Source organism: Desulfatibacillum aliphaticivorans DSM 15576 (assembly GCF_000429905.1).
In the GTDB taxonomy this organism is placed as follows: Bacteria; Desulfobacterota; Desulfobacteria; order Desulfobacterales; family Desulfatibacillaceae; genus Desulfatibacillum; species Desulfatibacillum aliphaticivorans.
Map to the genome: position 1 here is coordinate 113,881 of NZ_AUCT01000012.1, position 89,820 is coordinate 203,700.

An 89,820-nucleotide genomic window follows, 5' to 3' on the forward strand; every position below is an offset into this window, starting at 1 on the left:
AAGATACTCCACCACGGCGGCCTTAAAATCCCCCTCCTGATCGGAAAAATCACAAACAAAAAATGAAAAACTAAATGACATAAGGATTTAGGATAAATGAAATTTTCCTGATCGGCATGCAAGACCCGGGGCAACGAGTGTCTTCCTGGACCTGGCAGGCCAGTTCTTTCCTGCCCGGACGACAGGGTTGCTGTTTGATGGGAATTGAAGATGGCGCCTCCGGAACCCTATATATAACCAATTGTAATCATTCATTAAATTAGTATTTTGTTGACAAGCACAGTATTACCCTATATAGACAGTTAAAAAATCGGTATTTGAGAAATCAAACCTGATATAATTAGTGGGTTGCTATATGTAAAACAGCCTTCTTTGGCTTTTTGCCAGGCCATCATGTATTTAGCCTATACACAGCCCCCGTACTGTTCTCAGGAGAATTCCTATGTCGCGTCGCTCTTTGGCTGTGAATCCAATCGGTTTGCTGCTTCTTCTGTTGGCTCAACTTTTCCTGTCCGCCCCCGCGTCCGCCCAGGTAACGGTGCTCTTCTCGGATGGCCGCACAACAGATTTCAAGCTTTCTTATGAGCCTTGGGGCTCGGAGAAAATGGCTGAATTGAGGCGCGATGACGACGACGCCGTCATCGCGAGCTGGAGCAATATCCCCCCAAATAATGACGAGGAAAACACCAAATATGTCAGTGATTTCTATGTTGCGCCCGCGGGCGTCGACTCGGTGAGCTACCGGATGTATCACTATGAATGGGATGCCGCCGAGAACGACTGGTCTTTGCCGGCTATCGGAGAAGCCATTGAAGTGCCGACCGGAAAGATCAAAGGCGTGCTCCATAACAATGCCGAATGGCAGTCTCTTCTCAACCGGACGGCCATCAGCTGGAGCGGCGTCGTCCACGGCGAAGTCGAAGACCTGACTGTGGAAGACGGCGACCTGATTGTGGAAAGCGGCAGCCTGATCACCATGAACGGCCTCCTGCGCATCAAGTCCCCGGCTGTAATGTACACCGCCGAAGAAGATTCCAGCCTGGATCATCAGGCGATGTTCGAGGGGGACGGCACGATCATCTTCGAGGGGTATAACGACCCCTTTCGCCCCTTACTCCGTTACTATTATCTGGCCGACGAGGTCAGGGTGGACGTGCTGGACTGCGTCAAAGTCGCCCTTGTTTTCAACCAATTGGGACCGGACGACGCCAACGACATCATTTACAACCAGATCAATGTTTATGGCGATTCGTCGGAAGTCTACCTGGCCGGAAACCGGGGAGGCCGGATCTCCGTGAACGCCGATGCAAGCACAATCCTGGAAAATAACGTGGCAGTGCTCAGGGCCTACGGAGACGGCAACACCATTGAGGGTAATCACGCCGCGGCCATGGAGTTTTCAGGCAAGGATAATACGATCAAAAACAACCACATCACCATGCAGCCGGTCATGCAGGCCGGCTCGTCCTACAACGCCGGACGGGGAATTTTTCTCTACGGCGATTCGCAAAGCACCGGCAACCTCATTACCAACAACACCATCCTCTGTAAGTATACGGTGCGGCACAACCAGGAGGCCATATATATTGACGCCAACCAAAATGATATCGTCAAGAACGTGATCGGAGAAGCCGACAACACCGACTATTATGGCGGCGGCCTTTTCATCTCCGGGTACGGCAACAATGTCGTAGGGAACATACGATGCGGATATGAACGTGATCGCCGATAACTCGATTGTCGACAGCTCGACAGGAATACTGATTATCGAGGGTCACGAAAATCACATCTACGGGAACAGAATCTTCGCCAATGCAACAGCCGGCATCAGCATGGAACTCGAAAACTACGAATACTCCAATGGCATTCATGACAATTTAATTTACAAAAATCATATTTCGGGCAGCGTGGACGGAATTCGAATGCTGTATGAAGGAATAGAGCAAAATCAGATTAGCGGGAATATTATTACGGAGAACTCCGGGTACGGCATCGAGATTCCGTGGGGGAATTTCGAAAACACCATCTACGGCAACCACTTTAGCTTCAACACCCTTGGAAACGCGATCGACAACGGCAACGACAACCACTGGTTCACTCAAGACAAGGGCGGCAACTACTGGGATGATTACACCGGCTCCGATCTCAACCAGGACGGATTCGGAGATACGCCGCACCCCGTGCCAGGGACCGCCAACGCGTCCGATGACAAACCTCTCATGGGCGATCAGGGTGATATCTCCGTGTCTCCCATGTCCGTCGCCTTCGAGACTCATGTCATCTCAAAATTGACGCCCCGGCCCCCGGCCGAAAAAACGGTCACCATCACAAATCAAGGCAACGTGGATCTTGCCGTTTTAGGGATCCTACTCGAAGGACCGGATTCCGTGCATTTCGCACTCAATAACAACCCCTGCGAGGGAACGGATATCGCCCCCGGCGGCTCTTGCGTAACGACCGTCGCCTACAATCCCTTTTCCCCCGGGAGTCACGCGGCTGAGCTTGTCATCATCTCCAGCGATGAGAACCAGGACGTGGTTCGGGTGACCATAAACGGCGAGGGGGTTCCGCCTCTATCGGGAGATGTGAACGGCAACGGCATATACGACCTCGCCGATGCGCTGACTATCCTGCAGGTACTCGTCGGCATGGCCCCCGACATCGTCCAGTTCGGGGAAACCGGCGATGGATCCAGCCTGGCGCTTTCGGACGTCCTCTATATCTTAAGACAGATATCAGCCAAGTAATCATGCGCCCAAGGGAAGAGCCAAGGAGCTCTTTGCTCCTGAACAAAACTGCCAATATATGCCCCATACCAAAACGCTGGCGGCAGTAATTGCCCTTTCACCAGGCCGCATGAACAGAATTATCCATTTTTCACCCTCTCTAAAAGGTCGGCGCGCATACTATCGTTTCATATTATTCCCTAATCGGAACAATTTCCACCCGGCGGTTTTGGATGCGGTGGGCGCGGGAATTGTTGTCCTTGACGGGCTGGTTGGCGCCGTAGCCGGTCACGGACATGCGGGCGCCGTCCACGCCTCTGGAAATCAGGTAGTCCTTCACGGCCTGGGCGCGTTGGAGAGACAGGTAGTTGTTATAAGCCGCGTTGTCGCCGGCGGAGCAGGCGTGGCCCTCTATGGAGAGCTTCACGGCCTTGTTGACGTGCAGCACGGACGAAACCGCGTCCAGGGCTGACCTGGCTGCGGGATTGAGTTCCATGGAGTTCAAGTCGAACTGAATGACCGGGATGCTCCAACAGCCGTTTTCATCCACGGGAGCGCCTTTGGGGGTTCCGGGGCATTTGTCGGCCTTGCCCGTCACGCCGTCGTGATCCAGGTCTTTATCCACCCTGACAAGCGTGGCGTGAGCGCTTTTGGCCACGACCTTGCCTTCATACTCGTCAATAATTTCGCCGATGCCGTTTTGGTCTTGGGATTTTTCCGCAGTTACGGCCGGAGGCGGAGCAACGTGCGTTTTGGCCTGTTGGTCCTTGTTGGATGCGCACGCAGGCAGGAGAAGAACGCCAAGGATCAGGGCCAGGATGATGAATCGACTGTTTTTCATGGTTTGTCCTCCTGTATGGATGCCGCTTCGCGGCGCTATTCGTCGGGTTTCGCGGGGCTCTACCCGACCTACGATACTATCAATACCATTCCAGCAAAACCATCCAACCTCGGCCTTGATTAAAATTTTCCTCCAGCCGAAATCGATTGATTGTTATTATCGTTTCCGGTCGCGCCTTCTGTTCTATCGAACCCAGGCAAAAAAACCTTGCCTGGGCCACCCTCGTAAAAACACTGCCGCTTTCGCGAAGCGCCATTTTAAAAGTTTTGATCAAACTTTTTGCCGCTTTGCGGCGTATAGATAAGAAGTTTGCCGCCGGAGGCAAATATCTTTTAGTTTTTCAAGCTGTTATCTTTTCAGTCCATGGCCTTTTGCACGATGCGCAGGCTATGGACGGCCATGACCGGCTTGTATTCCGGGTTTTGATCCAGCATTTCATAATAGAACTTCGATACTTCCGGCCAGGTGTCCACGTCGTGAAAGGCTACGTACCCGCCGGGGATGATAAAAGACGACCAGGCTTCCCAGTCGGCCTTGACGGACTCGTATTCATGGCCTCCGTCCAGGAAAAGCAGGCGGATGGGCTTGTCCCAGGTTTTGGCCGCTTCGGTGGAGGACGCTCTGATGGGGTTGACGTAATCGTCCACGTCCACGGATTTTAAATTCTCCTGAAACTGGTTGAACGTGGTGCCTTGCTTGACCAGGACCTTGCATTCGGCCTTGGCGCCTTTTTGATGTTCGGCCGATCCCTGAAAGTGGTCCACGGCGGTGATTTTTTCCCGTCCGGCGGCTTTGGCCCCCAGGGCCAGCCAGCATGTGGACAATCCCAGGAAGCTGCCCACTTCCACGATCTCCCCGCTCCCCCGCCCCGCCTTGGCCAAAAGGTGCAGCACGTAGCCGTCGGTCATATTCAGCCAGCCCTCAATGTGCTTGAGCTTTTCGAACAATTGCACGAACTCGTAGGCCGTGGACATTTTATGAAAGATGTCCTTGGACTCGGGCAAGACCTGGATGGGCGGCGGCTCCGGGGTTTGAAATTCCGGGTCGAAATCCGGGTCGTTATAATAGTCGCTGGTTTCGTTGATCTTGTGGACCAGAATGACGGCGTGATGCTTCACTTTGTAATGCTTGGAAATCCGCAGCCAATAATCCCAATCCTCGGGACCTACGTAAGGAACGCCCTCATGAGGAACCCGGGTCTTGATAGGCGCAAAAAACCCGACCTTCTCCCCGGCTTCTTTGGTGTGAAGCACGGTGGGGGTGCGGATGATGTTCCGGATGGTCATGATTTTGGGGCCGAACTCAATGGACAGGTTGCAGTTGGACAATTCGCCTTTGCCGTCCAGGTTGCGGTGCCAGTAGGCGTCGCAATAGGCCAGGCCCAGGTCCGGGTTTTGATCCATGAACTTGACCATTTCCTCCATAAAATTCACCCGGTACATGTCGTCGCTGTCCAGATAGCCTATATACCGGCCCCTGGCGCGGCGCAGGCCTACGTTGCGGGGATTGTCGCCCATGCCGGTTTCTTTGTGGACCTGCAGATGGTTTTCCTCCAGCCTGATATAAACGATCCGGTCGTCCTCAAAGCTCCTGACCACCTCTTCGGTGTTGTCGGTGGAGGCGTCGTCAATAATGATCAGCTCAAAATCGGGCATGGTCTGGCGCAGAACGCTTTTGATGGAGCGCCCGATGAGATCCGCCCGGTTGTATGTGGGCATGATAACGGAAACCGCAATATTATTGTCTGTCATGGTTCTCTCTTAAAAAACGGGATCAAAGTCCGTTTCTGGGTCGTAAATGGCCTGGATGGGGATGTTAAATTGGTCCAGGCTTTGTTCCTTCCTGGCAATGCAAGCCAGCATGGGATAATATTTTTTCCGGGCTGCCGGCTTCATCCTGCCGACTTCGAATTCCATTTTTTCATAATAGAAATTCGGGTCTTTCCACCATCTTTCCGGGGATTCGGCCATAAAAAAAGTCACGGGCGAAAATCCATTTTTCCGGTACACGTCATAATACAAAGTCGGCGAAAAATTATAAAATCCGTGATTCACCAGATCAAGAGGGGCCAAATGAAAAACCGTCCCGCCCACCTTAAGCATTCTGACGATGTTGGCGAAGGCGGTTTTGATGTCGAAAATATGCTCCAGGGTGCCGTGCTCGAAAACCAGGTCGTAGGAGTCGGCCATATGATCCGGGACGGGCGTGTTCATGTCGTGGACCATTGTGCAGGATTCGCTTTCCGTAAAATCCACATCATCGTAGTGGTCAAATCCCAAGGCCTGAAAAATTTCCAGGGAAGTGATCCTGTCCTTGCCATCCAAGGGCTTGGATGAAAATCCTTGGGATTCCAGCAACACAGCCATGTCCTTGACCGGACTGGTCGCCTTTTGCCGGGAAAGGGACATGACCCGGCCCTTGTTGTTGACCCGGGGTAAAAGCTCCCGGATTAAAAATTCAACCACGCCTTGTTGCAGAGCCAAAATTCGGCCTCCTTGCCATTAATCAGGGCCGTTATGCAGGTCCTAAAAACAAATCGGTTCAATGCTTGCCTTTCCTCGCCCATTGGACTATTAGAAAAGCTCAAAACTTCCATGAAGCCCAAGGCTTAGCACAGCAGGAAACATTTGTCATGCTTCCCGTCAAGGGAGCGATCTTTCGGAAAATAACATGAGTTTATACAAAAACCTGAAGCCCGCGCATTTAACCGTCCTGGATAAGAAGGAAATCATAGATTATGCTTTGGGCAGGCTGTCCCCCTCCCCGTGCTCCTTTGCAGACCTTGGCGGCATTTGGGACGTGGACGGAGAATATACTTTTCACGCATTTGAAAACCATGACGTGGAAAAAGCCTTTCTCGTGGATACGGACTTTACAGACAAGGCCCTGGCCAAAGCCGAAAAGCGCCCCGCCCTGCAAATCATCCAGGACAACTTCGGCAGACCGGAGGTCGTGGAAAAAATCGGCCCGGTGGACGCCGTCTTCATGTTTGACGTGCTCTTGCACCAGGTCAGCCCGGATTGGGACCGGATCTTGGAAATGTACTCCCGGATCTGCTCCTGTTTCGTCATATTCAATCAGCAATGGACCAGGGGGGATCATACGGTCCGTTTGCTGGACCTTGGCGAGAAAGAATATTTCGCCAACGTTCCCCACGACCCGGAGCATCCTAATTATAAAGGCCTGTTTGACAGGCTGGACGACATGCATCCCCAGCACCGGAGGAAAATCCGGGACATTCACAATATCTGGCAATGGGGAATTTCGGACAAGGACCTGATTGCAAAAATGGAAGCCATGGGTTTCGGCCTCCAGTATTATAAAAACTGCGGACAGTTTCAAAAACTGGAACATTTTTACAATCATGCGTTTGTCTTCAGCAAGCGACCCGCCGTCTGATGAATCTATTCCTGAATAAGCCCCCCGCCGGCCGCAGCCTGCACCAAAGAATATGCGGGCGTTTGGCCCGGGAGTTATCGGCATTTAAAAGAAGCCTGCATGAAGCTATGAACAAGGACCTCGGCGAACAGAGAAAACTGCTTGAAAAGGTGAAAAAACTCAGGTTTCAGGGACGGGCGCCCCAAGCCATGCAAATCCTGGAAGAGGAGCCATGCAGCGAAGCCCTCAAGCCCCACGTCCTGGCCTGTCTCGCGGAGTTGCATTTCTATTTTGGAAACCCGCAAAAAGCTCTGGAATGCGCCGTCCAGGCCTTGGAGCTCGGATATGACTATTGCTCCATGGCCTTTGTGCAGGCATTGTCCCTGCGCGTTTTGGGGGAATCGGACAAAGCAGCGGCCTTGCTGCACAGCATCTTGGAAAAAGCCCCGGAGCACAAAGGCGCCAAGGACGTTCTGCTGCTTATGGAAGGGAAAAGCGTCCGCCCTGAGACCGAAGAAAAACTCCTTAGACTCCGAAAAATGGACCGGCCCCTGGTTATCTCCGTCCGGTCTCCTTCGGACAAGGAAAACGACCCGGAAATGCTGCCTTTATGGGGCGACTATTGGGTGAAGGTGAAACTGGAGCAGGAATTCACGCAAATGGGGCTGGTTGTCTCGCAGGAAAACCCGGACATCATCCTCCATTTCTTGGGCCTGCCGCCTAAATCCATGCCCGAACATACCTACAATATTGTATGGAATTACAGCCATCCGGATATAATCGACCCCGAAATCCTCAGGCGGTTTGACAAAATAACCTGCGCTGCTGTAGATTTTATACCCAAGCTGGAGGCATACGGATACTTAAAGCCGGAACTCCTGCCCGCCTGCACTTCAAAAACGCCGTACAAAACAGAGCCCGTCTACGACATAGTGTTTTTGGGCAACGCCCGGTTAAGCAGGCCGGACGGCAGGGGCGTGGTGGCGGACATGCTGGCCGCGGGCCTGGATTTTAAAGTTTGGGGATACTATTGGGACCGGCTTTTGCCAGAAAAGTACTACGGCGGCAAGTACTGGGAGTACGACCGGCTGGAAGAACTATACGCCGGAACGCGCATCACCCTGAACGACCATCACCCTGACATGGCCCGGGAAGGTTACGTGTCCAACAAAGTTTTCGACATCCTGGCCAGTGGAGGGTTTGTCATTTCACAATCAAATGCGGGGCTGAAGCCCCTGTTCGGCGATTCCGTCCCCGAATATGAAACGCCGGAGCAACTTAAAAAATTGGCCGGGCATTACCTGGATAATCCGGAAGAGCGCGAAGCGCTCAGGCTAAAAGGGCGGCAGGCCGCCTTAAGGCACACCTACCGGAAATGCGCAGAACGCCTATTGAGCGACCTGCTTCCATAGGCCGGCCGGTTCGAGTCAGATCCACATATACTCTCAACAGGGAGAATTAACATATCATGGCGGAAAACAAAAAGCCCATCATCCAACGCTCTATTTACTCCTGGATTCTGCCCGGCAACGTCAAGTGGCACCTGCTGACCGTTTTGTGCATTTCGATCACGGTAGCCGCCAGGGTGGTTCCCCTGGAGATGCAAAAACGGATCATCAACGACGCCATCGCGCTAAAAAAGATGGACATGCTCTACATATACTGCGGCATATACCTGGCTGCGGTGCTTTTGGCTACGGGCATGAAGTTCGCCATCAACATGCTCCAAACCTATATCGGTCAGCGCGCTTTGGAAGGCATGCGAAAAGGGCTATACCACCATATCCTGACCCTGCCCATGAGCTTTTTCCGCAAAACCCCGCCGGGCATGGTGGTCACATCCCTGGTTACCGAACTGGTCTCCTCCGGGGATTTCGTCGGCACGTCCATAGCCATTCCCGTGACCAACATTCTTACTCTTGCGGCTTTCGCAGTGTACCTCTTCATCCTCAACCCGTGGCTGGCCATTATTTCTCTCAGCATCTATCCGGTTGTGCTGTTTCTGGTGCCTTTGCTGCAAAAAAAGGTAAACCACGCCAATAGACAACGGGTTGACGCCACGCGGGATCTTTCCAGCAAGATCACGGAGACCATTACCGGAATCCACGAAATCCACGGAAACGGCTCCTATGATATTGAAAACAAGCGCTACGATTCCATCATAGACAAATTGTTCAAAATTCGCATTGTGTGGACCCTGTACAAACAGGCCGTCAACATTGTGAACAACTTTTTCACCAACATGAGCCCCTTTCTGATCTTCCTTCTGGGCGGCTACCTTGCCATGTCCGGAAGGCTGGAACTGGGCGCCCTGGTGGCCTTTTTATCCGCCCAGGAAAAACTCTACGACCCCTGGAAGGAGTTGATCGCCTTCTATCAGGTGTATCAGGACGCCATCGTCCGCTATCAAAAGACCATGAGCTATTTTGACCTCATGCCCGAACATGAGATCGTGCCGGAAGACGGCAGAAAGCCTTACACCCTGAAAGGAAGCATCAAGGCTGAACGCCTGTCCTTTGTCACTGAAGAAGGTATACGCCTGATTGACAACATCAATCTGGATCTCAAACACGGAGAACACTTGGCCCTTGTCGGGTTTTCGGGGTCGGGGAAAAGCACCCTGGCCATGTGCCTGGCCCAGTTGTACAAGTTCACCGGCGGCAAGGCGACGCTTGACGGCAAGGATATAGAAAAGCTGACCAAATCCGACATGGTCAACAATGTGGGGCTAGTCTCACAATCGCCGTTCATTTTCGACGGCACTATCCGCGAGAACGTGATTTACTCGTGCGAAGCCGCCGCCAATATCGGGGGCAATATGGAAGATATGCCCAACCTGGACCAGATCATCAACGTGCTCCAACAGACGGGCGTTTTCGTAGATGTGCTCCGGTTCGGCCTCAACACCATGGTCGCCCCGAACCAATATCCGGACCTGGTTTCCAAACTGGTTGACGTACGAAAGAAGTTCAAGGAAAACTTTGGGGATATTTTGGATGAATATGTGGAGTTTTTCCATCCGGATCGATACCTGTACCACTCCAGCATCCTGGACAACCTGATTTTCGGCGCGCCGAACAAGGAATCCCTGACCGAAGACGGGCTTGAGGAGAACGAGTACTTCCACCAGTTCCTCCAGGAAGCGGATATTTTCCGGCCCCTGGCGAGCCTGGGAGAGCAACTGGCCAACCAGACGGTGGATATTTTGGGAAATATGCCGGCCGATAAAGTGTTTTTCGAATTAAGCCCCTTATCCCCCTTGGAATTAACGGAATACAAAGAGTTATTGGAGCGCACCAAAAAGCAGCGGCTTCACGAAATGGACGCCAAAGACAAGTGGATGTTCCTCAAACTTGGCTTGCGCTACATCCCGGGGAAGCACAAAATGGTCTCATTGCCGGGCATGCTGGAAAATCTCATCCTGGAAGGCCGGGCCATGTTCAAAGACACAATCATGGAAGACGATCCCCAAGCCGTCTCCTTTTTCCAGGAAGACGAGTACATATACTCCCAGACCATTTTGAACAACATCCTGTTCGGGAAGACCACCACCTCACGGCCTGAAGTCCAGGATAAGATCAACCAGAGCATCATTCGATTCCTTGTGGAAGAGGACTTGCTGGAAACCGTGGTGGAAATCGGCATGGAATTCCGGGTAGGCACCCGGGGCGAAAACATGTCCGGCGGCCAGCGTCAAAAAATCGCCATCGCAAGGACGTTTCTCAAAGCGCCGCCCGTGCTTATCATGGACGAAGCGACCTCGGCCCTTGACAACAAATCCCAGACACGCATACAAAATCAAATAGACCGGCGCTGGAAGGGCAAGAGCACGCTGATCGCAGTTGTTCACCGGTTGGACATAACGGTAAATTATGATAAAATAGCCGTGATGAAGGCCGGAAACATCGTTGAAATGGGAACTTATCAGGAACTCATGGACAAGAAAGGAATGCTGTATGAGCTCGCACATGGTAGACAAGACTCCTGATCAAAAGTGCCAGGACTCATCAGGCTTGACTTGTGAGTTCTCCCAAAACCTGGATATCCTTCGCCAGATTGACTTGTTTTCGGCTTTGCCCATAGAAAGCCTGAAAGTCTTTGCGCTCATGAGCTCCAGGGAAAAATACAAGGCCGGCGACGTCTTGTTCCAGCAGGGCGAGGACGACGGCCAGGCTTTTTATATTTTTTCAGGCGCGGGAGAGCTTGTGTATAAAGGCGACGGACCGGAGGAAGTGATCCGCACCGTGGGGGCGGGACAAATGATCGGGGCCACGGCCATTCTGGGCGAAGTGCCCAGGCTGTTCTCCTTCCGGGCTGTAACCGAGTTGGAATGCTTTTTAATGGAGCGGGAGAAGTTCCGTACCACGTTGGAGCAGTTTCCCGCTATATTGCCCAAAATCATTAAAACGCTGGTCCAAAAAATCCATGCCAGGGAAAAGGTGTTTCTCACATCCAGGAATCCGGACTGTGAAGCGTGCAAAAAAAACCTGGGCGTCATCTTTGACTGAACCCTTTATCGCGAACAAAGGTCCAGCTAATGACAGTCGGCGAAATCAAGGTCTCATTAAAAAATAAACTGGCCGAACTCGAAAAACTGCACGAAAAGATCGAGGAGTTTCTCGCATCCAAGGGGGGCTCCCGAAAGGCTCTTTTTCAACTTAAGCTGGCTTTGGAAGAGGTCTTTGTGAACATCGTCCACTACGGGTTTGAAGATGACAAGGAGCATGACATCAACATGACCCTTTCCTTTACGCCTCCTTACATCACCATTCAGGTGGAGGACGACGGAAGGGCCTTTGACCCCATCAATGCGGAAGAACCGGACTTGTCAAAGCCCCTGTCCTGCCGGGCTCCCGGAGGCTTGGGCGTTTTTCTGACCAAATGGTGCTGCGACCTGAATTATCGCCGTGAAAACGGCAAGAACATCCTGACTATCAAAAAGACTCTTGTAGATAACGACAAGGAATCCAATACGGGTGCAAACACCGCGTAAGAAAAGAGGATAACATGGATATCATTGAAGAAAAAAGCAACGACATAGCTGTTTTCAAACTCAATGGCAGCCTGGACTCCAACACATCCCCCGCTTTTGAAGAAAAGGTGGTGGCGATCATTGAAGGCGGAACCAGCAAGATCATTGTGGATTTTTCGGGCCTGGATTATATTTCCAGCGCCGGCCTGCGGGTGCTGAACCTGGCGTCTGTCAAGCTCAAACCGTCCAATGGGAACCTGGTCCTTTGCTGCCTCCAGGATTATGTTCGGGAAGTTTTTGAGATTGCCGGATTTGACCAGTTTTTGCCCATTGTCGCCACCATGGAAGACGCAACGGCGAAATTCAACTAAGGCCTATGAGGCCCCGCTTGCCCAACTCCCGGATGAACTGGGTTACGGAGGTTTCAGCCTCTTTGGGATGAAGACGGTATTGCCCGGCAAAGGCCTTAATCAGGCGGCCGACGCTTTTTTCGCCGTCGATCATGTCCCAGGTCGCCGTGCCCAGGGCGTCCAGTTGAATCCTCTTTATTTGGACCGGCGGGGCTTTGCGCCCTATTCTTTTCATGATTCCGGCGATAAACGGCCTGACAGTAACCGGATACTCCAAAACCACATCCCCCGACTCCAAACGCGTTTCCACCACGTCGCGATTTTTCATGGGAACAACCGCCAAGGCCTCTTCCCTTGAAATGAGAGCGGTTTCCTGTTTTTTGTCCGAGGCGCCGGCCCGGCCTTTTTTCCTATGTGATTTCATAATGTGCGCAGATCTGGTCAAATAAATCCGGTTCCGCTTTCCGCCCTTCCATAACCACCGCCAGGATGCGGTTTTCCTTTTCCAAATGCCATAGCCTGTACCGGGCCCAGGCGCCCCTTATCTTCAGCTTGTCCAACACGCCTTTCAAACCCTTTCCCGGGAGCTTTTCAAACTCCACCGCTTCCCATCCCATATGTTTGCTGAAGGCAGGCTCTCCCGGCAGGTCGGAAAAAACGGACCTGGCAAACCCTTCCAGGCCGCCATTGGCCAGCAGAACGGAAGCCGGGCTGTACCGGTATAAATGCAGTTTTGCGGAATCCGACGAAAATGACAGGCTGAACTTGCCTGGCAGGAAGGAATGGGAAGTCAATTGGAATTGATCGGGCGTCTCCGCGTAAATGTCAAACAGGGACCATGCGCCGAATCCGCTTTCCGAATGATCCCTGAAGCTCTCCAAAACCCGGGATGGAGCGGCCCCTTCCTTGAAAAACTGCAGGATGGAGGCGTTGCGGCAATCCGGACAATAAAGAAGCAGGCCCTTGGCGCCTGCGTCGTCCCCGTGCCAGGAAAAAGCGCTGGCGTCGAACCCCTTCACGCTTTTGGCCCATTTGGGCGGAAGCTCGCAGGGCTCCAGGGTTTTGGCAAGTTTTCTCTGATGTATGGAAGCCAGTTTTTTCAACTGGGTCTTGTGGGAAAACCGCCCTTTGACAGGCCCCCATTTCACCTCCATGACAGGACCGTCCTTATCCTCCAACACCAAATACCTTTGCCCCACTTCCAGAGGCTGCCAGGACTGGGGGCAAATAAAACTCACGTGGTTCCAGGAGATCCGGGACCAGTTTTTCGGAACGTCCTCCACGGCCGTCAACGGGGCAGCAGCGTGGACCAGTCAGGGACTTCCGTTGCAGAACCCGGCCCCTTGGACTCGGGCTTATATTTCTTGCGCCAACAAGCCCTTTCCTCATCCACCAGATTGGTCATGGTCATCTTGATGACGTTTCCGATCCTCTGTTCTTCGTCCCTGGTGTTATGCTGAATTTTCAACGTAATGCGATTGTTGTTTTCGTCAAAAAAGATCCACTTCCAGGCTATGAAAACCTGAAAGGAATCCCCTTTGTATTCATTGGGAGCGCCGAATTTCTTCTTGCAGTTGTTCAGCAAGGAGTCGAAAAATTTCTTGGAGTCGTCCGCATATTTGAATTCTATGCGCACAATGCGGCCGTGGTCGGCGCACATGCCGTATTGCACGTTGCCGCTTTTGAATCCCTTAGGCGGAACAATTTGAACCTCTTCACAAAGCCCTTTTTCATACACCGCCATAGCCGTCCCAGGGATTACCAGCTCCTGGCGGCTGGATATATTCTCCCCCAAAACCAAACCGCCCAATTCGTGGGGGGCTTTGGCATGGCTTACAGGAGCCAACAAGAAAAACAAGCTGATCAAAACCAACAAAGGATATTTTTTCATGATTTTCCGTCCTGACTCACTTACTGGTTGAAGGTTGCTTAATGATATATCAAACATACAGCCGCCAATCAAGATTTCCTGAAGCAAAACCTGTTCCAATTCATTTACGAACGGCTTTTGAGGCATGAGCGCCTCGGCGCCTCCTGCTCACTCTCCTTCCATAGCGCTGTAATTTCAATGATCTGTCGCCATTGGCATGAACGGACTTTTACAAATCCTGGGCGCCCGACAAATACGGCGAAAGGCTGGAATACAGCGACGCCTAAGCAGAATAAAGGCGGGCCTCTCCCATGGCGATTCATTCCGCGTCGCCGCGGGCTGGATCTGCTTTCACGCCATGACTTCTTCATGGATCAAAGGGATGATAAACCGGGATTGCACCTTGCATGCGGAATCCGGCTGCCGCTCGACCGCCAAGGCCGCCACGTGATGCTCTGTGGGAGTGAGCAGCCGGAAGGCCCAGGCTTGGGGATCGTCCTCCAGGAGAGGATCCAGGACGATGCGGGGGTGGCCGCTTTCGGCGGCTTCAAAGGAAAAAAGGTCCAGGCCCATGGACAAGCCCACGCCCCGGGCTTTGATGTAAGACTCTTTTAATGTCCAGATATTGAAAAAAAGGCGGCGTTTGGCGTATTCCGGGACTTCTTTCAGCAGGTTTGCTTCATACGGAGAAAAATAACGGGCGGCAAAGCGGTCAAAATCCCGCTGCCTGTCCCATCGTTCCACATCCACGCCCACGGACCCGTTTAGGGTTACAGCGCAGGCAGCCATGCCGTGAGTATGGGCCAGGTTGAACTGTAAAGGAAGAAGCAGGCATTCCTCCGCCAACCTCGGTTTGCCGTGGTTGTTTTTGTCAAACCGCCACTCATGGGGTTTCACGGCGGCGTAGCGGGAAAGCACGCAACGGACCAAGGCTCTGGACACCAGGCTGGTATGCCTGTGCCAGGGCATGATATAGCGGGCCTGCTTTTCTTTCTCCTCTTCCGTAAGGAGAGAATGATATGAAGCCAGGAGATCCGGATCCTGTATGTCTTCGGGACAGGTAAACCATACATGGACCTGCCCGGGCTCCAAATTTAATTGGGGCAGGTTTTCCACAAAACTTTTCTCCTCCTACAAACGAAACGTCAATCAGGCTTGTATGCGGCTAATTGGGGAGAAATAAGCACTCCCTGCAGCTTAAGCTGATCAACCCGGTGCAGATAAGCAGCGCCGTTCATTAGATGCCGGGCGACATGCGCCGCCTGACGGTTCTCCGGAGCTTCCATGCCGGTCCCTTTCACCCAGGCGTTAAATGCTCCGATGCACGAACCGCACCATATCTGGTAGTCCATCTCCCGTCCAGGTTCCCCCTTATTGGCCCAACGGGATGACAAGCCCAGATACCAGCGAAATATCAGCGCCATCTTCTTTTTGGGATCCGCCTCGGCCTTGGCGACCAAACCGGGATCCCTCTGGGAAAAAAAGTCTATGGTATCAGCCCATATTTCGTCCAGATTTTTTTTAAAAATCTGATTTTCCAGCTTTTCCCGCTCGTCAGGCGGAATGCTTTCTATGGATTCGCACCTGCTGTAAATGTCGTGCAGTTTCGCAGCCCTCACTGCAAAAAGGGAACCGCGTTTTAACACCTGCACCTTAACTCCTAACTCAAACATATCAGCCGAAGGCGCCATCACAGTATCCGCCATATCAGCCTTGGCCAAAAGTCCCTTTACATGGTCCGAGGCCCCGGATTCCACACAGGCCTGATTCACGGAGCCGGTCACTATATATTCCGCTCCCATGACAAAAGCCGCTAAAACCGCCTGGGGCGATCCCATCCCCCCCCCGGCGCCCACGCGCACGGCAACCGGATAATTGCGTTTGGCCTGGATTTCGTCCCGCAGGCTTAAAATGGACGGCAGGATGGTCACCAGAGCCCGATTGTCCGTATGCCCGCCGGAGTCCGCCTCCACGGTGATGTCGTCAGCCATGGGAACCTGACGGGCCATGTCAGCCTGATCCTCGGTAATCACTCCTCCGGAAATCAGCTTTTTCAAAACCCTTTCCGGCGCAGGCTCCATAAAACGGCTGGCGACTTCCTTGCGGGAAACCTTGGCGATAATCCGGTTTCCGATGACAATATTGCCTTGGGCGTCCCGGCTTAAGCCCGCGATCCGGTATTGTACAATGCTGGGAGTCAGGGCCATGAACGCCGCCGCTTCCACGGCTTTCACGCCGTATTTGATGTAAAGCTCGGCCACGGCCTGCTCCACGGCCGGTTCGTGGGGGCTATGGATAAAATTGAAAAGATAAGGGCCGTTGGGAAGATTTTTCTGGATGGCCAGGATGGCCTCCTCCACCGCCGAAGGAATCAGACCGCCCGCGCCGAAAGAGCCCAAAAAGCCCGCCTTGCCCAAGGCCGTCACCATTTCCACAGAAGCGATTCCATTGGCCATGGCGCCTGCATAATACGGATAGTCCGTGCCGTAGGTCTTGCCGAATTCGGGATTGCCCAGGCTTTGGACGGGCAGCGCCGGCGTCATGGCAATGACTTTGGGGCCCGCGCCGGGCTGGCGGATGGGCTCCGCAGAGGTCAGGCCTATGCGGCCGTTATTGTCCACCACCAGCAGGTTTTGCGACAAATCCTCAAGCAGCGCTTTAACTCCCGCCTCGTCGTATACAACCTGTTCCTCGGGTGCGCTCCAGCCAAAATCAAAAACCCGCCCCTTGGGCGAAAATCCTACGGCGTCCTGGTTCATAAAAAATCTCTCCAATTATTTTTTTATCCTGCATCCCGAATGCAAAAACCCGCGTCCGAGACTTCGTAAATCCGAATATTATCCTTCCACAAATTGCCGTCCGCCTTGATCACAATAGCGCCGGGCCCTTGCTCCACGCTCTTCACGTGCAGTTCCAGGGTCATGCGCTCATTGGACGGGATGATCTGGCCGCGATACTTCCAGACGATGGAGTCCGTCATCTGGGTGAAATACGGACTGGCGAATTCCCAGCCCAGGCCTTGCTGAACGGCGAAAACCTGCAAAGCCTGCAGCATGGCTTCCACGCCTAACGATCCGGGCATAACCGGATCGTTATGAAAGTGGCAAGGGTAAAACCAGTCCGCGGGGTTCACCTTTTTGTCCGCATAGATATAGCCCTTGCCGAATCGGCCAGAGTTCTCCACCATAAGGACTCTGTCCAAAAACTGCAATTGTTTTCCCGACAACCCATAGTGCGGCTTGGATGGGGAAACGGCGAACTCGGCCGGAACTCCGTTTTGTAAATCAACCTTGATGGTTGGGGCGTCGTCCTTCAGCCATTCCCGGGCGTGCAGAGGATGGTTGTTCGCGCCGCCGTCCAGGCCGATCTGATCGGCCAGGGCTTCTTTGGTGAAATAGCCGAACGCCGCAGTTCCCTGGTAAAACGCCTCCCCTTCCGCCAAAAGATTAAACTCGAACTTCTGAATGATGGAGCCGCCCGCCTTGGCCGTGGTTGTCAATCGGGATCGATTCGTTATGGTGCGGCCCCGAAGATCGGGCAGGCTGGTCAGCGTTCCTTCCCCGTCCAGGTTGCGAAAAAAAAGATCCTTCTCCGGGATGAGCAGCGTCGTCTGCATGTAGGTGGAAATAAATCCGCAAGGCTGCAGGGCGATCTCCATAAACATGGAATACGGCATGATTGCGGGCCAGTTGTTCTGCGCGCAAAACCAGGCGTCCTTGGGAACGTCATACTCGGAAACCACGCTGGCCGAATTGCGAAAGTCCCCCGGCGTTCCTTCCACCTCCAGAACCCGGGAAATCAACTGCAAATCGCCGTTGGGGGTTCGCGGCGGCTGGCGATCCTTATAAATATCAAAGGCCGGGCCAAAGCATTTTGCAATGTCGCCGACGGCGAATTCCTGCAAGTCGCTGTTGTCAAACAAAGGTTTTGGCGCCGGGGTTTCCTGCTCTACTTCAATCACAGCCGAGGGGTCTTTTTCGGACAGGCGGACGCCCAGATCCTTAAAATCCACCACCACCTTGTCGCCCAAAAGAATGTCCACGTCGGCCACGGCGTAAGGCTCGGGCGCCAGGCCGATCTCCTTCACCTCCATGCGGTAGGTTAAAAGGGAGTCTTCGGGCGTCACCTGGCCCCGGCATCGCACCTTTTGAGGCAGGCCGATGATGGGCTGGAACCGGGCGTCCCGGGTTTTTGTCTGCAAGCCCAAAAACAGGGTGAAAAACTGCAGCAACTGCACGCATCCCTCGGCCATGAGGGACCCGGCCATGACCTCGTCGTCCTTGAAATGGCACGGAAAGTACCAATGGTCCGGACGTAGATCCTTGTGGGCGATAACCTTGCCCAGGCCCCAGGGGCCGCATTGCGGATCCACGGATTCCACCCGATCCACCATGAGCATTTGCTGGGCGGCGAATTTCAGGGAGGGATTGGCGCCCTGCTGGTCGTAATCCGGGCCAAAGCACGCGGCCGGGCGGCCTTCGATGATATGCAGCAAGTCCTCCTTGGAAAAGGAGCGGCGATCGCAATCAAGAAAAGGCGCAAACTTGGTCGGAATAATCTTATTCCTCTCTTCCTGCTCGGCTTGGGTGCGGATGATGCCCTTGCCTGCGGCCAGTTCCTCGTCGGAGAAAAATCCCGCGCACCCGCCGTCCATGGTCAGGACCAGTCGGTCGTCCACAAAGCATTCGTAGCTGAAAAAGAAAAGCAGGTTGCCGCCGTTCCGGGCGAAGGAATTGATGGATATGTCGTACCGGAGGGTTTCCCCTTCTTTGGCCAGATCCTCCATGAATGTGAGGGTGCAATCCAAAAGGCGGTACACCCGCTCGCCTTTACATTCAAAGTCAATCCCCAGGTAGCTGATAAGCAAAAGATCGCACTGACCGGACTCCACGGAAACCGCCCAGGGAATCTGGCCGTCGATCAAGAACCAGGCGTCCTTTTCAATGTCAAACTCCGTGGTCATGGCGCTTGGCTTGAACTCGCCCCGCTCTCCTTGTAGCTTGGTGACGCGGGAGACCAGCAAATACGGGTCCATGGGCAGCCGCACCCGGCGTTTGTAGGAGTCGATAATACCGTATTCCGGCCCGAAAACTTGGGCGATATCCCCTTTAGCAAAGGTTTCCAGGTCTTGCCGATCCCATATGGCCGATTTGGCCGCGGACTTTGGGACAACCGAAGCGGGAGCAGTTGGGATATCGATTGGGGGGACTGGAGAGAATTCAGGCAATGGCCCCGCCAACGGCTCCGGGTTCACTTCCTTTTCCATGAGTCCGGCCTGCATGGCGATAAGCTGCTCCATCTGCCTTAACGCCCTGGCCCTGTTGCGCAAAAAGGATTTGTGCCCTTCCGTGACAAGCGTCTGATTTTCCCTATACGCCTGCATCATCAAGGGATGGGAGGGCGCGGCGGCTGTCTGGGCCGCCAGAGGTTCCGGCGCGGGTTCGGCGTACGGAATTTTTTCCACAACGGGAGTAACCGGCTTTTCAGGCTTAACCTCGGGTGTTTCTTCTTTTACCTGGCTGAACAATTTTCTGGCTTCGGGAATGATGGCCTCTTCTATGCTCTCCCCGCCCAAAGTCACGGTCTTGATCAACTGCGGGCCGTCTGGCGATTTTTCCGGTCTGGGAATGACGCACTCCAGGTCCATGGGAATCTGGTGGGAGAACAAACGCGCAAGAGCCCGAAGCATGGAGGTGCGGCATCCGGCGCCTTTACGGTCCGTTGCCACGGCCAGGTGTTCGCGTTCGCCCAAGGTTTCGGCAATGTATTGAGTGCAGTTTTCCCGCGGCCCCAATTCTATGAACACCCGCGCGCCCAGGTCGTAGGCTTTGTTGACCAGGGAGGCGAAGTCCACTTGGGAGCAATACATTTCGGCAATATTGCGGGCGATGGCGTCCTGATCCAACTCAAGAGGGCTGCACCCCACGGTGGTCAGGAATTCCACGTCCCGGACAGGGGCGGTCTCCAGGCTGTGCAGGGAGACCATCTCGTTATAGTCCGCACGCACGATATCGCAATGGATGGCGTCGCCCATGGGGACTTCAAAGTATTCGCAGCCTGCGTTTTGGATGACCCGCATGCAGGCCGCTTCCTCACCGGCGATCACGACCTCGCCCGGGGTGTTGGTAAAGGTGTGGAAAACCCGCTGCTTGCGGCCGCCGGTTTTTTCCGAGGCCATGACCTCGCGCAGGGATTTAGGGTCGGTTTTCAAAGCAAAGCAATGCCAGATTTTCTCCCTATCCTCCTCTTGCGGGGGCATGCCCCAGGCCTTGCGGACCGTGTCCATGGGGCCGGCCAGGCGCGTTTGGAAAACAGCCGACTTCCGTAACTGACGGCTCATGGCGTCGGTTCTTCCCCATACGCCCAAGCTGTACAGCATGGAAATCTCGCCCATACTGTACCCGAAAGCCATGTGCGGCGTAATCCCAAGGCATTTACGCACGGCGTCGGTGCGGGCGATGGCAAAAAGAATTCCACTTTCAAACATGGCGATGGCGCTTTTTTCCAAGGCCCAAACCTGCTTGCCCGGCGGGGTGAAAGTCATGCCCCGGGGATACAAAAGCCCGTCCCGCCAGAGGTCGCCCAGGTCGTTTCCGGGCGCCATGCAGGTTTTGGCGCATGCCGGGAAGAGCTGAAAAAAATCCCGGCCCATTTGGGGGTAGGAGCTGAATCCGCCGGGATACACAAAGGCGACCTTGCCTTTGTCGCCCATGGGATTGGGGGAGAATGCGCTGCCCCGGACGGAAAACCAGTCCCGGCCGGTTTGAAAGGCCTTGGCCATGCCTTGGCGTGCGGCGTCAATTTCGTTTTGCAATTCCCTGAGGTCCGCGCCGATCAAAGCCAGGGAGTATTTGCCGGGCTTCAGCCTGTAAAAAAATTTGCGGGAGCATTCAGCCGGACTTTTTCCAGCCTCCAAATCCTGCATTAACTCGTCCAGCCGGCTTTCCAAAGCGCGCCGGTCGTCCCCGGCCAGGGGAATGATGAAAGGCCCGCCAAAGTTCCAGAGAGCGGAGGACTCCTTTTGCCCCTCTCCGGCCAGAATCATGTGTCCGGCGCAGCCGTCCAAGCCAAGGCCGCTGACAGCCGCGATCCGCTCCTGCTTTTCCTGCTGAGCGAACCAGGGCTGGGATCTTTCCGGGACAAAAAAACGGCAATTCTCCCAGGATTCTGAATTTTTCGGCGCGGACCAGCCCGGAGTCCGGGGTAAAAATCCGTGCTCCGCACACAGGGCGGCCCGGATGATAGACGCCATTTGTGAAGCGGCAAAGGAATGGCCGAACAAGGCCTTGGCGGAGCCCAAAGCGCAGGAAGGCGCTTCTCCGCCGCCGTAAGCCGCGAGCAGACCCGTTTTTTCCGCTTCGTCATATTCCGGCATGCCGCTGGCGCAGGCTTCCAAACAGCCTATGTCTGCAAAGGATACTCCAGCTTCCCGGACCGCTCTTTTGGCGGCGGCCTCCACAGCCAGGGCGTCCGCCCCCTGCTCCAAAGCCAGGGAGCGGATCACGCAATGGATAGGGTCGAAATTTTTCCGAGCGTCGTTCGCTTTTTTTAGAACAATGGCGCCCGCGCCCTCCCCTATCAGCCAGCCGGTGTTTCCTTTGTCGAATGAAAGAGTCGCCCGGCCTTTTTGAGTTGGATGCTTCAAATTTCTCCACAACACATTTTCCGGGCTGCCGGAAAGATCCACGGCGCCCACAACCACGGCATCCACCTCGCCTTTTTCCAGAAGCATGGCCGCAATTTCAACGGCCTTGAACACGGAATTCTCCTCGCTGGAAATCGTAAAGGCCGGGCCGTTAAAATCCCACAACGAGGCGATGCGGGCGGCCATGATATTACCGATGAAGCTGGTGTACTGGTTGACCTTGGCGGCGTTGCAGACCGCGTTCTTGCAAAGACTTGTCAACTTGCCAACCTCGGGCGCGGCTTCTTTACCCAGGGCCTGGGGCAGCCGCGTGTCCTGGTTTACCCGTCCCCGGTAGCGATGCAGTTCCGGCTCAGCCCCCATGGCTACCAGGACGGCCGTGTTTTGCCCCTGTTTAAGCCCGGCCCGTTGAATGGCTTTGTCCGCAACCTTCATGGCCAGCATTTGCTGAGGGATTAACTGGTCGTCCGGGTTGGGCGGAATTTTAAATCGTAAAAAGTCCAGGTCAAAGTCCCGGATGTAGGCCCCTTTAGGCGCTTTGCCGTCCTCAAAGCCGTATTGCTTCAAAAGGGCGGGATTTTTTTCCAGGCCTTTCCAGCGCTTTGGAGGCAAGGGGATGAACTGCTGCTCGCCCTCGTAATTGGCCCGCAGGAACTCGTCCAGGCTGGAGCAAGAGCCGAAATGGGCGTCCATGCCGATGACCGCCAGTTCCGGAAAAGGGGATTCCGTTGCGGAATCGTCTTCCGCCGGACCTCCTTTTTCCGGCGCAGGCTCGAAAATCATGTGGGCGTTGGCGCCGCCGAATCCAAAAGCGCTCACGGCGCCCAATTTCTGTTTTTCCTGCTCAGGCCATAGGATGGAGGCGGCGGGAATTTTGCCCGAAAAATACTTGTTCTTGGAATCCGCAGGGGCTTCCAGGCCAACGGTTCCGGGGATGGCGCCGTTTTGCAGCGATAAAATAACCTTGATCATCCCTGCCATGCCCGCTGCAGTGAGCAAATGCCCCAAGCCCGCCTTGACCGATCCAATGTAGGGTTTGGCTTTGTGCTGGCTGAAAAAGGCCTCCATGGAGTCCAGCTCGATGCCGTCGCCCAGAGGCGTGCCCGTGGCGTGGCATTCCACAAATCCCACCTGGGAGGGACTGACTCCGGCGTCCTCATAAGCCCGTTCAAAGGCCATGGCCTGGCCTTTAGGGTTGGGGCTTAAGACTGAGGCGCCCCTGCCGTCATTGGATAGCCCTGCGCCGCAAATCACGCCGTGGATGCGGTCGCCGTCCCGAAGTGCGTCGTCCAGGCGTTTGAGCACGAACATCCCGGAGCCCTCGCCGGCAACCAGGCCGCCGGATTTTCTGTCCAGAGGCAGGCTTTCCTTGTTATGGGGGTACGCCTGAAAAATGGAAAAGCCCATGTTCACGAAAAAGGGGTCCGCCGCGCTGACTGCGCCGGCCAGCATCATGTCCGCCCGGCCGGAGTTCAGATAGTCGCAGGCCAGCCTTACGCTGTACAGGGAGGACGAGCATGCGGCGTCCAAAGCCAAGCGGGGGCCGTTCAGGTTGAACGCCGTAGCGGTCAAATAGGCGGGCCAGCCGGATATTGCTCCGTTTTCCCAGGCCGGATCTTTTTTTCCCGGCCATGGGGGAAAAGAAACACTGTCGCCTGCGCCCGCCTTTTTCAGGGCGAATTCCACGGCCTGCTCCATCATGGGGATGAACAAGGCGTTGGAGGCCTGGGTGGGAAAGGACAGGTTGCCCAAAATCAAGCCGGTCCGGCCGGGAATGCCGTCAGGAAAGCAGCCGGCGTCCTTCAGGGCTTCCATGGCGACGTACAAGGACCACTGGTGCAGAGGGTCCAGGGTTTTCAGGTCGACGCCCGGAATATCAAGCGCATGCAAGTCGGGCGAAAAATCCGTTATGTATCCGCCCCTGGCGCAATAAAAGCGATCTGCCGCCCCTTTTTCCGGGGAAAAATAGTCCATGGGATCCACGCCCATGCGTTCTTCCATTGCAAGGGTGCGGCAGTCCTTTAAGGCGATGAGGTTGTCCCAATACTCCCCGGGGGTCGAAGCCCCGGGAAACAGGCATGACATGCCTACAATGGCGATTTTTTTCATGGATTTTTCCATTAGACGGCCAGGGCGAATAATTTGGTCAGGCCTTTGCTGACCGTAACCTCGGCGCCAAAAACCCGGGAGTAGACGGTCCCGTGGTCGTCATGGGCGCAGATATCCGCTTTCATGGAAGTATCGGAGCTTTCCAGCACGTCCAGGGTGACGAAAAACTCTTGCCCGTGGGCGATGGGCCTGTACTGCTCCACCGTATTGGCCCTGGCGGGCAGGCTGCCGGCTTCGCAGTGCTTGCGCACCCAAATCAACTGGCTTTGAAAGTGCACGTCCGCCGTAAAGGGGTCCATGGCGCCGACGGGGAACTGCCCCTGGCTTTCCGGCGGAATAATAGGCACGCAGGCCTTTAAGGTGAGTTTTTCTTTTGTGCAGTTCAGGACCTTTTGGATCATCCGAAAATTGGGGCCGTGGAACAGGGTTCCGTCCTTATAAAAAACGGCGCCGTCTTCAGGCATTTTTTCGTTCAGATCCAAATTGTCATAAACCGGCGCGTCGGGCGCCTGGGCCAAAAGCCTGACCATGGCTTTGTAATGGGGAATCCGCTTGCCTTCCTTGACGCTGTATATCCGAACGTCCAGTTCAACCTTCTCGGCATCCCTGACAACCTCTTCGGCGTCCAGGATGTATTCTCCGGCCAGGGTTTTGTCAAAAACAATGCCCTTGAACAGCTTGTAATCCCGGCAGCGGAAAAACCGGTATCCGGGGGCAAACTGCTCGCAGGCGTCCGCCATCCACGACATGACGCAAACCGTGGGAAGCACGGCCCAATCGCCGATCACGTGATCCGGCAAAAAGGGATTGCATTCCAGGGACATCTTCCGCGAGACCCTATGGTTGACAAGCGGCGCGTCCGTCATTTCAGGAGGCGTTTGCATGGAACTGCCCACAAGCAATTGAACGGTTTTTCCGCCAAGCAGGGAGGCGGTAAAAATGCCGGCGCCCTCGTCCAGGGGGATGACCGCCACCTTTTTCTGCTGGAACATCCTTTTCAGTTCCGGGGAAACCATGCCTCCGTCCCAGGGGCCCCAATTGATCGTAACCACTTTGCAAGAGGGATGAATGGATGCAAAGGCGTAGGCGAACTTGTTCAACACCTCGTTGGCGGCTGCATAATCCGCCTGGCCGGGGTTGCCGTAAAACCCCGCGGCGGAAGAGAACAAAGCCAAATATTTGAGATCCGAAGGATTCATGCAGGCCAGCATGGCCAACAGGCCGTCCACCTTGGTGGAGAACACAGCGTTGAAATCCTCGGGCGTTTTGTCCTCGATAAATTTGTCCTTAAGCACGCCCGCCCCGTGGATGATTCCCGTAAACGGACCTGTCTCCTTGACGACCGGCGCCAGTTTTTCTTTCAGGTCCGAGGCCTGGGTAACGTCCGCGCTCACATACCGGGCTCTGCTTCCGGCGTCGCGAATGGTTTGGAGGGTCTGGCGAATCTCCCGGGAAGACGCAATCTCCCGCGCCATGGCCTCCACCTTCTTGGGCGTGGGTTTTTCGCCCAGGGCGGTTAAATGCTCCATGGCCTTGGCTTTGAGCTGCATAAGGTCCTGGCAGCCGTCGGCCCAATCCGGATCTTTTTCCATCATGGCCGACCTGCCGGTGAGCACGAACACGGCGGGAAGCTCCTTGGCCAGGTTCATGACGCACTCGGCAGTTACACCCCGGCCGCCTCCGCTAACCAGGAAGACCTGATTTTTCTCCCTGAGGATGGATTCCAAAGCCGGCAAGGCTTCCGAAATAGGGTCCGGGACCAAAGTCATGCGGCCTTCCGCGGTATAGCCGGCTTCCTTGATGCGGACGTCCGGGTCGAAAATTTCCGACATGATGCGTTTGGCCGCCCTTTCCGGCGCCAGGGCGGGGTCGAGGTCCACGCCCCGGCAAAATACTCTGGGCCATTCCAGGTCCAAAGTCTTGACCAGCCCGAACAGGCCGCCATGGATGGGGGAGTAGTCGTCTCCGGCCATGCCCAGGGATCCATCCATTCTGGCGACGGCCAGGAAGAACCGCCGGAAATCCCCTTGTTTCTCGGCTGTCAGGGAGCCTTTGACATGCCTCGCACAGGAAAAGGCCAGTTCCAGGCCTTCCCGGGCCAGGTCCTCGGCTTCCGGCGACAAATGGAGGAATCCGCCGATGGGGCCGTGATCATTGGCCGCCCTTTCCAGGGCGTAGCGGACGGATTCGTCCCGGGTGTCCTGAAGCAGGATGCTTGCAGCCTCGCCCAGACCAGATTTTGAAGCCCAGGGCGGAAGTATCACCACCGCCGGCATATCTTCATACTTCAGGCGTTTCAGCAACTCCGCGGTCAGCCCGGTTCCTTCGCTGATGACCACGCATACATGATCCTGGGGAAAATCAAAATGCAACCGGTCCGCCGGCGGCAGGGGTTTGATCTTTACGCTGCTGCGCTGCACCGGAGTATTTTCCGCTTCAGGTTGAATGGTGGGCTTTGGCGTTTCGGCTTCCACGGGCACGGATGCGCCGCCGGTTCCGAATTCCAGTTGCGCCTGAACCGGTTTGGCTTTCGCAGGCTTCATGGCCGCGCCCAGCCGGTCCACCACCTGCTGCAAAGTGCGGAGTTCGGCCAATTCGTCCGGGTTGATCTCCGGCAAATTGGGATAGGCGTCCATCATGGCGCCCAGAATCTCCACTCGTTTGATGGAGTCGATGCCAAGGTCCGCCTCCATGTCCATGGACAGCTCCAGCATGGACGCGGGATAGCCCGTCTTTTCGCTTACGGTTTGCAGCATGAATTCCGCCAATTCCTCCAAACCGGGCAGACCGGAGGGTGACGCAGGCTTTGCCTCGGGGGCGTGAGAAACCGGAGTCGGCGCTGCCGGCGGTGCTGGCGCTGCCTGACTGGACGCGCTTTTTTCAAGCCGATCCGCCACCTGCTGCAGGGTGCGAAGATCGGCCAATTCGTCCGGGTTGATTTCGGGCAAATTGGGATAGGCGTCCATCATGGCGCCAAGGATCTCCACCCGTTTGATGGAGTCAATGCCGAGGTCCGCCTCCATGTCCATGGATAGTTCCAGCATGGACGCGGGATAGCCGGTTTTTTCACTCACGACCGACAGCATGAACGTGGCAAGCTGCTCGATGTCCGGCAGATCGGAAGCGGCTTGTCGCGGCGCCGCAGGCGCGGCCGGAGAGGGTTGGGCGGTGGGCGCCGGCGCCTGGCCCACGCTTTGTTCCAGGCGATCCACCACCTGCTGCAGGGTGCGGAGGTCGGCCAGTTCGTCCGGGTTGATCTCCGGCAAGTTGGGGTAGGCGTCCATCATGGCGCCAAGGATCTCCACCCGCTTGATGGAGTCGATGCCAAGATCCGCCTCCATGTCCATGGATAGCTCCAGCATGGATGCGGGGTAACCCGTTTTTTCGCTCACGATGGACAGCATGAACGTGGCAAGCTGCTCGACGTCCGGGCCGTTGGCGGCGGTCGTCTGGGGAGCGGGCGCTTCCCGTCTGGGCGGAGTTACCGGCTCAGGCTTTGAGGCTTGATAATCTTCGATGGGCTCCGCCTTTTTGATTTGCCTGGGAGGCGGAGTCTCCGCTATGACCGGCGCAGCAGGCTTGGGCGCCGTAGGGATCGGAGAGGGCGCCGGAATTTCCGGTTGGACGGGAAGATTCGGGGCGCTCATAGCGCTATCCCCGCTCAAACGTCCGTTAAGCAGGCCCAGGGCCTGTTCCGTTTCTTTTGTCTGGGCGTCCAGGTATTTCTGATGCATGCGCAAAGTATCGCCATGGAGAGAATGGAAGTACTCCATGTTGCGCTGCATGTTTTCGGGCATATCCTGCATGCCCTGGCTGGACATCAGGCCCGCCTGGCTTTCCATGAGCCGGGCGAAGGCCTGGGTGTATCCTGCGTGATTTTCCAGGCAGCGTTCGTGAGCGGAAAGGGTTTGCCCTTGAAGGTCGAAAAGCCTTTGTATGACCTGATCCATGCCGTTGGCCGAAGCCGGATTCGCCGCAGGCGCGGGGGAAGCCGCCTTGGGCGCGAAAGCCGCCTCCGGCGCTTTGGGAGCGGGGGCTGGCGCCGGTGCGGAAGACTGACTGGGTTGTTCGTTTTTCATGACAGTTCTTTCAATGGCAAAGCCGTCCGACAGGGAATCCTGGTAGGCTTTTCTGGTTTTTTCGCTCACGTAGTTGCTTCCATTGAGTTTGATGTTCAGGGGGCTTTGCTTTTTCGCTCTTTTAGGCATGGGGCGCTGGAACGGATCGATGTCCCGGGCTAGCACGCCCGCCACGCGAAGCTGGGCCGCGGCCTTGGCCAAGTCCCCGCCTCCCTGGGGGTCGCCCTTGTCCAGGGCAATCGCCATATGAGGCTTGTCCTTGAGGATGACGCCCACCAGGCTGGTGAGCACGTTTTTCGGCCCAAATTCCACAAAGACCCTGGCGCCTGCGGCGTACATGTTTTCTATTTGCCTGGAAAAGCGCACGGGGTTGAGGATGTGCTCGCCCATCATGCGGGCGATGGCTTGGGAATCCTGGGGAAAAGGCTCGGCCGTTGTGTTGGAGTACACAGGGATGTTTGGAGTTTGCACCTTAACCGAAGCTATGGCCTTGGCGAAAGGCTCAGCGGCGTGCCCGACCAGGGGCGTGTGAAAAGCCGCAGAGACTTTTAACGGTACGGTGCGGAATCCGGCTTTTTTCAGGGATTGGGCGGCGTCCTTGATCGCCGGGGTCGAGCCGGCGCAGACAACCTGTTTGGGGGAGTTGAAATTGGCGATCTGCACTCCGTCCAAAGCGTCCACATGCTCCTTGATCTTTTCCACATTCCCCATGACGGCCAGCATGGCGCCGGGGTCGAAGCCCTCCGCGTCCGGCTTGGCCATGGCCTTGCCCCGGGCGTGGGCCAGGGTGTAGAAAGCCTGATCGTCCAAAACGCCCGATGCCCAGAGGGCCGTAATTTCGCCAAAACTGTGTCCGGCGCAAAAATCCGGCTGAAGCCCGGCGCGTTTCAGAATATTGAACAAACCGGCGGAGTAAGCGCCAATGGCGGGTTGGGCGAACCGGGTATTGTTTAAGACCTCTTTCTTCTTTTTATCCTCTTTTGGGTCAAAGCACGGTTTGGGGAAAACAGCCTGGGTCAAGGGGGCTTCGCCTGCTGCATGAAAAACCCTGTCCACGCCTTCAAAGGCGGCCAGCGCCTGGGGATATCCCAAAGACGCCTCCCGGCCCATGTTCACGTATTGGGAGCCCTGGCCGGAAAACAAGGCGGCGACCTTGGCGTCGGGAGACAAAGCCCTGGGGCCGAAAAACACTCCATGGGGCAAGGTCCAGGCCTTGGCCGCTCCATTTTCCTCCAAAGCGGATAGAGCTTGCTTTAAAAGCTCCTGAGCCTCTTCCACGGTGCGGGCGGCGAAGCCCACCCGGGGATGGCTGGACGGAATCTCCCCGGCCCAGGCCGCAGCCAGGGCGTCGAAATCCTCCTGGGCTTCCAGGTTTGCCAATGCGTTTTTGCAAGCGGCCTGCAACTCTTCTCCGGTGGAAGCATGCAGGACGATCGTACGGGGCATGCGGTGAATGCGGTATTCCTTTTCCTCCGCCTTGGGAGCTTCCTCCAGAATAAAATGAAAGTTGGAGCCTCCGAACCCGAAGGCGCTCACCGAGGCCCGCCGGGGCATTCCGTTGGACAAGGCCCAGGGCCGCGCCGTCGTGTTGATGTAAAAGGGAGAGTCCTCCATGCCCAGCTTGGGATTGGGCTTTGTGACGTTGATGGTCGGGGGCAGAATTTTGTGATGCAGGGCCAGAGCCGCCTTGATGAAGCCGGCGGTTCCGGCGGCGGTCTTGGTATGCCCGATCTGGGACTTAACGCTGCCGATGGCGATGACGCCTTTTTCCTGGGTTTCCTCACCAAACACGCTTTTCAGGGCGGTGAACTCGGCCATGTCGCCAGCCACCGTGCCTGTGGCGTGCGCTTCCACCAATCCAATGGCGGCGGGGGAGAATCCGGCGTCCCGATAGGCGCGTTTGAGGGCCCTGGCCTGGCCTTCGGGCCTGGGGGCGTAGATGCTTTTAAAGCGTCCGTCGCTGGAGGCGCCCACGCCTTTGATCACCGCGTAGATGCGGTCGTTGTCCCGCTGGGCGTCCTCCAGGCGTTTTAACAAAACCATGCCCACGCCCTCGCCTATAAGGATGCCGTCGGAATTTTCGTCAAATGGCGAGCAGTATTCCTTTTTGCTCAGGGCCGGCGTCTTGGCGAAGCATAAATACATGAAAGGCGAGTTGTCCGTGTCCACCCCGCCGGTGATCATCATGTCGCTTCGGCCTTCCGCAAGATCGCTTACGGCCATTTTCATGGCGGCCAAAGACCCGCCGCAGGCGGCGTCCAGCACACAGTTCATCCCGCCCAAATCCAGACGATTGGCCACCCGGCCGGCGATGACGTTGCCCAGCATGCCGGGGAAGGAATTCTCCTCCCAGGGAATATAAGCCTTTTTGATTTTATCCACGATGGCGTTTGCTTCGTCTTCGGAAAGCCCGCTTTTGGTCAGAACCTCTTTCCAGACCGGATACTGGAGCCTGCTGGTGAGAGGCAGGTAAAGTTTTTGTCCTCCGCCCACGCCCAGGGTGACTCCCACCCGGGACCGGTCCTGGCCCTTGTTGTACCCGGCGTCCTCCATGACCTCCCGGGCCACGATCAACGCCAGCAACTGGGATACGTCCGTCACCTCCAATATATTGGGCGGCAGTCCGAACTCCATGGGGTCGAAATCGATTTCAGGAAGAAAGCCCCCTACCCGGCTGTAGGTCTTGTCCGGAGCTGCGGGGTCGGGATCGTAATAATCCGAAATCTTCCAGCGGTCTTCCGGAACCGGGGTGATGGAGTCGATTTCGTGGAGTATATTCTCCCAATACTGGAACAGATTGGAGGCTCCGGGAAAAATGGAAGCCATTCCAATGACCGCAATGGGATTTTTCCGGAGAAGGGACTGAAGCTCTCTTGTTTCGGGGTTTTCCCCTGGCATAATATCGACCTCGTTGCCGGGCTAAACGTCAAATTACTAGTTACATCGTGTTTTTGTTTAAAACCGATTACGGCCGCGTAAAAATTTGATTATTTTCGCACGGCCTTGAGTACGATTTTAATCACATCCGCCGCCACTCCCCCCTCCAGACTCTGCCCTACCAAATTAAACAGGGATCCGTCCAGCTTTTGAAACAAGCCGGCAAACTCCTGGCTTTCCGTCCAGGCGGCTTCTACATTTTTGTGGATTGAAAGGGAGCACATGATCATGAGATAGAGGACAATTCCATCCACTCGTTCAAAAAATCCCATCCTTTCCCCTTCATTAAGAATTGCGACTAGTAATCCGTAAATCTGGACCAAATCGCTCACCACCGTTTCAGGCAATCCCTGCCCGTTTGCAGACACGGCCGACATCATGACGGCGGGCAGGGGAGGATGCTTCTCCACGGTTTCCGCAATGCCCAGAATGTAGGATTTCAGCTTTTCTTCAGGGCTTTGGTCCGGCTGGAGCCGTTCGTTAATCCGGGACAGCGCGTCCTGGATGACTTCGTGCAGCACCAGCCCGTACAGGGACTCCTTGTCCCCCACGTGGTAGTAAATGCTTGCTTTGTTTACGCCTGCGGTTTTGGCGATTTCGTCCACGCTGGCGCCGGCGAATCCCCCTTGGGCGAACGCCTGGGTGGCGCCTTCAATTATTCGTCGGACCGTTTCGCTCTGTCCTTTAGAGGTGTTTCCTCGCATATAAAGGCTCCTATGTAAAAAAAACGTAAAACTGAAATGCAGGGTGAAAACGGCGTTAAATTATATCGAAAAAGGATTTGCAAAGGCCGGAGGGCCGTTTTGAAGCGGATTAGGTTGCAACGGCGATTTTTAACTAACCGTTTGGTTAAACTAAATGGTTAGTATAATGAACGCGCCTTGGAAGTCAATCTTTTTTTTCCGGCGCTTTGCTGCACCGGAATTCGATCTTCTACGTCTGTTTAAAATAAACCGTAATTTTTAGGATATTTTTATGCTAAGAAGAGCGATTTTTTTCCTTGACGCCGGGGAATAGAAAATTTAATACTTCCTTAAAATACTATAAAAATATCATTTTCATTCCCCCCACAGACGCATCAGATCCTTCCATCCCTGGCATGGGTGAAAAGATAACCGCCGACTTATAAACGCCGGATTAAAACCAGAGTTGTGTAAACAGGAGCCAATCCCATGATCAAGCCATTCATGAAGGTTTCGCTGTTCGGAAGCGTTATTTCGGTGCTTGCAATAGGTCTTTTGCTGGCCGCCCCTGTCCATGCCCGTTTGGAGAGCGTTGATGACAAAACCCTTGCCGAGATTCGGGCGCAGGCGCTCATGAGTTTTGCCATAGAGTCTCGCAGCGTCCACACTTCAGACGCCGCATGGTTTTGGCAGGACGACGGGTATGTGGATTATGACGTATTCGTGGTCAAGCTGGATGAAGAGGTCGCCATTTCAAACTTGAGTATGAGTCGGCTCAGCGCCGGGTACTATCATGACGGGGACGGCTACGGGTGGGATATAGACATGAGCGGGGACGACGGCGTGGTCCTTGGCGCTGACGGTTATCCCCTTACTTTCAACGGGCTTCGCATTGAAGTGGCCGTAGATGACGCCGACTCGGCCAATCCCAATATTTTGTTCATTCGATTCGGCACGGACGATATTTCGGGAAGGCTGAGGGCTGCGGACTCCGGGCTGCTCACATTCGGGGGCTCCATCCAGACCTTGAGCGTGGACGGGCATATCGAAAGCATCCTGGCCGCCACTGCGGACCCCAACGGCCATCGTATAGAAACGGCATGGGCGTACATAGGAGGACTTCTCCCCATATTGTTAAACTTGAACAACGTGGAATACATTGATTTTGGAAATACGGGGGATGGGATCGGGGCGTCTGATTTTTACCTCTCCTTTGCCAATTTGATCACGGATTCCAGGGGCGAGACGAACGCCAATTCGGCTTTTAACGCCAATGAAAGCGGGGCGACCCACATTCCCGGCCAGGGCGTTTGGCTGCATTTTCAACAAACGTTCGTCCAGGCCCTGTTAAACGTCAAAAAATAGGGCAAGCCGGCGGGCGCTTGAAGAAGCGGGGCGCCCACGCCCTCCCCCAAAAAGCCCAAGGTACGGAACCTCTGAAGGAGATCGACATGAAATGGAGAATCCTGGTTTTTTCTGCATTATTAACATTCCTGGCAGCCTTGCCCTTCTCCGAAGCCCGCATGACCGCCGCTTCCGATCCGGAGCTTGATTCCGTCTACGGCCAAACCGGCCTTACTATTGTTTTGCCTTTGAATGTTACGGCTGATTACGTCACCTACACAAATACGGATGACGGATCCTCCCTTGAGTGCCAAAACGCAGCCTGGGACGACGGGTCAGGGGGCGTGATAAACATTCCCGGGGGCATGGCGCTGGACATTTGTACGGACGGCGATCGCAGCTTTTTGAAATACACTTTGTCCGAAACGCTGACGCAAGGAGACGGCAGATACCTGACCACAACGTCCATGGAGCTAAACGGAACCTACGCCGGAAGCCTGGCCTTGGAAAATCTCAGAAACTCGGAGTCCTATCTCATGATCGGAAGCCATACGGACGGCTCCACGGGCGTGGATATGAGGTTGGAGGCGGGCCTGTCCCTGGGAAGCCTGGCCTACGAAATCGCCGGAAACGAACTCGCCTTTGAGGGAATGTTTTTAAGCCTGTACCCTGGAGGCACGGCCCAAAATCCATCCATGGGCGCCGGCCGGGCCGTTATCGGAGCAACCTCCTCCTGGGCGCAATTGGATATAGGCTCGAATTCCAGCGACTCGTGCCTGTTAATGACTATCCCTGTTGAGGGAACCCTCAGGGTGAACACAATAAACTTTTGCGGACAGGATTGGGGAGCGGCCGCTTTGGACGACATGAACGGAACCATCCAGGTTCGGGCGCCGGCTGGCGCAACGTGGCAATATTGATCCGAAAGACATGAGAGCCCTCTTTGCCCCCCGGCTCTCTTTATACAAACGGTGGAATGGAACATGATACTCAACCTAAAATGGGTTAGACAATTCTTAAAACCCAAAATACTTGTTAAATACGCCGCGGCCATCGCCGTGATCGTTTTCTGCGCCTTGTGTCTCAGCGGAGGAGGCGCAGGCGCAGACCTGGAAAGGCTGGATACAAAAGCCAGCCGCGCCTTTCATGCCGGGGATTTTGATGCGGCAAGGAGCCTTTGCGTTCAGTTTCTGCAAAAAACCGAACAAAACTACGGGGCCTTTCATCCAAACACAGTGGCGGCTCTGAATAACCTGGCGCTCGTAATGCATGCCCAGGGAAAATTTTCCCAGGCAATTGCATTGTTGGAACAAGCGCTGCGGGTGAATAAAACCATCCTTGACAATGAAGATCCAAGGTTGGCGGTTTCCTACGCCAATCTGGCCTTTGCCAATGAAAAAAACGGAAACGCGGCAAAAGCCGCCCTGCTGTATAAACACGCTTTGGCCATCGCCGAAATTTCCATGCCTCCGGATCACCCTTATCAACAATTCATAAAAGAGAGATTGGTTCGCCTGGCGTCCGCCCCCTCGTCTGCCCATGACGAAACGGATTATAAGGTGAAGGATGTATAACTCTTTAGACGAAAGGGCCGGCGGGTGCGCGGGGGATTTGTCCCGGCTTGGCAGGATTGCCTCTTTATCTTGACCTTGCCCGCGCCATGAACCTTTCCGTCAAAAACAACCGTTGCAGCCTGGAAAACCCGTCCATTCAAATTCAGGAGGATTGACAAATATCGTCCATGGCGCTAAAAAGTTATAAAAAATAACTGCGGATAAAAATTTCCATCACAATTCATTTAACGCTACGCCAATTACGCTTGATTTTATGGGGGGGGACCATGAAATTTTTCAGGTTAATGCTTGTCTTGCCTTTGTTGTTCTCCATGTATGGATGCTCGTTTAAATACAATCCTGTGGATTACAACACTTCAATAATACAAAATGAAATTGAAACCGCCGGGATAGGCAAATCCAGCTTTATTGAAATCGATAATTTAAACATGCATTTCATTGAATCAGGAGAGGGAGATCCGATTATCCTGATACACGGATGGCTGTGCTGGGGCGCCTTCTGGAAAAAAATCACTCCCTCCCTGTCAGAAAACTTTCATGTCTATGCCTTGGACCTGATAGGGCATGGACTGTCCGACAAGCCCGTGGGTGACAACTTCAGCTACTCCACCGAGGCCCAGGCAAGACGGGTGGTTGAATTCATGAAGAAAAAGTCCATCACCAATGCGGTGATAGTGGGGCACTCCATGGGAGGAGAAATTGCTGCAAAGACAGCCATCATGGCCCCGGACAGAGTCAGTGCGGCGGTGCTTATCTGTGCAGCCGGAATGCAGGACAACCCCCAAAGCCTTCCTTCACACATCCGTATAGCCCGGGCCATGCATCTGGAACCTATTATAGCGCTATTTTTTTCGGAACCTGCCATCAGACAATTCACCAAGGATCTGATGTTCTATAGCGAAAACCCCATGCCCGAAGAATTTGTCAAGGACGTCGTATTGGCCAACCTGACGGGAAAAAACGCCAAGAAAGCCGTGTATAAAGTCACCGTAGAAGGCCTCTTCAAGGATTTCCTGAATGAACGATGCGCTGAAATGAAAACAAAAACTCTGGTTATTTCCGCAACCGATGATCTCATCGTTCCCCCGGCCATGGGAAGGGAGTACAACAGCCTCCTTCCTGATTCAACCTATTTGGAATTTGACAAGGCCGGCCACATGCTTCCCTGGGAAAAGCCTGAGGACGTCTCAAGGGCGATCCTCGCTTTTTGCGGGCGCGTTGATCAGGCAGATTCCGGAGCCTCCGGCAAACGGAGCGAGTGAAATCGAAAGCGCCAGCCACGCCTCCCTTAAATCAGAAAGGCCTGGAAACAGGAGGTTTTCCCGAATCCAGGCCTTTTTTTAGCCGTTGTATAGATGCTTAATTCAACTTTCAGGAATGGAAGTAGTGCTTTGAAATCAGTCATTTATGTATGCGGCTCAGATCTATTTATATACCAGAGCCCCAGAGTCATGGTCCCTTCCCCCCTGGCGGGGGAAGGACAGGATGGGGGGGAAATTATCCGACCGGAGGGTTTCAGTTGCATAATGAGAATGAAATGGATGCTGCTCCCCGCAGGAACTATGCCGCTCTTGCTTCTATTGGTTTCTTGATATTTTGCTACTTTCTTTTTTGGATTGCCGACTTGGCAAGCCTCCAAGGGATGACGGATAAGGATATCGAACCGATTCCATTAATTGTTCTGCCCATAACAGCGGTAATCTATAGCACCATCGATTTTATTATTTTTATTTTTTTACCGGCTGTTTTGATCCGTCGAATCGCTGCAGCCGTAAGCCTTTCAAACACATGGGTATGGTTGTTGACTATTTGCGTCAGCGCCTTTTGTGGGGCCGTTTTTGGAGCCGTTTGTGGAATCGGCAACTATAGCGGCATGCTTCTTTATTGCATCTACATGGCAGGAGGGGCTGCTGTCTACTCAACTCTTTGTCAAAAGAAAAGGCCGCCCTCCAACGCAGATACTGAAAAAATGAATAATCCGAAATGACGACAGTTCCTTTTAAATGCCAAATCTGCGGGCGGGAAGGCAGTTACGATTCCTTCGCCATTTGTCCTTTATGCAACCAATTGATAGGCAGGGAATGCTGGAAGCCGGGATGGCCGGAACATAAGCGGAGATGATTCCAAGGAATGCAGGCATCGTTTAGCGCCGTCTAAACCGGATGGACTATCAATCAGAGACAACAGATTAAATTTGTCTATTTTACGCTTGGCCAAAAAATTAGCATCAAGATCTTCTGCATACACATATCAACTACAACATCTTGATTTAATTAATATATTTCGATTTTTTACATAAACATTCCCTTCAGGCGGGTCAGCACGAGCACCGCCGCCCCTGAAGCCATAAAAAACTTATTCGATTTTAAATAATTGTTCGTGTTTGCATTCACTACAAACGTAAATCTCATATTTGGTAGTTTTAACAGGGTTAAGGCACTCGGGAGGTAAAGTGGTAGAAGCTGCAACATTTCTTGTTCCAGTTATTGTGGTGAAAGGCTGGAAACAATCATTCGACATAGTGCTGTCATCTGAAATGAAATCTCTTCCGCTCTGCCTTTCAACACATTTCTTCACCATAGAACCTGAACAGCGTTCACATTTTTTATCATTCATGCTATCGATCCTCTCTTGGTTTTCTATACTCTATTTCAATTTTTGGGTTCTTCCAATCATCCTTATCAAGATCAACTTTAAGTGCAAAATGCAAAGAGTTAGCATTCTCGGAATTCATAACAAATACAATCTTAAATATTCCATCATGTTTGTACATTGGTGGTATCCCTCTAATAAAAGGATTATCTACCCAAACATTCCAATATACAATTGAAGTAACTGTTCCAATATGGTCAATATTATCTACAATTGTATTTATGAAACCTATAGGCAATACTTTGCCATAAAAATTAGCATTACAATCTATTATATCTTTTCGATTATTACTGATAATTTTAAATGCATCTAAAAAAAAATGTGAACCTTGAACAATATCAACAGAATTCCATCCAAGTTCGCCAGACCACTTAACCTGCGTTGGATGATAATATATTCTCTTCTCCTCCTTGCCTACAACATCATAAAGAATGATTTGCTCCAATCTGACTATCACATTTTTTGCTGTCGAACGTCCTCTATTTTCAATCATAATGCGAAAATTTTTTACTGGGCTATATATTTTGTATTGTTGCCCACCAAAATCCGCATTATTTAAAATCGGTTCTGAGGCAATTTCAGTGCCATATGGAGCTACTAATAGGTCGGTTTCATTTATCGCAAGAACCGGTTTCCGCCACCACTTTTTAAAACTCTGTAGTGCTATCATTAAAAAAGGAATTATTAAAGCTACTATGGCGCTTGCTTTTCCACCGTCAATTTCTTTAAAAAAACTTAGAATTGAAAAGTTCTGATGATTAGCCAATGGAGTTGTCTTTTGGGCAGTGCTTTCCTTTGCAGATTGGATTTTTGATGCTTCTTTTGAATGGGCGCCATGGTTCAAAGAATCCGATTGGGCATTAATTGTGACCACACAGAAAAAAAATACAACCATAACCCCTATCGCAATATGTATATAGTGTCTCATGTGAATACCATATATTCCTTTTATAAAAATATATTTCAAAAATTATACCATGTTAAAAAGCTATTAAACAAGTTTTTTATGAATTTTTTTACAAAATATGTTTCATATGCGATAATTTGTCGGTTGGTTTACAGATCCCGGCTTCGAACTAGTCCATTCAGACGATGAACCTACACGATTTCGACAATCCCTCGGACCGCATCTTTTGTTGCTGCGCAACCCAGGCATCAAACTACGATGCCTGGGCCACCCGAAACAAAAAGGCCCGGAGACGGGATAATCTCCCGAATCCAGGCCTTTTTTTAGCCGTTGTATAGTTGCTTAAGTAATCAGATCCTGAATGCGGACCATGAAGTCGCCGATGTTTCCGCCGTATTCGGGGGATCCTTCAATGGTCAGGAATCCCTTTTTGACCGCGTCCACCATGCCGATGTCGTTCATGACAATGGGAAAAGCCCCGTCCACGCCGTTGAACTTCATGTGCACGAAGGGACGGCGGCGTTTGTAGACTCCCCTGCCCGCCTTGGATTTTCCGGCCTTGACGCGCAGATACGCGGCTATGTCGTCATCCACGGTAATCTGGTAAATTCGCTCGGGCTGCATCTTGGTCCACTTGACCATTTCGGGATCTCCGCCCTTGTTATACTGGCTGAGGGCCGTGGTGATCATGTAGAAAGTCAGCTTGACCTTAAGGCGTTTTTTCTCGGGATCGGTCGGCCGGGCGTCGGGCATGAGGATCTTCAAGGACATAAGCAAAGACAACACCTTGATCAACAGCCCGATCTTCCAGAATCCCTTGATCATGGGAATGGCCGGCTTGCCGGACAGCATGGCCAACATGCGCTCCACGGTGCGAAACGAAAAAGTGATGTCCGGGCTGGAGTCCACGCCCTGCTCCACCTTGAACTCGCCTTTGTCAAAGCACAGGCAGGCGCCTACGTCTCCGGCCGGATCCTTGGCGACGAACTGGACCTTTGCCGTGACGTTGGCGAACTTCTTTTTCAAGGCCGGGTCTTCGTTTAGGACGACCTTCATGACGGGGAGCACGGCTCTCAAATATATTCTTGCTGCAAGCAATTCTCTATCCGTAGCCATATTACACCTCGTCTTCCCAGTCGTCGTCCTCTTCAAAGTCCATCTGCATAACCTGACGAACCGTCTCGATAACGCCGTCTGCGTCCAGTTTGTAATGGGTGTACAGGTCCTCGGGGTATCCCACCTCGCAGTAGCAGTCCGGGATGCCAACCTTGGTGAACGCGCACCCCTTGCCGCTGGCGGCGATAACGTCGGCCACGGCGGAGCCCAGGCCGCCCATGACATTGTGCTCTTCGAACACGGCCAGGCGGCGGGTGTCCATAACCGCCTTGATGATGGCTTCCTCGTCTATGGGCTTGATGGTGTGGATGTTCAAAACTCGTACGCTAAGGCCGTCGTTTTCCTTCAAAAACTTGGCGGCTTCCATGGCCTGAAGCACAGTCACGCCGCAGCAGATGAGGGTGATATCCGTGCCTTCCATCAAGGTTACCGCCTTGCCGATTTGAAAGCCGTATTCTTCGTCGTCATAAAACTTGGGCTCGAACCCGCGGCCGATGCGGATGTACACGGGGCCGGGCCAGTCGATGCATGCCTTGACCGCGTTGGCGCATTCGATGCCGTCGGCGGGCACGATCACGGTCATGTTGGCGAAAGACCGCATGATGGCGATATCCTCGGTGCAGTGGTGGGTGGAGCCAGCCTGCCCAAAGGAGGCGCCGCCGTGGGTGGCGATAATCTTGCAATCCAGGTTCTGGTAGCAGATGTCCGTGCGCACCTGCTCGCAAGCCCGCATGGACACAAAGGTCGCCATGGTGGACACAAAGGGCGTGAGCCCCGACTTGGCCATCCCTGCGGCCACGCCGAAGAGGTTTTGCTCGGCGATGCCTACGTTAAAGAATCTTTCCGGGAACTTCTTGCCGAACTTGCCGATCTTGGTGGAGTTGGCAAGGTCCGCCGAAAGCCCTACGATTTCCGGATGCTGATCGCCCAGGTCGCACAGCACTTGGCCGTAAATCTCGGCCTGGGTCATGGAATCCGCGTCATATACCGTCCAGGTTAAACCTTCACTCATGGTCCTCTCCTGTATTCCTTATTATTTAGGGTCCGGGACTGATTCGCCCGGATTGGATGAATGCTTGTGAATCAGGCCTTGCCGTACATTTTGTCCACGGACGCCTTGGCCTGGGCCCGAAGGTCCGTATCCAAACCGCCGTAATGCCACTTGACCTCGTTTTCCATGAAGTCCACGCCCTTGCCCTTGGCGGTGTTGGCGATGATGACCACCGGCCCGGATTTTTCCGCCTTGGCAAAGTCAATGGCTTCAGCCAACTGGTTGAAGTCGTGTCCGTCCACTTCCTTGACGATGAAGCCGAAGGCCTTCCATTTATCGGCGAAGGGCTCCAGGCCCATGACGTCCTCGGTCTTCCCGTCGATCATCAGCCTGTTGCGGTCCACAAAGGTGACGAGGTTGTTCAGCTTGAAGTGACTGGCGGACATGGCGGCTTCCCAGACCGAGCCTTCGTTGCATTCTCCGTCCCCCAGGACGCAGTAGGTGTACCAGTCCTTTTTCTGCAGGCGGGCTCCCAGGGCCAGGCCCACGGCGATGGACAGACCGTGGCCCAAAGAGCCGGTGGACACGTCCACGCCCTTGACCTTGAGGCAGTCCAGGTGCATGCCGAAAGGAGACTTGAACTTGTTGAAAGTCTGCAAATCGTCGAAATTAAAATAGCCTTTGCGGGCCAGCACCGGGGCGTAAGCCACGCCAGCATGGCCCTTGCTCATGATGAAGCGGTCCCGGTCTTCCCATTGGGGATTTTTCGGGTCCACATTGAGGTATTTGAAATACATGATCACCAGGATGTCCGTGACGGACAGGCCGCCGCCGATGTGCGCCCCTCCCGACCATCCCGTGATGTCGATGATGTCCTGGCGAGCCTGCCAGGCATGCTGCTCCAGATCTTTGATCTCATTGGTAGAAAGCGCCACGCGAATTCCCTCCCCTATTCCTTGTTTTTCTTGATGGCCTCAAAGGCGTCGTCAGCTATTTCCAGGGTCCTTTCCAGGTCCTCCTGAGTATGCGCAGTGGATATAAACCAGTTATGATGGGACGAAAAAAACGCTCCGCGCTTGGTGCATTCCGCGCACCAATCCTGATGCAGCATGAGCGTGGGATCGTCCGTGATTCTCAAATACGGCATGGCGGGATGGCCGGTGACTTTCAGGTCGTAGCCGTGGTTGGCGGCAACCTCTATCAGGCCGGTTTTCAGGCTCTCGCCGAAATCGGTCATCATCTTGACCGCGTCCATGGCCTCCATTTCGTTGATGGTTTTCAGCGCCGCGGCCATGGGGGCGGCGGAAAACCAGTAGCTGCCCGTATAAAACACCTTGGCGGCATCGTTTTTCAGGGCTTCGGTCCCCACCAGGGCGGATATGGGATACCCGTTGCCGATGGCCTTGCAAAAGCAGACCAGATCGGGCTTGAACCCGAAATACTCGTGGGAGCCCCGGATGTCCAACCGGAACCCGCACCGGATGTCGTCCACGATCAACACGATGCCCTTGGCGTTGCACAGGGCCTGGACCTTGTCCCAGTATCCCGGCAGGGGCATTTCGTTATCCACAAAGGTGGGGTGGTGGTAAGGGGTGGCCATGAAGCCGGCAACGTCGCCGGGATTTTCGTCCACCACCTTTTTGAAGGCTTCAAAATCGTTCCAGGGTATGCGGATGGTGTGCTGGCCGTCCTCCTCCATAATGCCGTGATGGCCGAAGGTCTGGGTCCAGGGCGCCACGCCGTGGTATCCGCCTTTGATCAGCACCATTTTCTTGCGGCCCGTGGCTTTTCGGGCGATCATGGTTGCATAGGTGGTGACGTCGTTGCCGTTTTTGGCGAAAAACGCCCAATCGGCCATGGAAACCACGTCCGTCAATTTTTCGGCCAGTTCCACCATGACAGGCCCGGGCGAAGTGACGCAGTTGGCTTCGGCGTACTGTTTGGCCGCCGCATCGTCCACGGGCTTGAAGTTGTATCCCAAAACCATGGGGCCGTAGGCGCACATGTAGTCGATGAATTCGTTGCCGTCCACATCCCAGAACTTGGAGCCCTCGGCCCTGGACGCATAAAAAGGATAGGCGTCCGCCGGGATGAGCGGGGCGGGGCTTAAATGGCCGTAAATGCCGCAAGGGATAACCTTGGCGGCCCGCTGAAAAAGTTCCTGGCTTTTCGGATAAGTGTAAGTTTTCATTCCCCCTGCCTCCTTGTATTCAACGGGCTTGTAAACCCGTCCGGATTTTTTGATTGCCTGAGCATGCTCAAAGCCGGATTCCGCAACGCCTTAAATGCGCTTAGGCGTCCAGATAATGCGGAATGCGGTCCAAAATCAGGTCCATGGAGTCCATCATGGGCGTCTGGCCCTTGATGGCGACGTCCCCGCCGGCTATGGCGCTGAAGGCGTCCAGCTTTTGATTAAGCAGCTTGTTGGCCGTATCCATGTCTTTCAAGAGCATGCAGGCCATGGGAGAGGCGGTCTCCCCCTTTTGAAAGCCGGCCTTGCCGTTCTTGAAGTTCAGGGTGATGGCCGGCCCGTCTGGCAGCACCTTCATGAGCAGGGAGCCGTCCATCATCCCCTTGGACACATGGCTGGCCACCGGATCGTTGACGGCCAGTTCCACCACCGCCCTTCCGGCGGTGTGCATGGTCATGAGGGTGTTCAAGGAGACGAAATCCGGGTTGGAAAGGGATTCTTCCGAAGGTTTGAGGTAATACTCCATCCGGTCCGTGAGTTTGGAAAACTCTTTGGACAAAAAGCCCAGCTTGGTGAAGCCCTTTAAGGGAATGGGCTGGGCTTTTCCGTCGAACATTTTGTTCAAATGTCCGGGAGTCGCGAAAAAGAGTTTGACCGTGGGGCTGGAGTGCTTGCCCCGCCCCACGGTGCATTCTCCGTTTTTAAACTCCACAAAAGCGGCCGGGCCTCCCAGCGCGCTGAATTGAATGCAAATGTCCCAGTCTTTGGTCAACAAGGCCATTTCCTGATCATGCCGCACCAACTCCTCCAAATTGGGAAGCACGGCGTACAGGTTCAAATTGGCCAGAACAAGGTTGCGGCTCATGATTAATCCCCCCTCTGTTGCAATTTTGTCAGTTGTCTTGAAATAACTCGCTCACGGGCGTGTACTCCATGTCAAAGGCTTCGGCCACGCCCTTGTAGGTAATCTTTCCGCTGACGACGTTGGCGCCCAAGCGAATTTCCGGATTTTCGCGCACGGCGGCCTCCCAACCCATGGAAGCGATTTCCAGGGCGTAAGGCAGGGTGGCGTTGGTCAGGGCCAGGGTGGACGTCTTGGCGACCCCGCCCGGCATATTAGCCACGCAGTAATGAACAACGCCTTCTTCGATGTATGTGGGATCGCCGTGGGTGGTCGGCCTGGAGGTCTCAAAGCACCCCCCCTGGTCAATAGCCACGTCCACCATAACCGCGCCGGGCTTCATGGTGGCAAGCATGTCCCGGGTCACCAGACTGGGCGCCTTGGCGCCGGGAATAAGCACAGCGCCCACAACAACGTCGGCGGCCTGAATCCGCTCCCGGATCGTGGCGGGACTGGACATGAGCAAGAAGCAATTTTTAGGCATGACGTCGCTCAAATAGCGCAGACGGTCCAGGCTGGTGTCCAGCAAAACCACCCGGGCGCCCAGGCTGCAAGCCATCTTGGCGGCGTTGGTTCCCACCACCCCGCCTCCTAAAATCAGAACATTCCCGGGATCGACGCCCGGCACGCCGCCCAAAAGGATGCCTTGCCCGCCCTTGGACATTTCCAAAAACTTGGCGCCCTGCTGGATGGCCATGCGTCCGGCCACCTCGCTCATGGGCGTGAGCAAAGGCAGGGAGCCGTCGGCTTTCTGGATGGTCTCGTAAGCAATGCACACGGAGCCCGATTTGATCATGGCCTCGGTGAGAACCTGGTCCGCGGCCAGATGCAAATACGTGAACATAATCTGTCCGGGACGCATGAGGCCGAATTCCGACTTTTGCGGCTCCTTAACATGCATGACCATCTCGGACTTGCTGAAAATCTCCTGGGGCGTATCCACGATTTCCGCGCCGGCTTCCAAGTACATCTCGTCCGTAAAGCCAGAGGCGGCGCCTGCGGATTTTTCCACCAGAATCGTATGACCGTGCTGAGTCATGACCTCCGCGCCTGCCGGAGTCATGGAAACACGGTTTTCCTCTACCTTGATTTCCTTTAAAATACCGACGATCATATCGCCCTCCGCAATCCTTCCCGGCCCTGGCCGAGTAAAAAGGTTTTGACTATTCGTTTGGCAAGCAAAAGGGACCTTTCCAGAGATACGTCTTCAGGAGACATGTGCCACTGAAGCTCTATGCCTTCGTGCACTGCAATAATAAGGGTGGCTATGTCCTGGGTCTCCTGAGGGGACAGTCCGCCTTGGATCGCCAGGTCAGAAAAATATTCAAGAATGGTCTTCCGGAAGCGCCGGAACAGCTTGGCCAGGCTATGGCGCACCCGGGGGTTGTTCTTGGCTTCCGCACAGCAATCGTAAAAGAAGCTCGTGGCCTCTTCGTTGATCATGGATGGGGAAAAGAGAAATTCAGCGGCCTTGTCCAACCGTTCCTGGACGTCATCATACCGGGCCATCTCTTCCAAAAAGCCTTGAAAAAAGCGGTCGGTGTAAAAATCCACCATTTCTTCAATCATTTCGTCGCGATCTTTGAAGTAATGATGGAGGGCGCTGGGCTGGACCCCGGCTTCCTTGGCGATGGCGCGCATGGAGGTTTTGGCAAGGCCCTGGGAAGCCACGCAGCGATAAAAGGCCTGAATAATCTGACTTCGTCTTGTTTGCGCCAGGCTGATTCTTCCCATTGGGTCGCCTCCGTAAAATAGATCGGACGTCTGACCAATCTATATGCGGCCAGGCCCCGTCCTGTCAAGAAAATTCCCCCGCAAAAGACGCAGATTTATTTTTTTTTGCCAAAAAAGCCTTGGTGCGGTATGCTTGAATATAGTTTAACTATCCGTTTTCAGTATGTTCATTTGTCTGTTAGAACCCTTTTCCGCAGGCAAAGGGCATCCGACCAGGCTTTAACAGTGTTTGAGAAGATGGCGTTTTCCCGCGCCCCAAAGGGCCGGCAGGCCTATCATAAAGATTGCGTTTAACATGAATACCCCTCGAACGATCAAGCTGCCTACATTACTGACGCTTTATCTGGGGCTCTCTATGGGCTTGTTGAGTGTGGGCCTGTTAGTCTGGAGTTATCACACGTCCCACATGGCCCTGGAACAGCAGATGCTTTCCACGTTCAAGCAACGGCATGTCATAGTCCGGGACGGACTGCATGCCTGCATGCGGGAGGTGACGCTTCACCTGGATGAAATAGGCAGGGACCGGACCTTTCAGCAAGCGCTCCAGGAACGGGACGAAAACACTTTGCTGGCCCTTATCGAAGCCTTTCCTCACAAGAACGCGGAAAGCGCATTGGATCTGCTGTTCGTATTGAAGGAGGACGGCGCCATTTTTCTGAACGCCACATCGCCCCTGTTTGGCCTGGAAGACCTCCCCGGCGGGCTGAAGGACCTTTCGACGCCGGCGCAAAATGCGAGCGTTTTGGAAGCGTTCCATGTTCAGGGAAAAACCCTATTGGCGTGCGTGGGGTCGGTTAAAATAAAAGATAAAAAAACCGGAAGGGTTCTGGGCGCCCTCGTCGGCGGCCCTGTCCTTAATAGCAATTTCGGATTCGTGGAGATGATACGCGACAAAGCCCAGGTGATGGACGTGGTTTTGCTTCACGGCGGCGAGATGGTCGCCTTTTCCAGCACGGTGGACTCCGGCGTAACCCGGACCTTATCCAATATGGGAACAACTTCCGCCCCGTTGGAGTTGCACGTGGCCGACGGCATTGTGGCTTCTTACCAGGAGCTTAAAGTAAAGGATTCCGATCTCCCTCTGAAGGTCTGCCTTTCGGATGATGGGATCATCTGGGACCGCCTGGCCCAGGCGTTTTTGGGAAAGCTGGCGGTCATGATCATTGCCTGCACGTTGGTAATTCTGCTGAATATTTTTATTTTCCGGCGGATCATCTTCAAACCCGTCAACGCTATGATGGAGTATTTTCAATCCATCTCTTCCGGCCGGGAGGATCCTGATTTTCGTGAGGGTGGAATTGAAGAGTTTAATATTATAGGCCGGGCCGCCGGCGACATGGTGAGGAGCTTGCGCATCGCGGACAAAAACCTTGTGGCGTCTGAACGCAAATTCCATGCACTGTTCGACAACTCTTTTCAATTCATGGGCCTTCTGGACCGGGAAGGCCGGCTATTGGAAAGCAACCAGGCCTCTCTGGATGCGGTGGGATGCAGGTTGGAGGACGTCCAGGGGAAATTTTTTTGGGAGACGCCCTGGTGGCGGCATGACTCTTACCAGGCGCAACTGGCTAGGGAGTGCGTTATAAAGGCGGGCGAGGGAAAATTTACAAGAATGGACGCAACTATCTTGAACTCACAAGACCAAGTGCGTTACATTGATTTTTCCATCAAACCGATCTTTACAAAAGATGGTCAGGTGTCCGTGCTCATCCCTGAAGGAAGGGATATTACGGAAATACGCGACGCCCAGCAGGCCATGAGGAACCTGCGGCTCCTGTTGCAGAATATTCTGGACTCCATGCCTTCCATCGTCGTCGGTTTGGATGCGCATAAAAACATTACGCACTGGAATCGTCAGGCGGAATACCATTCGGGGATAAGCGCGGAAAAAGTCAAAGGAAGAAGCCTTGGCGAAACGCTGCCTGAATTCCCCCTGCTCTCCGACAGCGTGAACAACGCCTTGGAGACGGGAATAATCGTGAAAAACGAGCGGGTTGTCGTGCTGACGGAAAGCAAGGCCCGGTATTTTGATTGCACGGTTTTTCCGTTGACGGCCAGTGAAATATACGGCGCAGTAGTGAGGCTTGACGAAGTTACGGACCGGGTGAATCTGGAGCAATCCATAGTCAACACCGAAAAAATGGCTTCCCTGGGAGGGCTGGCCGCCGGCATGGCTCACGAAATAAACAACCCGCTGGCGGGCATGATTCAGAACGCCCAGGTCATATCCAACAGGCTCTCGACCAAGCTGCCGCAAAATCACGCCGCGGCCGAAGCGTGCGGGACGAGCATGGAAGCCATTCAGCAGTATATGGATAAACGGGGCGTGTTGCGGATGTTCGCCTCCCTGATGAAGTCGGGAGGCCAGGCCGCGCGCATTATAGACAATATTTTAATGTTCGCGCGGGACAAAGCCTCCATTTATAAGCCCCACGACCTGAGCGATCTAATGGACAGGTCCATAAAACTCGCCGCCGCTGATTTTAGGGTGAAAACGCATATTGATTTGAAAAAAGTCAAGATTTTCCGGGATTTCGCGGAAGGCTGCACACCGGTTCCATGCGATCCGGGGGGGATGCAGCTTGTTTTCTTGAATTTGATAAAAAATGCGGCCCAGGCCATAGCCGACAGTCCAACCGCGCGCACGAGCGGAGTCATCCGCTTAAAACTGGCCAAAGAAACGGATATGGTGCGCATTGAAATTGAGGACAATGGGATTGGGATGACCGAAGAGTTGCAAAAAAGGGTTTTTGAGCCTTTTTTTACAACCAGGCCGACAGGAAGGGGAACGGGGCTCGGGTTGTCGGTTTCATTTTTTGTGGTAACGGAAGACCATGGCGGAGACCTGACCCTGGCGTCCCAGCCAGGCAAAGGAACCGTCATTACCATGCGTTTGCCTCTTGCCGGCAAAGCGGCCTTACCCATTGTAGACGCAGGGGGGTGATGAATGGCATTGGAATGGACTGTTATAATCGTGGATGACGAAGGCCCAATAAGATCCAGTCTGGCGGATTTTTTAGAGGACGACGGGTTTATAACCATCCAGGCGGACAGCGCCGAAGAAGGTTTGAGCGTCGTAAAAAACAACCCGGAAATAAACGCCGCCGTGGTGGACATCAGACTGCCCGGGGAAGACGGCAACGCGTTTATCCTGCAGGCTCACGCCATTCGGCCTGACATGAAGTTTATTATCTACACCGGATCAACGGATTACAGCCTGCCCGCATCAGTCAGGAAAGCAGGGGTGGACCCCGCGCAAGTGCTACACAAGCCTTTGCAGGACATCGCCACGCTGACCGCGGCTATACGCCGGGCATTGGGGGAAACAGATTGAATACAATAATCTCTGACGAGCCAATAACAATCTTAACCATAGATGATGAAGAAGCTATACGCCAGAGTTTTGCAGCCTTCCTTGAGGACTTTGGGTATGAGGTTTTAAGTGCGCCCAACGGAAAGGTCGGACTGGAAATCTTCAAGGAAAAAAAGCCGCATCTTATTCTTGTTGACTTAAGGATGCCCGAGGTGGACGGCCTCGAGGTTCTGTCCTCCGTGACCCAGGCGTCCCCGGAAACTCCCATTATTGTGGTTTCCGGCACCGGCGTCATTGCCGACGCCGTGGAGGCTCTGCACCTTGGCGCATGGGACTATATTTTAAAGCCCATTAAAAATCTCAGCATCCTGCTCCACTCCATAGAAAAAGCCCTGGAGCGGAGGCGGCTGATTAAGGAAAACCGGGAATACCAGGAGCACCTGGAATTTCTGGTGGACAGCCGCTCAAAGAAAATCCTGGAATACAGCAATCGCCTTAAACACATTGCTGACAAAACCCGCCAGTTCACCATCAAGCAAAGCATCGAAGACCTGGCACCCACGATCTTAAAAACCCTGTCGGAAAACATTGGAGTTGCGGGAGGCTCCTTGTTTTTGCGCAACGGACAAGGGCTCGAGTTGATCTACGCCCTGGACCCCGGGCACCAAAAACGGGTCATCCCCCTGCCTCCTCCGCCCCGCTCCGTCACCGCCCATTTGTTTGAACAAAAGAAAGCGTTCATCGTTCCGGACATCCATACGGACGAACGCTTCGCCTCTTCCGGGTGGAGCGGATACAGGAACGGATCCTTGATGGCCCTGCCTCTCCGGGACTCGGAGGGAGAAATCCAGGGCGTGGTCACCCTGCACAACAAGCTCAAACCTCCTTTTACGGAACAGGACTTGGAATTGGCGGATATCATCGCCTCCCATAGCATGGAAGCCATCCGGAACATCAATTCCAACATGGCGCTTCGGGAAAGCGAACAGCGATTCCGGGAAGTTGTGGAGCTTTCCCCCTACCCCATAGCCATTGTGGGGCCGGATAGAAAGCACACGCTGCTTAACGACAAGTTTACGGAGCTTTTCGGGTATACCATGGAGGACGTTCCCACCATGGATGCCTGGTGGGAGAAGGCCTATCCGGACCCGGAATTCCGGGCGGCGGTGAAGAAGCATTGGCAAATGACTATGAACGGAGTGGCTATTCCTGAAGACGATCCCATCCTACAGGATCGCAAAGTGATCTGCAAGGACGGAAGCGCCAGAACAGTGGAAAGCAAAATCATCCCGATCGGTGAAAGCAACCTGATCGTGATGAACGACATCACGGACCGAAAACGCGCGGAAAACGACCGCAACAAGCTGGAGATCCAACTGAGGCAGGCCCAGAAGATGGAGGCGATCGGCACTCTGGCCGGGGGCATCGCCCACGACTTCAACAATATTCTGTCGCCCATTATCGGCTATACCGAAATGGCCATGGTGGAAGTTGCGGAAAACAGCACCATGGAGCGAAACCTCAACGAGGTCATGAAAGCTGCTGAACGCGCCAAGGAACTGGTCTTTCAGATTTTGACCTTCAGCCGCCAGACGGAAATAGAAAAGAAGCCGGTCCAGGCCCAGTTAGTCATTCGGGAGGCCTTGAAGCTCCTCAGGTCGTCCATTCCCGCCTCCATTCAGTTTGAAAAGAAAATCAATAAGGAATGCGGCCCCGTCCTGGCGGACCCGACTCAAATCCATCAACTGCTCATGAACTTGTGCACCAACGCCTACCACGCCATGGGCGAGTCGGGAGGCGTGCTGACCGTGGAATTTGACGAAGCCGTTGTTTTAAATGACGGCGACCCCGCCACAATCAACCTCAAGCCGGGTAAATACGTGCGCCTGACCATCTCAGACACCGGGCAAGGCATGACCCAGGCTGTACAGGAAAAGATTTTCGACCCCTACTTTACGACCAAGGCCCAGGGAAAAGGCACCGGCCTGGGGCTTGCCGTGGTTCACGGAATCGTTAAAAGCATGGAGGGGGACATCCGGGTGGACAGCAAGCCGGGGCAAGGCGCCTCGTTCATCATCTATCTGCCCCAGGTTGAATCCATTGTGCAAAGCGCGGCGCCCCGGTCCAGCGCCTCATTGCCCTGCGGCGATGAAAAGATTTTGTTCGTGGATGACGAAGGCCCGGTAGCCCTGATGGGCAAGCAAATGCTTGAAAGGCTGGGTTACACCGTCACCGTGGAGACTTCCAGCATCGCGGCCCTGGAAATTTTCAAGGCTCAGCCCCATAATTTCGACCTTGTGGTTACCGATATGAGCATGCCGCTCATGACAGGCGACGTCTTCGCCCGAAAAATTCTGGAAACCAGGCCCAACATGCCCATTGTCCTGTGCACGGGCTTCTCGGAAGTCGTTACCCAGGAGAACGCACAAGCCATGGGAATTTCCGAATACATCATGAAGCCCATGGTCATGAGCGAAATCGCCAACACGGTGCGCAAGGTGTTGGACGGCTTGTAAAAAACCGCCGGACGGTTGATAAATTCTTCAAAAAAGCGGGAAGCCCCCAACGGCTTCCCGCTTTTTTATTGACTGCCTTTAGGCCCGGCGCTTTTTAAAGGCGTTTCGGCCCAGCTGCCCGGCCATATGCAAAATGGTCAGCCAGGGGTTGTAATTGGGATCGGGCGCCTTGCCCTTGCCCATGAGCGCCAACTGGCTTTCGTACCAGGTAAGGTCCAGCATGGCCGCACGATTGACGGCTTTGACGCCCGTGTCCGGCCGTTTCAATTCCACGCTAAAGCCGGGGTCGGCCATGAGTTTATTGGGCATGTCCGGGTATAAGGCCAAAGGCCTGGCCAGGCCGATCATGTCGGTATGGCCTTCTTTCAGCGCGCCGTTCATGGCCGGGGCGGACCGGAACCCGCCGGTTACGCCAAGGGGCAGGTTTACGGTTTCCCGCACCTTTTGGGCGTAATCCAAAAAGTAGGCTTCCCTGGCGATGGTGCTGGCCCTGGCGGCGCCCATCATGGCCGGGCGTTCGTAGGTTCCGCCGGAAATCTCCACCATGTCGATGCCTTCTTTTTCCAGGACCCGAACCACGTTCATGGATTCTTCCTCGGAAAACCCGTCCTTTTGAAAATCCGCGGAGTTCAACTTGATGCCCACCGGGAAGTCCTTCCCCACCCTGGCCCGAATGGCCCGGTACACCTCAACCACGAACCGCAGGCGGTTTTCCGGGGATCCGCCCCAGTCGTCCGTGCGCTGGTTGTGCCGGGGGGACAAAAACTGGCTGACAAGGTAGCCGTGGGCGCCGTGAATCTGCACCCCGGTGAATCCCGCTTCCTTGGCCAAAGCCGCCGACACGGCGAATCGTTCGATTATGTCCCGAATCTCTCCCAAGGTAAGCGCCCGGGGAGGATTAAACGATTTTTCCAGCCCGTATCCCAGGGGTATGGCCGAAGGCGCTACGGGCCGGGCGGCCAAAAATTTGGGAATCTGCTTGCCCGGATGGTTAAGCTGCATCCAAAGCTGGGTTCCGTTAAGGGTTCCGGCCCGGGCCCATGCCTTGAAAGCCTCCATGTCCCGATCGTCCTCCAGAGCCACATTAAAAGGCTCGCCCAAGGCCCGCCGGTCGATCATAACGTTGCCGGTGATCAAAAGGCCCGTGCCTCCCCTGGCCCAGGTTTCGTACAACACGGGCAATGCCTTGGTCGGGGCGTTGGAGGCGTCGCCCAATTGCTCGCTCATGGCGCTTTTGTACAGCCTGTTTTTTACGGCCGCCTTGCCCCCTATGTCTATGGGGGAGGAAACATCTATATTATTTTTTGTGTTTTCCATAACGCGTCCTTTCGTTTGAATGGAAGGCTTTTTTTATGATCCAAAACCATAAGGACTGATAAACAAATATAATCCTTAATAGCGGAATGACAAACTTTAGAAATCGGAGAAGTGGATTGTGTAATAAATGACGGCTTGAAAATTTTTTTATATATCGCCCACCCTCCGAAACGACAATACAACCAAGGGGAGGGATCGTCCGGACGCCGGTGGGGTGGCTCTGCGTCCAGGCCGGAGAAAACTACCTGGGCTGGGTCATGGCGGATTACGTCTCCTTTGTGGAGGACTTGCCCAAGGGTTAAAAACCGGATAGTTCACGGTTCTATCATGCCAAACTCAATCAGCCGTCCAATTTGGGCGGCTGATTTTTTTATAGCCTCCGGATATCCGGTTGCGGGATATTCTGAAAAACGGATCGCCCTTGCAGTCATAACAATCTTCAAGAAAGGAAGAGGAAAATGAGGATGGAAACCCATTTGTTGGGTTTCGCATCATTTTTTTTTTGACTTCGAGCAACGCCCTGAAACAGAGCAAATAATCTCCAGAAAAATGCCCTTGACAGCTCTACCCAACCTACTAATTTTCAAGCAAAATCGTAGGTTGGGTAGAGCATTGATCCCGGTTTTGGAAGCCCAAAAAATATGCATCTTCCCAGGAGTTTTTAGAATTGTCTCCCTGCAGCGAAACCCAACAAAACAAAAACGGCTGCGGCATCCGTTCCTTTCTTCATTTAATCAGCTTCAAGCCATTTGTTTCTGGATTGAAGCCATCAGGAAATTTAGTGCGACTATTGTATGTAGCATTGTTTAGATTGATCCAATTTAAATTCGACCAATTGCGATTTGTCATAACACGGTCATTCCAGCGTAGGTCCGTCCGCTTGAGGTCCTCCCAGGTTAGTTCTGCTTTATAAGAAGTTGCCATGTATAAATCGGTATTACTAAGATTCGCTCCGCAAAGGTTTGACCCACGTAGGTCCCCTCCACAGAGTTGTGCGCCAAAAAATACTGCGTCACTAAAATCTGCCGCCTTAAAATCCGTCCAACGCAGGTCCGCCAAACTTAAGTCTACGCCTCTAAGATCAGCATTGCTAAGATCGGCTTTGCTAAGGTTTGCCTTAATAAGTTTTGCCTTGCTGAGTTTGCTCCCACAAAGGTTCGTTCTGGATAGATCAAGAGAATTGCTTTCACCATTTCCATAATAATGAACTCGACGACGAAGTACTTCTACAATTGCTAATAGATCAGTACGAAATGGGCTATTGGAAGATTCTTTCTGATTTTTGTGATCTTGTTCATCTAGAGAATCAACAATTGAAGGGACAACCTGATAATTCTCTCTAAGGAAGGCTGTCAGCACTTCCATAACCGTCCAGTAATCATTTTTCTCCTCTATATTACAATCATTAGCGATACGCTCCAAGGCATATATTCCGCCCAGCCGAATGGCCATATTGTCGCAGCCTAACTGTTCAATGGCTTTGGTGTAGCGTTCGGTGATCTGGCCGTCCTCAAGGGCGGCCACCTGTTTTTGGGATGTTGCAACTTGCTCCTGAGAAACCCTCACCTGATCCTCTGACGCCCTGATGCGCCTGGAAGTCCAATAAAAGCCGTAAAGCACGGCCAGGCCTGCATATATTTGGACGATGGTCTTTCGGAAGTTGTCTTCCATGTCCGCCCTTTCTTTGACGGGCAAATTGGAAGCAGGGTCAAAAGACTGCATCTGGATCTTGGGGACGCAAATCAAAATCCAGAATAGCCCCAACAACAGACAAGCAACGCCGATTCTTTTCAGCCCTTTTAAAATGGGGGCGTCATGTTGTGCGGGTTTGTATTCCTTCCAGTTCTGCAAAGCCAAAAAGGCCTTCAGCCTGGACCAGATTTTTATGACGATGGGGTCGTATTTTCCGGGCCTGTATTGCGATGACAGCCATTTCCAGACTTTGTTTTCAGCATCCAATGGATTCATCCCCCCTGATTTTTTGGTGAAGGGAGAAGATACCACCATAAAATCCCCAGGGACATCCCAAAAGAGCGCCCTGGATGAATTAGGCCATATCCAAACTCCCTGCTATTGCCATTCTTCAGGAAAAAATGCCCCCGGGTCTTTTGATTATCTCGTCTATCTGGCTTGCTACCGTATGGATGATCTCCGAAATCAGACTGCGAGATTCGGCGACTGTCCTGCCTTTCAGGTCAAAAACAGCCTTGGCGGCCTGGTTCGATCGCCCGCCCACGGAAAGACCTCCAATGCCTTTGGACCGCAACTCTTCCTTAAAAGAGTCCCTTACCCTGTTGTACTCCTCATACTGAGACAGGGAAACATTCTTTTTAACCCAAGCCACCGGGCGATATGGATTCACCTCATAGTGAAGATAAAAATTAAAAAAGCCCGTGAGAAGATTGAACTGGGGCTCAAAATGGATATTGAAGTCGCGTTTGGCGTCCAATTGAAAAACGCCGTTGACACCTTTCATCTCACCCGGACGCCAGGAAGGCTTGCAGATTTTCGCCCCAAAATAATGCCTGCCCCGGGCGCTCCCTCGGAACGTTTCGTCTACCTCCAGCCCTCCCTCGAGACGAAGGCCTTCGAGAAAGGATCGGAAGTAAAGAAAATTTCCCTCAAGGTCATCCGGCTCCTGCATTTTGGCCAGGAAAACATCGCTGTCGGAAACCTTGCCCTTGGAATAGAACCCGGATAACAAAGAGATCCAGGAGGCGATAAGAAGTTTGGCATTTGAGTCCCCGAGTGTGGAAGAATCAAGGCCAGCATTTAAAAGATTCTTAAAGGTTGCAGAACGGAAGGCGGAAGACTCTGGCTTCTGGTCTGGAAAAAGGCTCAAAAAGACGCATTTCACGTCAACCGCATCGTTTGACCAGCCTAAACGCTCTTTAATGGCGTTCTTGCATTCCGTTGATGCGTAATCCTTGGTTTGGTTAGAGCCCTCATCGGCTTTCAGCTTGTTTTCCATGATGACCAGTTGCTTCGCCCCTTGCCTTTGTATGGCTATAACCATGTCCGGAACGCCGGACGAACCTGTGGACACACGGGTGAAAACTCGTGCATCTGTAATTCCTGATGGATCAATATCACAAATATTTTGCAAAAATGCGTCCCTGAACGTCGTAGACGCCTCAATGCAGTATCGAAGCAGGTTGGAGATAACATCTTCCTTGCCCGCCACACCAAGTATGGAGAGAATGTTTTGTTCCAAAAGAACCTCCTGAAATGGGGTTGAATCCGAAATGACAATTTTATTAATGTTGCTATGATTTCACTACAATTAGCCCCGTCGGTCAATAGTTTCTGATAAGCAGCTCCTTGCCCACTGTGTTTTGCTTTTTAGCGCCGGGTATTTGAGAGAAACGGATTCCATGATGAAGGCCCAAAAAAACAATATTCATGTAGACAAATATTTCCGCCCCTTCGTCAGTATAGTCAAAGTCTTTGTTAAAAGGGCATGCGCGTGGAACCGGAATTTATAAAGCGCTTGAACATGCAAACGGCTTGTCCCAAGAAAAAGACAGGAGAGACATTATGACTGACATAAAGAAAAAAAACGGAAAAAAGGCGGGCCTGATATTCTCCATCCTGGCCTTTGGATTGATTTTTCTGGCTGGCCAGAATGCCTGGGCGGGCTCCGGCTCCTTCATCAGCCAGACTTTAAAAGAGCAAAGCGCCAAACAGGGCAAAGGCCATGGCGGAGGACACGGAGGCGGAAGGCCGCCCCAGGCTCAGGCGCCTCACAAGCCGAATCACAACAATCGCCCAGGCGGCGGCAGCCAACATGTCGCCAACAACCGTCCCGGCAGCGGACATTCCGCGCCCCACAGGCCCCAGGTTAACAGGCCCCAGGCGCATAGGCCCCGTCCGGGCGGAAATTCCCACTACGCAAACAATCATCATAACAGGCCGCCCCAGGTGCAACACAGGCCCAAGCCCCAGGTGCATCATAGGCCGGTAAACCATCGCCCTGCGCCTCGTTACTATGGAAAACCGTCGCACAGGCATTATCCGGTGCACCATTCCCGGCATCCCAGGCATTACAGGACCATGCCCCGGGGATACATAAGCATCTCCTTTGGCGGAATCCCCTATTTTTATTACAGCGGGGTGTTTTACCAACGGGGCTCCAGCGGATTTTTCATGGTGGGCGCGCCCATCGGCGCCATTGTGTACTCCCTGCCCGTGGGCTATACCAGAGTGGTTCACAGCAACACGTACTACTACTGCTATGACGACGTGTATTACCGCAAGGTTCCTTCGGGATATCAGGTGGTGGATTCCCCGGCGGCGCCCGTCGCCGTTGCAGCGCCGGCTTTTGACCGGGGAGACTGGGTGCAAGTCACCGCCCCCAACCTGAACGTGCGGACCGGCCCGGGCTACGACTTCCCCATTAAGGATGTGGCGCCCCAATACTCCCAATTGGAAGTCATGGGCGGATCCACCGGCGGCTGGGTGTATGTGAGGATTTCAGGGGAAAATTTCGGTTGGGTGTCCACCGCCTACGTGGAATTGTTAAACACGCAGCCTTTAGGCTAAATTTTCGTTGCAATTTTTCGGGTCAGGCGGCCTCTTCCTCCTCCAACTCAACGTGGGGGATGATGCGCTGCCTGACCATTTCCGCCAACTCCCCGTCTTCCATATCCTTAAACTCCTCATAGGGAATTTCATCCAGGACCGTGACCCATATTTCGTGAGAGCCGTGAAAATTCATGCTGTTTTTAGGCAGGGCGTGGGTGGTGCCCCGCACGGCGATGGGCAGGATGGGCAGCTTCATTTTTTTAGCCAGAACAAAGGCGCCCGGCTTAAAGGCCTTGACCTTTCCCGTGGCGGAGCGGGTTCCTTCAGGAAAGAAAAACACCGAACTGCCCTCCGCAAGCCTTTCCTCGCAGGCTTCCATCATTTTTCGGATGCTGTCCCTGTCCCCGCGTATGAGCTTAACGTACCGGTTTAAAACCATGTTCCAGCCAATCAAGGGCACTTTAAAGATTTCGGCCTTGGACACCCATTTGAAGTGAAAAAACAGGCCGAAGCAAACCAGGATGTCAAGCTGGGACTGATGGTTGGAGGTCACCACATAGGTTTTTTGGGGGTTGATTTTTTCCTTGCCCAAAAAATGAACCTTCCAGGCCGGAACGACCATGACGTACAAATAGGCCCAAGCGCAAGTGTACAGATGGAGGATGACCAGCCTTTTGTCAAAGAGAACGGTCAGCAGCCACAGCAACAGAGCCCCGCAGAAGAAAAAAATGGAGGTTACAGCGATAAAGATCAGAAGTGCTATTGAAATCAACCTGTTAAACATTAATCCTCCTTGGTCGCCGGTGAAAGGTCATGGGTTCCACCCGTGGGAATAACGGAACGCAAAGAACGGCGCAATTTTTTTATCGAACGGACTAACAACCGGCTCATTTTTAACCGAAATATTAAAAACTCGTTCGCATATTTTTTTGCATATCACTAACCGCATTGACAGGCAAGGCGCGGCGCGTCATCAGGACGGCAAGGGTGGGATTCGGGGCGCCCCGGGAAAAACAAAACGGGCGAGCCGAAGCTCGCCCGATGAATTTTAAATCAAGAAAAAATTTGTAATTAAGGATGGTTAGACCTTGATGGCGGCCAGCATGCCTTTCAGGGCTTCGGCCAGAGAGACAAGCTCCTTGATGCGGTCTTCCATGGCGTGGGCGCCTTGGGTGTTGGATTCCATGGCGTCCTGAATGCCGGACAGGGCGTCCGTAACCTGCTCCACGCCTTGAAGCTCCTGGCGGCTGGTTGCGGCGATTTTCCGGGAGGAGCCCACGGCGGCGTCGATGTTTTGGGCCAGCTTGTTGATGGCCTGGACGGTGCGATTGTTCAGCCCCTCCCCTTCCTGGGCCGAAAGGGAGCACTTTTCCGCCGCTTTAATGGCCCTGTCAGCTGCGACCTGGATTTCCTTTAATATGGAGCGCACCTGCCGCGTGGCGCCCTTGGATTGCTCGGACAGGGTCTTGACTTCGGCCGCAACCACCTGGAAGCCCTTGCCGAACTCTCCGGCCTTGGCCGCCTCAATGGAGGCGTTGACCGACAGCAGCTCGGATTGATGGGCCACCTCGTCCACCATGTCGATGATTTCGGAAATGCGCACGGCCTGGGCGCTGAGATTGGCCACGCTCTCTCCCACTTCCACCACCTGTCTGGTTATGACGTCCACTCCGTCCCCCATGGCGTTGGTGGCGCTTTTTCCCTCTTCATAGGCCAAGGCCGTGGATTCGGCGGAGGCGACCACCTGATCGGCGTTCTCGGAAGAGGATTGCACGGCCTGCCTCAGTTCGGTGGAGGTAACGTTAATCTGGGTCACGGAGGCGGACGTCTCGGACGCGGTGGAGGAAAACTGGGTCGCCATGGTGGAAAGCTCCCGGGACGATTCCGTCAGGGAGTCGGCGCCTTCCCTCACCCGAATGACCACCCGCGCCAAAGCGTCGCAAATCGCATTGACGGCATCGGCCATTTGCCGTGTTTCGTCTTTGGTCTTTAAATCCAATCGCCTGTCCATGCCTCCGCGGGAAACCCGGTCCGAAAAGGCCACGATTTTCATCATGGGATTGACGATGGAGCGTCCTACGGCGAAAGCTATACTTACACCCGTCAAGGAAAAGAGGATAAAGGATATGATGAAGATCCTTTTTGTCAGGGAAGTCGCCCATTTTGCCAACCCTGCCAAACCGGCGCCGAAATTTTCCTTGGCGATGTTAAGCTCGTCAATGGTCTTTCTGATCTTGGCGGTAAGCTCCATGCGGATGTCATAGTCATCGGTGTAATAATACTGCCAGGCCAGATCAATAATCACTTCATCCAAATCCGAGGACCTTTGAGCCCACTTGACCATTTCCTGCACACTCCTGTTTCCCTTCAAATATCGAAACAGGTCCATGAGTTCACGGGCCTCATCCGGGTCCACCGTGCTTGTCAACCCGACTACGCTGCTAACCAGGTCGTCTTCCGTCCCCTCGTTGAACGCTTGCTCGGCTTTTGCGCAAACCAGGGAGACCGCCATACAGCTTTTCCTTAACCGTACAAATTCCTTGTAATCTTCCTCGCCGCCTAAATTGAGATAGCGCTCCAACTTTACAAAGGATTCGTAGTGCATAACCGTGTGATCGTGCAGCCCCTTCTCCATCCCCACCACCCTCTCCATCACGGATAGGGATACCAGGCCCATGATCATGACGAATGCAGAGGAAAGGACGCCGATGGCGTACAGGACAAACATTTTTTTATTGATGGAATCCGTGAGGGAAAAACGCATTAAAAAGACGCTCCTGTGCCGTTGACAAAAATGAGCCAGATCGAATAGATGCTCAGCCTATTCCGAACCGCAAACCACTTGAAAAACCCGTTGCAATAAAGGCCGGAAGCACAGTCATTGCGGATTAAGATTGTTGCAGATAGCTGGAATTGCAGGCATAATGAAAACTTCGGAAGTTAAATTATCAAATCTTAAGGAAACAAAAAAGGGAAATATACAACCAGAGAAAAAAACTCCGGAATTTAATAAAAAACGCGAGTTTTACCCTAGCAAAAATGACTTTTTTAACTGGAGATCTTTTTCATATTTCAAAGGCGGCCAGGGAAAAAGCTGGCAATCTATAAAACAACAACCGGCGGAGAGGCCCTCCTGCCGCATTCCTTTCCGCCGAAATGCGGCGCGCCGAGGCGCCTTGGCCCGAATGATTAAAAGATTTTACACCTTGATGTTTTCCACCAGTTTTTTCAGGGTTTCCGCCAGTTGCACCAACTCGCGGGAGCGCGACTCCATGAGTTTGGCGCCCGCCGTGTTCTGCTGGGTGGCGTCTTTGATGTCGGCCAGAGCATCCGTCACCTGGGACACCCCTTGAAGCTCCTGGCGGGCGGTGGAGGAGATTTTTTTGGTAAAGGCCACGGCGCCGTCAAAGCTGTCCGCCAGTCTGGACATGGAATCCGAAGCCTGTTCATTGAGATTCAGGCCGTGGTTAACTGCGGAGGCGCTTTGTTCAGCGGCTTTGGCGGCGGCTTCCGCGGCTTTTTGAATTTCCTTTAAAATGGAGCGAACCTGCCGCGTGGCGCCCTTGGATTGCTCGGACAAAGTTTTGACTTCCGCCGCAACCACCTGGAAGCCCTTGCCGAACTCTCCAGCCTTGGCCGCCTCAATGGAGGCGTTGACCGACAGCAGTTCGGATTGATGGGCCACTTCGTCCACCATATCGATGATTTCAGCGATGCGTACAGCCTGAGCGCTTAGTTTGGCGATGCGTTCCCCCACCTCCACCACTTCCAGGTTGATCAGGCTCATTCCGTGGCCCATTTCTTCGGTGGCTTTTTTGCCAATTTCGTAAATCGTAGCGGAATGCTCGGCGTAAGAGGCCACGGAATCGGCGTTTTCCGAAGAAGTCTGCACAGCCTGCTTAAGCTCCTGGGCCGTCACGTTGATCTCGGAAACCGACGCGGATGTCTCGGTGGCTGTCGTGGCGAACTGATTGGCCGTGGAGGAAAGGTCCTGGGCGGATTCCGTCAGGGTTTCCGCTCCGTTCATGATTTTCACGGCCAAATCACGCAAGGCCTCGCAAATGGCGTTGACGGCAATGGCCAGGTCGCGGGTTTCATCTTTGGTTTCCACTTCAAGACGCCGGTCGAATCCTCCTTTGGAAACCCTTTGAGAAAAACGGATGGCCTTGACTATGGGCTTTACAATGGAACGTCCCATGAAATAGGAGGCGGTCACGCTTAAAACCAGAAACAGGACAAAAGTCCCCACAAAAACCCTGCGCACCGTTTTTACGACCCAAGACTTAAATGCGCTGATCGCCTCGGTGAAATTCACTTTGGCTTTCACAAGGTTCTTGAGGGACTCGTCGATTTTCGGCTTCAGGCCGGCCCGATATTCCGGATCAGGATTGTTGCGGTACGCCTCCATGATCGCCATAAACCGGTCTTCCTGGGCCACGGTTTCTTTGGCTGCCTGTATCATGGCGGCCATCATGGGGTTGGACCTGAGCTTCATCCCCAACTCCACCGTATCCTTGCCTTCCTCCGTGCTCATGTTGTCAAGCAGCCGTCCCATACTGTCAATTTTTTTCCGAATCTCCTCAACCGAATAGCTGCCGTCCGCCATGCTGAACTGAAAGGCGACTCCCCTGACCCTGGCGCGGATTTCCTTAAACTTTTCGTAATCCTCCGGGTTCCCTTCGTACATGTAACGCTGCAAGTAATCCAGGGATTCGAAATGCATGGTGGTGTGCTGATGGAGGCCTTCCTGCAGGCCCATCATTTTCTCCATCACCTGTAAGACAACCAAGCCCACGCCCAGGATAAATACGGAAGCCATCACCCCGGTCAAGGCCAGCACGACAGTTTTTTTTCTAATGGAATCGTTCAAGGAAAAACGCATACGGCAAACACTCCTTTGGAGTCCGAAAAGGGCGCCCAAATATTCCTATGGCTCTTTGTTTAAAGCAGGCTTGGAATTTCCTGGATATCATAAAATAGAGATGTGACAAATGCAAAACGCACTATATCTTCCCTGGTCCCCCGCCCTGTAAAAGATATTACATCAATCTATAAAACCACCAAAAACGTGTTAGCTCAAGAGGCAAATTTTCAAGCCCGGATACACAAGAGCCTAAAACACATCTCATATTGGTAACTTTTTTTGATATTATTTGATATAATAGATCAGTTTACTATATTAAGTCTATATCTTTTACGTTTTTTTTTGAGATATTCCCCAATTAGAAGCCTCGTGCGTTTTTATTCAATTTTTGTTACCCAATCTCCAGAAAAGCCTAATTAGCCCTCTTCCACTCTAAGAGGAATATCCCACTTTTTCATGTATTTCCAGATAGAGGTGCGGCTTTTGCCCAAACGGCGGCCCGCTTCGGCCTTGTTCCAGCCGCTTTGCTCCAGGGCTTCCAATAGCCTCTCTTTGGTGATTGCCCCACGAAACTTCGGTCCGTCGTCGGACCAGGGGAGCGGCTCGGAGGCGGCCTCCCGTCTGATTTCATAAGGCAGGTCATCCAGGTCGATCTTCCCGGAAGACCTTAGGACAAAGGCGTGCTCCACGGCGTTTTCCAATTCCCGCACATTGCCGGGCCAGCTATATTCCAACAGCTTTCGCATGGCCTTGTCCGCAACCCCTTCCAGGTTTTTTCCCGTTTTGGCGTTTTCCTCCAGGCGAAAATGATCCACGAGCAAAGGAATGTCCCTCCTGCGCTCGCGCAAAGGCGGAATATGGATGGGGAAAACCTTTAGCCTATAATAAAGATCCTGACGAAAAACGCCTTCCTCCACCAAGGAAAGCAGGTTTTTGTGAGTGGCTGCAATCACCCGGATGTTGATCTTGCGGGAGATGGACTCCCCTACTCGCTCGATCTCCCTTTCCTGCAGCACCCTCAGCAGGCGGACCTGAACCGCCGGGGTGAGCTCTGCAATTTCGTCCAGAAAAATCGTACCGTCCATGGCCTGCTCAAACCGCCCCACCCTGTCCCGGATGGCGCCGGTGAAAGCGCCCTTCACATGCCCGAACAACTCGCTTTCCAAGAGGGTTTCCGAAAGGGCGGAGCAATTCACCGTTACCATGGGGCCTGTGGACCGGCTGCTGTGATAATGGATGGCGCCGGCCACCAACTCCTTGCCCGTGCCGGACTCGCCGGTGACCAAAACCGTGACGTCGCTGGCCGCAGCCGCCTTGATGGCGGTAAAAACCTCCATCATGCCCTGGCTCTTGCCCACAATATTGCCGAATTCATGCATCTCGCCCAGACGGCGGGCGGCCTCCTCCGCCTCCTCCCTGGCCCGCTTGATCTCCGTCAGGTCCGTGATGGTTTCCACAATGCCTTCCATCACCCCCTGTTCATTGAACACGGGGCGGGCGTTTTTGATCACGGCCACGTCGTGGCCGTTTTTATGCCGAAGGGCGCATTCCTTGCTCACACCCTTTTTGTATTTCCTGACCCCGCAATCCTTGAAGTTGGTGGGGCACCCCTGTTGTACGCATTGGTCAAACTGAAGCATCTGGCAGGTCATGCCCAGCGCTTCCTCCGACTTGTACCCGGAAATCTTCTCCATGGCCCGGTTCCACGAGGTGACGCGCCCCTGGGAGTCCATGGTGAAAACCCCTTCCGCCATGGAGTCCATGATCATATTGACAAAGCGCAGGTTCCAAATCTGATGATTTTCAGCGTTCAAAGCGTTCACTCCCTTTGTAAATTAACGCAAAGTAACGTTACTTGTTAACACAAGTAACGTTACCCGTCCAGTCAAGTTCGGATACAAAACCATGGGAAACCTCCTTCATAAACCACTATTTATGTTAAAATTCAATATATTATAAAAAAGCATAATATTTTCAACCCCCTTGGCGCCCCTCTTGCTCTATTATCAGGACGGGAGACAAAAAACCTTTTATCAGGAGAATAACTCCATGGAAATCAATGAAACGAGCTTTGGAAAAGTGACAGGCAAGGGCGTATCCCTTGTGGATTTTTACGCCACGTGGTGCGGCCCGTGCAAGGCCCAGGAGCCCATCATCAAGGAACTGGAAAAAAATTTCAGCGGCAGGGCGGTGGTGACCAAAATGGACGTGGACCAAAACCGGGATACGGCGGCCAAACTGGGCATCTCCAGCATCCCCACCGTGGTTGTGTTCAAGGACGGCAAGGAAGTGGAGCGCTTCATCGGCCTTCAGAACCAGCAGACATTGAGTGCGGCCCTGGAAAGCGCGTTGATTTAAAAAGCAGGACCGGAAGGAGGACAGTTATGGGAAAATGCACGAATCACCCTGACCGGGAAACAAGCTACATGTGTATGAAGAACGGAACCTACCTGTGTGAGGACTGCCTGAAGTGCATGAGCCCCAATGTCCACTGTAAATTCAGACCGTCCTGCCCCATTTGGTTTATGGATAAAAAGGGCGGAAAAGACATTGATACGGACGCAGCCTGAACAGGAGGAGCTCCATGTGGAAAATCCTGGCTAACATCAATAAAAATTTAATCTTTGCCATCCCAATCATGATGGTTCTGGGCTTTGTATTTGGAGTATTCGTCCAGGCCTCGTTTTTAAAATCCGCCATCATCCCATTGACCTTCCTCATGGTCTACCCCATGATGGTGAACCTGAAAATCAAAAAGGTCTTTGAAGGCGGCGACGTCAAGGCCCAGGTCATGACCCAGGTGGTCAACTTCGGCGTGATTCCCTTCGCAGCCTTCGGCCTGGGGCAATGGTTTTTTCCGGACCAGCCTTATATGGCTCTGGGACTGCTCCTTGCGGGCCTGGTCCCCACCAGCGGCATGACCATTTCGTGGACCGGGTTCGCCAACGGCAACGTGGCGGCCGCCGTCAAAATGACGGTCATCGGCCTGACGCTGGGATCCATAGCCACCCCCTTTTACGTCAAGGCCTTGATGGGCGCGGAACTGGAAGTGAACATCATGGCTGTGATGAAGCAAATCCTGTTCATTGTTTTTCTGCCCATGGCCGCCGGCTTTGTCACCCAACAGGCCTTAATCAGAAAGTACGGCCAGGAGCAGTTCCAGCAGCATTTGGCGCCGCGCTTTCCCGGCCTGTCCACCGCCGGGGTGCTGGGCATCGTCTTTGTGGCCATGGCGCTGAAAGCCAAGGCCATCGCCGCTTCCCCTGAAATGTTGGCATACATTTTGTTGCCGCTTGGCATACTTTATGCTATAAATTATTTACTGAGCACATTGTTAGGCAAGTGGCTCTTGCATGAAAAAGACGCAAAAGCCATGGTTTACGGGTCGGTGATGCGAAACCTTTCCATCGCCCTGGCCATTTCCATCAACGCCTTCGGCCCCCAGGGCTCCACAGCCGCTTTGGTGATTGCTGTGGCGTACATTATTCAGGTGCAGTCCGCCGCCTGGTACGTTAAATTTTCCGAGAACATTTTTTCCGCAGGCGGGAAAAGTCCTGAAAAGCCGGCTGTCGCGCCGGTCAAGCCCAGAAAAGGAGTCTCTACGGGTTGATTCGAAATGCCCTATTTTTTTTACGCCGGCCGCGCTCCCATTACGGGAGCCGCGGCAGCGGTGCGTTTAAGGCCCGCCCACGGATGGACCGGGCTATCAGGAGGGAAGTTGTAATATGAAATTTTTGGTAATTGGAGGGGACGCAGCGGGCATGAGCGCCGCAAGCAGGGCCAAAAGGCTCTCCCCGGACATGGAAGTCATTGTATTGGAAAAGACCGAGGACGTATCTTACAGCGCCTGCGGTATGCCTTACAATATCGGAGACGAGTCGCGGGACCTGGAGGACCTGGTGGTCCGCAAGGCCCAGGCGTTCAGAGACAAGCAGGGGATCAACCTGCTCACCGGGCATGAAGCCCTGGAGTTGGATCCCGGCAGCAGAGCCGTGCGAGGCAAAACTTTGCAGGGAGAGGAGTTTGAATACTATTACGACAAACTCCTTATCGCTACGGGCGGCTCAGCAATCATCCCCCAGGTGGAAGGCATGGACAGTCCCGGCGTATTGCCCTTGAAAAGCCTGGAACACGCCCGCAAAATCAAGTCCCTCATTACGAATTCCAAGGTTAAAAAAGCCGTCATTCTCGGCATGGGATACATCGGCCTGGAAATGTGCGAGGCCCTGACCGAGAGAGGCGTGGAAGTCTCCATGGTCAAGCCCAATCCCATGTTTCTGCCCTGGATGGACCGGGAGCTTGCAGACCGTCTCCAGCAGGAGGTGGAATCCCGCGGCGTAAAGCTGTATTTGGGCCAGGAATTGCAAAAGGTTGAGAACACCGGCTCAGGCCTTAAAGTCGTTTGCAACGACTTAACCCTGGATGCGGACCTGCTCATTCCCGCCATAGGGATTACGCCCAACAGCGAGTTCGCTTCCAAGGCCGGCCTGAAAACCAGCGTGGGCGATTCCATCGCCGTGGACAAAGGGCTGAAAACATCCGACGAGCACATCTACTCCGCCGGCGACTGCGCCGACGCCTATCACGTGGTTTCCGGCCAAAAAACCTGGATCCCCCTGGCCTTGTACGCCAACCGGGGCGGCTGGGCCGCGGCCGACAACGTGAACGGCAAAGGCGTGGAAGTGCCAGGCGTTGTGGGCTCCGCCGTGTTCAAGGTCTTTGACTTTGAAGCGGCCCGCACGGGCCTCAATATGCGCGAAGCGGAAAAAGCGGGCTTCGAGCCCGTAAGCGTCACCATCAAAACACGGTCCCGCGCCCACGGCCACCCGGGCAATACAACTCTCCGGGTGCATATGGTGGGCGACAAAAAATCAGGCCGTCTGCTCGGCATACAGATGGCGGGCCGAGACGGATGCGCCCATCGCATTAACACAGGCGCTGCAGCCTTGCACAATCACATGACCGTAGCGGATTTCAGCCGGATGGACCTGGCTTACGCCCCGCCTTTCGGCCCAGTTTGGGACCCCGTGCTGACGGCCGCCAACCAACTGGTGAAAAAACTGTAACTCTCAAGGAGAATTACGACATGGGGAAAATCTCCCGAAGATCGTTCATTAAAGGAAGCCTGGCGGCGGCCGGCGCCCTGAGCGTTTCCGCCGCCCCCCTGCCCGCTTCCGCAAAAGGAATAGGCCCCGGGGAACTGGCCACCATGCTGGACATCGGCAAATGCATTGGATGCGGCGCCTGCGTGGAAGCCTGCCGGGATAGCAACGAGCATAAATTTCCCGAGCCGGACAAACCCTTTCCCAAAATGTATCCTCCCAGGGTGAAGACCGCCGACTGGTCGGATAAACGGGATATTGACGACCGCCTGACCCCGTACAACTGGCTGTTCATCCAATACGCGGACGTGGAGATCAACGGAGAGCAAACCACCATCACCGTGCCTCGCCGTTGCATGCACTGCACCAACCCGCCCTGCGCCGACCTTTGCCCTTTTGGAGCCGCCAGAAAACTGAAAAACGGCATCACCCGGATTCACCCGGACATCTGCCTGGGCGGCGCCAAATGCAAACTGGTCTGTCCTTGGGATATCCCTGAACGCCAGACAGGCGTAGGCCCCTATTTGCAGGTGCTGCCCAACTTTGCGGGAAACGGCGTCATGTTCAAATGCGACCGCTGCTACGATCTGATCGAACAGGGGGAGCTGCCGGCCTGCATCGAGGCCTGCCCCGAGGACGTCCAGACAATAGGCCCCCGGGACGAGATCATCGCCGCGGCCTACGCCCGGGCCGAGGAAATCAACGGGTACGTATACGGCGATAAGGAGAACGGAGGAACCAACACCATTTACGTGTCTCCCGTTCCTTTTGACGTTTTGAACGAAGCCCTGGAAAAAGGCCCCGGCATGCCCCATATGGCGCCTGTGCCCGATTCCATGGCCCATGCAGACACTCTGGCGAAAGCCATGATTCTGGCCCCGATTGCCGGATTGGCGGCCGGATTCATCAAATTCACCGGAGGAGCCAAGCCCTCCAGCCAATCAAACAAAGAGGAGTCTTAATCATGGAAAAGACAGTTGCAACATGCAGCGCCGCACCGTCCAAGGCCATGGTCAGGCTCTATATAGCCGTCATTGCGGTTTTGGCTTTCACCGGCTTCGGCCAGATGCCCATTTTCAAACGGTACTACCTGGCGGACATTCCCGGGCTGGGATGGAGCGCGAATTTTTTCGTCACCCACGCCATCCACTACCTGGGCGCCAGCGTGCTGTTTTTCCTCATGGCTTATCATATCACGGGCTATTTTCTGGCCGGAAGGCATTCCTGCACCCTGACCAAATCGGGTTGGACCAGGGTGATTTTCCTGGCGGGCCTGACCGTCACGGGGATCTTTCGCGTTCTGAAAAATATGCCGGATATTTTGTTTTCCCCCAACTTCACCATGTTCATCGACTTCGCCCATCTGGGCTTTGCCATGCTCTTTTTATTTTCATGCTTGGGTTTTCTTATATTTCGGACAGGATGGCTTAAGGAGGTAACTCACAACTAAATCTTTATTTAGGGGAGGCTCTATGTACAGAAAACTAGGCTTTTTCGCACTGGCCGCTTGTTTGGCGATTGGGCTCGGACTTGCCCTTTCGGCCAGCGCAGCCACCGGGGATGGAAGAGAGGGTCCAAAGCCGCCGTTTGGGAACCCAAACTCGGCTAACAACACGGCGGACCACTCCAAATTCGAGGTTCTTCAAAAGGAGTTTAAGTCAGGCCCGGAAGTCACCAAGGCCTGCCTGAGCTGCCACAACGAAGCTGCGGAGCAGTTTCAGAAAACCATCCATTGGAAATGGTTGTGCCCGGCCGCCAAGCCCGAAGCCAAGCTCGGCAAAGCAGGGTACGTGGTAAACAACTTCTGCATCAACATCAATTCCAATGAACCGCGCTGTACGTCCTGCCACGCAGGCTACGGCTACAAAAACAAAGACTTCGACTTTTCCGTGCAGGAAAACGTGGACTGTCTGGTCTGCCACGAGCAAACCGGAACCTACAAAAAATTCCCCCCGGGCGCGGGCTATGTGGTCAAGGAGCCCACCATGTTTGGAGGGAAGGAATGGCTGCCCCCTGATTTTGCCAAGGTGGCGCAGTCCGTGGCCCTGCCCACCCGTAAGAATTGCGGAACCTGCCATTTTTACGGCGGCGGCGGCGAAGGGGTCAAGCACGGAGACCTGGACGCCAGCCTGTACAAACCAAAATGGGACCTGGACGTTCACATGAACGTTGACGGGGAAAACTTCACCTGCACCCGCTGCCACACCACAGTGCAGCACGCCGTTGCCGGACGGTGCTACAAGTCCACCCCGCTCACCGACCGCAGGAGCCTGCTGGATTCCGACCTCATCCACCGGATTACCTGCTATTCCTGCCATTCGGAAAAACCGCACAAAACCGACGCCAAGCTGAACGACCACACGGACAAGGTGTCTTGCCAGGCCTGCCACATTCCTGAATTCGCCAGGGAGCATTCCACCAAAATGTCCTGGGACTGGTCCACAGCCGGTAAAAAGAACGCCAAGGGCAAACCGTTGGTCATCGAAAAGGACGGACGCCATTCCTACAATGGCATGAAGGGGGATTTTGTCTGGAAGAAGAACGTGGTCCCGGAATACAAATGGTTTAACGGGAAACTGACCTACCTGACCCTGACGGACAAAATCGATCCGGCCCAGCAGCCCATAGAGATCAACAAGGCTCACGGCTCTTACGACGACCCGGACGCCCGCATCTTTCCGTTCAAGGTGCACAAAGGCAAACAGCCTTTCGACAAAGTGAACAACACCTTTGTGGTTCCCCACCTTTTCGGCAAGGATAAAAACGCCTACTGGAAGGGATACAACTGGGCCAACGCCATTCAAACGGGCATGGACTACACGGGTCTCCCCTACTCCGGCGAGTTCGATTTCATCAGCACGGAGTACATGTACCAGACCACCCACATGGTCGCACCCAAGGAGAAAGCCCTTTCCTGCGACGCCTGCCACGCTCCCCAGGGACGCCTGGCCAAGCTCACCGGCTTTTACCTGCCGGGCAGAGACGCCAACGGCTTCGTGGATTATATCGGATGGCTCATCGTCGTCGCCTCTTTACTCGGAGTCCTGTTCCACGGACTGGTTCGCATTGCCTCCACCGGCAATGGAAAGGAGGAATAAGATGAGTCAAGCGCCTATGAAAAAAATCTACCTGTATACGCGTTTTGAACGTTTCTGGCATTGGGCTCAGGCCGTGCTGATCCTATTCCTGCTCTTCACGGGCCTGGAAGTGCACGGGGTCTACAAAATCTTCGGATACGAAGAAGCCGTGGAGCTCCACAACCTGGCCGCCTGGACCTGGCTGATCCTGTACATCTTCATTATATTCTGGGAAGCCACCACCGGCGAATGGAAGCAATACATCCCCACCACCAGAAAGCTGGTGACTGTGGCCATGTATTACAGCATCGGCATTTTCCGGGGAGATCCCCATCCCGTGCCCAAGACGGAACGGGTCAAACACAACCCCCTGCAGCGCCTCACCTACCTGGGCATCGCCCTGGTTTTGGTACCGCTGCAAATCGTGACGGGGATTCTGTATTATTTCTATAACGACTGGGCCGTCCTGGGCATCCACATGAAGCTGGGAACCCTGGCGGCCGTGCATATGTTCGGGGCCTTGATGCTTTTGGCGTTCGTCATCGTCCATGTGTACATGACCACCACGGGCCACACCATCATGGCCCACATCAAGGCCATGATCTCGGGATGGGAGGAAGTTCCCGACACGCCGGACGAAAAAGAGGCATAGAACCAAGACAGCCGGAGGCGAAAGCCTCCGGCTGTTAAATTTTTACAAAAACCAATTTGTTCTCCCTGACTGCAACAGCGTTTGACGCAGCTGTCATCCCCCCAAAAACAATCCAATGGGAGGACGCCGGAGCTGGCGCCGGCCATTAAGCCTTACGTTTCTCTTCCTCGTCGTCGTCATATATTTTCATATCCGGGTACAGCTTCCTGGCGCAATCCGGGCAGATGCTATGGGTGAGGCCCTTGTTGGTCTTTTTTTCAATATAGCATTCCACCGCTTCCCAATATCCCTGGTCGTCCCGAATTTTCTTGCAACTGGCGCATATGGGAATCAGGCTGGTCAAATTTCTGATGTCTTCGTCAGCGGCCGCCAGTTCCAATTCCATGCGTTGGGCGTTTACGGCTATGAGCCCGCTCATTGTAAGCACACAGGCCAGAATGGAAATTATAAAACTGATCCCCTGTATGGCCCCGGCGGAAAAAAAGGTGGTGATATCCGGCTCCAGAAACGGCGTGGATACAGCCCTGAGCATGTACCATATTACCTGAAAGCCGAAAACTGTGTTAAGCAGGCTGTTGCTGCATTCATACTGAAGCCCCCCGCGCCGAATCAGCAGCATCAAGCACAGGAAAAGCAAGAAGCTGAGAATGAAAGAGATCCCGACAATGCGTGCAATCACGCTGGGCTGCCAATACGTATAATAAACCAGCATGGCCGCGCCCGCAGCCAATATAACGCCCGGCGGCCAGGACCTGCCTGGGAACTGCTTGAATTCACGCAACCCGTAATATATCAGCACGGGATAAGCCAGGATGATAGAGTTGGCGAGAATAATGGAAAGCCAGTCAGGGGCTATTTGGCGAAGGCTCATAAGGATCATTCCCAAGCCTACGAGGACAAACCCGGCGGTCCAGCTTTTAAAACCCGGATACGTAAGCCGGGACATGGAAAAATAGGCCATGATGGCCGCACAGGTGATATTGACCAGGCCGGCCGCCATGGACAGCGTTTGTATGTTCAAAAAAGCCTGCATGAATGATTACTGTTGCTCCTCAACGCCGAACAATCGATTAAGACGCCCCTAAAAATTGACCATTGATAACCTTATAATCTTGAAAGAATCTCTTATAAATCCCTTCCTGTCAACCAAATTGGCGGCTATGAAAAAAACTCCCTGGATGATTAAAGGGAGCAAGAGGCGGGGCCGCAAAATGGCGGAACGGCCGCGACGCAATATAAAAAGCCCGCGGATTGAGTCAACGATTCAATTCCGCGGGCTGAAAATTTCTTACGCCTGTTTTAAGGCCTAAGATTCATCCGTCAACCGCCACCAGAGACAATCCCAGGCGGCTTTCCAGAGCCTGGATTTTCTTGAGTTTGTCGTCATCCAACGCGGCCGGGGCGGTCTTGTGGCAAGAGAACGCCAGGACCGTTTTTCCCAGTTCAGTTTCCAGGGCTTGGATTTCCTTAAGATCTTTTTCTTCGAGGTTGGAAAGACTGCACAGCATAGGACGCCTCCTTGTTTAAGGTTACTCAAATGATGCTGACTAAATGATACAGACCCAATTGCGGGAGGGCAACGCTGGAAGTCTGACGGTCTAATGATAGGTAAAACCCGTCATTTTTCCAATGACAGAAGGTGAGATCGAAGGTTTGTGGAAGAGTTGGTCAGGCCAAGTTTGTCGCGCAGGTTGCGGCGGTGAAAACTGACGGTGGTAATGGATAGATAGAGCAGGTCTGCGATTTCCTTGGTGGATTTTCCCGCTTTGACCAGGGAGGCGATTTCAATCTCCCGGGGCGTGAGCACGGCTTCCAGGTTGGAAAGGCGGCGTAAAAAAGGCGAAGCGATTTCATTCAGCCCCGAAGAAATCAACTGGACTATCTGGTTGGCCTCCGGCCTAACCACAATATCCTGCAACCGTTCCACATTTGGCAGGACTGAATCCTTGAGATTCTGCAGGATGGTTTGCTCCATCTCCTGTATGTCTTCGTCACGCTGGCGCAGGACGGCGCGCAAGGCGGCGTTGGCTTCTTCCAGATGCAGGGTTTTTTGCCTGAGTTCCTCTTCCCGCTGTCGAAGCCGGCTTTCGGCTTCTTTCAGGGCGGTGATGTTTTCGTGACTGACCACAACCCGCAATGTATCGGAGCCCACGGCCCTGGCGGCCCGCATATAAAACCATCGCTTCTCATTGGGCGAGTGGCAGGGGTAATCCAGGACAAACTCCTCGACCTCTCCCTTTATGACTTTGCGGATGCCGGCCGCAACCTCCTTGGATTTTTCGGCGGATTCCCCCTGGGCCGCGTCGCAGACCTCCAGATAGTTCACGTTCAGCGTGTCAGGCCGTATGCTAATCTGGTTGGATTGCGCAAACCGCTCCCATGCCCGGTTGGTTTCCAGGATCATCCCCTTTTCGTCAATAATGGCCACATGCGCCGACAAGGAATTCAGGATGGTTTTGGCGTACTGCTGCGTCTCTTTAATGATGGTTTCGGCCTGTTTGGCGTCCATTTTCATTGCCTGCCCCGGATTGAAGTTGAACAAAAACCTTAACATTCCTGGGATATTTACGGCAATCTTTTTGCCGCCGGCGCTTATGGTTATTGCCCGGATGCTCCCGTCACCGCAGCGATTTGGGAGCGAACCGGGATATTGGTGGAATGCAGGCCGGGAGTCTGTCCGTGAAGATCAAACTTTAAACTCACCTCGGGCCTGAAAAACAGGACGTGGGTGGAGCCCCCAAAATGGAACATGCCAAGGGGGTCGCCTTTATTGATATGCTGCCCCTTTTTGACCGTAACCTCGTTGGAAGAGACTTCCGCCATACCCACGAACATGATCGCCATCAGTCCAATGTCGGGATTATCCGCCTGGATGAACACCAAAGCCCTGGCCGCCGTTTGGGTGATGTACCCCTGGGACTCGTTGGGGCTGGCGGGATCGAATCCCATGGCGGGCGCTGCGGCGTAATAGGAGCCGTCAATCAACTTGGTCTTGACGATGGTCCCGCTAACCGGGCTGTGCCAGCGGTGATAGCTGAGCGCGCTTAAAAAGGCCTGATACAAGGTTCCCCCCACGAACTCCTTGGTCAGGGGATCTCCGTCCATCATGTGCAGCAGGGAGTACGGCTGCTCCTTGATCCAAAACTTGTCGCGCAGCTGAACATTGCGGGCCAGTCTGTAGGGGGCGGATTCACAAGCGTTGGCGATGACCGAATCGTCCTTGGGGGAGGCCACGGGACGCCTGCCCTCCCGGAACGTCCGGGTGAAAAAATCGTCCCAGGACGTAAATCCGTAATAAGGCTTGGAGGGATCGCATATGAAGTCCTCCACAAAGTCCGGCATGGCCTCTTTGGCGTCCCGGCCGAACCAACCATGCTCAGGATCGTCGCTCAGCACGTAGCATGATTCGGGCGACTCCAGGAACACCGACCACTCTTGCAGAATTTTTTTCAACCGCACGTTCACCCTGGGGTCCATAAACGCCTCGGCGCCGGCGGGTGTGCCCATGGGCCAGTCCAAAATCGCGTTGATGGGAAAGCCCACAAGCCCTGATTGATTGAACTCCGGCGCCTGGGTCAGGATGCCGTCCAACTGTTTTAACATCTGGCTGTAATCCGTCAGTTGGGGCTGTCCTGTGGGGTCCGTCAGGTAGGGCTTTAACGGAACCTGATCGAACATCTCCGTGAAGAGCCGATACAAATTGGGGTCGTTATCAATCAGGTCCTTCAATTCCTGGACGACCGGAGACAATCCGCTTTGAGGAGCTTTATCTCCATGGGCCAAACAGGACGTCGAAACCGCGCCCGCCAGAAATATCAAACAAGCCCCAACAACCAAGCCTGTCAATCGATGCTTTTTCATCCCGACGCCCTCCCTGTTTTTTATTGAATTTTATGCAGCAAGCGCCGGGGCGCAAGTCCGCCCGCGTGGCGCATATATCCGTGATCGCCGATATCTCTTTGCAAAACGCGCCAAAGCCCTGAAAAAGGGATGCTATCGCTCCATTCCTAAAAAGCGGTACTAATTTTCATTATAAAATCATTTGTAGCACAGATTAATCTCAGCGGTCAACGCGGCATAAATCAAGAAAAGCCGCCTCCAAAAGAAAGGCTCCTATTGCGGAATATAGGTGAGGTCTTCGTCCCAAGGCAGCTTTTTCCAGGGGCTTGATCTAGTGATCAGCAGCCAATTGCAGGCTGGAAAACGACTCCTGATTCACGCGGGAAAGAACTCCTCCCACGGCCAGCCCCCAAAGCTGCGCCTCGCACAAAGAGTCCCACTCCACACCCAACATTCTGGATATTTGAACAAATAAACTCATTTACCGCCTTTTTTAAGCCCTGCAGGCTTTGCGCTTATGAAACTTCTTCAGGGAAATGCCTCAATTTTATTCCCCAAGGCGCCGATCTTCTATTGTTACCCAACGGAGCCGCCGCTTCTGCGCCGCGATGCCGACAGGATGACGGTCCCCGCCATCCCCTACAAACATCTAACTGGAAAGACGCTTTGTTATGCAAAAAACGCCTAAATTCAAAATCATCTCCCTTATAGGAATCGTTTTTTTTCTCTTCAGCTTTGGGTGCTCCGACGACAATGACCTTGAACCCTACCCGTTGCCCCTGGCCTTGCAGCGCATGGTCAACGAAGTCATTGCGCAGTACCAGGCGCCCGGCGCGGCTTTGGCCGTCCGATTCGCGGACGGATCGACATTTTCCTACGCCGCCGGCATGGCGGACCTGGGAACGCAAACGCCGCTCACGCCCCAGCATCTTTTCCGCATTGGAAGCGTTACAAAAACCATTACCGCCTGCGGCGTGCTCATGCTTTATCAGCAAGGCTTTTTCGGCCTGGACGATTCCGTGGAATCCATCCTTCCGGGCCTGATTCCCGTTTACGGAAGCCAAATCACCGTAAGGATGCTTTTGAACCACACCAGCGGGCTGGAAGACTATGTCGGTTGCCCGTATGAAGGCGATTATTTTTTCACGGCCATCGTGGACGATCCCACAAGAGCCTGGACGCCCCTGGAACTGGTCCAGGTCACGGTGGATTGCGGCCTGGCCGACACGCCCGGCCAATCTTTTTTGTATTCCAATGCAAACTACATTATTCTGGGCCTGATCATAGAAGCCGTGAGCGGACAGGCTTACGAGGATTTCGTCCAGGACAACATCTTTGACGCTCTTGGAATGCAAGACACCCTGTCTCCTGTGCAGACCGGATTTCCCGGGGATTTCGCCCGCGGATATTTTGAAAAAGACTCGGACGGTCTGCTCTACGACTATTCCATTCAAAGCCCCTCTGCCGTCTGGGCCGCAGGAAACGTTATTTCAACGCCTGCCGATCTGTTGCTCTGGGCGGAGGCGCTTTCCAGCGGGGCCTTATTGACTCAGGACGCCTTTGACCAACGGTTTGTTCCGGTGGACATGGAAGTAGAGGACCACCCGGAGGCCACGTACGGGCTCGGCGTTTTGATCGCGGGGCCTGAAGAGGGGCATAACGGCTCCGTGCCCGGGTACCAAACCCAATTATTCGCCGTTAACGGCGTCTATTTCGCCGTTTACACAAACTGCTACTTCCAAACCAAGGACAATGTCTCCCAAGTCATCTATGACAAAGCAAAAGAGATTTTACAGGCCTACGACGCTTTGTAAAAATCCCGTTTTGCCCTAATGCACAAAACTGTACTGCGCGGGCAGGCGGCGCCCCAGGTCGGACTCGAGCTTTTGGTTTTGGATTCCAAAACTATCGAAAATATTGGAGCCTCCGATTTCAAAAGCCTTAAGAAGACCCTGTTTCACTGAGGCGCCGTCCTCTTTTCGGCTCCCCCACCGGGTGCGCAGATTATTGACCAGATAATTCGGAAAACGCCGCCAAGGCGCCTTCATGGACTTTGCAGGCGCCGATCCGCTGTTGATGAATCTTGAATCCGTAATTACATCTTCAACCTTCTCTTGCAGCACTTCCCGCATGGATTGCTTAAAAGGCTCCAGGTTGTTCCATACGAACTCCTCAAAAAACAGGACGTGAACCTCCTGAAAATGCTCCTTAAGCAATTGATAGAGATGATGGTACATGTGCTTTTGAATCAGATCGTACCGATTTTGCGCCACAAATTCCTGAAGCGTGGGAACGGACTTTCCTTTATTCAGATTCAGGGTCCTCCTATACTGGTACATGGAGGCGATGTGGTCCAATTGATTGCGGAAAGAGACGATAATCCCGGCCTCCGGAAAGAGCGCCGCCAAATTACTGACCTGGGAAAGGGGCGCGTGGCTGATCAGGCCTTCGTCCGAAAACAGGACTTTATCCATCCCCCCCTGCTCCACCGCCCGCCGCACCAAATCTGCGCATTTGGGGTCTCCCGTGGCCGAGTAAACTTTCAGGGGGATGAACTTGTTAAAGTACAAGATGTTCGTAAAAGCGGGAAAAATAAGGTTTTGGGCGTAAGTTGTTCCGGTCCTGCCCAGGCCGACATGAAGATAGATCATTTCTTTGCCATTTGATTTGAACGGTCTGGCATATCCGCTCCGTTGCTGTCACCGGCGTTTTCAGGAAGGGGCTTTTTCGTCCATGACGGACGAGTCCGGCTTTAAGTTATGATTGACGCCACATGCGGGAGCCATAAAGCCTCTGGGACTTAAATGGAATCAATAAACTCGCCGCCCTCATTCAAGGGCGTTGGTTTCCCGTCCTGCAAGTAAAAGGTCGTTGCATTTCAGGGGCTGGTTACAAAGGGAAAAACTTCGCGGTCAGAAATTCGTGTTAATGACAGGACTTGGCAAGTACGGTAAAAACGTTAAAAAAGCAGGATGTTTAAAATAGGACTATCGCGGCGCCTAATGGCGCATGCCGCGCGCGGACGCGTTTCATTGATTCAAAGGGAAGAAAATTTGGCGTAAACGGGCGTTATTCGGCGTCCGGATCGTAAGGCTTTCCGCATTCCTTGCAATTGCCGTCCGGACCAATGACTCCAATGCAATTTCCGTCGCTGCACAGTTTGCGGTCATCCCACCCGTCATCCGAAGCATCATCCGAGTCATCTGCCGAGTCGGGAGCGTCTTCATACCCGTCTGCGGCTTCCGTTTGATCTTGCTCTACGGAATCTTCCCGCTCAACAGCTTCGTAGGAAGCCTGATCAAGACTTTCGTCATAAGGCTTGCCGCATTCCTTGCAACGGCCGTCTTCTCCGATGACGCCGATGCAACTGCCGTCAACGCAGAGCCTGCGGTTTTCCCATTCCTCATCCGTCATGTTTTTTTCTTGCCCGTTTTCTTCCATATTTAATCCCTTTTATATTTTTTTTCCTAAATATCCATGATCTCAAGAAATGTCAATATTCAAGAAAATGCGGCATTCTGCCGAAATAGGATTGGGAACCGGTGCGCGTTAAAAAAGATCAAACCGGCGCCCATAAGTAGTTTTCATTTTATATCAAACAGTTAGGTGAAAAACTATGATTTTTGCTCCAGTTCCTGAGGCCTTTCGTCTGCTGATAATCGATGACAACTCGGACATTCACAACGACTTTCGAACCATATTGACGGAAGAAGAAGAAACAAACTCCTTCCTGGACGCCATGGAAATGGAATTGTTCGGCCAGGCCCCGGCGGATTCCTGCCACAAAAACAAATACGAACTGGATTTCGCCCTTCAGGGAAAAGAAGGTCTATCCAAGGTGCAGGCGTCCCTCTTGGAGGGAAACCCTTACGCAGTGGCGTTTGTTGACATGCGTATGCCGCCGGGTTGGGACGGTCTGGAGACCATTGAGCGCATCTGGCAGGTTGATCCCCATATCCAGATAGTCATTTGTTCGGCGTATTCCGACTACTCCTGGCAGGAAATTATTGGACGCCTTGGCCGCACGGACAGCCTGTTAATCCTGAAAAAGCCTTTTGACGCGGCTGAGGTGGCCCAGCTGGCATCTGCATTGTCGGAAAAATGGAAGCTGGCCAAACAAGCCTCCCTTAAAATGGTGCAATTGGAGGGAATGGCTCAGGAAAGAACGCAGGAGCTGGCTTATGCCAATGAAGCCTTGCAGCACGAAATGAAAGAGCGTAAAAGCGCTGAAGCCGCCCTGCGCCACGCCCAGAAAATGGAAGCCATCGGAACCCTGGCCGGAGGCATCGCGCACGACTTCAACAACATCCTGTTCGGCGCCATGGGGTTTGCTGAAATCGCCCTGGGGGACGCTGAGCCGGGAACCCGCATTCATAAAAGCCTGGACCAGATTATCAACGCCCATAAAAGAGCGGCCAGGCTTGTGGATCAAATCCTGTCGTTCAGCCGCCAGATTGAACATGAGCCTCAGGTCATACACATTCACCCGGTCATCAAAGAGGCCCTAAGCCTGTTACGAAGCACCATCCCCTCGACCGTTGAAATCCGCAAGGAGATCGATGTTCGGTGCGGCGCCGTTATGGCGGATCCAACCAAAATCTATCAGGTCATCATGAACCTGTGCACCAACGCCTCCCAGGCCATGGAGGATGCTGTGGGCGTCCTGGAAGTCACGTTAAAGGAAGTTGACGTGCTTGAACATGAGGCGGCTTTCATGCAAGTCCCAGCCGGAAAATACGCCCGCCTGACGGTAAAGGACAACGGCATGGGTATGGACCAGGAGACGCAAAACCGGGTCTTTGAGCCCTATTTCACCACCAAACTGGACGGCCATGGAAACGGTTTGGGCCTTGCAACCACCTACGGCATCGTCAAATACCATAATGGGGCGATTCAGGTAGACAGCAGGCAGGGCCAAGGCACGACTTTCAGTGTTTTCTTCCCCATCGTAAAGGAGCAGGCCAGGGTCAACCTGGACGACTTGGTGGTTGCCGCGCCCGCTTCCGGCGACAAGCACATCCTGGTGGTTGACGATGAAAAGCCCATTATCCTGATGGAGGAAGCTACTCTGGTTCAGTGGGGCTACGAGGTAACGTCAACAACGGACAGCCAGGAGGCGTTACGGCTGTTTATGGAAAACCCCCATACTTACGACGCCGTTGTGACGGATCAGACCATGCCCAAATTGACCGGCATTGATCTGGCCAGGGAAATGCTCAAAGTCAGACCCGACCTTCCCATCATATTGGTGACAGGCTATTCCGCCGCCGTCACACGCCAAAAAGCCCCGGATCTGGGGCTGGCCGCTTACCTGGAAAAGCCGGTGGAGACTATGGTTTTGGCGCAAGCCGTGGATCAAGCCATATCAAGCCGAAACGCCATGCAAACCGGGGCTGCGGCCTGAAACAAGGAGCATTCCAGGGAGGGTCCTTGGGCGGCCGGACGGTTATAACTGCCATAGCGTCCATGGCGCAGCCTGCTAAAAAATGAACGTATATATTTGATTTTTGAGGGAAAGCCGGGCTTAGATCCTGTCACAGGGAATGTTCGCCAACAGTTCTTCTATGTCGTCGTCCATAAGCTCGCTAAGTTGTTCAAGATTGTATTGGGATTTGCAGGACCTGCAAAAAAACCGAACCTCGCGTCAAGATCGGTTGAGGTATAAACGCCCTTGGCACTCAGGGCATTTCATGCGATTTCCTGCAGGATTTCTAATGGAGCTTCGCAAAGCGAAAATGGATTTAGACATTCCTTGAACCGTCCATAAAAAAAAGGCGGGAATCCCCGCCCTGATTCCAACTAAGATCAATTGAACAAACAACCGCAACAGTCCTGACCAACATGCCTGAGAATGGCCGGGATGTCAACAAATCCCGGACGCTAATTTTTAGGGCGCCAACTCCAAAAATTCCAGGATCTCCCCGGGAGCAATGCTGTCCAGGCATTTCCCGTCCCGGCAGTTTTTTTCCTTGGTTTCAAAGCAAGGAGCGCTTTCGCACTCCCCCCTGAAAACCTGAACCCGGGGGCCAACGGGCCGCCATCGAACCGGGTCCGAGGGGCCGAACAAGGCTGCGGTGGGCATGCCCAGCATGGCTGCAACGTGGGTGGCTCCCGAATCATTGCCCGCATAAGCCCTGGACGCCGTCAAGAGGTCCTTGAACTCCAGCAAAGATTGGGGCCGGAGAACTTCCGGATTGCTTGTCCAGGCCTCAAGCCCCCGCTCCAAGCCGTGGTCGTCCGGGCCTAAGACCAGTTTACCTGGAATTCCTTTTTCCTTCAGCGCGTCAAAAAGACTCCCAAAGGATTTCAAAGGCCAATTTTTTCGAGAACTGCCAGATCCCGGATGCAAAAGGACCGGCGCATCGGCCGGCCTTTTGGTTCTGGCGTATAAATCAAAAGCATGGAGCCTATGGGAATAGCTGGTTCCTGCTTTGGGATCAACCAATCCGGCTTTTTGCAAGCGCTCCACCATGCGGTCGAGGACGTGAACCCGCTCGCCGGGTTGGGGCCGGGGCGGAACGGAATACGCTTTGTTTGAGAGGGATTGGACGGCGCTGAAAAGGTCCTGGGAAAAGGAAAAGACGAGCACCCTGTCGCGGGCTTGAATCTGCTCCCTCACCCAAGGGGAGGGAGCGGGTCCGTATAACGAAGCAATTTCGGGCGACTGCACGGGAAAGGCGGCTTGGGCCAGGCCCAGTTCCTTGGCCAGCGCCCCCAGGCCGGGAGCGCAAAACAGGGTCAGCGAGCATCCGGTATGCTCAACAACGGCCTGCAGCCCCCACAGGGCCATGACGCCGTCTCCCAAAGCTCCCTGGATAATGGCGAGAACGTTCATTATGCAGCGCCGCCGAGGCGGGGATTATATCCCCATCTCCTCAAGGATGCCGGTCATGAGCTTGCCTGCTCCGCCGAACAGGGAGTAGTCCGCCACCCTGCCGGTGAGCATGGTGCGCTCCATGTTCATTTCAATGACGGTGGCGCCGCCCAGTTTGGCGATGCGGGCCATGCTGGCCGCCGGCTCCACTATGGCCGAGGTGCCCACAACCATCATCACGTCGCATTGCTCGGCCAGTTCCTTGGAGCGCCACAGGGCCTCCGAGGGAATCATTTCGCCGAAAAACACGCAATCCGGCCGAAGCATGCCGCCGCAGGAGCATCTGGGCGGAATAACTTCCAGGGAGACCTCGCTGGTTGGGATTTTCGCTTCGCAGTCCATGCAGCGCTGCTCGGCGAAGGTGCCGTGAAACTCGATCACATCCTTGCTTCCGGCGGCCTGATGCAGACCGTCCACGTTCTGGGTGATGATGGCGGCCAGGTTGCCGGTTTCCTCCAGCCTGGCCAGGCCTTTATGCAGGTTGTTAGGCTGGGCCTTGTCAATGACTCCTTTCATTTCAGCCACCAGGATTCGCCAAACCCGCTCCGGATTGGCTAAAAAGGAGTCTATGTGGGCGATTTCCATGGGGTCGAACTTCTCCCATAATCCGCCCTTGCCCCTGAACGGGGGAATGCCGCTTTCCACGGACACGCCCGCTCCGGTGAGGGCGACCACAAGCCGGGCGTTCTTGATGTCTTCAGCCGCCCTTTTGATCAATTCTTTCATGTCTTACCTTTTGTACCCGATGGCTTGCAAAAGGCTTTTGCGAGCCTCTTTGTTTTCATCATTTTCCACGCCTTTGGGCGAAAACCCGTCGATCACACCCAAAATGCCGGCGCCCTGCTCGCTCACCGCGGTGATGACCTCCACCGGGTTGGCCGTGGCGCAATAGATGCTGCACACTTCCTGGCAGCGCTTCACTGCGTTCAGGACATTGATGGGATAAGCGTCTTTCATAATCAGATAAAAGGTATGGCCCGCGCCCACGGCCAGGGCGTTCTTGACGGCGGCGTCGATAAGTTCAGGATCGTTGCCGTCGGTGCGCACCAGGCATTCCATGGAGGCTTCGCAAAAAGCCAGGCCGAATTTCACGCCGGGCACGGAGCCCACCATGACTTCGTAAAGGTCTTCCACGGTTTTGATAAAATGGGATTGGCCCACAATAATGTTGGCTTCCTCCGGGATTTCCAGGCGAACGGATTTCAGTTCCATAAGGAATCTCCTTGCGGTTATAGTTACGCTTTCAATGTTCTTTCAGAAGGTATTATAGCTCGAAAACCCGGTCGCAGGCAACTGCGGAGCATTGGATGTCCGCGCCCTGTTCGGCCAGGATGTTTTGAGAGTCTTCCACGATTCTATCCATGTCGTCGTCGAACCGGTCCTGGTTCAGGTGAAACAGGCCAAGCTCCTTGACGCCCGCCTGCACCGCAAGCTCCACGACTCGGGGATACACGGAATGGCCCCAGCCGCGCGTGGTCTCGTATTCCTTGGGGGTGAACTCGGCGTCGTGGATCAACAGGTCGGCGCCTTGGCAGAACGCCAAGTAGTCTTCAAAATACTTGGCGTTGTTATGGGGAAAATCCAGTTCGTTGTCCGTCAGAAAAACAAAGGTTTTTCCGTCTTCCTCGAACTTGTAGCCCGAGCCGCCGTTCGGATGGGTAAGAGGAATGGGAGTGACTGTGATGGAGTCAATCTCAAAAGAGGTCGGGCATACGGGTTCGTATTCCACTTCCGCCTGTATGGCGTTGGGCCTGATGGGAAAATTGGGCGGCGCCATGACGCGCGATATGAGCTTTTCCACATATTGCCTGGCGAAGGGGCAGCCCTGCATGCGGATTTTGGCCGATTTTACGTAAAGAGGCTTAAAAAAAGGAAAGCCCATCAGGTGATCCCAATGGGCGTGCGTGAAAATAAAATCGTATTCAAAGCGTTGTTCTTCCATGAGCTGGTTGCCAAGGCGGCGAATGCCTGTCCCGGCGTCGATGACGATCACATGGCCGTTCTTGCTGCGGATCTCCATGCACGTTGTGTCGCCGCCGTACTTCAGGTAATTTCTACCCGAAACCGGGATGGACCCTCTTGAACCCCAGCACTTGATGAACATGGCTCATCCCTCCCATGGAAAACGCCGTAAACGGCAGGGCGCGAGAAACCTTCATCCAGCCGGTCCCTTGCCCATGATGGTGAACCAGGTGCTTTCCTGTTCCCATTCCTGTTGGACAACCGCTCCCAATGCCTTGATTGCATCCTTTATATCGCGAATTTCGGAACGCAGCAACCCGGACAGCACAAAATGCTTGCCGCGTAAGAACAATGGATCTGACGCCATCTCTTTCATGACCGCAAAATGGATGTTGGCGACCACAAGATCGGCCGGCTCCTGCACGTAATCCAAAGCGCTGCCGCGCACGGTCCGGATTTTCTCTTCCATGTGGTTCAATTCCACATTGCGGGCCGTGGTTTTAGCAGCCAGAGGATTCAAGTCCACGGCAAGGACGCTTTCGGCGCCCAAGGCCGTTGCGGCCAAAGCCAAAAGCCCGGTGCCCGTTCCCAAATCCAAAACCCGCCTGGGTTTTTCGTCCCGGTACAAAATTTCCAGAGCCAGCATGCAATCCCTGGTTGTGGGATGCGTGCCCGTCCCAAAAACCACGCCGGGATCCATCCACAGCCTGGTTTTGCCCGGAGGCGTCTCATGATCGGACCAGGGCGCGCAAACGGAAAACCCGCCGATATCCAGAATCTGATCGTGGTCCTGCTGCCACTGGGTGTAAGGCATTATATAATTGTCCAGCAGCAGCAGGCCGGGATTGGTGCGAACCAGGTCGAAAACCGTCTTATGGGCTGACCGGGAGAAAAACAGGAAGCTGTACTCGTCTTCCTCCCAGTTTCCTATAAAATCATCCCCCAAACCGAGTTCCAGTTCAGGTTCCAGGCAGCCCTGAATATAGTATATAAAAAGGTCTTTATAAGGACATTCCAACGTGCAAAGCCCTTATGGTTCGATTATTTTGTCGAAAATTGCAAAAACCGCCTTCTGGGACGCGGATTCCTCGGGCAATTCGATGGTCGGCTGCCCATTGAGGTCAAAGTCGTAAACCAAGTCGTCTTCCGGCACGGTTCCGGCCAATTCCAGGCCTTCATCCTCGATAACCTTCAACAAGGCTTCGGAGGGCTCGCCTTTGGCCTGGTTGAGGATCAAATAGCTTTTGCCCATGCCGATGCTCAGATCCTGGGCCAGTTTATTGATCCTGCCGGCTGCCTGGAGTCCGCGCCTGGACGGATCGGACACGATGAGCAGGATGTCCACGTCCTTGGTGGTCAGACGGCTGATGTGCTCCATGCCGGCTTCGTTGTCGATAACCAGGTATTTATAATTTTCCGCCAGACGCTCCAAAAAGCGCGTCAGCAAGGAGTTGGCCGCGCAATAGCAGCCAGATCCTTCCGGCTGGCCCATGACGATGAGGTCGTAGTCTTCGGACTCGCAAATGGCCTCTTCCATCTTCATTTCAATAAAAAGGTCCTTGGTCATGCCCGAAGGCACTTCGCCTTTTTTCATTTTCTCACGGGCGCCGCCCAGGGTTTCCTCAACCTCCAGGCCAAGCACTTCGTTGAAATTGGCGTTGGAATCTGCGTCCACGGCCAGGATAGGCTTCTTGCCTTTGCTTACCATGTATTTCACCAGCATTCCCGCGATGGTCGTTTTGCCAACGCCGCCTTTGCCGGCAAGGGCTATGGAATATTGCATATTACTGTCTGCTTCCTTTCCCGAAAATATTATCGAATAAAAAATCCGGCGATTCTTGGCCGGTTTAAATAAAAAAGCCAATACTACGCATGGTTATAAGAAAATAGGCCACGGGGCCTGATCCGTCAAGGAACTTTATATATATGCAACATTTCCTTGACAAGCATTGTTAGGATTTCTACACTGACCCAGACTCATTAGGGGTGTTCCTTGACTGAGAGCCCTTCGGGCAACCCTTAAGACCTGACCAGGGTAATTCCTGCGTAGGGAAATGAGCCGGAGCTTATTTGTTCAATAGCCCTGCCGTTTCCTATTTTTGGGAAACGGCTTTTTTATTTTTTGGAGGTAATACCATGACACAACTTATCTGGGCCCGCGAAGGCCGCATTACGGAGGCCATGCGCCAGGTGGCTGAGGCGGAAGGATACACTCCCGAGGAAATCCGGGATAAAATCGCCGCCGGAGTCGCCATTATTCCCATCAATAAAGGAAGGAGCTTTCCGGCCAGGGGCATCGGCGAAGGCCTGAAAACCAAGATCAACGCCAATATCGGAACCTCCCCCAGCCATTTCAACCTGGAAGAGGAACTGGAAAAGCTCAAGGCGGCCGTTGACGCCGGGGCCGACGCCGTCATGGACCTCTCTACGGGCGGCGATCTTAAACGGGTGCTGCAAACCGTATTGGAAAACTCCCCCGTGCCCATCGGCACCGTGCCCGTATACCGGGTGATCGGCGAGCTTTTGTGCAAAGGAAAAGGCACCGCAGACATGACCGCCGACGCCCTGTTCGACGAAATTGAAAACCAGGCCAAGATGGGCGTGGATTTTGTCACGGTCCATTGCGGCGTCATTCAGTCCACGGTCAAAACCCTGGCAGGCTGCGAGCGGGTTATGGGCATGGTTTCCCGGGGCGGCGCCATCATGGCCGAGTGGATGGCCATCCACAAAGAGGAAAATCCCCTGTACGCCCAGTTTGACCGCCTTTTGGATATGTGCGTGGAATACGACCTGACCCTCTCCCTGGGAGACGGGCTGCGCCCCGGCGCCATTCATGACGCGGAAGATCGCGCTCAGTTAAGCGAAATGATGATTTTGGGCGAACTGGCCAAGCGCGCCCGCAAGGCCGGCGTTCAGGTGATGATCGAAGGTCCCGGCCATGTGCCCCTGCACCGCATTGCAGGCGACGTCAAAACCCAAAAGCGCCTCTGCGACGGCGCGCCTTATTACGTCCTGGGCCCCCTGCCCACCGACGTGGCCCCCGGCTACGATCATCTGGTCAGCGCCATCGGCGGCGCCATCGCCGCGGCCAGCGGCGTGGACTTTCTGTGCTACGTCACCCCGGCGGAGCATCTCCACCTGCCCAGCGTGCAGGACGTGCACACCGGCGTCATCGCCTCCCGCATCGCCGCCCACATCGGAGACCTGGAAAAAAACCTGCCCGGCGCCCACGACTGGGATCTGAATATGTCCAAGGCGCGCAGGGATTTTGACTGGGAGAAGATGTTCCAGCTTGCCATCGACCCGGAACTGGCCCGCAAGCGCCGCAACCAGTCCGAAGACAAGGAGCGCGACGTCTGCACCATGTGCGGCGACATGTGCGCCCTCAAGTCCTACACCAGGGCCACGGAAGCCGAAGAAAAATAACCCCGCCCCAAGCCGAATCCAGCCCCGGGTTTAACGCCCGGGGCTGTTTTTTCCCGTTCCCATGCTGTGCTTTAAAATACATATTAAAAAGTAATAAATTCAGTAGTTTATCAATTACCATACTGGTTGATTGAAAGCTGAACACCCGATTTGTACGTTTGTTTTTAACCACGGAAGCCACGGAAAACACGGATGAAACGGGATTGAAAACTTCAGTGGCTTCAGCGCCTTCCATGGTTTGAGGTCTTTCTCAAGGGGCTTGGCTCACACAGGGGCGCTGCTTGCCGCGCCCGACCTGTCATTCCAAGGCGTCCATGGATCACGTAGGGGCGCCGTTTGCTGCGCCCGACCTGTTATTCCCGAATGCCTATGGGCCGCGTAGGGGCGAAGTCTCCCAGCCCGACAATCCCGAGAGCCCTGGCTTTTGTAGCGACAGGCCCCCGTGCCTGTCCATGCTTTTTGCCGGTCATTCCCGAACGTCCCTGTCGGGAATCCAGGGGCTTTGCCTTTGGGTATTTGGGCAGCCCCGGAAAGACAACATCCCGCCGGGATCGCGGAGCGACATGTAGGTCGGATTACGCGAAGCCAGGATAGAGGTCCAGACAAGACGGGGTTAAAATTTCATGATAAACGCGCCATGGGCCCATCCCTTCATGCGGAGCAATCCGACAAGATAGAGGATAATAGGGAGGCTGTGTTTCCAACGCATTCGGGCAGCCCTGGCGGGGCAGTATCCTGCCAGGGTCGCATCGTAGCGAGATTTATTTCATCCGAATAGATCGTGGATAGCCTACAACTTGTCCCAACCAGTCGCGTTTCCAATGCCTGAAGCAAAAAGCATTTCACCCGCCTCTCCGCCTTTTTTTGTTCTGAAATCACCCTCAATCAAGCTAATTTCATTTTAAAATAAGTTATGATTTCAAAAATATATAGAGTTAGTGACTTATTAAGGGACGTCCCTCAGAATATTTCAAAGTTATGTCTGGGCCTCGGTGACGGCGGCGAACCTGCTCACCCTTGCAAGGGCCGAGTTGAAAAAACAAGCCGCTTAAACCGGTATCCGGATTGCGGGAATCATCTTCCACAGGACAGGTGCGCCCGAAAACCTGCGATCCATGGCTTTTTGGAGATGAAAACCACAGTGCGTGGCTCCGACGGTCAGTGGTAAAAGAACGAAAGCAGATCAAAGTCCTTTCCCGCCTGGGAAATCCAGGATTTATGGACAGACACTACTTAGTAAAGGACATCCCCTCGAATTCTCGAATTTTTTATGTTGGATTAAATTTAGTCTTGTCTTTATCTATCTGGGATGGTTAATCTTCAAATAGTTAGAATCCGTCAATCACCATATTGGTCAATTCTGTATAGTTAACTATTAGGTAGAATAGGACATGAAAGAAGCCATAAATATTGATCATCATATCAATGAGTTAATTGCTTCGAAGTTGCAGCATCAGTTCTATGACGGTTTGTATCTTGTTTCAATGGACCATAGTCCAAGCGAGCAATTATCAGGGGATGAGTGGTATACATCAACTCTTGTTCTTTCGGCAGGAGTAGAACACTCAGCCTTGGCACGAGACATCGCTAAAACGCTTCGCTCCAAAACACCTTGCTTGACAAAATGGAGCAAGGCCACCCGATATTACAAAAGGAATTTTTTTATAGCGCTGAATAAACATATAAAAAAATATCCTGTTTTTATATTTGCTGTCACGGCACATAAAGAAACAATCATTAATTCAAAGAACTTTTTAATAGAACAACTTCAAGCCAAGGATAAATATTTCGAAGAAGTAAATGGCCAAAAAATAAGAGTCAAATTTGGCCCATTTTATCAAAAAGAGACGAAAGAAGAAAAATTCATCACAATATCTGAGAACAGAGCTATTATGGCTTTATTTGTTGCACATTTTGTAGTCAGAATGCATACTAGAATGTGGGAGGCAGCAAATAGATTTCATCCTGGTGGTTTAAACTGGAATTTTTTTGCTGATAAATTTCCTGGACCTCCGGGGGAAGACATGGAGTTAATGTTCACCCTGCTATTAGGGCGAAATATTAATAGGGGAAGGATTCTGTGGGGGTATTTTCAGCAATCGGATATAGTCGAAACAGACTTATTGGCTGATAATTTAGCCGGCTGTTTTAGTGATATGGTCAAAAGAAAATCTACATATAAACAAATCGACACAGGAAAAGGTCTCATATACTGGGAACAGTGGCATACAGTTTTAGGGGACATCCCTTAGCAAGTAACTAACTTTATTTCATACTGAAATAACAAGTAAATTACTGCATTACAATACGAATTTAGCAAGGTTCAAATTGTTTTTGGGGACGTCTTTGATTAATTGACTAACCTGCAGTCGCGCACGGACCGTGTTTTTGGGGACGCGTGTTTTTGGGGACGTCTTCGTGTTTTTGGGGACGTCTTTGATTAATTGACTAACCTGCAGTCGCGCATGGGCAAAGGACGCGGATTCAAATCCTCCAGGGCGTATTTGTTTTCCAGGGCTATCCGGCGACAGCGCTCTACGTGTTTTATGGAGACATCCTATGAAATTGTGTTGGGAAACAAAAAAAGGGGAAGAAATCCCCTTGATTGCAAAAAATGAAATGGGGTGAGTGATGGGATTTGAACCCACGACCTCCTGGGCCACAACCAGGCGCTCTGACCAACTGAGCTACACCCACCATGTAGTGACGGGCGAGAGTTACCATAGCCGTTCGGGCATTTCAAGCCTTTTTATTGGTTTCGTGAAAATAGGCTTACAAAAATCCAACAAAATGGAATTGGGGCAAAAATCCGCGATAGGCCGTTTCAAACACGGCCAAGGCCGCAGACGGCGTCATATATCTTATATCAAGGCGCCTTCAAGCAAGTAATCATATTCCAGGGCGAGTCCAGGAATGACGCTGGGTCCCGGCTTGCGGACGATCCTGAAAAGCGGATCGCCCTTGCCGGGATGACGGTCTTATATGGGGGAAGGAGAGTTTTCGGGGCGCAAATCCATTTGTTGGGTTTCGCGCGTATGTTTCAGGCGTTAACCACTATTCCGGCGGGGGATGAAGTTTTTCTTTGATACAATTCCGCAAGCTCTACCCAACCTACCATTTTTATGGATAAAACGTAGATATTATGGGTAATACGGGCGGCGATTCAGGCCAATGGGGTTGACCCGCTCCTTGAAACCGTGGGTTAAGTAATTGGAAGCTGTTAGTTTTCAATCACTCAGAGCCACATCAAGGAGGGGTCATGAACAAGGTACTTTATGTCGGAATGGATGTCCACAAAGAAAGCATCGTTGCAGCAACGGCGGAAGGGGCAAGCGGAGAGGTTGACATGTTCG

The 89,820-nt window shown here is 53.6% G+C and carries 70 protein-coding genes, 1 tRNA gene, 1 pseudogene and 1 riboswitch (1 of these 73 only partly in view); of the genes and pseudogenes, 30 read left to right on the plus strand and 42 right to left on the minus strand.

All coding sequences use genetic code 11. The annotated features are described in order from the left end of the window. The 3 genes from G491_RS30765 to G491_RS0113425 form a co-directional block, all read left to right on the plus strand. Positions 1–66: the 3' end of a THUMP domain-containing class I SAM-dependent RNA methyltransferase gene (locus G491_RS30765; protein WP_051327247.1), read on the plus strand. 1,113 nt of this gene lie to the left of the window's left edge; only the last 66 of its 1,179 coding nucleotides appear in the window; its start codon lies beyond the left edge, outside the window; the stop codon is at positions 64–66. Positions 67–604: 538 nt separating this feature from the next. After that, positions 605–1,732 carry a right-handed parallel beta-helix repeat-containing protein gene (locus tag G491_RS0113420; protein ID WP_157468263.1) on the plus strand — a complete coding sequence of 376 codons (1,128 nt, stop codon included), beginning with the start codon at positions 605–607 and terminating at the stop codon, positions 1,730–1,732. Next, positions 1,713–2,747 carry a NosD domain-containing protein gene (locus G491_RS0113425; protein ID WP_028314964.1) on the plus strand — a complete coding sequence of 345 codons (1,035 nt, stop codon included), beginning with the start codon at positions 1,713–1,715 and terminating at the stop codon, positions 2,745–2,747. Before G491_RS0113420 ends, G491_RS0113425 begins: the two co-directional genes overlap by 20 nt. Before the next feature lie 172 nt (positions 2,748–2,919). On the opposite strand, the gene G491_RS30770 is transcribed toward G491_RS0113425, so the two are convergent. The 3 genes from G491_RS30770 to G491_RS0113440 form a co-directional block, all read right to left on the minus strand. Continuing rightward, entirely contained in the window at positions 2,920–3,567 is a 648-nt protein-coding gene (locus tag G491_RS30770) for an OmpA family protein (RefSeq protein ID WP_051327248.1), read from the minus strand. A 356-nt stretch (positions 3,568–3,923) separates the two neighbouring features. Further along, complete coding sequence (locus G491_RS33915; protein WP_051327249.1) at positions 3,924–5,318, minus strand: glycosyltransferase; 1,395 nt, start codon at positions 5,316–5,318, stop codon at positions 3,924–3,926. 9 nt (positions 5,319–5,327) lie between these two features. Then, positions 5,328–6,050: a methyltransferase domain-containing protein gene (locus G491_RS0113440; RefSeq protein WP_028314965.1), complete on the minus strand. Its 723-nt coding sequence runs from the start codon at positions 6,048–6,050 to the stop codon at positions 5,328–5,330. A gap of 187 nt (positions 6,051–6,237) precedes the next feature. Here G491_RS0113440 and G491_RS0113445 point away from each other — a divergent pair, with 187 nt between their 5' ends. From G491_RS0113445 to G491_RS0113470, 6 genes are all read left to right on the plus strand, one after another. Further along, positions 6,238–6,966, plus strand: a complete 729-nt coding sequence (locus G491_RS0113445) for a hypothetical protein (RefSeq protein WP_028314966.1) — start codon at positions 6,238–6,240, stop codon at positions 6,964–6,966. A 107-nt stretch (positions 6,967–7,073) separates the two neighbouring features. After that, the gene (locus tag G491_RS0113450; RefSeq protein WP_169829432.1) at positions 7,074–8,357 is read left to right on the plus strand and encodes a CgeB family protein; all 1,284 of its coding nucleotides are present in this window, start codon (positions 7,074–7,076) and stop codon (positions 8,355–8,357) included. A gap of 56 nt (positions 8,358–8,413) precedes the next feature. Next, positions 8,414–10,933 (plus strand): ABC transporter ATP-binding protein/permease, encoded by a 2,520-nt coding sequence (locus tag G491_RS0113455; RefSeq protein ID WP_028314968.1) that lies wholly within the window; start codon positions 8,414–8,416, stop codon positions 10,931–10,933. Next, a complete protein-coding gene (locus G491_RS0113460; RefSeq protein WP_168161150.1) occupies positions 10,914–11,453 on the plus strand; it encodes a cyclic nucleotide-binding domain-containing protein in 540 nt (179 codons plus the stop codon). The genes G491_RS0113455 and G491_RS0113460 overlap by 20 nt, the downstream gene beginning before the upstream one ends. A 29-nt stretch (positions 11,454–11,482) precedes the next feature. Continuing rightward, positions 11,483–11,938, plus strand: a complete 456-nt coding sequence (locus G491_RS30780; protein WP_012610189.1) for an ATP-binding protein — start codon at positions 11,483–11,485, stop codon at positions 11,936–11,938. A gap of 14 nt (positions 11,939–11,952) precedes the next feature. Continuing rightward, positions 11,953–12,288: an STAS domain-containing protein gene (locus G491_RS0113470; protein WP_012610190.1), complete on the plus strand. Its 336-nt coding sequence runs from the start codon at positions 11,953–11,955 to the stop codon at positions 12,286–12,288. Here the strand turns inward: G491_RS0113470 and G491_RS0113475 are convergent. The 8 genes from G491_RS0113475 to G491_RS33920 all read right to left on the minus strand — a co-directional run bounded on the left by G491_RS0113475 (position 12,281) and on the right by G491_RS33920 (position 31,611). Then, positions 12,281–12,691 carry a PqqD family protein gene (locus tag G491_RS0113475; protein WP_012610191.1) on the minus strand — a complete coding sequence of 137 codons (411 nt, stop codon included), beginning with the start codon at positions 12,689–12,691 and terminating at the stop codon, positions 12,281–12,283. The two genes, G491_RS0113470 and G491_RS0113475, sit on opposite strands and share 8 nt — an antisense overlap. Then, the gene (locus G491_RS0113480; RefSeq protein ID WP_136360568.1) at positions 12,678–13,505 is read right to left on the minus strand and encodes a hypothetical protein; all 828 of its coding nucleotides are present in this window, start codon (positions 13,503–13,505) and stop codon (positions 12,678–12,680) included. Before G491_RS0113480 ends, G491_RS0113475 begins: the two co-directional genes overlap by 14 nt. 50 nt (positions 13,506–13,555) lie before the next feature. Further along, complete coding sequence (locus tag G491_RS0113485) at positions 13,556–14,158, minus strand: hypothetical protein (protein ID WP_028314971.1); 603 nt, start codon at positions 14,156–14,158, stop codon at positions 13,556–13,558. A 330-nt stretch (positions 14,159–14,488) separates the two neighbouring features. After that, complete coding sequence (locus G491_RS0113490; protein ID WP_028314972.1) at positions 14,489–15,253, minus strand: 4'-phosphopantetheinyl transferase family protein; 765 nt, start codon at positions 15,251–15,253, stop codon at positions 14,489–14,491. 29 nt (positions 15,254–15,282) lie between these two features. Further along, positions 15,283–16,896 (minus strand): PfaD family polyunsaturated fatty acid/polyketide biosynthesis protein, encoded by a 1,614-nt coding sequence (locus tag G491_RS0113495; protein ID WP_028314973.1) that lies wholly within the window; start codon positions 16,894–16,896, stop codon positions 15,283–15,285. A 23-nt stretch (positions 16,897–16,919) separates the two neighbouring features. Further along, positions 16,920–23,891, minus strand: coding sequence for a beta-ketoacyl synthase N-terminal-like domain-containing protein (locus tag G491_RS0113500; RefSeq protein ID WP_028314974.1), 6,972 nt, complete (start codon positions 23,889–23,891; stop codon positions 16,920–16,922). A gap of 11 nt (positions 23,892–23,902) precedes the next feature. Then, positions 23,903–30,868 carry a type I polyketide synthase gene (locus G491_RS30785; RefSeq protein ID WP_051327251.1) on the minus strand — a complete coding sequence of 2,322 codons (6,966 nt, stop codon included), beginning with the start codon at positions 30,866–30,868 and terminating at the stop codon, positions 23,903–23,905. 89 nt (positions 30,869–30,957) lie between these two features. After that, the gene (locus G491_RS33920; protein WP_012610198.1) at positions 30,958–31,611 is read right to left on the minus strand and encodes a TetR/AcrR family transcriptional regulator; all 654 of its coding nucleotides are present in this window, start codon (positions 31,609–31,611) and stop codon (positions 30,958–30,960) included. A gap of 468 nt (positions 31,612–32,079) precedes the next feature. Here G491_RS33920 and G491_RS0113515 point away from each other — a divergent pair, with 468 nt between their 5' ends. The 5 genes from G491_RS0113515 (at position 32,080) to G491_RS0113540 (ending at position 36,495) form a co-directional block, all read left to right on the plus strand. Next, positions 32,080–32,955, plus strand: coding sequence for a hypothetical protein (locus G491_RS0113515; RefSeq protein WP_028314975.1), 876 nt, complete (start codon positions 32,080–32,082; stop codon positions 32,953–32,955). A gap of 86 nt (positions 32,956–33,041) precedes the next feature. Continuing rightward, positions 33,042–33,854, plus strand: a complete 813-nt coding sequence (locus G491_RS0113520) for a DUF6160 family protein (protein ID WP_157468266.1) — start codon at positions 33,042–33,044, stop codon at positions 33,852–33,854. 63 nt (positions 33,855–33,917) lie between these two features. Continuing rightward, entirely contained in the window at positions 33,918–34,508 is a 591-nt protein-coding gene (locus tag G491_RS33925) for a tetratricopeptide repeat protein (RefSeq protein WP_028314977.1), read from the plus strand. A 266-nt stretch (positions 34,509–34,774) separates the two neighbouring features. After that, complete coding sequence (locus G491_RS0113535) at positions 34,775–35,770, plus strand: alpha/beta fold hydrolase (protein WP_028314978.1); 996 nt, start codon at positions 34,775–34,777, stop codon at positions 35,768–35,770. Positions 35,771–36,045: 275 nt separating this feature from the next. Beyond that, on the plus strand, positions 36,046–36,495 hold the full coding sequence (locus tag G491_RS0113540; RefSeq protein ID WP_157468269.1) for a hypothetical protein: 450 nt from the start codon (positions 36,046–36,048) through the stop codon (positions 36,493–36,495). A gap of 368 nt (positions 36,496–36,863) precedes the next feature. On the opposite strand, the gene G491_RS35475 is transcribed toward G491_RS0113540, so the two are convergent. From G491_RS35475 to G491_RS0113585, 9 genes are all read right to left on the minus strand, one after another. Further along, the gene (locus G491_RS35475) at positions 36,864–37,124 is read right to left on the minus strand and encodes a hypothetical protein (protein WP_157468272.1); all 261 of its coding nucleotides are present in this window, start codon (positions 37,122–37,124) and stop codon (positions 36,864–36,866) included. 1 nt (position 37,125) lies between these two features. Next, on the minus strand, positions 37,126–38,088 hold the full coding sequence (locus G491_RS0113550; RefSeq protein ID WP_028314981.1) for a hypothetical protein: 963 nt from the start codon (positions 38,086–38,088) through the stop codon (positions 37,126–37,128). A 321-nt stretch (positions 38,089–38,409) separates the two neighbouring features. Further along, positions 38,410–39,183, minus strand: coding sequence for a hypothetical protein (locus tag G491_RS0113555; protein WP_028314982.1), 774 nt, complete (start codon positions 39,181–39,183; stop codon positions 38,410–38,412). A 1-nt stretch (position 39,184) separates the two neighbouring features. Continuing rightward, on the minus strand, positions 39,185–40,195 hold the full coding sequence (locus G491_RS0113560) for a transketolase family protein (protein WP_028314983.1): 1,011 nt from the start codon (positions 40,193–40,195) through the stop codon (positions 39,185–39,187). 71 nt (positions 40,196–40,266) lie between these two features. After that, entirely contained in the window at positions 40,267–41,109 is an 843-nt protein-coding gene (locus G491_RS0113565) for a transketolase (RefSeq protein WP_012610206.1), read from the minus strand. A 14-nt stretch (positions 41,110–41,123) separates the two neighbouring features. Further along, positions 41,124–42,365, minus strand: coding sequence for an aminotransferase class III-fold pyridoxal phosphate-dependent enzyme (locus G491_RS0113570; RefSeq protein ID WP_028314984.1), 1,242 nt, complete (start codon positions 42,363–42,365; stop codon positions 41,124–41,126). A 100-nt stretch (positions 42,366–42,465) separates the two neighbouring features. Beyond that, positions 42,466–43,230 carry a hypothetical protein gene (locus tag G491_RS0113575; protein ID WP_012610208.1) on the minus strand — a complete coding sequence of 255 codons (765 nt, stop codon included), beginning with the start codon at positions 43,228–43,230 and terminating at the stop codon, positions 42,466–42,468. Between the two features lie 28 nt (positions 43,231–43,258). Beyond that, the gene (gene ald / locus G491_RS0113580; protein WP_028314985.1) at positions 43,259–44,380 is read right to left on the minus strand and encodes an alanine dehydrogenase; all 1,122 of its coding nucleotides are present in this window, start codon (positions 44,378–44,380) and stop codon (positions 43,259–43,261) included. Beyond that, positions 44,377–45,000, minus strand: coding sequence for a TetR/AcrR family transcriptional regulator (locus G491_RS0113585; protein WP_028314986.1), 624 nt, complete (start codon positions 44,998–45,000; stop codon positions 44,377–44,379). Before G491_RS0113585 ends, ald begins: the two co-directional genes overlap by 4 nt. 355 nt (positions 45,001–45,355) lie before the next feature. Here G491_RS0113585 and G491_RS33930 point away from each other — a divergent pair, with 355 nt between their 5' ends. The 3 genes from G491_RS33930 to G491_RS33935 are packed head-to-tail and all read left to right on the plus strand — an operon-like array spanning position 45,356 to position 50,829. Then, entirely contained in the window at positions 45,356–47,944 is a 2,589-nt protein-coding gene (locus tag G491_RS33930; RefSeq protein ID WP_169829433.1) for an ATP-binding protein, read from the plus strand. 3 nt (positions 47,945–47,947) lie between these two features. Next, entirely contained in the window at positions 47,948–48,334 is a 387-nt protein-coding gene (locus tag G491_RS0113595) for a response regulator (protein WP_028314987.1), read from the plus strand. Continuing rightward, positions 48,331–50,829: a response regulator gene (locus G491_RS33935; RefSeq protein ID WP_051327253.1), complete on the plus strand. Its 2,499-nt coding sequence runs from the start codon at positions 48,331–48,333 to the stop codon at positions 50,827–50,829. The genes G491_RS0113595 and G491_RS33935 overlap by 4 nt, the downstream gene beginning before the upstream one ends. A gap of 78 nt (positions 50,830–50,907) precedes the next feature. Here the strand turns inward: G491_RS33935 and G491_RS0113605 are convergent, their stop codons facing one another. The 3 genes from G491_RS0113605 to G491_RS0113620 all read right to left on the minus strand — a co-directional run bounded on the left by G491_RS0113605 (position 50,908) and on the right by G491_RS0113620 (position 55,360). Then, on the minus strand, positions 50,908–52,146 hold the full coding sequence (locus G491_RS0113605) for an NADH:flavin oxidoreductase/NADH oxidase family protein (RefSeq protein ID WP_028314988.1): 1,239 nt from the start codon (positions 52,144–52,146) through the stop codon (positions 50,908–50,910). Positions 52,147–52,872: 726 nt separating this feature from the next. Then, positions 52,873–54,153: a pentapeptide repeat-containing protein gene (locus tag G491_RS36545; RefSeq protein ID WP_028314989.1), complete on the minus strand. Its 1,281-nt coding sequence runs from the start codon at positions 54,151–54,153 to the stop codon at positions 52,873–52,875. A gap of 76 nt (positions 54,154–54,229) precedes the next feature. Beyond that, on the minus strand, positions 54,230–55,360 hold the full coding sequence (locus G491_RS0113620) for a PD-(D/E)XK nuclease family protein (protein WP_169829434.1): 1,131 nt from the start codon (positions 55,358–55,360) through the stop codon (positions 54,230–54,232). Between the two features lie 323 nt (positions 55,361–55,683). Between G491_RS0113620 and G491_RS33940 the strand changes: the two genes are divergently transcribed. Further along, positions 55,684–56,688 carry a DUF6515 family protein gene (locus G491_RS33940; RefSeq protein ID WP_051327254.1) on the plus strand — a complete coding sequence of 335 codons (1,005 nt, stop codon included), beginning with the start codon at positions 55,684–55,686 and terminating at the stop codon, positions 56,686–56,688. A gap of 22 nt (positions 56,689–56,710) precedes the next feature. Here the strand turns inward: G491_RS33940 and G491_RS0113635 are convergent, their stop codons facing one another. The 4 genes from G491_RS0113635 to G491_RS0113650 form a co-directional block, all read right to left on the minus strand. Then, positions 56,711–57,454: a lysophospholipid acyltransferase family protein gene (locus G491_RS0113635; protein WP_028314991.1), complete on the minus strand. Its 744-nt coding sequence runs from the start codon at positions 57,452–57,454 to the stop codon at positions 56,711–56,713. A 297-nt stretch (positions 57,455–57,751) separates the two neighbouring features. Further along, positions 57,752–59,434 (minus strand): methyl-accepting chemotaxis protein, encoded by a 1,683-nt coding sequence (locus G491_RS0113640; protein ID WP_028314992.1) that lies wholly within the window; start codon positions 59,432–59,434, stop codon positions 57,752–57,754. A 435-nt stretch (positions 59,435–59,869) separates the two neighbouring features. After that, the gene (locus G491_RS30815; protein ID WP_035218829.1) at positions 59,870–61,552 is read right to left on the minus strand and encodes a methyl-accepting chemotaxis protein; all 1,683 of its coding nucleotides are present in this window, start codon (positions 61,550–61,552) and stop codon (positions 59,870–59,872) included. Between the two features lie 398 nt (positions 61,553–61,950). After that, positions 61,951–63,348, minus strand: a complete 1,398-nt coding sequence (locus tag G491_RS0113650; RefSeq protein WP_028314993.1) for a sigma-54 interaction domain-containing protein — start codon at positions 63,346–63,348, stop codon at positions 61,951–61,953. A gap of 235 nt (positions 63,349–63,583) precedes the next feature. On the opposite strand from G491_RS0113650, the gene trxA reads away from it, so the two are divergent. The 8 genes from trxA to G491_RS0113695 all read left to right on the plus strand — a co-directional run bounded on the left by trxA (position 63,584) and on the right by G491_RS0113695 (position 70,365). Then, entirely contained in the window at positions 63,584–63,892 is a 309-nt protein-coding gene (trxA, locus tag G491_RS0113655) for a thioredoxin (RefSeq protein ID WP_012610221.1), read from the plus strand. Positions 63,893–63,918: 26 nt separating this feature from the next. Next, the gene (locus tag G491_RS0113660) at positions 63,919–64,104 is read left to right on the plus strand and encodes a hypothetical protein (RefSeq protein WP_012610222.1); all 186 of its coding nucleotides are present in this window, start codon (positions 63,919–63,921) and stop codon (positions 64,102–64,104) included. Between the two features lie 14 nt (positions 64,105–64,118). After that, positions 64,119–65,144 carry an arsenic resistance protein gene (locus G491_RS0113665; RefSeq protein WP_012610223.1) on the plus strand — a complete coding sequence of 342 codons (1,026 nt, stop codon included), beginning with the start codon at positions 64,119–64,121 and terminating at the stop codon, positions 65,142–65,144. Between the two features lie 115 nt (positions 65,145–65,259). After that, positions 65,260–66,600 (plus strand): FAD-dependent oxidoreductase, encoded by a 1,341-nt coding sequence (locus G491_RS0113675; RefSeq protein ID WP_028314994.1) that lies wholly within the window; start codon positions 65,260–65,262, stop codon positions 66,598–66,600. A gap of 20 nt (positions 66,601–66,620) precedes the next feature. Next, positions 66,621–67,598, plus strand: coding sequence for a 4Fe-4S dicluster domain-containing protein (locus tag G491_RS0113680; protein ID WP_028314995.1), 978 nt, complete (start codon positions 66,621–66,623; stop codon positions 67,596–67,598). 2 nt (positions 67,599–67,600) lie between these two features. Beyond that, positions 67,601–68,086 (plus strand): hypothetical protein, encoded by a 486-nt coding sequence (locus G491_RS0113685; protein ID WP_028314996.1) that lies wholly within the window; start codon positions 67,601–67,603, stop codon positions 68,084–68,086. Between the two features lie 22 nt (positions 68,087–68,108). Beyond that, on the plus strand, positions 68,109–69,734 hold the full coding sequence (locus tag G491_RS0113690; protein ID WP_028314997.1) for a tetrathionate reductase family octaheme c-type cytochrome: 1,626 nt from the start codon (positions 68,109–68,111) through the stop codon (positions 69,732–69,734). A gap of 1 nt (position 69,735) precedes the next feature. Beyond that, positions 69,736–70,365: a cytochrome b/b6 domain-containing protein gene (locus G491_RS0113695; protein ID WP_012610228.1), complete on the plus strand. Its 630-nt coding sequence runs from the start codon at positions 69,736–69,738 to the stop codon at positions 70,363–70,365. A gap of 145 nt (positions 70,366–70,510) precedes the next feature. On the opposite strand, the gene G491_RS33945 is transcribed toward G491_RS0113695, so the two are convergent. The 5 genes from G491_RS33945 to G491_RS35480 all read right to left on the minus strand — a co-directional run bounded on the left by G491_RS33945 (position 70,511) and on the right by G491_RS35480 (position 74,686). Continuing rightward, positions 70,511–71,386 carry a hypothetical protein gene (locus tag G491_RS33945; protein ID WP_169829435.1) on the minus strand — a complete coding sequence of 292 codons (876 nt, stop codon included), beginning with the start codon at positions 71,384–71,386 and terminating at the stop codon, positions 70,511–70,513. Between the two features lie 292 nt (positions 71,387–71,678). After that, positions 71,679–71,873: a hypothetical protein gene (locus G491_RS0113710; protein WP_028314999.1), complete on the minus strand. Its 195-nt coding sequence runs from the start codon at positions 71,871–71,873 to the stop codon at positions 71,679–71,681. 110 nt (positions 71,874–71,983) lie between these two features. Then, entirely contained in the window at positions 71,984–72,880 is an 897-nt protein-coding gene (locus G491_RS0113715; RefSeq protein ID WP_248635393.1) for a helix-turn-helix domain-containing protein, read from the minus strand. Positions 72,881–72,963: 83 nt separating this feature from the next. Then, entirely contained in the window at positions 72,964–74,226 is a 1,263-nt protein-coding gene (locus tag G491_RS0113720) for a phosphatidylserine decarboxylase family protein (RefSeq protein ID WP_028315001.1), read from the minus strand. 310 nt (positions 74,227–74,536) lie between these two features. Then, a complete protein-coding gene (locus G491_RS35480; RefSeq protein ID WP_157468278.1) occupies positions 74,537–74,686 on the minus strand; it encodes a hypothetical protein in 150 nt (49 codons plus the stop codon). 190 nt (positions 74,687–74,876) lie between these two features. On the opposite strand from G491_RS35480, the gene G491_RS33950 reads away from it, so the two are divergent. Then, positions 74,877–76,019, plus strand: coding sequence for a serine hydrolase domain-containing protein (locus G491_RS33950; RefSeq protein ID WP_051327255.1), 1,143 nt, complete (start codon positions 74,877–74,879; stop codon positions 76,017–76,019). Positions 76,020–76,034: 15 nt separating this feature from the next. Here G491_RS33950 and G491_RS0113735 read toward each other — a convergent pair whose 3' ends face one another. Both G491_RS0113735 and G491_RS0113740 read right to left on the minus strand, forming a co-directional pair. Further along, on the minus strand, positions 76,035–76,856 hold the full coding sequence (locus tag G491_RS0113735; RefSeq protein WP_028315002.1) for a sulfotransferase domain-containing protein: 822 nt from the start codon (positions 76,854–76,856) through the stop codon (positions 76,035–76,037). A 418-nt stretch (positions 76,857–77,274) separates the two neighbouring features. Then, the gene (locus G491_RS0113740; RefSeq protein WP_028315003.1) at positions 77,275–77,646 is read right to left on the minus strand and encodes a hypothetical protein; all 372 of its coding nucleotides are present in this window, start codon (positions 77,644–77,646) and stop codon (positions 77,275–77,277) included. Positions 77,647–77,821: 175 nt separating this feature from the next. Here G491_RS0113740 and G491_RS30830 point away from each other — a divergent pair, with 175 nt between their 5' ends. Then, entirely contained in the window at positions 77,822–79,609 is a 1,788-nt protein-coding gene (locus G491_RS30830; RefSeq protein WP_051327256.1) for a response regulator, read from the plus strand. 120 nt (positions 79,610–79,729) lie between these two features. Here the strand turns inward: G491_RS30830 and G491_RS36715 are convergent. From G491_RS36715 to G491_RS0113775, 7 genes and pseudogenes are all read right to left on the minus strand, one after another. Then, a pseudogene (locus G491_RS36715) lies at positions 79,730–79,837 on the minus strand (dual CXXC motif small (seleno)protein); the annotation flags it as partial. Between the two features lie 255 nt (positions 79,838–80,092). Beyond that, positions 80,093–81,040: a glycosyltransferase family 9 protein gene (locus G491_RS33955; protein ID WP_051327257.1), complete on the minus strand. Its 948-nt coding sequence runs from the start codon at positions 81,038–81,040 to the stop codon at positions 80,093–80,095. Positions 81,041–81,064: 24 nt separating this feature from the next. Beyond that, positions 81,065–81,805, minus strand: a complete 741-nt coding sequence (locus G491_RS0113755) for an SIR2 family NAD-dependent protein deacylase (protein ID WP_012610239.1) — start codon at positions 81,803–81,805, stop codon at positions 81,065–81,067. 3 nt (positions 81,806–81,808) lie between these two features. Further along, positions 81,809–82,291, minus strand: coding sequence for an adenosine-specific kinase (locus G491_RS0113760; RefSeq protein WP_028315004.1), 483 nt, complete (start codon positions 82,289–82,291; stop codon positions 81,809–81,811). A gap of 52 nt (positions 82,292–82,343) precedes the next feature. Then, complete coding sequence (locus tag G491_RS0113765; RefSeq protein WP_028315005.1) at positions 82,344–83,183, minus strand: MBL fold metallo-hydrolase; 840 nt, start codon at positions 83,181–83,183, stop codon at positions 82,344–82,346. A gap of 51 nt (positions 83,184–83,234) precedes the next feature. Beyond that, positions 83,235–83,987 carry a 50S ribosomal protein L11 methyltransferase gene (locus G491_RS0113770; RefSeq protein WP_169829436.1) on the minus strand — a complete coding sequence of 251 codons (753 nt, stop codon included), beginning with the start codon at positions 83,985–83,987 and terminating at the stop codon, positions 83,235–83,237. A gap of 84 nt (positions 83,988–84,071) precedes the next feature. Next, positions 84,072–84,824, minus strand: coding sequence for an ATP-binding protein (locus G491_RS0113775; RefSeq protein WP_012610243.1), 753 nt, complete (start codon positions 84,822–84,824; stop codon positions 84,072–84,074). Between the two features lie 189 nt (positions 84,825–85,013). After that, positions 85,014–85,111: riboswitch (TPP riboswitch) on the plus strand. A 66-nt stretch (positions 85,112–85,177) separates the two neighbouring features. Between G491_RS0113775 and thiC the strand changes: the two genes are divergently transcribed. Continuing rightward, positions 85,178–86,467 carry a phosphomethylpyrimidine synthase ThiC gene (thiC, locus tag G491_RS0113780; protein ID WP_028315007.1) on the plus strand — a complete coding sequence of 430 codons (1,290 nt, stop codon included), beginning with the start codon at positions 85,178–85,180 and terminating at the stop codon, positions 86,465–86,467. 1,391 nt (positions 86,468–87,858) lie between these two features. Beyond that, positions 87,859–88,719, plus strand: a complete 861-nt coding sequence (locus tag G491_RS0113785) for a hypothetical protein (protein ID WP_028315008.1) — start codon at positions 87,859–87,861, stop codon at positions 88,717–88,719. A gap of 368 nt (positions 88,720–89,087) precedes the next feature. On the opposite strand, the gene G491_RS0113795 is transcribed toward G491_RS0113785, so the two are convergent. Beyond that, positions 89,088–89,164: transfer RNA gene (locus G491_RS0113795), tRNA-His, on the minus strand. Between the last annotated feature and the right edge of the window lie 656 nt (positions 89,165–89,820).

Excerpts from the sequence above, each read along its gene's own strand:
- G491_RS0113420 (WP_157468263.1), top strand. The coding sequence starts at position 605 with ATGGCTGAATTGAGGCGCGATGACGACGACGCCGTCATCGCGAGCTGG.
- G491_RS0113425 (WP_028314964.1), top strand. The coding sequence starts at position 1,713 with ATGAACGTGATCGCCGATAACTCGATTGTCGACAGCTCGACAGGAATA.
- G491_RS30770 (WP_051327248.1), bottom strand. The coding sequence starts at position 3,567 with ATGAAAAACAGTCGATTCATCATCCTGGCCCTGATCCTTGGCGTTCTT.
- G491_RS33915 (WP_051327249.1), bottom strand. The coding sequence starts at position 5,318 with ATGACAGACAATAATATTGCGGTTTCCGTTATCATGCCCACATACAAC.
- G491_RS0113445 (WP_028314966.1), top strand. The coding sequence starts at position 6,238 with ATGAGTTTATACAAAAACCTGAAGCCCGCGCATTTAACCGTCCTGGAT.
- G491_RS0113450 (WP_169829432.1), top strand. The coding sequence starts at position 7,074 with ATGAACAAGGACCTCGGCGAACAGAGAAAACTGCTTGAAAAGGTGAAA.
- G491_RS0113455 (WP_028314968.1), top strand. The coding sequence starts at position 8,414 with ATGGCGGAAAACAAAAAGCCCATCATCCAACGCTCTATTTACTCCTGG.
- G491_RS0113460 (WP_168161150.1), top strand. The coding sequence starts at position 10,914 with ATGGTAGACAAGACTCCTGATCAAAAGTGCCAGGACTCATCAGGCTTG.
- G491_RS30780 (WP_012610189.1), top strand. The coding sequence starts at position 11,483 with ATGACAGTCGGCGAAATCAAGGTCTCATTAAAAAATAAACTGGCCGAA.
- G491_RS0113470 (WP_012610190.1), top strand. The coding sequence starts at position 11,953 with ATGGATATCATTGAAGAAAAAAGCAACGACATAGCTGTTTTCAAACTC.
- G491_RS0113475 (WP_012610191.1), bottom strand. The coding sequence starts at position 12,691 with ATGAAATCACATAGGAAAAAAGGCCGGGCCGGCGCCTCGGACAAAAAA.
- G491_RS0113485 (WP_028314971.1), bottom strand. The coding sequence starts at position 14,158 with ATGAAAAAATATCCTTTGTTGGTTTTGATCAGCTTGTTTTTCTTGTTG.
- G491_RS0113495 (WP_028314973.1), bottom strand. The coding sequence starts at position 16,896 with ATGAACCAGGACGCCGTAGGATTTTCGCCCAAGGGGCGGGTTTTTGAT.
- G491_RS0113500 (WP_028314974.1), bottom strand. The coding sequence starts at position 23,891 with ATGAAAAAAATCGCCATTGTAGGCATGTCATGCCTGTTTCCCGGGGCT.
- G491_RS30785 (WP_051327251.1), bottom strand. The coding sequence starts at position 30,868 with ATGCCAGGGGAAAACCCCGAAACAAGAGAGCTTCAGTCCCTTCTCCGG.
- G491_RS33920 (WP_012610198.1), bottom strand. The coding sequence starts at position 31,611 with ATGCGAGGAAACACCTCTAAAGGACAGAGCGAAACGGTCCGACGAATA.
- G491_RS0113515 (WP_028314975.1), top strand. The coding sequence starts at position 32,080 with ATGATCAAGCCATTCATGAAGGTTTCGCTGTTCGGAAGCGTTATTTCG.
- G491_RS0113520 (WP_157468266.1), top strand. The coding sequence starts at position 33,042 with ATGAAATGGAGAATCCTGGTTTTTTCTGCATTATTAACATTCCTGGCA.
- G491_RS33925 (WP_028314977.1), top strand. The coding sequence starts at position 33,918 with ATGATACTCAACCTAAAATGGGTTAGACAATTCTTAAAACCCAAAATA.
- G491_RS0113535 (WP_028314978.1), top strand. The coding sequence starts at position 34,775 with ATGAAATTTTTCAGGTTAATGCTTGTCTTGCCTTTGTTGTTCTCCATG.
- G491_RS0113540 (WP_157468269.1), top strand. The coding sequence starts at position 36,046 with ATGGATGCTGCTCCCCGCAGGAACTATGCCGCTCTTGCTTCTATTGGT.
- G491_RS35475 (WP_157468272.1), bottom strand. The coding sequence starts at position 37,124 with ATGAATGATAAAAAATGTGAACGCTGTTCAGGTTCTATGGTGAAGAAA.
- G491_RS0113550 (WP_028314981.1), bottom strand. The coding sequence starts at position 38,088 with ATGAGACACTATATACATATTGCGATAGGGGTTATGGTTGTATTTTTT.
- G491_RS0113555 (WP_028314982.1), bottom strand. The coding sequence starts at position 39,183 with ATGGCTACGGATAGAGAATTGCTTGCAGCAAGAATATATTTGAGAGCC.
- G491_RS0113560 (WP_028314983.1), bottom strand. The coding sequence starts at position 40,195 with ATGAGTGAAGGTTTAACCTGGACGGTATATGACGCGGATTCCATGACC.
- G491_RS0113570 (WP_028314984.1), bottom strand. The coding sequence starts at position 42,365 with ATGAAAACTTACACTTATCCGAAAAGCCAGGAACTTTTTCAGCGGGCC.
- G491_RS0113575 (WP_012610208.1), bottom strand. The coding sequence starts at position 43,230 with ATGAGCCGCAACCTTGTTCTGGCCAATTTGAACCTGTACGCCGTGCTT.
- ald (WP_028314985.1), bottom strand. The coding sequence starts at position 44,380 with ATGATCGTCGGTATTTTAAAGGAAATCAAGGTAGAGGAAAACCGTGTT.
- G491_RS0113585 (WP_028314986.1), bottom strand. The coding sequence starts at position 45,000 with ATGGGAAGAATCAGCCTGGCGCAAACAAGACGAAGTCAGATTATTCAG.
- G491_RS33930 (WP_169829433.1), top strand. The coding sequence starts at position 45,356 with ATGGGCTTGTTGAGTGTGGGCCTGTTAGTCTGGAGTTATCACACGTCC.
- G491_RS0113595 (WP_028314987.1), top strand. The coding sequence starts at position 47,948 with ATGGCATTGGAATGGACTGTTATAATCGTGGATGACGAAGGCCCAATA.
- G491_RS0113605 (WP_028314988.1), bottom strand. The coding sequence starts at position 52,146 with ATGGAAAACACAAAAAATAATATAGATGTTTCCTCCCCCATAGACATA.
- G491_RS36545 (WP_028314989.1), bottom strand. The coding sequence starts at position 54,153 with ATGGTGGTATCTTCTCCCTTCACCAAAAAATCAGGGGGGATGAATCCA.
- G491_RS33940 (WP_051327254.1), top strand. The coding sequence starts at position 55,684 with ATGACTGACATAAAGAAAAAAAACGGAAAAAAGGCGGGCCTGATATTC.
- G491_RS0113635 (WP_028314991.1), bottom strand. The coding sequence starts at position 57,454 with ATGTTTAACAGGTTGATTTCAATAGCACTTCTGATCTTTATCGCTGTA.
- G491_RS0113640 (WP_028314992.1), bottom strand. The coding sequence starts at position 59,434 with ATGCGTTTTTCCCTCACGGATTCCATCAATAAAAAAATGTTTGTCCTG.
- G491_RS30815 (WP_035218829.1), bottom strand. The coding sequence starts at position 61,552 with ATGCGTTTTTCCTTGAACGATTCCATTAGAAAAAAAACTGTCGTGCTG.
- trxA (WP_012610221.1), top strand. The coding sequence starts at position 63,584 with ATGGAAATCAATGAAACGAGCTTTGGAAAAGTGACAGGCAAGGGCGTA.
- G491_RS0113660 (WP_012610222.1), top strand. The coding sequence starts at position 63,919 with ATGGGAAAATGCACGAATCACCCTGACCGGGAAACAAGCTACATGTGT.
- G491_RS0113665 (WP_012610223.1), top strand. The coding sequence starts at position 64,119 with ATGTGGAAAATCCTGGCTAACATCAATAAAAATTTAATCTTTGCCATC.
- G491_RS0113675 (WP_028314994.1), top strand. The coding sequence starts at position 65,260 with ATGAAATTTTTGGTAATTGGAGGGGACGCAGCGGGCATGAGCGCCGCA.
- G491_RS0113680 (WP_028314995.1), top strand. The coding sequence starts at position 66,621 with ATGGGGAAAATCTCCCGAAGATCGTTCATTAAAGGAAGCCTGGCGGCG.
- G491_RS0113685 (WP_028314996.1), top strand. The coding sequence starts at position 67,601 with ATGGAAAAGACAGTTGCAACATGCAGCGCCGCACCGTCCAAGGCCATG.
- G491_RS0113690 (WP_028314997.1), top strand. The coding sequence starts at position 68,109 with ATGTACAGAAAACTAGGCTTTTTCGCACTGGCCGCTTGTTTGGCGATT.
- G491_RS0113695 (WP_012610228.1), top strand. The coding sequence starts at position 69,736 with ATGAGTCAAGCGCCTATGAAAAAAATCTACCTGTATACGCGTTTTGAA.
- G491_RS0113710 (WP_028314999.1), bottom strand. The coding sequence starts at position 71,873 with ATGCTGTGCAGTCTTTCCAACCTCGAAGAAAAAGATCTTAAGGAAATC.
- G491_RS0113715 (WP_248635393.1), bottom strand. The coding sequence starts at position 72,880 with ATGAAAATGGACGCCAAACAGGCCGAAACCATCATTAAAGAGACGCAG.
- G491_RS0113720 (WP_028315001.1), bottom strand. The coding sequence starts at position 74,226 with ATGAAAAAGCATCGATTGACAGGCTTGGTTGTTGGGGCTTGTTTGATA.
- G491_RS35480 (WP_157468278.1), bottom strand. The coding sequence starts at position 74,686 with ATGAGTTTATTTGTTCAAATATCCAGAATGTTGGGTGTGGAGTGGGAC.
- G491_RS33950 (WP_051327255.1), top strand. The coding sequence starts at position 74,877 with ATGCAAAAAACGCCTAAATTCAAAATCATCTCCCTTATAGGAATCGTT.
- G491_RS0113735 (WP_028315002.1), bottom strand. The coding sequence starts at position 76,856 with ATGATCTATCTTCATGTCGGCCTGGGCAGGACCGGAACAACTTACGCC.
- G491_RS0113740 (WP_028315003.1), bottom strand. The coding sequence starts at position 77,646 with ATGGAAGAAAACGGGCAAGAAAAAAACATGACGGATGAGGAATGGGAA.
- G491_RS30830 (WP_051327256.1), top strand. The coding sequence starts at position 77,822 with ATGATTTTTGCTCCAGTTCCTGAGGCCTTTCGTCTGCTGATAATCGAT.
- G491_RS33955 (WP_051327257.1), bottom strand. The coding sequence starts at position 81,040 with ATGAACGTTCTCGCCATTATCCAGGGAGCTTTGGGAGACGGCGTCATG.
- G491_RS0113755 (WP_012610239.1), bottom strand. The coding sequence starts at position 81,805 with ATGAAAGAATTGATCAAAAGGGCGGCTGAAGACATCAAGAACGCCCGG.
- G491_RS0113760 (WP_028315004.1), bottom strand. The coding sequence starts at position 82,291 with ATGGAACTGAAATCCGTTCGCCTGGAAATCCCGGAGGAAGCCAACATT.
- G491_RS0113765 (WP_028315005.1), bottom strand. The coding sequence starts at position 83,183 with ATGTTCATCAAGTGCTGGGGTTCAAGAGGGTCCATCCCGGTTTCGGGT.
- G491_RS0113775 (WP_012610243.1), bottom strand. The coding sequence starts at position 84,824 with ATGCAATATTCCATAGCCCTTGCCGGCAAAGGCGGCGTTGGCAAAACG.
- thiC (WP_028315007.1), top strand. The coding sequence starts at position 85,178 with ATGACACAACTTATCTGGGCCCGCGAAGGCCGCATTACGGAGGCCATG.
- G491_RS0113785 (WP_028315008.1), top strand. The coding sequence starts at position 87,859 with ATGAAAGAAGCCATAAATATTGATCATCATATCAATGAGTTAATTGCT.